The sequence below is a fragment of the Methylocella tundrae genome (genome assembly GCF_901905185.1).
GTDB lineage: Bacteria > Pseudomonadota > Alphaproteobacteria > Rhizobiales > Beijerinckiaceae > Methylocapsa > Methylocapsa tundrae.
This window is the reverse complement of the sequence record NZ_CABFMQ020000153.1, coordinates 1-115,343: the sequence shown is the minus strand read 5'-3', so window position 1 is coordinate 115,343 and position 115,343 is coordinate 1. Positions and strand designations below refer to the sequence as shown.

102 protein-coding genes, 3 pseudogenes and 1 riboswitch (1 of these 106 running past the window's edge) are annotated in these 115,343 nt (G+C 62.0%); of the genes and pseudogenes, 59 read left to right on the top strand and 46 right to left on the bottom strand.

Going from position 1 to position 115,343, the window contains the following annotated elements:
* Positions 1–2,032 (bottom strand): annotated as a pseudogene (secA, locus tag MPC4_RS20610) (preprotein translocase subunit SecA); its annotated part reaches 510 nt to the left of the window's first position; the annotation flags it as partial.
* Between the two features lie 600 nt (positions 2,033–2,632).
* Here secA and MPC4_RS20605 point away from each other — a divergent pair.
* The 5 genes from MPC4_RS20605 (at position 2,633) to MPC4_RS20585 (ending at position 7,246) form a co-directional block, all read left to right on the top strand.
* The gene (locus tag MPC4_RS20605) at positions 2,633–3,550 is read left to right on the top strand and encodes a peptidylprolyl isomerase (RefSeq protein WP_174514184.1); all 918 of its coding nucleotides are present in this window, start codon (positions 2,633–2,635) and stop codon (positions 3,548–3,550) included.
* A gap of 173 nt (positions 3,551–3,723) precedes the next feature.
* Positions 3,724–4,962, top strand: coding sequence for a bifunctional glutamate N-acetyltransferase/amino-acid acetyltransferase ArgJ (argJ, locus tag MPC4_RS20600; protein WP_174514183.1), 1,239 nt, complete (start codon positions 3,724–3,726; stop codon positions 4,960–4,962).
* The gene (locus MPC4_RS20595) at positions 4,931–5,377 is read left to right on the top strand and encodes a (deoxy)nucleoside triphosphate pyrophosphohydrolase (protein ID WP_174514182.1); all 447 of its coding nucleotides are present in this window, start codon (positions 4,931–4,933) and stop codon (positions 5,375–5,377) included. Before argJ ends, MPC4_RS20595 begins: the two co-directional genes overlap by 32 nt.
* A 182-nt stretch (positions 5,378–5,559) precedes the next feature.
* Positions 5,560–6,222, top strand: a complete 663-nt coding sequence (gene ftsE / locus MPC4_RS20590; RefSeq protein ID WP_134490388.1) for a cell division ATP-binding protein FtsE — start codon at positions 5,560–5,562, stop codon at positions 6,220–6,222.
* 49 nt (positions 6,223–6,271) lie between these two features.
* Positions 6,272–7,246, top strand: coding sequence for a cell division protein FtsX (locus MPC4_RS20585; protein ID WP_174514220.1), 975 nt, complete (start codon positions 6,272–6,274; stop codon positions 7,244–7,246).
* A 32-nt stretch (positions 7,247–7,278) separates the two neighbouring features.
* Here the strand turns inward: MPC4_RS20585 and MPC4_RS20580 are convergent, their stop codons facing one another.
* From MPC4_RS20580 to MPC4_RS20560, 5 genes are read right to left on the bottom strand one after another with little or no spacing between them, the layout of a single operon-like run.
* On the bottom strand, positions 7,279–7,752 hold the full coding sequence (locus MPC4_RS20580; RefSeq protein WP_210253699.1) for a VOC family protein: 474 nt from the start codon (positions 7,750–7,752) through the stop codon (positions 7,279–7,281).
* Positions 7,753–7,783: 31 nt separating this feature from the next.
* Positions 7,784–8,197 (bottom strand): VOC family protein, encoded by a 414-nt coding sequence (locus tag MPC4_RS20575; RefSeq protein ID WP_174514180.1) that lies wholly within the window; start codon positions 8,195–8,197, stop codon positions 7,784–7,786.
* A gap of 55 nt (positions 8,198–8,252) precedes the next feature.
* Entirely contained in the window at positions 8,253–8,777 is a 525-nt protein-coding gene (locus tag MPC4_RS20570; RefSeq protein ID WP_174514179.1) for an SRPBCC family protein, read from the bottom strand.
* A gap of 9 nt (positions 8,778–8,786) precedes the next feature.
* Positions 8,787–9,683: an SRPBCC family protein gene (locus MPC4_RS20565; protein WP_174514178.1), complete on the bottom strand. Its 897-nt coding sequence runs from the start codon at positions 9,681–9,683 to the stop codon at positions 8,787–8,789.
* Positions 9,667–10,011, bottom strand: a complete 345-nt coding sequence (locus tag MPC4_RS20560) for an ArsR/SmtB family transcription factor (RefSeq protein ID WP_134490396.1) — start codon at positions 10,009–10,011, stop codon at positions 9,667–9,669. Before MPC4_RS20560 ends, MPC4_RS20565 begins: the two co-directional genes overlap by 17 nt.
* Before the next feature lie 314 nt (positions 10,012–10,325).
* Between MPC4_RS20560 and MPC4_RS20555 the strand changes: the two genes are divergently transcribed.
* A complete protein-coding gene (locus MPC4_RS20555; protein ID WP_174514177.1) occupies positions 10,326–10,604 on the top strand; it encodes a hypothetical protein in 279 nt (92 codons plus the stop codon).
* 3 nt (positions 10,605–10,607) lie between these two features.
* On the opposite strand, the gene MPC4_RS20550 is transcribed toward MPC4_RS20555, so the two are convergent.
* On the bottom strand, positions 10,608–10,784 hold the full coding sequence (locus tag MPC4_RS20550; protein ID WP_174514176.1) for a hypothetical protein: 177 nt from the start codon (positions 10,782–10,784) through the stop codon (positions 10,608–10,610).
* Positions 10,785–10,798: 14 nt separating this feature from the next.
* Between MPC4_RS20550 and MPC4_RS20545 the strand changes: the two genes are divergently transcribed.
* Positions 10,799–11,536, top strand: coding sequence for a DUF3800 domain-containing protein (locus tag MPC4_RS20545; RefSeq protein ID WP_174514175.1), 738 nt, complete (start codon positions 10,799–10,801; stop codon positions 11,534–11,536).
* A 270-nt stretch (positions 11,537–11,806) separates the two neighbouring features.
* Here MPC4_RS20545 and MPC4_RS20540 read toward each other — a convergent pair.
* The 4 genes and pseudogenes from MPC4_RS20540 to MPC4_RS20525 form a co-directional block, all read right to left on the bottom strand.
* Positions 11,807–12,448 (bottom strand): annotated as a pseudogene (locus MPC4_RS20540) (IS1595 family transposase); the annotation flags it as partial.
* A gap of 113 nt (positions 12,449–12,561) precedes the next feature.
* Positions 12,562–13,923: an ATP-binding protein gene (locus MPC4_RS20535; RefSeq protein WP_244629135.1), complete on the bottom strand. Its 1,362-nt coding sequence runs from the start codon at positions 13,921–13,923 to the stop codon at positions 12,562–12,564.
* 83 nt (positions 13,924–14,006) lie between these two features.
* Positions 14,007–14,744, bottom strand: coding sequence for a response regulator (locus tag MPC4_RS20530; protein WP_134490400.1), 738 nt, complete (start codon positions 14,742–14,744; stop codon positions 14,007–14,009).
* 192 nt (positions 14,745–14,936) lie between these two features.
* Positions 14,937–15,488 (bottom strand): MarR family winged helix-turn-helix transcriptional regulator, encoded by a 552-nt coding sequence (locus MPC4_RS20525; protein ID WP_425312512.1) that lies wholly within the window; start codon positions 15,486–15,488, stop codon positions 14,937–14,939.
* 305 nt (positions 15,489–15,793) lie between these two features.
* On the opposite strand from MPC4_RS20525, the gene MPC4_RS20520 reads away from it, so the two are divergent.
* Complete coding sequence (locus tag MPC4_RS20520) at positions 15,794–16,681, top strand: branched-chain amino acid aminotransferase (RefSeq protein ID WP_174514174.1); 888 nt, start codon at positions 15,794–15,796, stop codon at positions 16,679–16,681.
* Positions 16,682–16,745: 64 nt separating this feature from the next.
* On the opposite strand, the gene MPC4_RS20515 is transcribed toward MPC4_RS20520, so the two are convergent.
* Positions 16,746–18,380, bottom strand: coding sequence for an NRAMP family divalent metal transporter (locus MPC4_RS20515; protein ID WP_174514173.1), 1,635 nt, complete (start codon positions 18,378–18,380; stop codon positions 16,746–16,748).
* Between the two features lie 748 nt (positions 18,381–19,128).
* Here MPC4_RS20515 and MPC4_RS20510 point away from each other — a divergent pair.
* The 5 genes from MPC4_RS20510 to MPC4_RS20490 all read left to right on the top strand — a co-directional run bounded on the left by MPC4_RS20510 (position 19,129) and on the right by MPC4_RS20490 (position 22,582).
* On the top strand, positions 19,129–19,845 hold the full coding sequence (locus tag MPC4_RS20510; RefSeq protein WP_134490406.1) for an MgtC/SapB family protein: 717 nt from the start codon (positions 19,129–19,131) through the stop codon (positions 19,843–19,845).
* A gap of 53 nt (positions 19,846–19,898) precedes the next feature.
* Positions 19,899–20,504 carry a TMEM175 family protein gene (locus tag MPC4_RS20505; RefSeq protein WP_244629134.1) on the top strand — a complete coding sequence of 202 codons (606 nt, stop codon included), beginning with the start codon at positions 19,899–19,901 and terminating at the stop codon, positions 20,502–20,504.
* 113 nt (positions 20,505–20,617) lie between these two features.
* Positions 20,618–21,457 carry a hypothetical protein gene (locus MPC4_RS20500; protein ID WP_174514172.1) on the top strand — a complete coding sequence of 280 codons (840 nt, stop codon included), beginning with the start codon at positions 20,618–20,620 and terminating at the stop codon, positions 21,455–21,457.
* Positions 21,454–22,047, top strand: coding sequence for a chromate transporter (locus MPC4_RS20495; RefSeq protein ID WP_174514171.1), 594 nt, complete (start codon positions 21,454–21,456; stop codon positions 22,045–22,047). Before MPC4_RS20500 ends, MPC4_RS20495 begins: the two co-directional genes overlap by 4 nt.
* Positions 22,048–22,054: 7 nt before the next feature.
* Positions 22,055–22,582: a chromate transporter gene (locus MPC4_RS20490; protein WP_174514170.1), complete on the top strand. Its 528-nt coding sequence runs from the start codon at positions 22,055–22,057 to the stop codon at positions 22,580–22,582.
* A gap of 142 nt (positions 22,583–22,724) precedes the next feature.
* Here MPC4_RS20490 and MPC4_RS20485 read toward each other — a convergent pair whose 3' ends face one another.
* The 5 genes from MPC4_RS20485 to MPC4_RS20465 form a co-directional block, all read right to left on the bottom strand.
* On the bottom strand, positions 22,725–23,225 hold the full coding sequence (locus tag MPC4_RS20485; protein WP_210253698.1) for a sugar O-acetyltransferase: 501 nt from the start codon (positions 23,223–23,225) through the stop codon (positions 22,725–22,727).
* Between the two features lie 177 nt (positions 23,226–23,402).
* A complete protein-coding gene (locus MPC4_RS20480; RefSeq protein WP_174514168.1) occupies positions 23,403–24,446 on the bottom strand; it encodes an Ntn hydrolase family protein in 1,044 nt (347 codons plus the stop codon).
* A gap of 170 nt (positions 24,447–24,616) precedes the next feature.
* Positions 24,617–26,590 carry a L,D-transpeptidase family protein gene (locus MPC4_RS20475; protein WP_174514167.1) on the bottom strand — a complete coding sequence of 658 codons (1,974 nt, stop codon included), beginning with the start codon at positions 26,588–26,590 and terminating at the stop codon, positions 24,617–24,619.
* 193 nt (positions 26,591–26,783) lie between these two features.
* Entirely contained in the window at positions 26,784–28,307 is a 1,524-nt protein-coding gene (locus MPC4_RS20470; protein WP_174514166.1) for a sigma-54-dependent transcriptional regulator, read from the bottom strand.
* A 367-nt stretch (positions 28,308–28,674) separates the two neighbouring features.
* Positions 28,675–30,270, bottom strand: coding sequence for an esterase-like activity of phytase family protein (locus MPC4_RS20465; protein WP_174514165.1), 1,596 nt, complete (start codon positions 30,268–30,270; stop codon positions 28,675–28,677).
* A gap of 238 nt (positions 30,271–30,508) precedes the next feature.
* On the opposite strand from MPC4_RS20465, the gene MPC4_RS20460 reads away from it, so the two are divergent.
* Positions 30,509–32,374, top strand: a complete 1,866-nt coding sequence (locus MPC4_RS20460) for a M3 family oligoendopeptidase (protein ID WP_174514164.1) — start codon at positions 30,509–30,511, stop codon at positions 32,372–32,374.
* 130 nt (positions 32,375–32,504) lie between these two features.
* Here MPC4_RS20460 and MPC4_RS20455 read toward each other — a convergent pair whose 3' ends face one another.
* Complete coding sequence (locus MPC4_RS20455) at positions 32,505–32,861, bottom strand: carboxymuconolactone decarboxylase family protein (RefSeq protein ID WP_174514163.1); 357 nt, start codon at positions 32,859–32,861, stop codon at positions 32,505–32,507.
* 148 nt (positions 32,862–33,009) lie between these two features.
* Between MPC4_RS20455 and MPC4_RS20450 the strand changes: the two genes are divergently transcribed.
* The gene (locus MPC4_RS20450; RefSeq protein ID WP_174514162.1) at positions 33,010–33,330 is read left to right on the top strand and encodes an ArsR/SmtB family transcription factor; all 321 of its coding nucleotides are present in this window, start codon (positions 33,010–33,012) and stop codon (positions 33,328–33,330) included.
* Positions 33,331–33,361: 31 nt separating this feature from the next.
* Here MPC4_RS20450 and trpS read toward each other — a convergent pair whose 3' ends face one another.
* From trpS to hslV, 3 genes are all read right to left on the bottom strand, one after another.
* Positions 33,362–34,396, bottom strand: a complete 1,035-nt coding sequence (trpS, locus tag MPC4_RS20445) for a tryptophan--tRNA ligase (RefSeq protein ID WP_174514161.1) — start codon at positions 34,394–34,396, stop codon at positions 33,362–33,364.
* Positions 34,397–34,530: 134 nt separating this feature from the next.
* Positions 34,531–35,841 carry an ATP-dependent protease ATPase subunit HslU gene (gene hslU / locus MPC4_RS20440; protein ID WP_174514160.1) on the bottom strand — a complete coding sequence of 437 codons (1,311 nt, stop codon included), beginning with the start codon at positions 35,839–35,841 and terminating at the stop codon, positions 34,531–34,533.
* A gap of 43 nt (positions 35,842–35,884) precedes the next feature.
* Entirely contained in the window at positions 35,885–36,469 is a 585-nt protein-coding gene (gene hslV / locus MPC4_RS20435) for an ATP-dependent protease subunit HslV (RefSeq protein ID WP_134490428.1), read from the bottom strand.
* A gap of 235 nt (positions 36,470–36,704) precedes the next feature.
* On the opposite strand from hslV, the gene MPC4_RS20430 reads away from it, so the two are divergent.
* The 13 genes from MPC4_RS20430 to glcF all read left to right on the top strand — a co-directional run bounded on the left by MPC4_RS20430 (position 36,705) and on the right by glcF (position 47,763).
* Positions 36,705–37,055 (top strand): DUF190 domain-containing protein, encoded by a 351-nt coding sequence (locus MPC4_RS20430; protein WP_174514159.1) that lies wholly within the window; start codon positions 36,705–36,707, stop codon positions 37,053–37,055.
* Between the two features lie 112 nt (positions 37,056–37,167).
* Positions 37,168–37,551 carry a DUF190 domain-containing protein gene (locus tag MPC4_RS20425; protein WP_134490434.1) on the top strand — a complete coding sequence of 128 codons (384 nt, stop codon included), beginning with the start codon at positions 37,168–37,170 and terminating at the stop codon, positions 37,549–37,551.
* A gap of 173 nt (positions 37,552–37,724) precedes the next feature.
* Positions 37,725–39,023, top strand: coding sequence for a hypothetical protein (locus MPC4_RS20420; protein ID WP_174514158.1), 1,299 nt, complete (start codon positions 37,725–37,727; stop codon positions 39,021–39,023).
* A gap of 173 nt (positions 39,024–39,196) precedes the next feature.
* Positions 39,197–39,790 (top strand): imidazoleglycerol-phosphate dehydratase HisB, encoded by a 594-nt coding sequence (gene hisB / locus MPC4_RS20415; protein WP_174514157.1) that lies wholly within the window; start codon positions 39,197–39,199, stop codon positions 39,788–39,790.
* A 337-nt stretch (positions 39,791–40,127) separates the two neighbouring features.
* Positions 40,128–40,604: a DUF2628 domain-containing protein gene (locus MPC4_RS20410; protein ID WP_174514156.1), complete on the top strand. Its 477-nt coding sequence runs from the start codon at positions 40,128–40,130 to the stop codon at positions 40,602–40,604.
* On the top strand, positions 40,601–41,251 hold the full coding sequence (gene hisH / locus MPC4_RS20405) for an imidazole glycerol phosphate synthase subunit HisH (RefSeq protein ID WP_174514155.1): 651 nt from the start codon (positions 40,601–40,603) through the stop codon (positions 41,249–41,251). Before MPC4_RS20410 ends, hisH begins: the two co-directional genes overlap by 4 nt.
* Positions 41,248–41,988, top strand: coding sequence for a 1-(5-phosphoribosyl)-5-[(5-phosphoribosylamino)methylideneamino]imidazole-4-carboxamide isomerase (hisA, locus tag MPC4_RS20400; protein WP_174514154.1), 741 nt, complete (start codon positions 41,248–41,250; stop codon positions 41,986–41,988). Before hisH ends, hisA begins: the two co-directional genes overlap by 4 nt.
* Entirely contained in the window at positions 41,981–42,751 is a 771-nt protein-coding gene (gene hisF, locus MPC4_RS20395) for an imidazole glycerol phosphate synthase subunit HisF (protein ID WP_174514153.1), read from the top strand. Before hisA ends, hisF begins: the two co-directional genes overlap by 8 nt.
* Before the next feature lie 25 nt (positions 42,752–42,776).
* Complete coding sequence (locus MPC4_RS20390; protein WP_174514152.1) at positions 42,777–43,106, top strand: phosphoribosyl-ATP diphosphatase; 330 nt, start codon at positions 42,777–42,779, stop codon at positions 43,104–43,106.
* An 80-nt stretch (positions 43,107–43,186) separates the two neighbouring features.
* Complete coding sequence (gene coaA, locus MPC4_RS20385; RefSeq protein ID WP_244629139.1) at positions 43,187–44,155, top strand: type I pantothenate kinase; 969 nt, start codon at positions 43,187–43,189, stop codon at positions 44,153–44,155.
* 143 nt (positions 44,156–44,298) lie between these two features.
* The gene (locus MPC4_RS20380) at positions 44,299–44,772 is read left to right on the top strand and encodes an SRPBCC family protein (RefSeq protein WP_174514151.1); all 474 of its coding nucleotides are present in this window, start codon (positions 44,299–44,301) and stop codon (positions 44,770–44,772) included.
* A 470-nt stretch (positions 44,773–45,242) separates the two neighbouring features.
* Positions 45,243–46,448: an FAD-binding protein gene (locus MPC4_RS20375; protein WP_174514150.1), complete on the top strand. Its 1,206-nt coding sequence runs from the start codon at positions 45,243–45,245 to the stop codon at positions 46,446–46,448.
* A 1-nt stretch (position 46,449) separates the two neighbouring features.
* Positions 46,450–47,763 (top strand): glycolate oxidase subunit GlcF, encoded by a 1,314-nt coding sequence (glcF, locus tag MPC4_RS20370; RefSeq protein WP_134490452.1) that lies wholly within the window; start codon positions 46,450–46,452, stop codon positions 47,761–47,763.
* Between the two features lie 41 nt (positions 47,764–47,804).
* Here the strand turns inward: glcF and MPC4_RS21650 are convergent, their stop codons facing one another.
* Genes MPC4_RS21650 through MPC4_RS20340 form a run of 6 tightly spaced genes read right to left on the bottom strand, consistent with a single transcriptional unit; the run spans position 47,805 to position 51,600 of the window.
* Positions 47,805–47,990, bottom strand: coding sequence for a hypothetical protein (locus MPC4_RS21650; protein ID WP_342343647.1), 186 nt, complete (start codon positions 47,988–47,990; stop codon positions 47,805–47,807).
* Between the two features lies 1 nt (position 47,991).
* Entirely contained in the window at positions 47,992–48,699 is a 708-nt protein-coding gene (dnaQ, locus tag MPC4_RS20360; RefSeq protein ID WP_134490454.1) for a DNA polymerase III subunit epsilon, read from the bottom strand.
* Between the two features lie 9 nt (positions 48,700–48,708).
* Positions 48,709–49,311, bottom strand: a complete 603-nt coding sequence (coaE, locus tag MPC4_RS20355) for a dephospho-CoA kinase (RefSeq protein WP_174514149.1) — start codon at positions 49,309–49,311, stop codon at positions 48,709–48,711.
* Positions 49,311–50,156, bottom strand: a complete 846-nt coding sequence (locus tag MPC4_RS20350) for a shikimate dehydrogenase (RefSeq protein ID WP_174514148.1) — start codon at positions 50,154–50,156, stop codon at positions 49,311–49,313. Before MPC4_RS20350 ends, coaE begins: the two co-directional genes overlap by 1 nt.
* Positions 50,153–50,770: a Maf family protein gene (locus MPC4_RS20345; protein WP_174514147.1), complete on the bottom strand. Its 618-nt coding sequence runs from the start codon at positions 50,768–50,770 to the stop codon at positions 50,153–50,155. Before MPC4_RS20345 ends, MPC4_RS20350 begins: the two co-directional genes overlap by 4 nt.
* Positions 50,767–51,600, bottom strand: coding sequence for a pyruvate, water dikinase regulatory protein (locus tag MPC4_RS20340; RefSeq protein ID WP_174514146.1), 834 nt, complete (start codon positions 51,598–51,600; stop codon positions 50,767–50,769). The genes MPC4_RS20345 and MPC4_RS20340 overlap by 4 nt, the downstream gene beginning before the upstream one ends.
* Positions 51,601–52,005: 405 nt before the next feature.
* On the opposite strand from MPC4_RS20340, the gene hemE reads away from it, so the two are divergent.
* The 8 genes from hemE to MPC4_RS20300 all read left to right on the top strand — a co-directional run bounded on the left by hemE (position 52,006) and on the right by MPC4_RS20300 (position 61,550).
* Entirely contained in the window at positions 52,006–53,055 is a 1,050-nt protein-coding gene (gene hemE / locus MPC4_RS20335; protein ID WP_174514145.1) for a uroporphyrinogen decarboxylase, read from the top strand.
* Positions 53,052–53,480, top strand: a complete 429-nt coding sequence (gene hemJ, locus MPC4_RS20330) for a protoporphyrinogen oxidase HemJ (RefSeq protein WP_174514144.1) — start codon at positions 53,052–53,054, stop codon at positions 53,478–53,480. The genes hemE and hemJ overlap by 4 nt, the downstream gene beginning before the upstream one ends.
* Positions 53,481–53,714: 234 nt before the next feature.
* Positions 53,715–54,983 (top strand): transcription termination factor Rho, encoded by a 1,269-nt coding sequence (gene rho, locus MPC4_RS20325; protein ID WP_134490469.1) that lies wholly within the window; start codon positions 53,715–53,717, stop codon positions 54,981–54,983.
* A gap of 288 nt (positions 54,984–55,271) precedes the next feature.
* Positions 55,272–56,000, top strand: a complete 729-nt coding sequence (locus MPC4_RS20320) for a TerC family protein (protein WP_134490471.1) — start codon at positions 55,272–55,274, stop codon at positions 55,998–56,000.
* A gap of 96 nt (positions 56,001–56,096) precedes the next feature.
* Positions 56,097–58,343, top strand: a complete 2,247-nt coding sequence (locus tag MPC4_RS20315) for a primosomal protein N' (protein WP_174514143.1) — start codon at positions 56,097–56,099, stop codon at positions 58,341–58,343.
* Positions 58,344–58,664: 321 nt separating this feature from the next.
* Positions 58,665–59,453, top strand: coding sequence for a (Fe-S)-binding protein (locus tag MPC4_RS20310; protein WP_174514142.1), 789 nt, complete (start codon positions 58,665–58,667; stop codon positions 59,451–59,453).
* A gap of 4 nt (positions 59,454–59,457) precedes the next feature.
* Entirely contained in the window at positions 59,458–60,876 is a 1,419-nt protein-coding gene (locus MPC4_RS20305) for a LutB/LldF family L-lactate oxidation iron-sulfur protein (RefSeq protein WP_174514141.1), read from the top strand.
* Positions 60,877–60,902: 26 nt separating this feature from the next.
* The gene (locus MPC4_RS20300) at positions 60,903–61,550 is read left to right on the top strand and encodes a LutC/YkgG family protein (protein ID WP_244629133.1); all 648 of its coding nucleotides are present in this window, start codon (positions 60,903–60,905) and stop codon (positions 61,548–61,550) included.
* An 84-nt stretch (positions 61,551–61,634) separates the two neighbouring features.
* Here MPC4_RS20300 and MPC4_RS20295 read toward each other — a convergent pair whose 3' ends face one another.
* The 11 genes from MPC4_RS20295 to mnmE all read right to left on the bottom strand — a co-directional run bounded on the left by MPC4_RS20295 (position 61,635) and on the right by mnmE (position 74,269).
* Positions 61,635–62,399, bottom strand: a complete 765-nt coding sequence (locus tag MPC4_RS20295) for a FadR/GntR family transcriptional regulator (protein WP_174514139.1) — start codon at positions 62,397–62,399, stop codon at positions 61,635–61,637.
* Between the two features lie 377 nt (positions 62,400–62,776).
* Positions 62,777–63,445: a hypothetical protein gene (locus MPC4_RS20290; protein WP_174514138.1), complete on the bottom strand. Its 669-nt coding sequence runs from the start codon at positions 63,443–63,445 to the stop codon at positions 62,777–62,779.
* Complete coding sequence (locus MPC4_RS20285; protein ID WP_174514137.1) at positions 63,442–64,050, bottom strand: c-type cytochrome; 609 nt, start codon at positions 64,048–64,050, stop codon at positions 63,442–63,444. Before MPC4_RS20285 ends, MPC4_RS20290 begins: the two co-directional genes overlap by 4 nt.
* A gap of 9 nt (positions 64,051–64,059) precedes the next feature.
* Complete coding sequence (locus tag MPC4_RS20280; protein ID WP_174514136.1) at positions 64,060–65,838, bottom strand: PQQ-dependent dehydrogenase, methanol/ethanol family; 1,779 nt, start codon at positions 65,836–65,838, stop codon at positions 64,060–64,062.
* Positions 65,839–65,902: 64 nt separating this feature from the next.
* Positions 65,903–67,330, bottom strand: a complete 1,428-nt coding sequence (gene aldA, locus MPC4_RS20275; RefSeq protein WP_174514135.1) for an aldehyde dehydrogenase — start codon at positions 67,328–67,330, stop codon at positions 65,903–65,905.
* A gap of 12 nt (positions 67,331–67,342) precedes the next feature.
* Positions 67,343–67,858, bottom strand: a complete 516-nt coding sequence (locus MPC4_RS20270; protein WP_174514134.1) for a copper chaperone PCu(A)C — start codon at positions 67,856–67,858, stop codon at positions 67,343–67,345.
* A gap of 606 nt (positions 67,859–68,464) precedes the next feature.
* Positions 68,465–69,349 carry a ParB/RepB/Spo0J family partition protein gene (locus MPC4_RS20265; protein ID WP_174514133.1) on the bottom strand — a complete coding sequence of 295 codons (885 nt, stop codon included), beginning with the start codon at positions 69,347–69,349 and terminating at the stop codon, positions 68,465–68,467.
* A 15-nt stretch (positions 69,350–69,364) separates the two neighbouring features.
* Positions 69,365–70,168, bottom strand: a complete 804-nt coding sequence (locus MPC4_RS20260; protein ID WP_134490479.1) for a ParA family protein — start codon at positions 70,166–70,168, stop codon at positions 69,365–69,367.
* A 196-nt stretch (positions 70,169–70,364) separates the two neighbouring features.
* On the bottom strand, positions 70,365–71,048 hold the full coding sequence (rsmG, locus tag MPC4_RS20255; RefSeq protein ID WP_174514132.1) for a 16S rRNA (guanine(527)-N(7))-methyltransferase RsmG: 684 nt from the start codon (positions 71,046–71,048) through the stop codon (positions 70,365–70,367).
* The gene (gene mnmG / locus MPC4_RS20250; protein ID WP_174514131.1) at positions 71,045–72,907 is read right to left on the bottom strand and encodes a tRNA uridine-5-carboxymethylaminomethyl(34) synthesis enzyme MnmG; all 1,863 of its coding nucleotides are present in this window, start codon (positions 72,905–72,907) and stop codon (positions 71,045–71,047) included. Before mnmG ends, rsmG begins: the two co-directional genes overlap by 4 nt.
* 45 nt (positions 72,908–72,952) lie before the next feature.
* On the bottom strand, positions 72,953–74,269 hold the full coding sequence (mnmE, locus tag MPC4_RS20245) for a tRNA uridine-5-carboxymethylaminomethyl(34) synthesis GTPase MnmE (RefSeq protein ID WP_174514130.1): 1,317 nt from the start codon (positions 74,267–74,269) through the stop codon (positions 72,953–72,955).
* A 122-nt stretch (positions 74,270–74,391) separates the two neighbouring features.
* Here mnmE and MPC4_RS20240 point away from each other — a divergent pair, with 122 nt between their 5' ends.
* A complete protein-coding gene (locus MPC4_RS20240; RefSeq protein ID WP_174514129.1) occupies positions 74,392–76,476 on the top strand; it encodes a thioredoxin domain-containing protein in 2,085 nt (694 codons plus the stop codon).
* A gap of 161 nt (positions 76,477–76,637) precedes the next feature.
* Here the strand turns inward: MPC4_RS20240 and bfr are convergent, their stop codons facing one another.
* The gene (gene bfr, locus MPC4_RS20235) at positions 76,638–77,123 is read right to left on the bottom strand and encodes a bacterioferritin (RefSeq protein WP_174514128.1); all 486 of its coding nucleotides are present in this window, start codon (positions 77,121–77,123) and stop codon (positions 76,638–76,640) included.
* Between the two features lie 396 nt (positions 77,124–77,519).
* Here bfr and MPC4_RS20230 point away from each other — a divergent pair, with 396 nt between their 5' ends.
* Complete coding sequence (locus MPC4_RS20230) at positions 77,520–80,099, top strand: putative bifunctional diguanylate cyclase/phosphodiesterase (RefSeq protein ID WP_244629132.1); 2,580 nt, start codon at positions 77,520–77,522, stop codon at positions 80,097–80,099.
* A 276-nt stretch (positions 80,100–80,375) separates the two neighbouring features.
* On the opposite strand, the gene MPC4_RS20225 is transcribed toward MPC4_RS20230, so the two are convergent.
* The 3 genes from MPC4_RS20225 to panE all read right to left on the bottom strand — a co-directional run bounded on the left by MPC4_RS20225 (position 80,376) and on the right by panE (position 82,987).
* A complete protein-coding gene (locus tag MPC4_RS20225; protein WP_174514127.1) occupies positions 80,376–81,035 on the bottom strand; it encodes a class I SAM-dependent methyltransferase in 660 nt (219 codons plus the stop codon).
* Between the two features lie 43 nt (positions 81,036–81,078).
* Positions 81,079–81,966, bottom strand: coding sequence for an NAD(P)-dependent oxidoreductase (locus tag MPC4_RS20220; protein WP_134490495.1), 888 nt, complete (start codon positions 81,964–81,966; stop codon positions 81,079–81,081).
* 64 nt (positions 81,967–82,030) lie between these two features.
* Positions 82,031–82,987, bottom strand: coding sequence for a 2-dehydropantoate 2-reductase (gene panE / locus MPC4_RS20215; RefSeq protein WP_174514126.1), 957 nt, complete (start codon positions 82,985–82,987; stop codon positions 82,031–82,033).
* A 315-nt stretch (positions 82,988–83,302) separates the two neighbouring features.
* A riboswitch (guanidine-I (ykkC/yxkD leader) is annotated at positions 83,303–83,411 on the top strand.
* A gap of 59 nt (positions 83,412–83,470) precedes the next feature.
* Between panE and MPC4_RS20210 the strand changes: the two genes are divergently transcribed.
* The 8 genes from MPC4_RS20210 to MPC4_RS20175 all read left to right on the top strand — a co-directional run bounded on the left by MPC4_RS20210 (position 83,471) and on the right by MPC4_RS20175 (position 93,932).
* Positions 83,471–84,553, top strand: coding sequence for a putative urea ABC transporter substrate-binding protein (locus tag MPC4_RS20210; RefSeq protein ID WP_174514125.1), 1,083 nt, complete (start codon positions 83,471–83,473; stop codon positions 84,551–84,553).
* Positions 84,554–84,564: 11 nt separating this feature from the next.
* Complete coding sequence (locus MPC4_RS20205; RefSeq protein ID WP_174514124.1) at positions 84,565–85,383, top strand: ABC transporter permease; 819 nt, start codon at positions 84,565–84,567, stop codon at positions 85,381–85,383.
* On the top strand, positions 85,380–86,156 hold the full coding sequence (locus MPC4_RS20200) for an ABC transporter ATP-binding protein (protein ID WP_174514123.1): 777 nt from the start codon (positions 85,380–85,382) through the stop codon (positions 86,154–86,156). Before MPC4_RS20205 ends, MPC4_RS20200 begins: the two co-directional genes overlap by 4 nt.
* Positions 86,157–86,239: 83 nt before the next feature.
* Positions 86,240–87,061 carry an urea amidolyase associated protein UAAP1 gene (locus MPC4_RS20195; RefSeq protein ID WP_174514122.1) on the top strand — a complete coding sequence of 274 codons (822 nt, stop codon included), beginning with the start codon at positions 86,240–86,242 and terminating at the stop codon, positions 87,059–87,061.
* A gap of 23 nt (positions 87,062–87,084) precedes the next feature.
* Complete coding sequence (locus MPC4_RS20190; protein ID WP_174514121.1) at positions 87,085–87,735, top strand: urea amidolyase associated protein UAAP2; 651 nt, start codon at positions 87,085–87,087, stop codon at positions 87,733–87,735.
* A 4-nt stretch (positions 87,736–87,739) separates the two neighbouring features.
* Positions 87,740–91,273: an urea carboxylase gene (gene uca / locus MPC4_RS20185; RefSeq protein ID WP_174514120.1), complete on the top strand. Its 3,534-nt coding sequence runs from the start codon at positions 87,740–87,742 to the stop codon at positions 91,271–91,273.
* Positions 91,270–93,090: an allophanate hydrolase gene (gene atzF / locus MPC4_RS20180; RefSeq protein ID WP_174514119.1), complete on the top strand. Its 1,821-nt coding sequence runs from the start codon at positions 91,270–91,272 to the stop codon at positions 93,088–93,090. The genes uca and atzF overlap by 4 nt, the downstream gene beginning before the upstream one ends.
* Positions 93,091–93,254: 164 nt before the next feature.
* On the top strand, positions 93,255–93,932 hold the full coding sequence (locus MPC4_RS20175; RefSeq protein ID WP_174514118.1) for a YoaK family protein: 678 nt from the start codon (positions 93,255–93,257) through the stop codon (positions 93,930–93,932).
* A gap of 41 nt (positions 93,933–93,973) precedes the next feature.
* On the opposite strand, the gene MPC4_RS20170 is transcribed toward MPC4_RS20175, so the two are convergent.
* On the bottom strand, positions 93,974–94,501 hold the full coding sequence (locus tag MPC4_RS20170) for a hypothetical protein (protein ID WP_210253697.1): 528 nt from the start codon (positions 94,499–94,501) through the stop codon (positions 93,974–93,976).
* A gap of 327 nt (positions 94,502–94,828) precedes the next feature.
* Here MPC4_RS20170 and MPC4_RS20165 point away from each other — a divergent pair, with 327 nt between their 5' ends.
* The 4 genes from MPC4_RS20165 (at position 94,829) to MPC4_RS20150 (ending at position 99,113) form a co-directional block, all read left to right on the top strand.
* Positions 94,829–96,100 (top strand): lipopolysaccharide biosynthesis protein, encoded by a 1,272-nt coding sequence (locus MPC4_RS20165; RefSeq protein ID WP_174514117.1) that lies wholly within the window; start codon positions 94,829–94,831, stop codon positions 96,098–96,100.
* A 13-nt stretch (positions 96,101–96,113) separates the two neighbouring features.
* Positions 96,114–97,277, top strand: a complete 1,164-nt coding sequence (locus tag MPC4_RS20160; protein ID WP_174514116.1) for a glycosyltransferase family 4 protein — start codon at positions 96,114–96,116, stop codon at positions 97,275–97,277.
* A gap of 114 nt (positions 97,278–97,391) precedes the next feature.
* Entirely contained in the window at positions 97,392–98,021 is a 630-nt protein-coding gene (locus MPC4_RS20155; protein ID WP_244629131.1) for a peptidase S14, read from the top strand.
* A gap of 102 nt (positions 98,022–98,123) precedes the next feature.
* Positions 98,124–99,113 (top strand): zinc-dependent alcohol dehydrogenase family protein, encoded by a 990-nt coding sequence (locus MPC4_RS20150; RefSeq protein WP_174514115.1) that lies wholly within the window; start codon positions 98,124–98,126, stop codon positions 99,111–99,113.
* 20 nt (positions 99,114–99,133) lie between these two features.
* On the opposite strand, the gene MPC4_RS20145 is transcribed toward MPC4_RS20150, so the two are convergent.
* Both MPC4_RS20145 and MPC4_RS20140 read right to left on the bottom strand, forming a co-directional pair.
* Entirely contained in the window at positions 99,134–100,372 is a 1,239-nt protein-coding gene (locus tag MPC4_RS20145; protein ID WP_174514114.1) for an MFS transporter, read from the bottom strand.
* Between the two features lie 215 nt (positions 100,373–100,587).
* On the bottom strand, positions 100,588–101,601 hold the full coding sequence (locus MPC4_RS20140) for an Lnb N-terminal periplasmic domain-containing protein (RefSeq protein WP_174514113.1): 1,014 nt from the start codon (positions 101,599–101,601) through the stop codon (positions 100,588–100,590).
* Positions 101,602–101,849: 248 nt separating this feature from the next.
* On the opposite strand from MPC4_RS20140, the gene MPC4_RS20135 reads away from it, so the two are divergent.
* The 4 genes from MPC4_RS20135 (at position 101,850) to MPC4_RS20120 (ending at position 106,298) form a co-directional block, all read left to right on the top strand.
* Positions 101,850–103,133 carry an NAD(P)/FAD-dependent oxidoreductase gene (locus MPC4_RS20135; protein ID WP_174514112.1) on the top strand — a complete coding sequence of 428 codons (1,284 nt, stop codon included), beginning with the start codon at positions 101,850–101,852 and terminating at the stop codon, positions 103,131–103,133.
* A 339-nt stretch (positions 103,134–103,472) separates the two neighbouring features.
* Complete coding sequence (locus MPC4_RS20130) at positions 103,473–103,952, top strand: DUF6932 family protein (protein ID WP_174514111.1); 480 nt, start codon at positions 103,473–103,475, stop codon at positions 103,950–103,952.
* On the top strand, positions 103,949–105,226 hold the full coding sequence (locus MPC4_RS20125; RefSeq protein WP_174514110.1) for a helix-turn-helix domain-containing protein: 1,278 nt from the start codon (positions 103,949–103,951) through the stop codon (positions 105,224–105,226). The genes MPC4_RS20130 and MPC4_RS20125 overlap by 4 nt, the downstream gene beginning before the upstream one ends.
* Entirely contained in the window at positions 105,213–106,298 is a 1,086-nt protein-coding gene (locus MPC4_RS20120; protein WP_174514109.1) for a beta family protein, read from the top strand. The genes MPC4_RS20125 and MPC4_RS20120 overlap by 14 nt, the downstream gene beginning before the upstream one ends.
* On the opposite strand, the gene MPC4_RS20115 is transcribed toward MPC4_RS20120, so the two are convergent.
* The gene (locus MPC4_RS20115; RefSeq protein WP_244629130.1) at positions 106,252–107,079 is read right to left on the bottom strand and encodes a sce7726 family protein; all 828 of its coding nucleotides are present in this window, start codon (positions 107,077–107,079) and stop codon (positions 106,252–106,254) included. The genes MPC4_RS20120 and MPC4_RS20115 overlap by 47 nt on opposite strands.
* Positions 107,080–107,212: 133 nt before the next feature.
* Here MPC4_RS20115 and MPC4_RS20110 point away from each other — a divergent pair, with 133 nt between their 5' ends.
* From MPC4_RS20110 to MPC4_RS21035, 5 genes and pseudogenes are all read left to right on the top strand, one after another.
* A complete protein-coding gene (locus MPC4_RS20110) occupies positions 107,213–107,689 on the top strand; it encodes a Crp/Fnr family transcriptional regulator (protein WP_174514107.1) in 477 nt (158 codons plus the stop codon).
* Between the two features lie 247 nt (positions 107,690–107,936).
* Positions 107,937–109,958: an autotransporter assembly complex protein TamA gene (locus MPC4_RS20105; protein WP_174514106.1), complete on the top strand. Its 2,022-nt coding sequence runs from the start codon at positions 107,937–107,939 to the stop codon at positions 109,956–109,958.
* Positions 109,958–114,238, top strand: coding sequence for a translocation/assembly module TamB domain-containing protein (locus tag MPC4_RS20100; RefSeq protein WP_174514105.1), 4,281 nt, complete (start codon positions 109,958–109,960; stop codon positions 114,236–114,238). Before MPC4_RS20105 ends, MPC4_RS20100 begins: the two co-directional genes overlap by 1 nt.
* A gap of 208 nt (positions 114,239–114,446) precedes the next feature.
* Positions 114,447–115,100 (top strand): helix-turn-helix domain-containing protein, encoded by a 654-nt coding sequence (locus tag MPC4_RS20095; RefSeq protein ID WP_174514104.1) that lies wholly within the window; start codon positions 114,447–114,449, stop codon positions 115,098–115,100.
* Positions 115,101–115,232: 132 nt separating this feature from the next.
* Positions 115,233–115,343, top strand: a pseudogene (locus tag MPC4_RS21035) (glutamine amidotransferase); the annotation flags it as partial.

The following is a 115,343-nucleotide window of genomic DNA, read 5'->3' as shown; positions in this document are numbered from 1 at the left end:
AGACGACCTTGCGCTGGTCGTTCATGACGTTGTCATATTTGAGAATGTTCTTGCGCATGTCGAAGTTGCGCGCCTCGACCTTTTGCTGCGCCTTCTCGAGCGCCTTGTTGATCCAGGGATGGACGATCGCCTCGTCTTCCTTGAGGCCGAGCTTGACCAGCATGTTTTCCATGCGGTCCGACCCGAAGATGCGCATCAGATCGTCTTTGAGCGATAAAAAGAATTTCGAGCGTCCGGGATCGCCCTGACGGCCGGCGCGCCCGCGCAGCTGATTGTCGATGCGGCGGCTCTCATGGCGCTCGGTGCCGATGATGTACAATCCGCCGGCGGCGATGGCCTTGTTCTTGAACTCTTCGACCTCGGCGCGGATCTCAGTTTCCTTGGCGTCGCGCTCCGGGCCGTCCGACAGATTGGCGCATTCCTGCGTGACGCGCATTTCGACGTTGCCGCCGAGTTTGATGTCGGTGCCGCGGCCGGCCATGTTGGTTGCGATGGTGATCGCGCCCGGTACGCCCGCCTCGGCGACGATATAGGCTTCCTGCTCGTGGAAGCGCGCGTTGAGCACGGCGAAAAGTTTCGAGGGCTTGTTCGATCGCGCCGCCGCGTAAAGCTTGCTCAGCGCCTGCGGCTCCTCGAAGTTGATCTGCTTATAGCCCTGCTTTTTCATCGCCTCGGCGAGTTGCTCGGACTTTTCGATCGACGTCGTGCCGACGAGCATCGGCTGCAGCTTGGCGTTGGCGGCTTCGATCTCGCGCGTGATGGCGCGCAGCTTTTCCTCGGCCGAGCGATAGACCTCATCGTCCTCGTCGACGCGCGCGACCGGCTGGTTGGTCGGGATGTCGACGACTTCGAGCTTATAGATCTCGGCGAATTCATCGGCTTCCGTCGTCGCCGTGCCGGTCATGCCGGCAAGCTTCGAATAGAGGCGAAAATAATTCTGGAAGGTGATCGAGGCGAGCGTCACATTCTCCGGCTGGACCTGAACATGCTCTTTGGCTTCGAGCGCCTGGTGCAGTCCTTCCGAATAGCGCCGGCCGGGCATCATGCGGCCGGTATATTCGTCGATGATGACGACTTCGTCATTGCGGACAATATAATCCTTGTCGCGCTGGAACAATTTGTGCGCGCGCAGCGCCTGATTGACGTGATGGACGATCGTGACATTGACCGCCTCATAAAGCGACCCTTCAGTCAAAATGCCGGCCTCGGTCAGCAATTCTTCCATATGTTCATTGCCGCGCTCGGTGAGATTGGTCGAGCGCTGCTTCTCGTCGACCTCGTAATCTTCCGGATCGAGGCGCGGCAGCACCTTGTCGATCGCGTTGTAAAGATCCGACTTGTCGTCGGACGGTCCCGATATGATCAAGGGCGTGCGCGCTTCGTCGATGAGAATGGAATCGACCTCGTCGACGATGGCGAAGGCGTGGCCGCGCTGGACCATCTGCCCAAGCTCGTACTTCATATTATCGCGCAGATAATCGAAGCCGAACTCATTATTGGTGCCGTAAGTGATGTCGGCGGCATAAGATCTTCGGCGTTCATCATCATCGACGCCATGCACGATGATGCCGGTGGAGAGGCCAAGGAAACGATAGATCTGCCCCATCCATTCGGCGTCGCGGCGGGCGAGATAATCATTGACCGTGACGACATGGACGCCCTTGCCGGCGAGCGCGTTCAGATAGGTCGCGAGGGTCGCGACGAGCGTTTTGCCCTCGCCCGTGCGCATCTCCGCGATACCGCCCTCATGCAGCACCATGCCGCCGATCAGCTGGACGTCGAAATGGCGCTGTCCAAGAACGCGCCGCGCCGCCTCGCGCACGGTGGCGAAGGCCGGGACTAGAAGATCGTCGAGCGTCCGGCCGGCGGCCAGCTCCCCGCGAAAAGCGGTTGTCTTGGCGGCGAGCTCCGCGTCGGTCAGCTTTAGCCATTCGGGTTCGAGCGCGTTGATCGCCGCGACTTTCGGCCGATAGCTCTTCAGTCGGCGATCGTTCGCCGATCCGAAAATCTTCTTCGCGAAGGAGCCCAGCATTATCAAAACACCCTTTCTTGGCCTTTAAGAAACATCCCCGGCGCCCGCCGGCCATGCTTCACATACATCGTCCGCCGCGTGCACTCGATGGCGACAGCTTGTTCCTAAAACCCATCTTCCTAAAACCCATGTCCGCCACCGGGGCCGGCTTTCTTTTCCATGAGGCGGCTCTGGCGTTTTGCTCAGCTTATGGGCTTCCGCGAGGGCCTTCGCTCCCCGCGGACGGCGACAGACATAATGGGCGATTAACACTTATAATTGAAGCTTCACGGAATTTCTTCGATAAACCGATTGCCCGCGAACCGCGTTCCGCGCCACGACACTTACGCCCTTCGCCAGCAGAGGCGCCGCCTCGCTCGCGAGATCGACGCAAAAAGCGCCGCCGCTTTTCGCCGCCGCGCGCCCGCCTCCACTCCAAACAACCTTTGCCGCGACGCGAAAATGCCTCTCGACGCACATTTCAGAGATAAGATTGCGGTGGCGCCTTGTCAAACCCGCCTGTCCATGCATCTTTCGCCGCCACGCGCAACTCACGATCCGCCCGTGGCGGGGCGCGCCATGACGGTTTTTTGTATCTCGACCAGCTCGGAGCACAATTGCATGTTCAAGAAGACATCCTCGCGCGCCCTGGCCGCCGGCCTTGCATGCGCCCTGGCGATCGGCGTGCCCTCGCTCCTCGCCGCCGACGAAGTTCACGGGAAGGTGCTGGCGACGGTCAATGGCCAGCCGATCACCGATGAGGATTTGAAGATTGCGACCGAGGATCTTGGCCCGAGCCTGCCGGCGCAGGTCACAGGCAAGGCCCGGGAGGCCTATCTCCTTGATTTCCTGATCGACGGCATGCTGGTGGCGCAGAAAGCGCAGGCCGAAAAGCTCGACAAGACGAAAGAGTTTGCCGACAAGCTCGCCTATTATCACGAAAAGCTGCTGATGGAGACGCTGCTCGGGCAGGTCGCGAAGACCGCTTTGACGGACGAGGCGTTGAAGAAGACGTATGACGACGCCGCCAAGGCGCAAAAGCCCGAGACCGAGATTCACGCGCGCCACATATTGGTCGCGACGGACGACGACGCCAAAGCCGTGATCAAGCGCCTCAAGGCGGGCGAGGACTTCGCCAAAGTCGCCAAGGAAGTGTCGAAGGACAAGGGTTCCGACGGCGGCGATCTCGGCTGGTTCACCAAGGACAAGATGGTGCCGGAATTCGCCGAGGCCGCCTTCAAGCTGGAGCCTGGACAATTGTCCGAGCCGGTGAAGAGCCCGTTCGGATGGCATGTGATCGAGGTGGAAGGCAAGCGCGAGAAGCCTTTCCCGAGCTTCGACGAAGTCAAGGAGCAGGTCAGCCGCTACGTCGTGCAGAAAGCGCAGAGCGAACTCGTCGCCGAGCTGCGCAAAGGCGCGAAGATCGAGCGCACCGAAGCCGCGCCGACCGATCCCGACGCCGCCAAACCCGATGGCGCGGCTGCGACGCCTGCGCCCGCTGCGCCGGCTCCGGCTGCGCCCTCTGAAAACAAGAAATAAACGCAATTATACCGCGCACAAATTCATTGTGCGCTCTTTATTTGCGGATTTCAGGAGAAGCGCCGTCTCCGACGCCCACGCTTCTCCTCCCCGCTCCGGCAGGATTGACCGATCTCGCCGCATCAATCCGGCCCCGCCCGATCCGGCGGCTCGCATCATCTCGAGGTTGACCCATGGCCGCCGTCTCGCCGCTCGCGCCGACATCCTACCCGGACTTGCCGGAAATCGGCGGCGTTCGCTTCGCCGCGGGCGCCGCAGGCATTCGCTATAAGGGCCGCACCGACGTAATGCTGGCCCTGTTCGACAAAGGCACGGAAGTCGCCGGCGTCTTTACGAAATCGAAATGTCCGTCCGCGCCGGTCGACTGGTGCAGGGCCCGCCTGTCCGGCGGCAAGGCGCGGGCCCTCGTCGTCAATTCCGGCAACGCCAACGCCTTTACGGGCCGGCTCGGCGCGCAGGCGACGAAGCAGACCGCTGCGATCGCGGCGAAAGCCACGGGCGCGCCGCAGAGCGAAATCTTTCTTGCCTCGACCGGCGTCATCGGCGAGCCGCTCGACGCCGCCAAATTCGACGGAGTGCTGGCGAAGCTCGCGAGCAAAGCAAAGCCAGGCGACATGTTCGAGGCCGCCAAGGCGATCATGACCACGGACACCTATCCCAAGGTGGCGACCGCTAAGGTTGAGCTTGACGGAGTGACGGTCACACTGTCCGGCATGGCGAAGGGCGCCGGCATGATCGCCCCGGACATGGCGACGATGCTCTCATTTGTCTTTACCGACGCGCCGATCGCAGCGGGGGCGTTGCAGGCCATGCTCTCCAAAAGCGTGCAAGGCTCGTTCAACGCCATCACGGTGGATAGCGACACCTCGACTTCGGACACTTTGCTGCTGTTCGCCACCGGAGCCGCGGCGCAGCGCGGCGCGCCAAAAATCACCGCCGCCAATGACCGGCGTCTTGCGCCCTTCAAGGCGGCGCTGGACACCCTGCTGCTTGATCTCGCGCATCAGGTGGTCAAAGACGGCGAGGGCGCGCGCAAATTCGTCGAGATCACGGTCGCGGGCGCGGCCTCCGCGGCGGCTGCGAAGCGCATCGCTCTGTCGATCGCCAATTCGCCGCTGGTCAAGACGGCGATCGCGGGCGAGGACGCCAATTGGGGCCGCATCGTCGCCGCCGTCGGCAAGGCGGGCGAAAAGGCCGAGCGGGACAGGCTGGCGATCTGGTTCGGCGAAATTCGCGTTGCGAACAAGGGCCAGCGCGACCCGGCCTATGACGAGGCCGAGGTTTCAAAGCTCATGCGCGAGCCGAAGATCGATATTTATGTCGAAATCGGCGTCGGCCAAGGCAAGGCGACGGTCTGGACCTGCGACCTCACCAAGGAATATGTCGAGATCAACGGCGACTATCGCTCGTGAGGCGGCGCCTGTGAGGCTGCTGCTCGTCGTCGCCTGCGCTCTGATCGACGCCGACGCGCGGGTTTTGATCGCGCAGCGTCCCGAAGGCAAGGCGCTGGCCGGGCTTTGGGAATTTCCTGGCGGCAAAGTCGACCCCGGCGAGCGCCCCGAGCAGGCGCTGATCCGCGAATTGCACGAAGAACTGGGCATTGCGGTGAAAGAGCCCTGCCTTGCGCCGCTGACTTTCGCGAGCTTCGCCTACGCTGAGTTTCATCTGTTGATGCCGCTTTTTATCTGCCGGCGCTGGGAGGGTTTGGTCGGCGCACGGGAGGGTCAGGCGCTGAAATGGGTTTTTCCGAAGGATCTGCGGTCCTATCCCATGCCGCCCGCCGACGCGCCGCTGATCCCCGCGCTGATCGACCTTTTGGGCGCGTGAGCGCGCAGGCTATGCGCCGCGGTCTTCCCGAACGATGTCGTCCCGTCACTGGAAAATGCGTTATTTGCGAGATTGCCGATTTTCGGCGCAAACTTTGCGGATAAAGTGCGGGATGATGCCGTTCGCCCCCGGCTCTGAACGAACACGGCGGGCGGACCCTGTTCCGCCAGAGGGCTTTTCAGTTGGTGCATTTTGAAAACGTCGGCCTGCGCTATGGCATGGGCGCTGAAATCCTCAAGGACATCAGCTTTTCCATCGAGCCGCAGTCCTTCCAGTTTCTGACCGGCCCGTCCGGCGCCGGCAAGACGACGCTTTTGCGTCTCATTCTCCTGTCCCTGCGGCCGACGCGCGGCCTGATCCGGCTTTTCGGCCGCGACGCTTTGAGCTTGGATAAAAACGCCATCACGGACCTGCGGCGGCGGATCGGCGTCGTGTTTCAGGATTTTCGCCTGCTCGATCACCTCACCACCTATGAAAATGTCGCCCTCCCCCTGCGCGTTCGCGGCATGGACGAGGCGAGCTATCGCGCCGAAGTGACCGAGCTTTTGCATTGGGTCGGCCTCGGCGAGCGCATGAACATTCTGCCGCCCGTGCTCTCCGGCGGCGAGAAGCAGCGCGCCGTCATTGCGCGGGCTCTCATCGTGCGCCCGCAACTCCTGCTCGCCGACGAGCCGACCGGCAATGTCGATCCAAGCCTTGCGCGGAGGCTTCTGCGGCTGTTCACAGAGCTGCATAAGTCGGGGACGTCGGTCGTCATCGCGACGCATGATCTCGCCCTGATGGACCAGTTCGACGGCGCGCGCCGTCTCGTTCTCGGCGACGGGCGGCTGCATATTTTCGACTGAACCGCCGTCCGGGCGCGGCGGCGCGAAAAAACAAGGGCCAGGGATGGGCATGTTTTCAGAGGCTTTGCGGCGCACGCAATCGGCGGCGGCGGCGCTGAACGAGCGGCGCGAAGCGGTGCGCGACATGCGGCGCGAAAAGGCGCTCGTGCCGGCTTCCTCCATCGCCGGGCGGGCGCTCGTCACCGTCATCGCCATCATGACCTTTCTCGCGGCGCTGACCTCCGGCGCCGCCATCCTCATCGCCGACGCCTCATCGGCCTGGCAGAGCCAGGTGGCGCGCGAAATGACGATCCAGATCCGCCCGACGGTCGGACGCGACATCGAGGCGGACGCCGAAAAAGCCGCCGCGATCGCGCGCAAGGCGCCGGGCGTCGCAGCCGTCCGGCCCTACACCAAGGCGGAATCGGAGGCGCTGCTGCAACCCTGGCTGGGCGGCAATCTCGATCTTTCGGAACTGCCGGTGCCAAGGCTCGTCGTCATCAGCCTTGAGCCGGGAGCGAGCCTCAACGTCACGGCCCTGGGCAGAGCCTTGAGCGAGGCCATTCCAGGCTTGAGCCTCGACGATCATCAGCATTGGCTGGAGCGTCTCGCCGTAATGGCGAAAACCGTCGTCGTCGTGGCGGCGCTGATTTTCGCGCTGGTGCTCGTCGCGATGATACTGGCGGTGGCTTTCGCGACGCGGGGCGCCATGGCGGGCAATCGCGAAATCATCGAGGTGCTGCATTTCGTCGGCGCCGCCGACGACTATATTTCACGCCAGTTCCAACGCCATTTCTTTCAGCTTGGACTGCGCGGCGGGGCAATCGGCGGCGGCGCCGCGATCCTTGCCTTTTATGTCGCCTCGACGCTCGCCGCCTGGACCCGCGCGACGCCGGGCGGCGATCAGGTCGAAGCCATGTTCGGCAGTTTTTCGCTGGGGCGAAACGTCTATGTTGCGATCCTCGCGATCACGGCGGGGATAGCGATCGTCACCGGGCTCGTCTCGCGGATCATCGTTTTCCGCCACCTGCGGGATTTAAGCTGACCCACTACCCACGTGAACGATGTCTTGAAGCCTTAACCACCGTCATAAGCCGCTTCAAGCGCCCTGATATCCAGCTTGCTCATCTTGAGCATGGCCTCCATTGCCCGTTTGGCGCCCGCCGCATCCGCGCCGCCGATGAACTCGGGCAGACGCGAGGGGACAAGCTGCCAGGACAGGCCATAGCGGTCTTTCAGCCAGCCGCAGCGGCCATATTCGCCGCCTGCGCCAAGCTTCTCCCACAACTCGTCAACCTCGGCCTCGTTTTGGCAATCGACCGATAGCGAGATCGCCTCATTGAATTTGAAATGGGGGCCGCCGTTGAGGGCGAGAAGCTGAACGCCCGCGAGCTCAAAGCTCATGGTCAGGACCGAGCCCGGCTTTCCAGGTCCGGCCTCGCCATAGCGCGAGACCTGAAGAATGCGCGAACCGGGGAACAGCGAGATGTAGAAATTCACCGCCTCCTCGGCCTCATGGTCGAACCAGAGGAATGTGCGGATTTTCTGCACGGCAGTCATGCTTATGCTCCCCTCGCGGCGCTCAGGCGGGTACGATCACCATCCAGGAGACGCCGAAGCGGTCCGCCGCCATACCGAAGCGCGGCGAAAAGAACGTCTTGCCCAGCGGCATCTGCACCGCGCCGCCGTCGGAGAGCGCCGCGAACACGCGGTCCGCTTCCTCCGCGTCCCTCGCGGCGTAGGAGAGCGCGAAGCCCTGAAAATCCGGCTTGCCCGAGCAGCGGCCGTCCGAGCCCATGACGACGCCATCGCCGATCTTGAGGCTCATATGCATGACCTTGCCCTCCGAGCCCGGAGGCACCATGCCTTCAGGACAGGGATCGGGGCTGTCCTTATAGCGCATCAGCATTTCTATCTTGGCGCCGAAGACCTTTTGGTAGAAGGCGGCGGCTTCCTCGGCGCGTCCTTCAAAAAACAGGTAAGGCTGTATCGTCATGATGGTCCTCCCTAACTTATGATGATGCAAAGAAAGTTGCCCGCGACCGCAGGAGTCAAAGGCCGGCGAGATAGTCAGCGAGCTGGTCGAGCGTGCCGTCCCAGCCCTTTTGCATGCTGTCCTTCGCGCCGGCGAAGGTCGCGCGCTCCGCGTCTGTCGCGTTGATCGGCAGCCAGCTGACTGTCAGCTTCGTACGCTGCCCTTCATCTTCCAGCGAGAAGATCGAACGCGTTTCGAGCGGCCAGGTCGGGCTCATCGGGTGCCGGGAGAGCCCGCCTTTTTCGTCGGAAAACGAAGTGACGACCACGATCCGCGCCGGCTTCTCGATCTCCTGATAGATGAACCGGCCCCACATCGCGCCGCCGTCTGGCGTCCTCAATCCGTAGAGGTAGCTGCCGCCCGGGCGGAAATCCATCTTCGCGGCAATGACGGAATAGCCCTTCGGCCCCCACCATTTCGCCAGGCGCTCCGGATCCGTCAGCGCCTGCCACAGAAGCGGCCGGGGCGCGTCAAAGCTGCGCGAGATGACGAAGGGTTCAAGTGCATCGGCGGATGCGGCGGTCTCAGACGATAAAGGCATGATGACCTCTCAGGATTCTTTGAGGGAGCTGGCGAGCCGCGCCAGATTGTCGAAGGCGCCGGTCCAGCCCCATTTGTGCGAGGCGGCGGATTCTCTTGTGCCAAGGCCAGACTGGATGAAGACCATGTCGGTTTTGCCATCCCGCTCGTTCAGCGTGACGATGATCTCGGTGTTGGCGCGCGGTTCGAGATCATTTCGCTCCCAGATGTGAGTGAGAACGAGACGCGACGGACGGTCGATCTCCAGATACTCGCCCCCGGCGATATAGTCGTTTCCGTCCGGCGAGCGCATGCCGGAGCGCCATTTGCCGCCGATCCTGAGATCAACCTCGGCGAACAGCACGGTGAAACCGGCCGGGCAGAGCCAGCGCATCATATGCTCGGCCTCGGTCCAGGCCTTCCAGACAAGGATGCGGGGCGCCTCAAATGTGCGATTGAGGACGAGCGTATGACCATTTCCGGCCTCGCCGGTCGTCCGCGCCAATCCTTCCAGAATGCCCATCCAGCCAGCCCGGATGCCGGCGCTGCGCGGCGTCCATTCTGGATCGAGCTCGTGGGTCAGCGTCAAAAAACTCCCGGCGCCGTCCGGCTCTATATCGATCGTGACGACGGTCGAGCCTCCCTGCCGCTCGGTTGCGAAGCTGAAGACGATGCGGCGCGGGCGCAGGATTTCGAGATATTCGCCAAAATGCGTCGCCAGCGTCTCGCCGCGCTGCTCATGGACCGCGAAACCGCCGCCGACGCGGGCGTCGATCTCGACATGCCTTGAAACCCCGTCGGGCGTCGCGAACAGCCAGGCCCCGACCGCCTTGGGATCGAACCAGGCGTCGAAAAGACGCTCGGGCGAAGCGGCGAAACGCCGGGAAACGGTAAGGGTCTGACTTAGCACGTCAGCTGCGAGGCGCATCGGGATTCCCTTTCTGCAAATCCTTGAGATAGGCGTCGAGCCGGTCGAAGCTTCCTTCCCAGAACCGGCGGTAAGTCTCCAGCCAGCCCGCTAATTCCTGCATTGGAGCGGCCTCAAGCCGGCACGGGCGCCATTGCGCCTCGCGCCCGCGGCTGATGAGGCCGGCGCGCTCCAGCACCTTGAGATGTTTTGAGATCGCGGGCTGGCTGATGGAAAAGGGCGCGGCAAGCTCATTGACCGAGGCTTCGCCCTGCGCGAGCCGCGCGAGGATCGCCCGGCGGGTCGGGTCCGCGAGGGCGGAGAGCGTGGCGCTGAGGCGATCTTCCATGAAAACCTGTTAGTTATATAACTGGTTGTCTATATACAGAAGGTGGGCTCGCCCGTCAAGCGCGGCACGGGCAATGATTAGGTCAAGCCGCGCTTCGTCGCTTTTGACGAATTTCTGAGTCGCGGTTTTGGAAATGAGCGCACGGGCCGCGATCGTCACCCGGCCGGCGCCGCAGATCAGAATGTTTCGCGAGCCGCGGGATTTAAGTCGAGGGAGGGGAGACGCCGCGCATGGCAAAACAAGGGGATTATGTACTTTGCGAACCATGCGAATCGGGGTAGCCTGCGCTCATTGCTGAGCGTAGGAGAGATTTCATGGCAAGGGCGACTATACAGACGGCGCTTCAGGAGGACGTTAAGAAGGCCCTAGAGGAAAATTTAAACCTTCTAGACCCGGAAAAACATAAAACTGCCCGCAACATGACAGTCGCATTAATCCAGCTTCTGTATTTTCAAGGCGAGATTTTGAAGGCCCAAACAAAAATTCGGGATGATGTTGCGCTTCTTCACAACAAGCTCCAGCCAATTCTAAAATATCTCGAGGAAGATAATTCAGATTGGCGGTCCCGCAATCCAAACTACGAGGGCGGATAGTCGTCATTTATTCTTGCGACCTATCGAGGCGGGCCGCGTGGGAGCCGCTGCATCCGGCGGCGGCTTATGCCGTGCGACCTGCTTTAGCTTTTCCTCGAAGTGCGATTCGTTTTCGTCGCAGCCAAGCTCGCGGGCAGCTTCCGTAAATCGTTCTTTCTGATTAGGTTTATCTTTTTCCATGACTGATTCGGTCCATGCCAGTTCTGCATCCCGCACAAGATTTTGCTTTTTTCTGCGACGAATCGGGCATCTCTACCGATCGGTTTACCGTTGTCGGCGGCCTTTGCTTGCCAAAGCATAACATCCCGATAGTTTTAGAAAATATGGCCGCATACCGAAAGAAATTTAACATGACCAAGGAGTTAAAATGGTCAAAGATAACTGACAATAAATTTGAAGAATACAAACAACTTGTCGACTATTTCTTCGCAATGAACAGCACAAATAAATGCCATTTTCATTCAATTATTTTTGATAACCATAAATGGAGGCATAATAAATTTAATGATGGCGATAGCGATATAGGACTCTCGAAACTTTACTATCAACTCTTGCATCACAAATTCTGCAAAAAATGCGCGCCTCGCGGAACGCTTTATGTTCGCCTAGACCGTAGGAACAGCAGCACCTGTTTAGAAGACCTTAGGAACATGTTAAACAGAGCTGCAGCGAGGGATCATAAAATTGAAACATCTCCGTTTAAAGTAATCGAACCCGCCGATTCAAAGGAGTGCGACATTCTACAAATAAACGATGTTATATTGGGCGCGGTGTGCGCCGTTCGTAATGGAAAACATCTTCTCGAAACAGGGAGAAAATCTAAAAAAGACATTGCAAATATGGTTTTGGAAAAAAGCGGGTTCTCTTCATTCGAGAAGGACAGCCCTATTTCTGTGCACAGATTCACTATCTGGAATATGCGTTCTCGCTAATGGGAAGGCGCGGGCCTCGAACCTCTACGCCTGTTAAGGCTACGGACAAGCCGTTCTCCTAGGTGGACTAGGATTTTCGAAGTGCGATGACCCGCTGAACGGTATGTGGGGCCGAATCGCATACCTTGTCAAGAGGCAAAATCGTTTCCTTCTTGACTTTCTTACATATTTCTGTTTAGCGAATCGCATCCCTTATATTTCAGTCGCTTACCCGTGATGCCTGCTAAAGCCCTCCCCGCGCGATCCCGATCGCCGACGCCAAGAGCCACCATGGCTGGCGAAGTCCCTGCTCAAGTGTGTGTACTGGCCTGCTTCATCGGTCATGACGGCGGTTTCCTTGGCGATATTGGCGCGAAGGATCGGCACAAGATGAGCGGCGGTCGTGCCGTCAACGTGAAAGCTGCGAACCGTGCCGCCGCGCGCCACAAGCGATAGGATCACGTGCTTGTGGGCGTAGCCGCGACGCTTCGGCATATCCTCTTTTTGGCCGATGTAGGTTTCGTCAATTTCGACAACGCCGCCAGCGCCGCCCATAGGCGCAAGCTCGCCAGAGCGCATGGCCTCTCGGATGCGATGCGCTAAAAACCAAGCGCTCTTGTACGTGATTTCCAAAATGCGATGAAGCTGATGCGCGCTGATGCCTTTCTTAGAAGAAGTCATCAGATAGACAGCCTGTAACATCTTGTTGAGCGGGATATGCGCCTGCTCGAAAACCGTGCCGACTTTCACCGTGAATTGCTTGCGACAATCGGAGCATTTGCGCAGGCCCATGCGGGTTTTGCGCAGATCGTAATGCTTGCCGCTCATCGAGCCACAATGCGGGCAAACCGGCCCCCCCGGCCACAACACACTTTCGAGATATTCGAAGGCTTTGGCTTCGTCGTGAAAGTAGGGCTTCGAGAGGGCAGACATTGGGTAGCTCCGATCTTGAAGCTACCCTACATCAAATTCCGTGGTGCGTAAAGTACATAATCTCCAAAACAAAAGGCGATTGGCCAACTGTTTCTGGTGGCGCAATCCCACCTTCACACCGGCACGCGCACCGTGGCGCGGAGGCCCCCCATAAAACTTTCGCTGAGCGTGATGTCGCCGCCATGCGAGCGCGCGATATCGAGCGCTATGGCAAGGCCAAGGCCCGTGCCGCCGATGTCCTGATTGCGCGCCTCGTCGATGCGAAAGAACGGCCGGAACACGTCCTCTCTAAACTTCGCCGGGATGCCGGGTCCGTCGTCATCGACATGAATGGTCAGGAAACGCTTGTCCCGAAGAGCCTCGACGGCGACATGTTTAGCGTGGTTTTCCGCATTGCCGATGAGATTGGCGAGGCAGCGCTTGAAGGCGTCGGGCCGCAGCGCCACCATCGGATCACCGCTGTAGGCGATCGCAACGTCGAAGCCGTCGCGCTCGGCGTCGAAACGCAGTTCCTCCAGAAATTCGATCATGTCGATCTTCACTGCGCTTTCGCCGGCGGCGCCGCGCGCAAAGGCGAGATAGGCCTCGAGCATACGCTGCATTTCGGCGACGTCCTTTTGCAGTTCCTGCGCTTCCTCGCCGTCGCCCATCAGGGCGAGCGAAAGCTTGAAGCGCGTCAGAACCGTGCGCAGATCATGGCTGACGCCGTTCAGCATGGTGGTGCGCTGCTCGATCGCGCGCTCGATGCGTCGCTTCATTTCGATGAAGGCGAATCCCGCGCGCCGCACCTCGCGCGCGCCGAGCGGGCGGAATTCCGGATCGCGGCCCTTGCCGAATTCCTCCGCGGCCCCAGCGAGCGAAAGAATGGGCTTGATCTGATTGCGCAGGAACAAGGTGGCGACGACGATCAGCACAAAAGAGGTGCCGACCATCCAGAGCAGGAAAATATAGGAGTTCGAGGCATAGGCGGCGCTGCGATAGGCGACGACGCGCAAAATGGCGTCGTCGAGCTGGATGCGGATTTCGATGAGGTTGGAGCGCCCGACCGTATCGAGCCAGAACGGCCGGCTGATCTGGCGTCGGATTTCATTCGACAGCGCGGCGTCGACGATCGAGAAAAACGGCTTCGGCAGCGCCGGGGGCAGCGGTCCTTTCGGCAGAAATTCAGCGTCGATGCGCAGGCGCTCCTGCGCGATCCGCATCAAATTGTCGTCGGTCCCCGGAAAGGTCTGATGGAGATCGATCAGCGCCGCAATGTCCTGCGTCAGCACGGTCGAAAGCCGGTTGGTGACCTGCTGCCAGTGGCGCTCCATGAACACATAGGTCAGCACGCATTGCAGGATCACCATCGGCGCGATGACGATCAGCGCGGAGCGGGCGTAAAGGCCTTGCGGCAGGATCTGAATGAGCTTGCGCCAGAACCCGCGCCACCAGGAGCGGGGCCGCTCAAAGGCGCCGGCAAGGGAAATGCTCAAAAGCGCGGGCCTCAAAATCGGCGGTCCGGATCGACTCGGAACGAGGCGATCGCCGCAAATCTATCTCTTTTTCGAGAGACTGCTCAACGATCGACCAGCAGGCGGTAGCCGGCGCCGCGCGCGGTCTGCAGATGCAGCGGATTGGCCGGATCGCGCTCGATCTTGCGGCGCAGCCGGTTGACCTGCACATCGACAGTGCGTTCATTGCCGGCGGCGCCCGACCCCGCCAGCGCCTCTCGCGGCACGGTCTCGCCGGCATGTTCGGCGAGCAGGCGCAGCATCTCGCGCTCCCGGTCCGTCAGTCTGATGACTTCGTCGCGCTGGCGCAATTCGCCGCGGTCGAGATCAAACGAGAAATCGCTGAAACGAACCTGCGTCACCGGCCCCGGCGCCGCGCGCGGCTGCGCCCGCCGCAAAATCGAGGCGATGCGCAAGGCGAGTTCGCGCGGCTCATAGGGCTTGCCGAGATAATCATCGACGCCGGTCTCAAATCCCTGCACGCGATCTTGCGTCTCGGTGCGGGCGGTCAGCATCAAAATCGGCACGCGCCCCAGATCCGTTGAGTTCTGGCGCAGGCGCGTTGCGAAATCAAAGCCATTTTCGCCGGGCATCATGACGTCGAGAACAATCAGATCAAAAGCGAGGCTTTTGAGGCAGGCCATCGCCTCGGCCGCGTCTCCCGCGGTCGTGACGCGATAGCCCTGATCGGTCAAAAAGCGCGAGAGGAGCGCGCGGATTCGGCGGTCGTCATCCACGACAAGCAGATGCGCGGCGTCGTCGGCAGGGGCGCCGCCGCATCCGGCGCTGGACTCTGAAGTCACTGTTTCATCTCGCGACCAATTTGCAGACGCTTGAGCATGATGCCGAAAAGTGGAAACCGGTTTTTGGGCGCCATCATGCTCTCACTTATTGATGAGAGAGGGATGATTCGGCACGGAATCGATCACGCTCAAATCTTAACGCCATAAAGCACGAATTCCATCCAAAAGTCCGACACTTTCCGGGATCATGCGCTAGCCTAAAACCCGCTTCGGACCATCAGAAGCGATGAGCGCCGCGACTTTTTCCCGCTCGTCCGGATCGACCATGGCGAGAAGAAATTCGCGCGCGCCGGCGCGGGCGGCCTCGGGCAATTGGGCGAAAATACGGGCGAAGCGCTTCGATTGCAAACGCACCACCTCGAAAGCCAGGGATTCGCCGCGCGGCGTCGGAAACAACCGGCGCTGGCGGCGATCATTTTCGCCAGGGAAAGCAACGACATAATTCTGGTCGAGCAGATCTTTCAGGACGCGGTTGAGGCTCTGCTTGGTGATTTTTAATATGTCGAGCAATTCGGCGATTGTGAGGCCGGGCCGGCGATTGACGAAATGCAGGACGCGGTGATGCGCCCGGCCAAGGCCGAAATTCTCGAGCAGATGGTCGGCGTCGCCGACAAAATCGCGATAGGCGAAAAACATCAATTCGATCAGGCCGAAGTCAGCTTCGTTTCCCGCCGCGGCGTCCGACGCGCCGGAAGGCGAACCTTCGCTCTCACAGTCTGGCTTCCTCTGGAGCGTCGAATCCACACTGACACCTTCAGTATCTGCTTCGCCATATTCCAGCAAAATTCTTATAGGTCAATATGATAGATGTAAAAGAGCAGATCGTCGCGGCTCCCTGCTGCGCTGTCGTCCGGCGCGCCGGGGCGCCGCTTCGCGGACGCGCGCGACAAAGCATCTCATCACGATAAATTTCATTAAATTGCATTTTCTCATAATGTGGTCTTTACATCGCCCGCCACGATGAACGAAGCTCCCGAGAGGAAACGCGAGCGCGAGGCCAGCAGGCCCCGGCCACGAGCGCGAAACGCACAGCAGAGGAACAGCGATCAATGTCGGTTTTGTCTTTCGATCAGCGCGACGGCTTTATTTGGCTGGACGGCAATCTCGTCGCCTGGGCGGACGCCAAGCTGCACGTACTCTCGCATGGCCTGCACTACGCTTCCGCCGTTTTCGAAGGCGAGCGCGCCTATGGCGGGCGCATCTTCAAATCGACCGAACATTCCGAGCGGTTCAGAGCCTCGGCTCAGACCCTCGACTTCGAGATTCCCTATTCGGTCGCCGAACTCGACGCCGTCAAGCAGATGGTGGTCACCAAAAATAATTTCAGCAGCTGCTATGTTCGCCCCGTCGCCTGGCGCGGCAGCGAAATGATGGCGGTCGCGGCGCAGAATTCGACGATCCATGTCGCCGTCGCCGCCTGGGACTGGCCGAGCATGTTCGACATCGAGACGAAGATGAAGGGCATCAAGCTCGACATCGCCGATTATCGGCGCCCCGATCCGATGACCGCGCCGTGCCGCGCCAAAGCGGCCGGACTTTATATGATCTGCACGATCTCCAAGCATCGCGCGGAGCGGCGCGGCTATGCCGACGCGATGATGCTCGACTGGCAGGGCCGCGTCGCCGAATGCACCGGCGCGAATATCTTCTTCGTTTCGAATGGCGTGCTGCACACGCCGATTGCGGACTGCTTCCTCGACGGGATCACGCGACAGACCGTCATCGAGCTTGCGCGGAGGCGCGGCGTCGAGGTGATCGAGCGCCGCATCATGCCGGAGGAGCTCGCCGGCTTCCAGGAATGCTTTATCTGCGGCACCGGCGCGGAAGTGACGCCGGTTTCCGAAATCGGACCTTACCGCTTCACCCCGGCGGCGATTTCGCGCACGCTGATCGACGATTATTCCGCCGAGGTGCAGCTGAAACAGAAAGCCGCCTGATCGCGAGCGATCGCGGCGGTCTTCGTGGAGGCCGCCGCACCCGCCCGAACGCGCGCCATCAGGCTCAGTTGGCGATGGCGAGCGTGACGATCCTGACGAGAACGAGCGCCGTCGCCAGGACGAGATAACCCCGCAAGACCATCATCCAGATTTTGCTCGCGCGGCACATTTGTGCCGGGCCAAGCTGCGACAAGGCCGGCATGCGCCACATCTCGCGGTTCCAGACCTTTGGATCTTCGGTCGCCGCCGGGGGCCGCTTCAGCACGCCTGATGCAAGAGCGGCGATCAGCGCGAGAGCCGAACCGCCCGCCAAAATCGCAAAAATCACCGTCTCATTGGTCTGGTCCGGAAAGAGCACGGACGCGGTCAGGATCACCGATAGCAGCACCAGCGCCACGATGACGGCGCCCGTGAAGATGTTGAGGCCGCGCGAATTGGCCCACGGACCAACGACCTGCCTGTCGTTGCACAGCAGCAGGAGAAACACGGTCGCGCTTGGCAGAAGCACGCCGGCGAGCGTCTGCACCGCATTGGTCAAGAGACCAAGCGGCGCATTCGGGGACAGGACGAGCGCGGCGGCGATCGCGATCAGCGCGCAATAGACGGCGTAGAATCCTTTCGCATCCTTCACTTTGCGATGCAGAGAATGGCGGATCGAAAAAACATCCCCGATGGCGTAAGCCGTCGAAAGCGACACCGCCGCCGCGCCGATAAGGCTCGCATCGATGAGGCCGATGGCGAAGAGCACGCCGGCGATTTTGCCCGCATGCGCTTTGAGTCCCGCCGCCACGCCGGCTGCGTCGGTGAAATTGCCAAATTCCGGGCGGCCGGCGAAGGCCGCGGCGGTGAAGGCCATCATGGCCGCGGCGCCGATCACGACGAGGACGATGCCGAGCCAAAGATCGACGCGCTCATAGCGCATGAAGCGGGGCGTGATGCGCTTGTCGATGACATAGCTCTGCTGAAAAAAGAGCTGCCACGGCGCGACGGTCGTCCCGACGATGGCGATGACCAGCAGCATGACGTCACTGAGCTTGCCGCCTGCCGGCAGCTGAGGAACGAACAGACCGTCGGCGATTTCGCCAAAGGGCGGGTGAGCCATGAAAAAAATCGGGACGAGCACGAGGCTGCCGGCGACAAGCGTCAGCGCGAAACGCTCGAACCGCCGGAAATCTCCGGTCCCGACCGCCCCCATCACCGCGACGGCCGAAAGCGCGACCCCAAGCCCTTTCGGCAGCCCGAGATAGCCAAGGCCCAGCGCGACGCCGATGAATTCCGTCACGATCGTCAAGGCGTTGAGGATGAAAAGGTCGATGACGCTGAAAGCGCCCCAGAATTTACCGAACCGCTCGAAGATTAGACGGGCGTGGCCGACGCCAGTCACTGCGCCAAGGCGCAGAACCATCTCCTGATTGACGTAGAGCACAGGGATCAGAAAAATCAGCGTCCAGAGCAGCGAAACGCCATAATTCTGGCCTGCCTGCGTATAGACGCCGAATGCGCCCGCGTCATTGTCTCCGACCATCACGATGAGGCCAGGACCGAGGATCGCGAGCAAGGTCTGAAGCCGACGCTTCCAACCGCGCCGCGGGCCGGTGTCATGGTGAAGAATTGTTCCGAACGCGCCGCGAATATGGCCGACATGGGCCTCATCGAGCACGGCGGACCGCGCGGGGTTGTTGGCGACGTGGATCGTCATGGGGGAGCCTCCTTGGCCGGGCCGGCGCGGAGGCGGGCCGCTCACGCGGCTATGACGCTCCTGCGCGCCTTTCGGCGATATTCGATGAAGTCAGGGTTTTGATGGGAGCGCCCGCCGCACGCCTCAAGGAACGCGACGGGCCTACTGGGGCCGTCTTTCACGTCGAACTCCTATGCTGCGGTGGATAATCGCGCGCCTTCGTCGAGGCCGCTCTCATCGCCTTTGGAGCTCCAGACGCAGTGGAGTCGCCCTGAGAGGGGATCGCGCCGCCAGCGGCAGACAAGCGCCGTGCGAGCGCGCGTCCCATTGTACGAACCGCGCGCGCCGGATGAGCCTCCCCCGCCATGCGGAGCAAAGGTCAAAATTGTGTTTGGGAGCTTTTTCATGGCTCGCCTCCAATCCTTGGTTTTGTCCAGGACCGGGCCGGCGAGCGGGCGGCGGCCTTAAGGCCCCTTGGCGCTCACACGGGATTCCGGCCCGTGAACGTTCGCAACGTTGTGGGGCGACGGATCACAGCGCAACGCCGCGGCCGTACTGCCCGAGCTTCTACTGCCCATGTCTCTTTCGATCGTTGTGGAGAATCAGCTGGAACAATGTCCAGGCGATAGATGCGAAATGATGCCTCCGGCGCGGTCTGTCAACCCACAAAAAACGCGCCATTCGTCGCGCCGGTTAGCAATTGATAACACTGAGGCTATAGTTTGCACTTGCGGCGCCCGGCGCAACGGTTCGTTTCAAGGGTTGTGACGTGTCCATCATCCGCGGCTTCGACGCCGACAGACTGCTTGACCTCTGCCTCAGCCTTGTCATCGCCTTCCTGCTGGCGACCCTGATCGGCGCCGAACGCCAGTGGCGTCAGCGCAATGCGGGCCTGCGCACCAATGTGCTCGTGGCGGTTGGCGCCGCCGCCTTCGTCACGCTCGGCATGCGGATCAACGGACAGTCCGGCGCGACGCAGATCGCCGCTTATGTCGTCTCCGGCATCGGCTTTCTCGGCGCGGGCGTCATTATGAAGGACGGCGCGCAGATTTCCGGCCTGAACACCGCCGCGACGCTCTGGTGCTCGGCCGCCGTCGGCGCCCTTTGCGGCGTCGGGCTCGCGGCGGAGGCTGGCGTCCTGACGCTCGCGGTCCTCGCCGGCAACACGGCCTTACGCCCGCTCGTCAACGCTATCAACCGCGCGCCGCTCGATGAGCTGACTTCGGAGGCGACCTATGAAGTACATGTCGCGACAAGTCCCGAAGGCGTCGGCGAGGTCCGCGACCTTGTCGCGGAGGCGCTCGAAAGAGCGAGCTATCCCGTGCGTCAGATCGAGGTTTTCGAGCGCTCGCCCGAGGTCAGCGAGATTGTCGCGACGCTGGTCAGCACGGCCGTCGATCCGGTCGAGCTCGACGCCGTCGCGGGCGCCCTCGAGCAGTCGCCGCTGGTTTCTTATGCGAGCTGGTCTTCGAGCTCGACCGAATAGGGTTTGATCGGGCAAAGCAGAGACGGCAAAACGGAAGCAAGGGAGGCGGCGGAATGCCGGAAACGCAAAAGTCGGGGCCCGGCATGTCCAAGGGCCGGATGGAAGCCTTTACCGATGGCGTCATCGCCATCATCATCACCATCATGGTGCTGGAACTGAAGGTCCCGGCGGGCCATGATCTCGCGGCGCTCGCGGCGAGCCTGCCGGTCTTCCTCGCCTATGTCCTCAGCTACATCAATGTGGGTCTTTACTGGAACAACCATCATCATCTGATGCAGGCGGTCGAACGCGTGAACGGCCGCGCCCTCTGGGCCAATCTGTTCCTTCTGTTCTGGCTGTCGCTCGTGCCTTTCGTGATCCGCTGGATGGACGAGAGCGATTTCACCGCTTTGCCGACGGCGGCCTACGGCGTCGTGCTGGCGATGGCGGCGATCGGCTATTTCTGGCTGCAACGCGAAGTTATCGCCTGCAACGGCCCCGACTCGGTGCTCGCCGCGGCCATCGGCGAGGATCGCAAAGGCCATCTGTCGCTGACGCTGTATATTCTCGCCATTCCGCTGGCTTTCATCTCGCCCTGGATCGCCATTGCTCTTTATGTCGCCGTGGCGGCCATGTGGTTCATCCCCGATCGACGAATTGAAAAGCTGGCTCAGGGGTAGGGAACGCTGCATTGAAAGTGAAAGCAATTGCTGTTCAAGGCGCGCTGATCCGGCGAGGATCATTCTGCGACACAGGATTCGAGCCCCGGCCGCACGATTTCAGAGAGGGATAAATGGACGATATCCACTATCGTGAATACAAGATCCTGCTGCGCCCGGAGCGCTTCTTCAATCCCTCGCAATTCGAAGTCTACTGGAAGAAGATCTGCGCCGTCGCCGAGCTGCACAAGGTCGGCGTCGAGACTTACAAGGACGCCTTCCATCGCCACGTCCGGGAAGTTCTGTTCTACGACACGGAAAACTCCGACCTTTATCGAAACGCCTTCATCCTGCGCAAACGCACCTTTTACACGGATGGCTGGCCGGATCCGGACCATGAGCTGACGTTCAAGTTCCGCCACCCGGACCTCAAGGTCGCAAGCGGGGTCGACGTCACGCCCTATATGGAGGCGAACGCCGCCATCAAATTCAAGGAGGAGATCCTGCCGCTGAAGGATCAGATCGGCGGCATGCGCAGCCTCTATTCGCATAATTGCGTGCTGATGACGCCCGCGCTCGAACTCGATCAGGGGCTGAAGCACATCGCCGGGGTGTTTCCCTGCATAGGCAAGCTCGCGGGCTCGCCCGGCGACGCCAGGGTCAGTCTCGTCAACAACCTGCCGGTGCAGGAGGTTCAGGTCAATGTCGGCGCTTTCGATTTCGGCCATGAGATGACCGCCAAAGCCACCATCTCGATATGGCGCAACCGCGCCACCGAGACGTCGCTCATCGGAGAATTCGCCTTTCAGGTAAAGTTCGACAATTACGACATCCTCCACGCCAAGCCCAAGGCGCGCTCGGAGGATTTTTTCAAGGACGTCCAGACGCACGCGCCGGATTGGGTGGCGCTCGGGACGACCAAGACCGCCGTGGTCTACGGTCTCGGCCGGAAAGATCCGGGCGGCCACGAATGAAAAAGACGCTGGCCGATCGCTCGAACCCAACGGTTCCGGCGCCGCTGCGCGAGATCTTTTTCGCCTTCCTCATCATCGGCGCGACGAGTTTCGGCGGCGGAGTCGTCGCCTATCTGCGCGCGGCGCTGGTGACGCAGCGCGGCTGGCTCGACGAGGAGCGCTTCCTTTCGGCGCTCGAGATCGCGCAGGCGCTGCCGGGCCTCAACGCGACCAATATGAGCATCATCGTCGGCGACCGGCTTCGCGGCCCCGCCGGCGCCCTTCTCGCCTTCCTCGGCATGACGCTGCCAGGCGCGGCGCTGGTGATGACGCTCGGCGTGCTCTACGCGTCGAACGCCGGCAACCCTTATGTCAACGCCGCGCTCGTCGGCGTCGGCGCCGCCGCCGTCGGCATGCTCGCGGCGGTGACGCTGCAGATCGGACGCAAGCAACTCGGGCGCCCCATCGACCTCGCCATCATCATCCTCACCGTCGTCATGGTGAGCGCGTTCCATATTTCTCTTTTGATCGTCATTTTGACCGTCGGACCGCTCGCCGTCGTCATCTACCGGCCGCACCGCGCCGACGACAGCAAAACCGCGCCGGAGTAGCAGCGCAATGGGAAGTCCCAATCTCAGCGTCTTTGCCGTCTTCTCGCTTCTATCGGTGCTGGCGGTCGGCGGCGGCTCGGCGGTGCTGCCGGAGATGAAGGCGCTGGTGGTGCATGGCCATCACTGGCTGACCGACGACCAGTTCCGCGACATCTACGGCCTCGGCCAGATGGCGCCCGGCCCAAACATGCTGATGGTCATGGTGATTGGCTATCACGTCACCGGATTTTTCGGGGCGTTTCTCGCCTTTCTCGGCTTCTTTTTGCCGGCGGGCCTCATTTCCTTCGCGGGGTCGCGAATCTGGGATCATTTCGAGGGTTCGCCGTGGCGCCGCTCGCTTCAGGACGGCATGGCGCCGCTCGTCGTCGGGCTGATGACGGCCGGCGTCATATCCATCGGGCGCACGGCGATCGACGGCGCGACGACGGTCGCGCTCGCGGCGGGAGTTTTCCTTGGCGTCGCCTTCGTCAAGCGCGTCAACCCATCGCTGTTCATCCTCGCCGGGGGCCTCATCGGCCTCGCAGCGCTCCGTTAGAGCATGACGCCGAAAAGTTGCAGACTTTTCGGGCCCACATCATGCGGTAAAACAAAGGCTTAAAGAGCGGAATGCGCTTCCGCTTGAGGTCGTGAACTCATAAACGCGACAGTCAGGCTCGACCCCCTTGGGGAATACTCCCTCAGTCTCCGATCGAACGAATGACCTGCGCCGGATTTCCTCCGACAAAGGTATTCGGGGGAACGTCCTTGGTGACTATCGAACTCGCCGCGACAACCGAATTTTCGCCTACCGTCACTCCGCCGATGATCGTTGCACCGGCTGCGATCCATACGTTTCTTTCAATCGCGATAGGCTTTGCGATCACGAAGGCTCGCCGCTGGGAAGGTTCGATGGGATGGCCCGACGTGATGATGCTCACGTTCGGCCCGATCATCACGTCATCCGCGATGTCGAGGCCCCCAAGCCCATAAAAAGTGCAGTTTTGATTTACGAAGACATTGCGCCCTACTCGGATTTCGTCTCCGTCAGCAGTATAGAAGGGCGGGATGAGTAAAAAGCTATCATCTACCTTTTTGCCGATGAGTTCGCTGAACACGGCTCGGATTTCTTCTGCATCGTTGAAGGTCAAACGGTTGAGTCTAGCGGTGATCGCCATCGCCCGTTTGGTATTTGCCAGCATGGCCGCTGATTCCGGCGTTCTCCGGTGTATTATCTTGGTTAAGACGGCCCTAGCCATAAGTTCTTTTCTCGCCTGCCAAGTGATGGCGCATAGCGGCCACGCCGAGTCTCACCAAGCTATAGCTGTAAAGCAGACGGGCCGGAATCCACCCTTCCCGGTCGTTGCCCGCCGCCGCGCTTAAATCTCGCACAATTGGGTGACCTGCTCCGGCAAGCCGCCGCCGATCGCCTCATAGCCCGCGACGCGCAGGGCGCCGCGCGCCGGGCTCATCGTCACGGCGAGCCTTGTGTAGGGATTGAGCACAGGCGGCTTCACCCAATCGAGGCCAGCGTCGGACAAAAGCCCGTTCCAGGCAGCGAGCGCGGCGCGGCGGGCGCCGCATCGCTCGGCGGCCTGCGCGAAGGTGGACGTCAGAAAATGCGAGGCCGCGATGCGCGCCTCCCACATCGGATGCGGCGGCGCCCAATCATTGGCCGCGCTCGTCTCATCCTCCCGCGTCGTAAAGCCGGTCTCGGTTCGCTCGATCACACAGCGCTCGCCTTCGGCGCAGCCGATGAGCATGTAAATGACAGGCCGCGCCACCGGCGTTTTTTCCAGCGCCTCCCTGGCCGCCGCATATGATTCACACGCCTCGAACGCCCGGCGCAGCAACTGATCCGGCGGCATGTAGCGGATATTGATCCAGGTATGAACAGCGTTTGCCGCCATATCATAGGGGCGCAGCCACGGATGTCGGGTGCGGCGCCACATGGGCGCCTGGTTGATACAGGCGGCGAACCGGCGCGGCGCCATCGCCGTCAGCACGCCCGCATAGCCAGCCCAGGTGACGTTGAAATACTCGCCCGCGGGCCCCTCGGAGCGGACCACATCCGCATAGCGCCCAAGCCCGGGGAAAGGCCAATCGAGCGTGCGCGCGAGCCAGGGCGCTCCATGCTCTTCGCGCGCCAGCGCTGTGCAGCCCCATTGATACGAGCCGTTGAGCAACCAGACGCCGGAAAAGCCCAGCGTCGCCGCGATTTTCGCGATCTCCGCCACATAGGGCGAGCGTGACCGCGTCATCCAGCGGCGCGCGGCTCCGTCCAGTGCGGGCGCTAACGCCGCCGCCGTGCGGGGGAATGAGCCAAGGCAATCATCGCGCAGAGCGCGCGCGCGGGCTGGCGACAGGGCCGCGTGACGCGCGGGGCCGCCGTCGCCGACATCGATGACGGGAACGGCCGCCATCCCGGAGCTCATGGACCGCCGGGCGTTCTGGGCGCCACGATGTTCGCCGCCATCGCATCCTCACGCATTTGCGTTCTCCCGCCGCATCCGCCGCGAAGAGTGTCGCGCTTCCGCATTCACTTGTCCAACGGAGCCTCTGGCAGGACGCATCGACGCCGCGGCCCCGAAGACTATCCCTCGAGGCCCAGCGCCGCCTTGACCTTATGCGAATAGCCATAAACGTCGTCGCGCAATTGCAGCCGGCCGAACTCGTCGACCTCGGCGGTGAAATATTCGATGTGAATCGGCAGCGGCTTCGCCAGATTGACGTAGCGCTCCTTGCCGCCGATGAGCTTTTTGACGTGATCCTCGCTCCAGCCCTTGCCGAGCACGGCCTCGGCGAAGCGGAACGGATCGTCGACCCGCACGCAGCCATGACTGTAGGCCCGCTTGGCCGTGTCGAAGAGCGCCCGCGAAGGCGTATCGTGCAGATAGACCGCATAATCATTCGGGAACATGAATTTGATGCGCCCGAGCGCGTTGCGCTCGCCCGGCGGCTGGCGCACCGTCAGTCTGCCGCCCTTCCAGATGGTTTCGTAGCCAAGGCTATGCAGATAGCCGGGGTTTGCCGCCAGCTTGGGCATCATCTCCTTTTTGATGATGGACTGCGGCACGTTCCAATAGGGATTGACGATCAGAAACTGCATCTTGTTGGAAAAGATAGGCGTCGGCGTCGCTTCTTTGCCAACGACGACGCGATTGCGCGACACCACCTCGCCATTTTCGATGACGGTGACCTCGAAATCAGGAATATTGACCTCGATCCGGCTGTCGCCCATGTCGCGCGGCATCCACCGCCAGCGCTCCATGTTGGCGATGATCTCCGCTTCGAGCTGCGCCGGCTCGCCGCCTGAAAGCAGCGCGATGGTGCGCGCGGTCAACCGGCCGGAGCCCGGCAGGCCATTGGCCTTCTGAAAATCCGCGACGGCGCTCGCCACTCTCGTGTCATAGACGAGCTCTTCGTCGGGCTCTTCCATCTCGCCGTCAAGGCTGAGCCTTGCGCGGATCAGCGGCACGCGTGGATCGCGCATCCCGACCTTGAGGGTCGGCCCGGCCGGAATGATGGCGCGCCGCGCGACGGGCGCGCGCTGACCGCGCAGTTCCGCCAGTTTGGCGCGCAACGCCGCATAGCCCTTTTGTGGCGGATTGAAATTTTTGAGCGCGGCGCCGGCATCGGCGCCGGAGGAGGACACAATCGCCAGAATAAGCGAGGGGTCGGCGAGCTCCGGCCGCGCCCCGATGAGCGGCGAAATCGCATGGGGATCGACGCGCGAGCCGCTGGCCTGCCGGCCATAGGCGACGACGGCTTCGCTCAAGGCGATGTCGGCGTTGGCGACTTCTTCGTCGGAGCCGCTGGCCGTGTAACGGACCGGCAGGCTCTTGATCGTCAGAGCGTCCTCGCTTGCTCGGTCGAGCCGCTGCAGCGTCGATGCCACTTCGGCGTCGGCTGCGCCCGCGTGCGACCAGAGCGGCGCGAAATCGCGCGCCGCGTAAAACGCCGCCACGGCTTCATGCTCCCTGCGGCGCGACGCGCCGGGGAAATGGTCGCGATCAAGTTTCAGCTGCGCTTCGAGAGCCGCCTTCACCGCCGCATTGAGCGGCGCCAGCGGCGGCGCTGCGACCGGCCCGGCCGGCGCCGGCGTGTCCGCGGGGACCGGCGCGGCATCGGCCGCCGGCGGCGGACCCGTCATTTCCGTCGCGTCTGGCGCGCCTTGCGCGTCGCCGGGCCCCTCAGTCGGGGCGGCCTGCGCCGGGTTCATGCTTTCGGGAAGGGCTGGGATGACGGGCGCCGGCTGGTCATCGTACTCCGGCGCGGCGGGAGGCTGCGGCGAGTCGACGGCCGGCAGCGGCAGCCTCTTGACTTGCGCCAGGGCGGCGAAGGCTTCGGGCGCGGGCTTTTTGGCGATGCGCCATGCGGCGGACCGGGCCAAAAAAGCGGGTTTCGCACGCCGCCGGCTCGGCTGTGAGACGGCTTCGCCTGAGCTTTGGCCCTGGACATGCAAATTGACGGGCGCCGCCACGCCGCCAGCGGCGTCAGCATTCGCCGCGCGCACTGGCGCAGCCACAAGAGCGATCATCAGCGCCAAGGCCGATGCGCTTGTCAAACTGGCTGTCCCGATTTGCCGGCGCATCGTCGCAAACGACCTCATCAGATTATCGCCGCGCGCAGCAGGCGGCGAGCCGGGCGATCGCCCTCTCCGCTGGATGTGGGCGATGTTTGACGTATTTCATCTCAATCGCCAAGAAAGGTCTCTACAAAATACGGTGACGCTCTCCCGTACGGCGGCGCGCCCCGGCTCATGCGGCGTCTTCATCGCCCGGCTCGGCCGCGGCGTCGCGATCCGTCGAGCCCGGCTCCTCCGCAGTCAGCGCAAAGCCATATTCCTTCATCTTGCGGTAGAGCGTCGAGCGCCCGATGCCGAGCTTGCGCGCCATGGTCGTCATGCGGCCGCGATAATGGGCGAGGGCAAAACGGATGGCCTCGGCCTCGAGCTGATCGAGCCGGCGCATCTCGCCGCCCTCATCGAGCAAGGCCAGAACATTTTGGTCGCGCATTCCGGTGTGCGCCAATTCGGGCTCGCGCCGCGCCGGAAGAGGCGCCAGTTCCGGAAGCGGGGGAATGCGCACGTCGAAGCCTTGAACTTGCGCCGCGATCTGGGGAAATTCCGCGACGGTCAATTCATCGCCGTCGGCAAGGACCACGGCGCGAAAGACGGCGTTCTCCAATTGCCGGATATTGCCCGGCCAATCATAGGCGGCCAGCAAATTCAGCGTCTCGGCGCTGAGCCCGCGCAGCCGTTTACCCTCTTCCGCCGAAAAACGGGCGCAAAGGCGGCGCGCGAGATCGCCGATGTCGTCGCGGCGCTGGCGAAGCGTTGGAACGCCGATCGGATGCACGTTCAACCGATAATAAAGATCCTCGCGGAAACGGCCGGCCTTGACGAGTTCGATCAGATCTTGCTTCGTCGCGCAAATGACGCGGACATCGACCTTGACCGGGCGCTTTGACCCGACGGGATCGACCTCGCCATCGCGCAGCGCACGCAAAAGGCCGCCCTGCGCGCTCAGCGGCAGTTCCCCGATATCGTCGAGAAACAGCGCGCCGCCATGCGCTTCGACGAATTTGCCGGGCTGCTTCTCCTGCGCTCCCGCGAAGGCGCCCTTTTCGTGCCCAAACAAAAATGGCTCGATGAAATCGCCGGGAAGCGCGCCGCATTTCGCCATCACGAAGGGGCGTCCGCGCCGGTCGGAAGCGCCATGAATCGCCCGCGCGACCAATTCCTTGCCGACCCCGGTTTCGCCTTCGAGCAGCACGGGAAGGGTTGATTTGGCGGCCCGTTCGCCAAGCCGCACGACGCGCTCCATTTCGGCGCTCCCGCCAGCGATGTCCCTGAACGATAAGGCCCCGCGCGCCTTGTCGCCGAGGCGGCGGACTTCGTCTTCGAGCGCGCCGAGGCGCAAGCCGTTCTTGATCGCGACCTGGAGACGCTCGGGGCCGACCGGCTTCACGACGAAATCGGCGGCGCCGGCGCGCATCGCTGAAATGACCGCTTCGATCGACCCGTTCGTCGTCTGCACGACGACCGGCACCAACGCATTCTTGTCGCGCAGGCGCCCGAGAACGCCCATGCCGTCGAGGTCCGGCATGACAAGATCGAGAATCAGAAGGTCGATCGGCGGTTCGTTCGCCGCCGCCATTCGTTTGAGCGCCGCCTCGCCGCCCGGCGCCGTCTCGGCGCCATAGCCGAAACGATGAACCAGAACCTCAAGGAGCTGGCGTTGAACGGGATCGTCGTCGACGATCAGAATTCTCGGGGACATGAGGCCTCGCGCGCGGGCTGGCCCCGGCGCCTCGGGGAGAAGCGCCGGGAGAAGCCGGTCCACAAATCAAAGAGTGAGGCGATACGCCCCGTCGCAGCCCATGCTGGCCGATCAGGGTAAACGCGATGTTAACGAAGCGAAAAAAGACTTACGCAAACATCGCTGCGAAGGCGCGGGGCCGGCCGATCAATCATCCGGTTTCAAGCCCTGCGCCTTCGATCGGTTCCAGAGCGCGTTCCGATCGAGTGGAGTCAATCGATCGATCAGAAATCGCTCCAGATTCAAAAACCTGAGCATATCCTTGTCGATCAGATCGAACCGATCTGATCGGAATGTGCTCCAGCGGTGGCGCGGCGCGCGCCTGCGACTAACGGCCCCCGCCGCCAAAATGCGTGAAGCGGTCGTCGTCATGGCCGCCTTCGCCTCCGCCCCGCAGCTCCGGCTGCACATAGGTCGGCAAGGTCACGCGGTAGACGAGGACGAGCGTATCGACATTGGCGCCCGTCGCATCCGCATAGGGCTGACCGACCATGCGGCCCTGCTGCGTGATGAAGTCATTGTCGCTGCCGATGAAGAGGAAATAATCATTCGGGGCCTTGCGGTCGCCGACCGGCGCGAGGGCGAGACTTTCCCATTTCTCGTAAAGGTCGTTCGCATTGTTCGGCAGGCCATTGTGCAGGTTGAATTTGTTCAGCTGCGCATTGTCGTTGATGTCGAGGAACTTCTGATAGGCGGCCGGCGTGATGGCGCTGTTCAGCACGCCGAGCGGCGCGACCGATCCGCCTGTCTGGTCATAGACGCCGCCGGCGATATTGGTCGCCTTTGAGATGTCGATGAGGTCGACGCTGCGATAGACGGAGGCGGGCGAAGCAGCTGTGAATCCGGCGCTGCTATCGCGGGCGAGGACGAGGAACTGATGATCGTTCAAAGCCAGAAGCTCGCTTTGCGCGGCGGTGAGAAGCTTCGTCTTGGTCGTCGTCTGGTCCTGATAGAGCGGCAGCTGCACGACATATTCGCCAACGAGCCTTGGCTTCTCGTCCCGCAGATCATAGGCGAGCAACCGCGTATTGTGACGCGTCGTCTTGACATTGGCCGGATCGAGATCCTGCGTCAGCGCGCTTTGCAGCAGAACGAAGAGCTTTTTGCGATCGGGGCTCATGGCCAGCCCCTCAAAGCCCTGATTGTCCTGCCGTCCGGCGACGGGCTTGCCGGGATCGGGATTATAGGTCACGCCGACGGGCGCGCTGTCCGATGAAAAACTTTCGACGAGCTGGCCTGAGGCGTCCTTGCGTTTCGGGATGAAGGCCTCTGGCGGCCGGATGACGTTGAGCAGCTTGCCGCCCAGCGTATAGTGATAGACATAGGGGCCATATTCGTCGCTGACCCAGACGGTGCCGTCGCCGGGGTGAACCACGGCTTCATCGTCGACGCTGATGTGCCCGTCGGAGCCGACCGGCAGGTCCGGGAAGCGCCGGGTCGCGGGCTTTGCCGCGGCGGGGTCGAGGCCGGTCGTCTCGCCGCCATTGAACAGGACCGAGGAGCGATAGCGCAGCGACAGCTGATTCTGGCTGACGGTGCTGGCGCCGTAGAACGGATTGAGCTTGATCTCGAACCGATGCAGCCGGCCGCGGAAATCGATCGTTCCCTGGGTGTTCCAGCCGCGATCGGGCAGCATGTAAAGCACGCCGCTATAGCCGCCGTCCCTGTCCTTTTGCCAACTCGAAAGGTCGAGCGCCATGCCGGAGCCAAAGCCTCCGAGCGTCTCATTATATTCGTCGAGGGCGTTCGAGGGGACGCGGGCGGCCCCGACGAGTCCCTTGTTGACGAAGGTCGCGCCTTCAAAGGCGACGGATTGAGCAAATGCGCCGCCTGCGCTGAAGGCGAGCAGGGCGATCGCCGCCACGCCGCGGCGCATCCATATGCCAGGCGCTGCGTGAACGGAGGACTTAAGCTGGGTTTTCATCGGGTCTCCGGATTTGTCCTGTGAAATGCAATCGCGGCGGCGCCGGTTGCGGCGCTCTGCAAGATCGGGCGAGACACTTAGGCTTGGCTGTGTGTCGGGCATATTACAAAGGCCGCGCTGGCGAGCCGCCGGACGGGAGCGCCTTACGGTTGATCTTGCCGCGTCCGCTCCGATATGAAGACAGTGGCCATCCTTCCCGCGCGCAAAGCCGCCGCCTCGTTAAAGATCAGGTCCGCCCATGTCCCCCATACGCTTTTTCCGGTCCATCGATAGCGTCCGCGCCGCGGCGGAAGCCGCGCGGCAAAGCGGCGAGCCAGTTGACCTTGGCGCCTTGCCGGAATGGAATCTCGCCGATCTTTACGCCGCTCCCGACGCCCCCGCCTTCACCGCCGATCTCAACTCTGCCGAGGCCGAGTGCAAAGCCTTCAGCGAGGCCTATCGCGGAAAGATCGAGGATCTCGCCAAGGATCAGAGCGGCGTCGCGCTCGCGGAAGCGGTGAAGCGCTATGAGGCGCTGGAGGAATTGCTCGGCCGCATCATGTCCTATGCCGGTCTCGTCTATGCCGGCGACACCTCGGACCCCGTCCGCTCCAAATTCTATGGCGACACGCAGGAGAGGATAACCGCCGCCTCCTCGCATCTCTTGTTTTTCGAACTCGAATTGAACCGGCTCGACGAAGGCGCGCTGGACAAGGCTCTATCCGAGGGACCGCTGGCGCATTACCGGCCGTGGATCGAGGACATCCGCAAAGGCAAGCCCTATCAGCTCGAAGACAAGCTCGAACAATTGTTCCACGAAAAATCCGTCACCGCCTATGGCGCGTGGAACCGGCTGTTCGACGAGACCATCACGGCGCTGCGCTTCGATGTCGACGGGCAGTCGCTGAGCATCGAGCCGGTGCTCAATCTCCTGCAGGATCAAAAAGAAGAGCTGCGCGAAAAGGCCGCCAAGGCGCTTGGCGGCGTTCTCAAGGAGAATGTGCGCACATTTACGTTGATCACCAACACGCTCGCCAAGGATAAGGAGATTTCCGATCGTTGGCGCGGCTTCAAGGACGTCGCGGATTCACGCCATCTCTCCAACCGGGTGGAGCGTGAGGTCGTGGATGCGCTGGTCAGCGCGGTGCGCGCCGCCTATCCGCGCCTCTCCCACCGCTATTACAGGCTGAAGGCCAAGTGGTTCGGCAAGCCGGCGCTGAAATTCTGGGACCGCAACGCGCCGCTCCCCAATGTTCCGGCCAAAACCTACCCCTGGGACGCCGCGCGTGAAGCTGTGCTTGGCGCCTATGGCGATTTTTCTCCGAAGATGGCCGGTATCGCGAAACGCTTTTTCGACGAGCGCTGGATCGACGCGCCCGTGCGGCCGGGCAAAAGCCCCGGCGCTTTCGCCCATCCGACCGTGCCCTCGGCGCACCCTTATGTGCTGCTCAACTATCAGGGCAAGCCACGCGATGTGATGACGCTCGCCCATGAACTCGGCCACGGCGTTCATCAGGTGCTGGCGGCGCACAATGGCGCCTTGATGGCGCCGACGCCGCTGACGCTGGCCGAAACCGCTTCGGTCTTCGGCGAGATGCTGACCTTCCGCGCCCTGCTCGCAAGGGCTGACACGGTCGCCGAGCGCCGCGCCATGCTGGCCTCAAAAGTCGAGGACATGCTGAATACCGTCGTGCGGCAGATCGCTTTCTATTCCTTCGAGCGCAAGGTGCATATCGAACGCCGCAACGGAGAGCTCACGGCCGAGCAGATCTGCGACTTCTGGATGAGCGAGCAGACCGAGAGCCTTGGCCCTTCGATCGAATTCACCGAGGATTACAGGGCCTATTGGGCCTATATTCCGCATTTCATCCATTCGCCTTTCTACGTCTACGCCTATGCGTTCGGCGATTGTCTCGTCAATTCGCTCTATGGCGTCTATCAGAAGGCGCAGGAAGGTTTCGCCGAGCGCTATTTCGCTTTGCTGTCGGCGGGCGGCGCGAAGCCCTATGGCGAGCTTCTGGCGCCTTTTGGCCTGGACGCGCGCGATCCCGCCTTCTGGCAGATCGGCCTTGGCATGATCGAGGGGCTGATCGCCGAACTGGAGGCGCTGGAGGGGAAGGCTTGACGTATTGAGCGGCGCTGGAACGGCCGTTCAGGCGCCCTCATCCCGAGAAACCGCAACAGCAGCGTCTCCAAGAAGGAGAAGACGGTGCTCGTCCGGGGGACGCACGAACCGGGTCCGGGCCTGCCATGCGTCACGCCGCGGCGGAAAATTCCTCGAAAGCGGCGATCGCATTGGCGGCGTACATCAAGGATGGGCCGCCGCCCATATAAACCGCCATCCCCAGCATTTCTTCGAGCTCAAGCTTGGTCACGCCGAGTTTCACCAAAGCCTGGACGTGAAAGCCGATGCAGGCGTCGCAGCGGGACGCGACCCCTAAAGCCAGCGCGATCAGCTCTTTCGTTTTTTTGTCAAGGGCGCCGTCCTGAGTTGCGGTGCGCGCCAGATCGCTGAAGCCCTTCATCACCTCGGGCAGATCGGCGCGCAAGGTGGCAAGGTTCTTGGAGACCCCCTGGGTCAGCTCCCGGTAAGTCGCGGCGGAAAGGCTCATGTGCATAAACTCCTGAGGCGCGGTTGCGAAAAGGCGCGGCCTTTTCGGATCGGATCACACGATGGCCACGCCGCCATCTTCCTCTCATATAATATATTGTGATATAATATATTGCAATAAAATATTTTCTAGTATAATGACAGAAGGCATGAACGAGAGCAAGGCGTCGATCGACGTCGCAAAAATGCGGGCCGCCGCCCACGGCGCGACGGCCTTGCTGCGCGTCCTCGCCAACGAGGACCGGCTCTTGTTGTTGTGCCAGATGACAGAGGGCGAAAAATCAGTCGGCGAGCTGGAGACGCTGCTGGATATCCGCCAACCGACGCTGTCGCAACAATTGGGCGTGCTGCGGACGGAGGGACTGGTGACGACGCGACGGGAAGGCAAGCGGATCTATTACGCCGTCGCCGACCCGAAGGTGTTGTCCGTGCTGAACGCTTTTTACGGGTTGTTCTGCCCGAAGGATTAGGGCGCGGGCGCCGGCTCTCGCGGCCGCGCGCTTACCGCACGAAGCCCAAAATATCCTTCACCGCCGCCATATTCTCCCGTGCGATCAGTTTGGCCCGCGCCGCGCCGTCCGTGAGCACGCCGTCGATATAGGCGGCGTCATCCTTGAGCCGCTTCATCTCCGCGCCGATCGGGCCGATTTTCGCCACCGCCAGATCGACCAGCGCCGATTTGAACGCCGAGAAATTGGCGCCGCCAAATGTCTTCAAGACCTCCGGCTTCGTCTCGCCGTTCAGGGCGGCATAGATGCCGACAAGATTGTCGGCCTCGGGGCGTTTCGCAAGGCCCTCGACATCCGACGGCAACGGCTCCGGATCGGTCTTCGCCTTTCGCACCTTCTGCGCGATGGCGTCGGCGTCGTCGGAAAGATTGATCCGCGAATAATCGGAAGGGTCCGATTTCGACATTTTCTTCGCGCCGTCGCGCAGGCTCATCACACGCGTCGCCGGGCCTTGAATGAGAGGCTCGGGCAGCGGGAAAAAAGCCTCGCCATGACCATTGGCCGCGATCGACGCGGCGTAGTCGAGATTGAACTTCTGCGCAATATCGCGCGCGAGCTCAAGGTGCTGCTTCTGGTCCTCGCCGACCGGCACGTGGGTTGCGCGGTAGAGCAGGATGTCGGCCGCCATCAGGCACGGATAGGCGTAAAGCCCGACCGAGGCGTTCTCGCGGTCCTTGCCGGCCTTCTCCTTGAACTGCGTCATGCGGTTCAGCCAGCCCATGCGCGCGACGCAATTGAACACCCATGCGAGCTCCGCGTGCTCGGCGACCTGGCTCTGGTTGAAGATGATATGCTGGCTCGGATCGACGCCGGACGCGATGAAGGCCGCCGTCACCTCCCTTATGCTCGCCTTCAGCTCGAGAGGGTTTTGCGGCACAGTGATGGCGTGCAGATCGACGACGCAATAGATGCAGTCGTGCGTGCGCTGCAATTCGACGAATTTGACGATCGCGCCGAGATAATTGCCAAGGTGCAGGTTGCCCGTCGGCTGGACGCCGGAAAAAACCCGTTCTGCGAATTGCGCCATGTGCGAGGGCTCCCGGCAATTGACATTTTCCACGAAGGCGCCGGGCTATCGCAAGGATTTGCCGCCAAGGCAAGCGCCCGGGCGAAAAGGCCGCCCAAATCCGAGCCGGGCGCCCTTTTTGATGAAACGGCTGATTAGAGAATAAACCGGCTGAGATCCGCGTTTTTCGCCAGATCGCCGATGTTTTTCTCCACAAAAGCCGCGTCGATGACGATTTTCTCGCCGAAGCGGTCCGCCGCCGTGAAGCTGACGTCATCCAGCACGCGCTCCATGACGGTCTGGAGGCGCCGCGCGCCGATATTCTCAACGGAGGAATTGACCTGCGCCGCGATCTTTGCCAGCGCATTGACGGCGTCCGGCGTAAAAACCAGTTCGACGCCTTCCGTGCGCAGCAGCGCCTCATATTGCTTGATGAGGCTGACCTCCGTCTCGGTCAGAATGCGGCGGAAATCATCCTCCGTCAGCGGCGCAAGCTCGACCCGGATCGGCAGACGCCCCTGCAATTCCGGCAAAAGGTCCGAGGGTTTCGACACATGGAAGGCGCCAGAGGCGATGAACAGGATATGGTCGGTTTTCACCACGCCATGCTTGGTCGGAACGCTCGCGCCCTCGATCAGCGGCAACAGGTCGCGCTGCACGCCTTCGCGCGAAACATCGGCGCCGCCGCGCCCCTCCCGCACGCAGATCTTGTCGATCTCGTCGAGGAAGACGATGCCATTGTTCTCGACCTCCTCGATCGCTTCACGCACCACGGCGTCCTGATCGACGAGCTTGTCGCTCTCCTCGGTGATCAGGGGCGCCGTCGCATCCTTAACGGTGGTGCGGCGAGGCTTGGCGCCCTTGCCGAGCGCCTTGCCAAAGATATCGCCGATCGAGATGGCGCCGATCTGCGAGCCAGGCATGTTGGGCAATTCAAACATCGGCAGGGACGACCCGCCCCCTTGCGCGAGTTCGATCTCGATTTCCTTGTCGTCGAGTTCGCCGGCGCGCAGCTTTTTGCGAAAACTGTCGCGCGTCGCGGGCGAGGAGCCAGGACCGACGAGCGCGTCGAGAAGCCGGTCTTCCGCCGCGAGTTCGGCTTTGGCGCGGACAAGCTTGCGTTTTTCATCCCGGATCATCGCAATCGCCGTCTCGACGAGGTCGCGGATGATCTGCTCGACATCGCGGCCGACATAGCCGACTTCGGTAAATTTCGTCGCCTCGACCTTTAGGAAGGGCGCCCCTGCGAGCTTGGCGAGGCGGCGCGAAATCTCCGTCTTGCCGCAGCCTGTGGGGCCAATCATCAAAATATTCTTGGGGAGAACTTCATCGCGCATCGAACCTTCGAGGCGCAGGCGGCGCCAGCGATTGCGCAAAGCGATGGCGACCGCGCGCTTGGCGTCGTGCTGCCCGACGATGAAACGGTCGAGTTCGGAAACGATCTCGCGGGGAGAAAAATCGGTCATAACAGCCCAATCATCGGCAAAGCTTCTCGATCCTGCCCGAACCTCAGTTTGAGGCAATCGATTCGATCACGAGGTTGCGGTTGGTGTATACGCAAATCTCCGAGGCGATCTCCAGCGAGCGCCGCGCGATCGCCTCGGCCTCGAGGTCTGTCGCGAGCAAGGCCCGCGCGGCGGCGAGCGCGTAATTGCCGCCCGAACCAATGCCCATCACCGAGCCGCGCTCGGTCGCTTCCGGCTCCAGAACGTCGCCATTGCCGGTGAGCACCAGCGCCGTCTGCTTGTCGGCGACGAGCATCATCGCCTCGAGCCGGCGCAGATAGCGATCCGTGCGCCAGTCTTTTGCGAGTTCGACGCAGGAGCGCATGAGTTGGCCGGGGTACTGCTCCAGCTTGGCCTCCAGCCGCTCGAACAGGGTGAAGGCGTCGGCGGTCGCGCCCGCGAAACCGCCGATGACCTCGCCCTTGGCGAGCCGGCGCACCTTTTTGGCGTTGCCCTTGACGATGGTCTGCCCGATCGAGACCTGACCGTCGCCGCCGATGACCGTGCGGCCGTCTTTCTTGACCAGGATGATCGTCGTCGCGTGCCAGGAGTCGCGAGATGAGTCCGAACCGGACGGGAATTGCTGCATTTTTGGGTTTTCTGTGGAGGGGCCGGTTTGGCAGGGAAGCCTACCCCCATCTATGGGTTCGCCGGAGCGGATGCAAGAGAGAGCGGCCGCGGGCGAAGCTGCGAGCGCCATTCACTCAATTGATGAAGCGCCAAAACGGGTCTATCCTTGAAGAGCGCCGGGATGCGTCGCCTCGAACTTATAAAAAAAGGGCGCAGCGCCCGTTCCCGACCAGCCCTTTCGGGGGAGAGCCGGCATGCGTTCGCCCGTCGAAGCCGTTTTGCTCAGAGTGTTCGTTGCGGAGAGCGACCATTTTCATGGCCGCCCGCTCGCGGAGGCGATCTTCATGAAAGCTTTGGAGCGGAAAATGGCCGGCGCGACCGTGCTTCCAGGACCCGAGGGTTTTGGTCACGGGCGCCGCATTCACTCGCAGATCAACGTCGACGCGGCCCCCTGCTCGCCATTGATCGTCGAGATCGTCGATACGAGGGAGAAAATCGACCAATTCCTTCCCGAGGTGGATGAAATGGTCGAGACCGGCCTCGTGACCCTGGAAATCGTCCGGGCGATTTCCTTTTCGCCAGATGGAGCTCTTGCCGGGCGCTAGACAAGACTATGCTCAAGCTTTTGAAACTGGAGCAATTTCTGATCAACCGAATGACTCCATCCGATCGGAAAGCACTCTAGCGCAGGCGGCAACACAAAGAAGGGGCGCTTGCATGGACCTTCCGCACGACGCCGTTTTGCTGCGCATCTTCACCAGCGTCTCCGACCGTTCCGGCCTCGATCCCTTGTATGACGCCATCGTGACCAAGGCGCGGGAGATGAACCTTGCCGGCGCCACTGTCTTGCGAGGCTGTCTCGGCTTTGGCCATTCGGCCAAGCTTCACCAGCCTCATTTGTCGCCGCTGCGCCAAGATTATCCGGTCGTCGTCGAAATCGTCGACGCCGAGGAGAAGATCAACGCCTTCCTTCCCGTTCTCGACGAAATGATGGAAAGCGGACTCGTCACGCTGGAGAAGGCGAAGGTTTTGCAATACGGACGCCAGCGCGCCGGGCTGGCCCAGCGCATCAAGGAGCATTTCCTGGGGCATGCGCACTGAAGGGCGCCCCGACGCGGCAAGCGGCCCCCGGGGAAGCTTCGGCTGCGGCGGCGCGAGGCGAGGCCGATTGCCCGGCGCCCGCCTGCTCGCAGGCTCCTTCATTTTCCCGCCGCCACACGCGATAATTGTGTGTTAAGATATTTGTGCTTGTCGCGCTTGAGGCAAAGAGAGACGTGTTCACGCCGGCTTTCGTCCAGGCCCTCGGCATTGGCGGAAAGATGGATCTCATCGTCCTTATTCTTTTCGCCGTGGCCATCGGCGCCATCTATTTGCTGATCATCCGGCCGCTGCAAAAGCGCGCCCGGGAAAACACAGGCGCCAGCCCCGCCGGTTCCGCAGTTCTTCAATCGGGGGACACGAAACCGGCAGGTTCGTCCGCGGAAGAATTTGGCCAGAACACTACGCTATCGACAACTGGAGCAGCGGCGATGGAGGATGGCGCAGATATCGAGTCGCTCATGTCGGCTGTACGGGATCAAGCCGTCGAACTGCGTTGCGAGCACGCGAAAACCGTTTCAAATTTGTCGTTGAGTTTCGACGTGCTGACGAATCGTCTTGCGACCATCGAACCGCTTCTCGCCAAGGCGATGGAGGCGGCCGGCAAAAGTGAAGCCTCCGTTGCGCTCCTCACAGCTTCAAATGACGAGTACAGGCACAAGCTGGCCGAAGCCGAGCGCGACCTTGGCTATTACCGGCCTCTGGCGATGAAGCTGGACGATGACCTTCGCATAGCCCGCAATCATCTCACGGAAACGGAACGAAAGTTCGCGGCTCTCGAGAGCGACTACGCGAAGACCCAGGGCGCCGCCAACGAGCTTTTCCAGAAAATGGCTTCCGCCGAATTGGCGCGTCAGCGCGCGGCCGAAGAGAATGTTGCGCTGGTTCAGAGGCTGAATGAGCACGATTTCACAATCCAATCGCTGTTGCGCGAAACCGCGGTCCTTAAATCGGAGACGGTTTCCGTTGCCAGCGATCTCGAGCGGGCGGAACGGGAATCGAAGTCTGTCGCCGAGAAATATGCGGTTGAGCTCGAGGGCGCCAGCAGGGCGAAGGCGGCTTTGAACTCGCTGCAGGCCGAGTTCAGTCAATTTCGAAAGGACAGCGCCGCGCAGATTGAACAAATCGAAGAACGCGAAAGAGCTTTGGCGGAGGCTCTCTCGATAAAGGAAAAACAATTCTATGATTCCGAGATCAAGCAGTCAGCCTTGAACTCCAAGGTGGATTTTCTCACCCGCACAAATCAGCGCCTGCGCGAGGATCTGCGAAGCCATCTCGACCATATTGGAAACCTTGAAGCCTCAAACCGGAAGCTTCTGGATTTGCTTGCGCGCAATTCGGCCGCCGACGAGCAGGAAGTCGACACGAGGGATTTGGCGACTGCGGGCCGCACCGCTCCAAAGCTGCGCGCGGTGTCCGACACGCAAACGGGCGCCAGCGTATCGACGAAAGCGCTCCCGCCCGATCGCTCATGATGGTCAAGAGCCGGAGGGTTTCCGCACAATCCTCCAGGGGCCGTGTCGAAGGTTATCCTCGCGGGCGCGCCCGGCATGTGGCGGAAAGCAAAGTTCGACAAGAGATATCAAAAGCTAGCCAATCCGTCCCCGACTTGCTAGAGCAGCGGCATATTTCGCACCGGGTCCCAAAAATGCGCGCCGCCGCCGTCTCACGTAAAACCAAAGAGACCGAAATCGAAGCGTCCGTCGATCTCGATGGGACGGGCGCGGCTAAAATTCAGACCGGAATCGGCTTTTTCGATCACATGCTGGAGCAGCTCGCGCGCCATTCGCTGATCGATATGGCGATTTCCGCAAGGGGCGATCTGCATATCGACCAGCATCACACCGTCGAGGATACAGGCATCGCGCTGGGGCAGGCGATCCGCAAGGCGCTTGGGGACCGCGCCGGCATCACCCGCTACGCCGACGCCCTTCTGCCGATGGACGAGACCCTGACCCGCGTCGCCATCGACGTCTCGGGACGTCCTTTTCTGGTGTTCAAAACCAGCTTTCCGCGCGAAAAAATCGGCGAATTCGACACGGAGCTGGTGCGCGAATTCTTCCAGGCCTTCGTCATGAACGCCGGCATGACGGTTCACGTCGAGACTTTATATGGCGAGAACGCGCACCATATTTCGGAATCATGTTTCAAGGGCCTCGCCCGCGCTTTGCGCCTTGCGATAGAACAGGATCCACGCCAGAAGGGGGCCATTCCCTCCACCAAGGGAACGCTCGCGGGGTAGGCTGGCGCCGGTTTTTTGGAGCCATGCGGCCTCAAGCCCTCAGGCCAGGGAGATCGCGAAGCGATCGCCTCGAAGCAGACGGGCGACGCTGAACGCGCATTGGCTCTTCTTTCGGGGCGCAGGCTTCGCCCTTTCCTCACAATGAGGGCGGAGCCTCCGGGCGGGGTTTGCCCAGACGAATACGTCAGGGCGCGATTACGTTAGAGCATATTCCGATCAGATCGGTTCGATCTGATCGACAAGGATATGCTCAAGTTTTTGATCTGGAGCGATTTCTGATCGATCGAATGACTCCATTCGATCGGAAAGCGCTCTAGAGTAAGGGAGCCAAAAACACATGGCCGTCTTTTCGGTCCATTTGCCGGGTGAGGACGTCGCGCGCATTGGCGAGGCCGCCTTCGTGCGCGAAGGTTTTTGCGCGAGAGCCTTCGTCTTTGGCCCGTTGTGGCTGCTGCGGCGCCGGCTCTGGCTTTGGGCCGGGCTGTGGTTCGCGGCCTTCCTTCTCCTTGTGCTTCTCGGCGCGGCCGGCGCCCTGTCCTTCCTGGCCATTCTGACGCTTCTCTTTCTGCTGCAGCTGCTTTTGGGACTCGAAGCGAACCGGCTCATTGAAGGACGGCTCTGGAGCCAGGGGTATAATTTGGCGGAAATCATCGCCGCGCCCGCTCTCGATCAGGCTGAGATGGTTTTTTATCGTCAGTTTGGCGCGAACGAGCCGCCGCCCGCGCAGAGCAGCGCGCATCCGGCGCAGATCCACGCCTCTGCGCCGGCTTCGCCCGTTCTCGGCAGCCTGCCCGAGCCAGAGGCGCGCCGGTGAAGGTTGCGATCGTCGATTATGGCTCGGGCAATCTGCATTCCGCCCAAAAAGCCTTCGAGCGCGCCGCACGCGAGGCCGGGCTTGCCTCCGCCATCGAAGTGACGCCCGATCCGGCCACGGTCGCGGCGGCGGACCATATTGTCCTGCCGGGCGTTGGCGCGTTTGCCGATTGCCGGCGCGGGCTTGAGGCGCTTCCCGGCATGGTCGAGGCGCTGAACGAGGCCGTGCTGAAAAAGGGCCGCCCGTTTCTTGGCATTTGCGTCGGCATGCAGCTGCTGGCGACGCGCGGGCTGGAGCATGGCGAGACGCCCGGCCTTGGCTGGATCGAGGGCGAAGTCGACGCGATCGAGCCGAACGACCCGGCCTTGCGCATCCCGCATATGGGCTGGAACACGCTGGATCTTGCCCGCGAGCACCCGGTGCTAAGCCATATCCCGACCGGCCCCACGGGCCTGCACGCCTATTTCGTGCATTCCTATGCGTTCAAGCCTGCACGGCCGGAGAGCGTCATCGCCGCGACCGACTATGGCGGCGCCGTCAGCGCCCTGATCGGGCGCGACAATATCGTCGGATCGCAATTTCATCCCGAGAAGAGCCAGACCCTCGGGCTGGCGCTGATCGCCAATTTTTTGAGGTGGCGGCCATGATCCTTTTCCCCGCCATCGATCTTAAGGGCGGACGCTGCGTGCGTCTCGAACAGGGCGACATGGCCAAGGCGACGGTATTTTCCGCCGACCCGGGAGCGCAGGCTGAAAGCTTCGAACGGCAGGGCTTTGTCTACCTTCATGTCGTCGATCTCGACGGCGCCTTCGCCGGCGAGCCCAAGAACGCCGAGGCCGTCGAGGACATTCTCGCGAGGGTCAGGATGCCGGTGCAGCTCGGCGGCGGCATCCGCAATCTCGCGACCATCGAAGCCTGGCTCCAAAAAGGAATTTCCCGCGTCATCATCGGCACCGCGGCGGTGCGCGATCCTGACCTTGTGCGCGAGGCCGCAAGGCTTCATCCGGGCAGGGTCGCGGTGGGCATTGACGCGCGCGACGGATTGGTCGCCGTCGAAGGCTGGGCCAAGAGCTCGGAGCTGAACGCGCTCGAACTCGGCCGGCGCTTCGAGGACGCGGGCGTTTCCGCCATTATTTATACCGACATTGCCCGCGACGGCATTTTGCAGGGTCTCAATATGGAGGCGACGCTGGCGCTGGCGGAGGCCGTCGACATTCCCGTCATCGCCTCCGGCGGCCTCGCCTCGCTCGCCGACGTCGAGCGGCTTTTGCAGCCAGATTGCGCCAGGCTTGCCGGCGCAATCACCGGCCGCGCGCTCTATGACGGAAGGCTCGATCCGGCCGAGGCTCTGGCGCTGATCGCGCGGGCGGGCGCCGATGCTTAAATCCCGCATCATCCCCTGCCTCGACGTCAAGGATGGCCGCGTCGTCAAGGGCGTTAATTTCGTCGATCTGCGCGACGCCGGCGATCCGGTCGAATGCGCCATCGCCTATGACGCGGCCGGCGCCGACGAACTGTGCTTTCTCGACATCACCGCGAGCTCCGACGATCGCCCGATCCTTCTCGATGTCGTGCGGCGGACGGCCGAGGCCTGTTTCATGCCGCTGACCGTCGGCGGCGGCGTCAGAACTCTCGACGACATTCGCGCGCTTCTGCTTGCCGGCGCGGACAAGGCCTCGATCATGACGGCGGCGGTCGCCAATCGCGGCTTCGTGCGCGAGGCGGCGGAAAAATTCGGCAGCCAATGCGTTGTCGTGGCGATCGACGCCAAACAGACGGCGCCCGGAAAATGGGAGATTTTCACCCACGGCGGGCGCAAGCCGACCGGCCTCGACGCCATTGACTACGCGAGGGAAGTCGTCTCGCTTGGCGCCGGCGAAATTCTTCTGACGTCGATGGACCGCGACGGCTCGAGGAGCGGGTTTGATCTCGCCCTGACGCGCGCTGTCACCAACGCCGTCAACGTGCCCGTCATAGCGTCCGGCGGCGTCGGCGAACTGCGCCATCTGGTCGAAGGCATCAGCGAGGGCGGGGCGACGGCCGTGCTCGCCGCCTCGATCTTTCACTTCGGCGAATTCACCATCGCCGAGGCAAAGCATTATATGGCCAAATCCGGATTGCGGATGCGGCTGGATGGACTAGGGTAAACGCTTCCGATATCAGGACAAATGGATGAAGCCGTTCAGCCTTGATGACCTAGCCGCCATCATTTCCGCGCGCGGAAACGCCACTTCGGCTGCGTCCTACACCAAGTCGCTTCTCGACGCGGGTCCAGCCCGCGCCGCCAAGAAATTCGGCGAAGAGGCGGTGGAACTCGTCATCGCCGCGATTGAGGGCGAAAAACAGGCGATCGTCAGCGAAAGCGCCGACGTTCTCTACCATCTCCTGGTCTTGCTGCGTCTCGGCGATGTTTCCCTGAGCGAGGTGCTGGACGAACTTGAGCTTCGAACCAGCCAGTCCGGACATCAGGAAAAAGCCTCCCGCCAGAGCGTCTCACGATGACGCCTCCCGTCGATTTGAAGTTTCCGCCCCAGGCGGGATCTGAAGAGCATATGTTCGCCGGACTGTCGGAGGGCCTGGTGATGGATGAGCGCGCCGCCGCTGGAGCCGCCGAGGTTCTTTTATCGCCCTATCATCGTTTCAGCCGCGCCGAATGGGCGGCGCTGCGGGCCGATACGCCGCTCACCTTGACGATCGACGATCTGACGCGGCTGAGATCCTTGAACGATCCGATCTCCCTCGAAGAAGTCGTCGCGATCTATCTGCCGCTGTCGCGCCTCCTCGCGCTCTATGTCGCCGCGACGCAGGGCCTCTATAAGGCGACGCAGCGCTTCCTCGGCGCCGATGGCGGCAAGACGCCTTATATCATCGGCATCGCAGGCTCCGTTTCGGTCGGCAAGTCGACCCTCGCCCGCGTCATGCAGGCCCTGCTCTCGCGCTGGCCGAATACGCCAAAGGTCGATCTCGTCACCACGGATGGATTTCTGCATCCGAACGCCATGCTCGAGAGCGAAGGCCTGATGCAGAAAAAGGGCTTTCCGGAGAGCTATGACGGCACCGCGCTCCTGCGCTTTCTCTCGGACGTCAAGGCCGGCAGGCGCCATGTCGAAGCGCCCGTCTATTCGCATCTGACCTATGACGTCGTTCCGGGTGAAGCCATCGTCGTCGATCGCCCCGACATTCTCATTGTCGAAGGGCTCAACGTCCTGCTGCCCAATCGGCCGGCGAAGGACGGCAGAGGGCTGCCTTTCGTTTCCGACTTTTTCGATTTTTCGATCTACCTGCACGCCGCGGAGAGCGATCTCGAACGCTGGTTCCTGGGGCGCTTCATGCGGCTGCGGGAAACCTCGTTTCGCGATCCGCAATCCTATTTCAGGAAATACGCCGATCTCAGCGGCGCCGAGGCCGAGGCGGCGGCGCGCGGCATCTGGACCCGGATCAACCTCGCCAATCTGCGCGAAAACCTTCTGCCGACCCGCGCGCGCGCAAGCCTTGTCCTGACCAAAGGCTCCAGCCACCGAATCGAGGAAGTCGAGCTGCGCAAGCTTTGAACGGAGCGCGTTCGAAGGCGCGCCGCCCCGCCTTGCGGCCCATTGCGCAGCGTTAAGGTCTTGACCTTCGCAAAACTCTCGTCAGAGTCCGCCCCGGTTGGAAAGACCCGCGCACGAGGTCTTGAACCCCGGGGAAACGCAAAATGCTCAAGACGCTGATTTACGCCACAGCCATGGCCGCCGTCGCAGCCACGCCCGCGCTGGCGCTCAAAGTATCGAAATCTATCGAGATAGCCGCGCCGCCCGAAAAAGTATGGGAGACGATCGGCGAGTTCTGTGGCATTGCCGACTGGCATCCGGTTGTCGAGAAATGCGAGCTCTCGACGAGGGGCGAAACGCAGATCCGCACGCTGAGCCTCAAGGGCGGCGGCTCGATCGTCGAGGAACAGGTGTCCCGAAACGACCCGAATATGAACTACACCTATAAAATCATCGAGAGCCCGCTCCCCGTCTCGGACTATGAATCAACGATCAAGGTGACGCCGAGCGGCGAAGGCTCCAAAGTGACATGGTGGGGCGAGTTCAAGGCCAAGGGCGCCGACGACGCCAAGGCCGAAGAAACCATAGGCGGCGTTTACGAGGCGGGCTTGAAAGGCATCGCCGACGAGGTCAAATAGGCGCGCCCGCCACAACTGGCGGAATTTTGCGAGCGCCTCGGGGCAATTTCAGCGCCCTGAGGCGTTGGCGTTCTTCCAAACCATGATTGAAAGCCCTAGCGATGGTTGCGAGCCGGGGTTATTTCTATAGACCAAAGCTCCGGGAACGGCTCGCCGGACACCCGCTGGCGTCGAAGGACGCCGACGCGGCTGACGCCTCCGGTTGATGATCCGGACGGATACTGCGGTAAGGAATAGGGATGGCATGAGAACTCTCGTCGGCGGCAAAGAAAAGTTCGCCATAACCCTGACCGTTCGCCGCGAAGGGATCGTCATTGCGCGTGCATCGCTGCGCCCGGGCAGGCTCCGCCTGGATTAGGCGCGGCCTCGCATCGCTCTTTCATTCCACCTTTATCTTCGACCTTGCGGATGACTTTTGCCAACATTTGCAGGTGGCGGGATAATGATTTCGCGCCAGGAATTACCGTCTCATGAGTTTATTGGTTCCGGCTACTCCCGACGAGGTGGCGGCGAGCGTCGCGGAAGCGGCTCAGCTGCGCACGCCGCTCTCCATCAGCGGTCTCGGCTCAAAGGCGCAGCTTGGCGCGCCCTGGAACGCGGCGCGGCGGCTCGATCTTTCCGCGCTGAAGGGCGTCACCATGTATGAGCCAGAGGAACTTGTCGTTTCCGCGCTGGCGGCGACCCCGATCGAGGACATTGAGGCGATGCTCGCCGCCAAGGGTCAGGAGCTCGCCTTCGAGCCGATGTCCTTTGGCGCGCTCTATGGGACGGGGCCAGGCTCCCTCGGCGGCTGCCTGATGGCGAACGTTTCCGGTCCGCGCCGGATCAAGGCCGGCGCCGCGCGCGATCATGTGCTTGGCGTCAAGGGGGTCAACGGCCGAGGCGAAGCCTTCAAAGCGGGGGGAACCGTCGTCAAGAATGTCACGGGTTACGATCTCTCGCGCGGTCTTGCCGGGTCGTTCGGCACGCTCGCGGTCGTCACCGAACTGACCTTCAAGGTGCTGCCCCGGGCGGAAACCACGGCTACGCTGGCGCTGGCGGGCCTCGCCCCAAAACGCGCGGTCGAGGCGCTTTGCCTTGCGATGGGGGCGCCGGTCGACGTTTCGGGCGCGGCGCATTTGCCGTCTTTCGCCGCCAACGCGCTTGGCTTTGCGGGTCCCGTCACGCTTTTACGGCTCGAAGGCTTCGCTCCCTCCGTCGATGAACGCTTCGATCGGCTGGCCTTGAGCCTCAAACCCTTCGCCAAGGCCGAACGCCTTGACGGCGCGGCCTCCATCGCTTTGTGGCGCGCAATCCGCGACGTCGCACCGCTCGCTGAGCCGCGTGACAAAATCATCTGGAAGATTTCAGTCGCTCCCACGGCCGGGCCGCCGGTCGCCGCGACGATCGGCAAGGTCTATCCGGGCGAGGCTTTGTTCGACTGGTCGGGCGGTCTCGTGTGGCTCGCGCTCACGCCCGATTGCGGGCCCGATTCCGGCGCGGAGCTGATCCGCGGCGCCATCGCCGTTCACGGCGGCGGCCACGCGACTCTCGTGCGCGCGCCGGCCGAAGTCCGGGCTGCGACGCGGGTGTTTCAGCCCCAGCCCCCGGCGCTGAAAGCCTTGTCGCAGAGATTGAAAGCAGAATTCGACCCGTTCGGCATTTTGGAGCCGGGACGGATGCAGGCCGAGGTTTGACATGCAGACGCATTTTTCTTTGGCCCAGCTGGCCGATCCGGGCATCGCTGAATCGGAAACGATTCTGCGCAAATGCGTGCATTGCGGCTTCTGCACGGCCACCTGTCCGACCTTCGTGCTCCTCGGCGACGAACTCGACAGCCCGCGCGGCCGCATCTACCTCATCAAACAGATGCTGGAAAATGACCGGCCGGCCGACGTCGAGACAGTGACGCATGTCGATCGCTGCCTCTCCTGCCTCTCCTGCATGACGACCTGCCCCTCCGGCGTCAATTATATGCATCTCGTCGACGAGGCCCGCATCCGCATCGAAAAAACCTATGCCCGTCCCCTGCCCGACCGCGCGCTTCGCGCCCTGCTCGGCTTTATTCTGCCTTATCCGTTCCGCTTCCGCATCGCGCTGCGGGGAGCCGCGCTCGCCGCGCCGCTGAAGCCGATCCTGTCCCGCTTTGGCCAGCTTGGCGATCGAATGGGCGCGATGATCGCGCTCGCGCCGCTGCGCCTGCCCCCGCGTTCGACCTTTCCGGACGCCGGCGAGATCAAACCCGCAGGCCGCAGACTCGCCCGCGTCGCGCTGCTCGGCGGCTGCGCCCAAAAAGTGCTGCGGCCTGGCATCAATGACGCCACGATCCGGCTGCTGACCCGCGTCGGCGTCGAGGTCGTGCTGCCGAAAAACGAAGGGTGCTGCGGCGCGCTGGTGCACCATCTCGGCCAAGAGGAGCACGCCCTCGCCGAGGCGCGTCACAATGTCGACGTGTGGACGGCCGAGATCGAGCGCGGCGGCCTCGACGCCATCATCATCACGGCCTCAGGCTGCGGCACAGTCATCAAGGACTATGGCTTCCTCCTGCGCAATGACCCCGCCTACGCCGCCAAGGCCGCAAAGGTCTCGTCCATCACCAAGGACGTCACCGAGTTTCTTGGAACGCTGAAGCTGCCGGAGCCCGTCAACCGGCCGGGCCTTACCCTCGCCTATCATTCGGCCTGCTCCATGCAGCATGGCCAGAAAATCACGACACTGCCGAAGCAGCTTCTGACCGCCGCCGGCTTCAAGGTGCGCGACGTGCCGGAAGGGCATCTTTGCTGCGGATCGGCCGGCACCTACAACATCCTGCAGCCGGAGATCGCGGCGCAGCTTCGCGACAGAAAAATCGCCAATATCCTGACAACGGAGCCGGACGCTGTCGCAACGGGCAATATCGGCTGCATCACACAAATCGGCCGCGGCCTTGGCCTTCCCGTGCTGCACACCGTCGAATTGCTGGATTACGCCTATGGCGGCCCGAAGCCCGCCGGGCTGGCGTCCCTTGGCTGAGCCGGCAGGCAAAACCGGCGTAGAGCCAGTCCTCCGAGGTCTCATAGAGTCCGGCCGTGGTCCATCACGGCGAGCGCGAATTTGCAGCTGTCCGCGTCGATGACGCGCTCCTTGGTGAGCGGATTGACGCCGCCATCAGCAAGCGTCGCGCCCATCGCTCCAGGATTGACCATCGGGTTGGTGCGGCCGTCATCGCCGCGCCGTTTGCGGCGGCGCAGCGCCGGCAAATCACTCCGCCGCCGCAGCCGGCGGCGGGGCGTAAGCCAGCCACAGCGCCTTTGCGCCAAGGCCGTCGACGAAAGCCTGATGCGCGCTGAGTTCGCCGGGCGTCAGCCTCGGCGCCAGAGGTTCGGGCCGCTGCGTCAGCAGGACGAAGCCGGAGTCCTCCGACGCCCTCAGCCCTGCGCTGAAAACCAGCGCCGTCTGCCGCCCGCCGCAAAGTTCGGCATAGACTTCGGCCAGAATCTCGGCGTCGAGCAAAGCGCCGTGCCTGGTGCGCCGCGAGGCGTCAACGCCAAAACGCGCGCAGAGGGCGTCGAGGCTGTTCGAGGCGCCTGGAAATTTACGCCGGGCGATAGCCAGAGTGTCGATGACGCGCTCCGAGCCGATGGGCGCGACGTCGAGCCGCGCCAGCTCGGCGTTGAGGAAGCGCATGTCGAATTCGGCGTTGTGGGCGACGATCTTGGCGTCGCCAACGAAATCCAGGAAAGCGGCGCTTATTTCGGCAAAAAGAGGCTTTCCGCTCAAAAATTCCAGCGAAATCCCGTGCACGCGGAAGGCTTCATCCGGCATGTCGCGTTCGGGATGGATATAGACGTGGAAAATCTGGCCCGTTGGGATGGCGTTCAGAAGCTCGATGCCGCCAATCTCAACGACGCGATGTCCCTGCGCCGGGTCCAGGCCGGTCGTCTCTGTGTCAAGAACAATCTCTCGCACCGGAACTCCTCAAGAGCGGTCCGCGCCGGCGGCCGCGCCAAGCGCGCGAAGGATGCCGCGCACCTGATTTTCGGCTGCCGCCATGCCTTTCGACGTGTCGATGACGAATTGCGCCCGGCGCCGTTTTTCGGCGTCCGGCATCTGTTTCGACATTATGACGGCAAGCCATTCGGCCGTCATGCCCGGGCGCTGGCAGACACGCTGCTTTTGCACAGCTTCCGGCGCCGAAACGACGACGGTCGCGTCGACCTCCCTGTCGGCCCCGGTCTCGAACAGCAAAGGCACGTCGAGCACGATGAGCTTTTCCCCGGCGCGCGCGGCCTCACGCACGAAACCGGCGCGGTCTTCGCGCACGAGAGGGTGAATGAGCTGTTCCAGCCGGGCCATCGCCGCGGGATCATCCCGCACGCGCGTGCCGAGCAGGGCCCGGTCGACGACGCCGTCGCGCGTCACGCCCGGAAAAGCGTGCTCAATGATCGGCGCGGCCTTTCCTTCATAGAGCCGGTGCACCGCGGCGTCCGAATCATGGACCGGGATTCCCTCCTTACGAAAGATCGCCGCGGTCGTCGTCTTTCCCATGCCGATCGAGCCGGTCAGGCCGAGAACAAACATCAGATGCTCTTCAACGCATCGGCCTCGACGAGACGCCGCAAATCCGCCGTGACGCCGGGCCTCAATCCGAACCATCGCTCAAAGCCGGGCGCGGCCTGGTGCAAAAGCATGCCAATTCCAGAGACCGTGCGCAGCCCCCTAGCTTGCGCCCGGCGAATGAGGGCGGTCTCCAGCGGGAAATAGACAATATCGTTAACGACCGCGTCGTCCGGCAGGCCGCCAAGCTCGATCTCGAGGGGCGGCTGGCCTTTCATGCCAAGCGAGGTGGTGTTGACAAGCAGCCCGGCGCCTTCGAGCGATGAAGGAAGTCTCGCCCAGTCGATCACCTCGACGCCGGCGGAAAAATGCGTCGCAAGAGCTTCCGCCCGCTCCCTTGTCCGGTTGGCGAGGATAACCCTCCTGGAGCGCCGCAGAAGACCATAGACGACCGCCCGGGCCGCGCCCCCGGCGCCGAGGACAACCGCATCGCCGCTCGCCGCATCCCAGCCCGGCGCGTCCTGATCCAAGGCCGCCAGAAAACCTTCGACGTCGGTATTATCGCCATAGAGCGCGCCGTCCTGCAGCCAAAGCGTATTGACCGCCTCGAGCTTTGCCGCGGTCGCGCTCGCGCGATCGACGCGCTCAAAGGCTTTCTGCTTATGCGGCAAGGTCACGTTTCCGCCGACGAAGCCGTTGACCGGAAGGTCGCGCATGAAATCCGAAAAATCCGGCGGCGCCACCGCGATCGCCTCATAGCTCCCTTGAATCCCGAACTGTTTCAGCCAGAACCCGTGGATGATCGGCGAACGTGAATGCGCGATCGGCCAGCCGACGACAAAGGCTTTTGGTTTAAGGTTAATGCTCATGCCTGAAGGCTGCCCTCCGCGCGCAGAAAATCGAGGAGGGGCAGAAGCGGAAGCCCCAGAATGACGAAATGATCCCCCTCGATCCTCTCGAAGAGATGAACCCCGAGGCCTTCCAGCTGATAGGCGCCGACGCTGCCGAGCACGGCGTCTCGCGCCTCATCGAGATAGGCCGCGATGAAGGCGGCCGAAAGCGGCCGCATCGTGAGCCTTGCTGCGGGGACCGCCTCAAACAGGATCCTCTCTTCCACGACCACGCAAATCGCCGAGTGAAGCTCATGCGTTTTTCCCGCGAGCGCCTCGAGCTGAACGCTGGCGGCGGCGCGGTCTTGCGGCTTGGTGAAAAGACGCCCTTCGCAGGAAAGCGTCTGATCCGCGCCGATCACCATCTGGCCCCGCGCACGCGCGCCGGCTGACAGAGCTTTTTTCCTTGCAAGATGAAGCGCAATCGTGGCGGCGCCGGCGCCCGCCTGGCGCAACGGCGCCTCCACGGCGCGCTCATCGATCGAAGCGTCGCAGCTCTCGAACGGAATTCCCGTCGCCGTCAACAGCGTCCGCCGCGCAGCGCTTCTGGAGGCAAGGAGAAGCGGCGTAGGGCCGCGCCATAGCGCGCTCATGCGGCGGAAATGAATTTCAGCTTATGCAGCTTGTGCAGATCGATAATCGCCGCGGCGGTCTCCTCGATGGAGCGTCGCGTGACGTCGATCGTCGGCCAGCCATGTTCCTCGAAAAGCTTGCGGGACTGTGCAACCTCCTCGGCGACGAGACGGCGGTCGACATAGGGCGATTCGGGATCGGCGTGGAGAGACAAGAGCCGATTAGCCCTGATCTGGACGATTCGCTCGGGCGAAGCCAAAAGCCCGACGACGAGCGGATTGCGAAGCTTTTCGATTGACTTCGGCAAGGGCGTATTCGGCACGAAGGGCAAATTGGCGGTTTTGACGCCGCGATTGGCGAGATAAATGCTCGTCGGCGTCTTCGACGTACGGCTGACCCCCATCAGCACCACATCCGCGGCCTCATAACTTTCCGACTGCTGACCATCGTCATGCATCATGGTGAAGTTGAGGGCGTCGATACGCCGGAAATAATCCGCGTTCAGCATGTGCTGCGCGCCGGGGCGCGGCTTCACCGCCGGCCCGATATAGGACTCAAAGAGGGTCATGATCGGCGCCAGCACGGAAAGACAGGGCGCTCCGATCCGCGTGCAAGCCTCGGTGAGGCGCTGGGCGTGCTGCGGATCAACGAGCGTGAACAGGACCATGCCGGGCGCCGCCTCGATCTCGGCGATCGCCTTGTCGAGCTGCGCCACGCTGCGCACCATCGGATAGACGTGTTCAAGCGAACATATGCCCTGATATTGCGCCGAGACGGCCCGGCTCGCCGCGATGAGAGTCTCGCCGGTCGCGTCGGAGACGAGATGCAGATTGAAATGGTGCCGCGCCATCATTGCCTCCCCAAACCTTCCTGGCCCTCATTTCTCGGCGGGGCGCATTGCTGAGGATAGGAGTGGATAAAGGCCGCGCAAGCCAGAAATGCAATCAAAATCTCGGCAAAGCGGCTGAAACGCTCAACAGGCGCCGGCCTTTGGACAGGCGGCGTCCCGAAGCTGTGGATGGCTGGCCGAACGGCAATAGCCTGTGTCCGCGTTCACGGCGAAAGGCCGCTAGCCCGACTGAATCGTTAAGAGAATCTTAACCGCTTTACAGCCTGATCGCCCCGGTGAATTCCGGGAATAACACGCGCGACAATAATGTGATTGTGGAAATCACTGCGCCAGCCTAATCGGTACCCCAATATGAATAAGAAAAAGTTAATTAGAGAGTCTTTGAGTCTTTAAGGAATTCGCGGTTTGACAGCTTCGTCCCCTACAAAGCCTTTTCTTCGCGTTCTGAATGGCGAAGTCCTCAATCCGCCGCCCGTCTGGCTGATGCGTCAGGCTGGGCGCTATCTGCCTGAGTATCGCGAAATCCGCTCGAAGGTTCCAAGTTTTCTCGAATTCTGCTATTCTCCGAAGATCGCCGCGGAAGCGACCTTGCAGCCGATTCGCCGCTTTGGCTTCGACGCCGCCATCCTGTTCAGTGATATTCTCGTCATCCCTGACGCCCTTGGCCAGAAGGTGAGTTTTGAAACCAATGAAGGGCCAAGACTCGATCCGATCGTGACAGTTGAAGATCTCGCCAGGCTGAACGCGGAAATCGATCAAAAACGACTTGAACCGGTTTTTGAGACCATTCAGCGGATAAAGGCGGCTCTGCCTCCTGAGACCGCGCTGATCGGCTTTTGCGGCGCGCCCTGGACCGTCGCGAGCTATATGATCGCCGGGCGCGGCACGCCGGATCAGGCGCCCGCGCGGCTTTTCGCCTACCGCGATCCCGACCTGTTTCAACGGCTGATCGACCGGCTTGTTGACGCCTCGACCGATTATCTCTCGCGCCAGATCGAGGCCGGCGTCGAAGCCGTGCAGATTTTCGATAGCTGGGCCGGCGTCCTTCCCGCGGGCGAATATGAGCGCTGGTGCCTTGCCCCGATCAAGGCGATCTCGGCCCGGGTCAAAAGCCGCCACAGCCATGCAAAAATCATCGGTTTTCCGAGGGGAATAGGCCCGCGCCTCAAAACCTTCTCGGCGCAGGCCGGCGTTGACGCCTTGGGCCTTGACACGGCGGTCGATCCCTTCTGGGCCGCCCGCAGCATCGATAAGACTGCGGTTTTGCAAGGCAATCTCGATCCGCTGGCGCTTATCGCCGGCGGCGCCGCGTTAGAGACGAGCGTCAAGCGCATTCTCGCCGCCTTCAAGGGGCGGCCGCATATTTTCAATCTCGGACATGGCATTTTGCCGCAAACGCCGGTGGAGCATGTCGCCGCGCTGATGGACCTCGTGCGGCGCGGAGCCTCGTCATGACAGCCTATCTCTGGATCAAAGCCGCGCACATTCTCGCGGTGATCTCGTGGATGGCGGGGATGCTCTATCTGCCGCGGCTTTTCGTCTATCATGCCGGCGTCGCGCAAGGCTCTGAAATGGCGCTGACTTTTGAAATCATGGAGCGCCGGCTCATGCGCTTCATCATGCTGCCGGCGATGATCGTGACCTGGATCACGGGCCTGACGCTTGCCGTCGAGGGCGGTTTCTTTCAGGCTGGATGGTTGCATGGAAAGCTGGCTCTGGTTATTCTGATGAGCGCCCTGCATGGCTATTTTAGCGTGACGCGGAAAAAATTCGTCGCCGGAACAAATGAACGAAAGGCTCGTTATTTTCGTGTGATGAACGAGGTTCCGACGCTCCTTCTGATAGGCATCGTGATACTGGTCGTTCTCAAGCCCGTTTGAATGCGGGGCTGAAATTCATCGGCGCGCAATTGCTTGTCAAAATGGTGAAAGTGATTTATCCAATAGGCTCCCTCCTGCAGGTCAATGGCTGTAAGTAGCGGCTGCTGCGCGGCGTCGAATGCTTCCCACCTGAATTTTGGGGTCAACCCGCCTAATCCTTCAGGACTTGGCTGCGTCATAGCCTCCCTGCCTCGCGTGAAATTGATCGCGCCACCTTCCAAGGACGTCATCCCGATGCGGGAAATAAAGCTGCAAGACTTGAAGCTCAAGTCGCCCACCGAGTTGCTTGGTTTCGCCGAAGAACACGAAGTCGAAAACGCTTCGATCATGCGCAAACAAGAATTGATGTTTGCGATTTTAAAACAATTGGCCAGCCGCGACATCGAGATCATCGGCGAAGGCGTGATCGAGGTGCTGCAGGATGGTTTCGGGTTCCTGCGCTCGCCGGACGCGAATTATCTCGCCGGACCGGACGATATTTACGTGTCGCCGTCGCAGATTCGCCGCTTTGGCCTGCGCACCGGCGATACGGTCGAAGGGCTGATTCGCAGCCCGAAAGAGGGCGAGCGTTATTTCGCGCTGCTCAAAGTCAATACGATCAACTTTGAAGATCCGGAGAAAATCCGGCATAAGGTGCATTTCGACAATCTGACGCCGCTGTATCCGGACGAGCGTCTGAAGCTCGAGGTCGACGATCCGACCAAAAAGGATCTGTCCTCGCGCGTCATCGACATTGTCGCGCCGATCGGCAAGGGCCAGCGCGCGCTCATCGTGGCCCCGCCGCGCACCGGCAAGACCGTGCTCCTGCAGAATATCGCGCAATCGGTCACGGCCAATCACCCGGAATGCTATCTGATCGTGCTCCTGATCGACGAGCGTCCCGAGGAAGTCACCGACATGCAGCGCTCCGTGCATGGCGAGGTCGTCTCCTCGACTTTTGACGAGCCGGCGGTGCGTCATGTTCAGGTCGCGGAAATGGTCATAGAAAAGGCCAAGCGCCTCGTCGAACATGGCCGCGACGTGGTCATCCTGCTCGATTCCATCACGCGGCTCGGCCGCGCCTATAACACCGTGGTGCCGTCTTCCGGCAAGGTGCTGACCGGCGGCGTCGACGCCAACGCCCTGCAGCGGCCGAAGCGCTTCTTCGGCGCCGCGCGCAATATCGAGGAAGGCGGCTCGCTCACCATCATCGCGACGGCTTTGATCGATACGGGCTCGCGCATGGACGAGGTGATTTTCGAGGAATTCAAAGGCACCGGCAATTCGGAAATCATTCTCGACCGCAAGGTCGCGGACAAGCGCACCTTCCCGGCGATCGACATCACCCGTTCCGGCACCCGCAAGGAGGAATTGCTGGTTCCGCCCGACATTTTGAAGAAAATGTATGTGCTGCGCCGTATTCTCAATCCGATGGGGACGATCGACGGGATCGAATTCCTGCTCGGCAAATTGCGCGAGACGCCGAAAGGCAACGCCATGTTCTTCGAGGCGATGAACACCTGAGGTTTTTAACGCGGCGCCTCGCCCCGGATAGCGGCGAAGGGCTGTTACAAGGAAGATCCCTGGTCAAAACGCCGACACATGTCTGGGATAGGCTTGAGTTGGCGGGCCAGCCGGGTTGACCATCGCCCTGATAGGCTCGAAACTGACGTCTCGAGCATCACGGCGCCTTGGCTGCTCGTTAAGCGGGCGCGCTCGCATCAAAGGCGAGCCCCGCCGACAGGAAAGAGGCCGCGCGGGTGCGGATCCTGGCGCGGTTGGAGCGCCATCTTTGAGGAAAAGACCTGATCAATGAATGATCTTCTGGCGCTGGCCGTTGAACCCTCAACATGGCTGGCGCTCGCCACGCTGATCGCCATGGAAATCGTCCTTGGGATCGACAATCTCGTTTTCATCGCTATCGTCTCATCCAAGCTGCCCGAGCATCAGCGCTCAAAGGCGCGCCGCATCGGCATCGGCCTTTCCCTGATCCTGCGCGTCGCGCTTTTGTTCACGATCAGTTCAATCATCAAGCTGACGACGCCGATCTTCTTTGTTTTGGAGCAGGGATTTTCGTGGCGCGACCTGATCATGATGGGGGGCGGCCTGTTCCTCGTCTGGAAAGCGACCAATGAAATTCACCACGCCGTCGATCCTTTCGAGCAGACGGACGGCAAGGAAAAGCGCCCGGCGAGATTCCTCACTGCGATCGGCCAGATTCTGGCGCTGGATCTCATATTTTCCATCGACAGCATCGTCACCGCAGTCGGCATGACCGAGCATTTACCGATCATGATCGTGTCGGTTCTCGCAGCCGTTCTCGCCATGTTGATCGCTGCCGATCCGCTCGCCAATTTCATTCATCGCAATCCGACGATCGTCATGCTGGCGCTGGGATTTTTGCTGCTCATCGGCGCGACGCTGATCGCCGAAGGCTTGGGCTTCCACTTTCCAAAAGGCTATATCTACACGGCGATGGCGTTTTCGGGCCTTGTCGAAGGGCTCAACATCATGGCGCGGAAGCGGATGGCGCAGAAATAGCGCCATGGGTTTCGCCAACGGCAGACTGTGCGGATAGGCCATGCGCCAATACATTTCCGGGCGCCGCGAAACGGCAAAATACCGTAGCGCCCGTCGATGAGCAGCGGCGCCATCCCAGCAAAGGCGCACGGGCTCGTCGCCGATGTGCTGATGCCCGTCGCGCTCGATATTGCCTATTCCTATGCCGTCCCGCCTGGCGTGGCGCTGGCGCCGGGGGTCTTTGTCGAGGCGCCGCTTGGCCCACGCCTGGCTGTCGGCGTCGTGTGGGAGGTGCGGCCGGGTCCGGGCTCACCCGGCAATCTTAAAAGCATCAGATCGCGGCTCGACATTCCACCGTTGAATGAATCATTGCGCCAGCTTATCGATTGGGTGGCGCGCTGGAGCATGAGTCCCCGAGGCATGGTATTGCGCATGGCCGTACGGGCGCCATTCCATGCGACGCCCGAGCCGGTGAGGGTAGGGGTGCGGCTGGCGGGTCCGACGCCCCGCCGAATGACGCCTGCGCGCGAAAAGGTTCTTGCCGCGGCTGAGGGCAGGGGCATTTTCATCAAATCCGCGCTCGCAAAGGCGGCCGGCTGTTCCGCTTCCGTCATTGACGGGCTCATTGACGAAGGCGTGCTTGAGACGCTGACGCTCCCGCCCGAGCCTGTCGCGCTTCCGTGCGATCCCCATTTCGCGGCGCCCAGTCTCTCGCCGGATCAATCGGAGGCTGCGCTTCAGCTTGAAAGCAGCGTGCGGAGCGGCTCGTTTTCGGTCACTCTGCTCGAAGGCGTCACCGGCTCAGGAAAGACCGAGGTCTATTTCGAGGCGATCGCCGCCGCCCTGGACATGGATCGCCAAATCCTCGTTCTGATGCCGGAAATTGCGCTGACGACGCAATTCATCGATCGCTTTCAGGCGCGGTTCGGAGCGCGGGCGGCGGAATGGCATTCAGGCGTCAGCGCGCCAAGGCGCGCGCGCATCTGGTCCGCTGTCGCGGCGGGTGAGGCGCAAATCGTCATCGGAGCGAGATCCGCGCTGTTCCTGCCTTTCAACGCGCTTGGCCTCATAATCGTCGATGAAGAGCATGACAGCGCGTACAAGCAAGAGGATGGCGTCATCTATCACGCGCGCGACATGGCGGTGGTGCGCGGGCGGATCGAGGGGGCGGCGGTTATTCTGGCCTCGGCGACGCCCTCGATCGAATCGCGCGTCAACGCCGGGCAGGGGCGCTATCTGCACGTTAAGTTGAACGGTCGTTTCGAAGGCCGCGCCATGCCGGTCATCGAGGCGGTCGATATGCGCCTCAAGGCCCCGGCGCGGGGCAAATGGATTTCGCCCCGTCTCGCCGCCGCCCTGTCTGAAACTCTGCTGCGGCGCGAGCAGTCGCTTTTATTCCTGAACCGGCGCGGCTATGCGCCCTTAACGCTCTGCCGCAGCTGCGGACACAGGTTCCAGTGCCCAAATTGCACCACCTGGCTGGTCGAACATCGTTTTAGAAAAGCGCTGGCCTGCCACCATTGCGGCCACATCGAGCGCAGGCCGGACCTTTGCCCGAATTGCGAGGCCGCCGATTCACTCATGGCCTGCGGCCCGGGCATCGAGAGGCTGGCTGAAGAAGTCGGCGAACTTCTGCCCGACGCCCGCGTCATGGTTTTGTCCTCCGATCTTCCAGGAGGCGCGGAGCGGCTGCGGCAGGAGTTCGAAGCCGTCGCGGCCGGGGAATGCGACATCATCATCGGCACGCAAATGGTAGCGAAGGGGCATAATTTCCCTTTGTTATCGCTCGTCGGCGTGATCGACGCCGATATTGGCCTGACTTCGGGCGATCCGCGCGCGGCGGAGCGGACATTTCAGCTGTTGCAGCAAGTGACGGGCCGCGCCGGCCGCTTCGAGACGGCCGGCAGAGCTCTCGTGCAGAGTTTTCAGCCGGAGCATCCCGTCATGCGCGCGATCCTCTCCGGCGACAGCGAGCGATTCTATGCCGAGGAGACGGAACAGCGCCGGCGCGCCGGCCTCCCGCCATTCGGGCGTCTCGCCGCTTTGATCATCTCGGGCGACGACAGCGCATCGACCGAGAATTTCGCCCGGGCAATCGCGCGCACCGCATTCGAGCTGCCGCTCTCGCCGACATGGACTCTCGCGCCCGCGGGCGGGCTGCCGGGCGAGAACGAGATTTCGCTGCTCGGTCCGGCGGAAGCGCCGATCGCGGTTATTCGCGGAAGGCATAGATTCCGGCTTCTCGTTCGCGCCCCCCGGTCAACCGATTTGCAGGGCTTTTTGCGCGCCCTGCTTGCCGCGGGACCAAAGGAGCGGGGCGGCATACGGGTGACGATCGACATCGATCCGCAGAGCTTTTTGTGAGAAATTATATTGTATAAAATGTAATAGCGCCTGTTTTGGTGAGGGCTCACTCGAGTTAACGGTTTCTTTAGGCCTCAAAACACTCGAGTTTGCCATTTTGGCGCGTGGTGTAGACCAAAATATGTACCATTGTATTTATTGGTAAAATAACTTATCCATTCGGACCTGGATCCCGCGAGATCGATCACCGCATAAGGCGCCGAAAACGGTCGCGGGGACTGAGCCTCTCGCCTTCGTCAACGCGAAGGCGGCCGGCGAGTGCTCATTCCTTCTGTGCGCCGTAAACTGCGGAAGGCGGCGATAATCGGAGAACAGTGCGCCATGCCGTCCAATTCTATCCATTCCGGGGCGCCCGACGCGCCGGAAGTCGGACTCTTTGTCACCTGCCTCGTTGACATGATCCGCCCGCGCATTGGCTTTGCGGCGATCGACCTGCTGCATCGCGCGGGCTGCAAGGTGGTCGTTCCCAGAGCGCAGACCTGTTGCGGCCAGCCGGCCTTCAATTCGGGCGATCGCGGCCATGCGCGCGTGATCGCCAAGACTGTCGTCAAGACTTTTGAAAAATTTGACTATGTCGTCGCGCCGTCCGGCTCCTGCGCCGCTACGATCAAGGTACATTATCCGGAGCTTTTTGCCGAGGACGCCGGGTGGAGAAAACGCGCCGAAGATCTCGCCGCGCGGACCTTCGAGCTGCTGAGCTTCCTTGTCGACGTGCGGTCTTTCCGGCCTGAGGACATATCTTTGCGTGCGAGCGCGACCTATCATGACAGCTGCTCGGGCCTGCGCGAACTTGGCGTCAAAGCCCAGCCCCGGCTGTTGCTCGAAGCAATCGAAGGTCTCAACCTCATACCGCTTCCCGGCCATGACGTCTGCTGTGGTTTTGGCGGGACGTTCTGCCTCAAATATCCTTCGATCTCCAACGCGATCGTCGATGACAAGGCGCGCGCCGTCGAAGGGGTCAAGGCCGATCTTCTGCTCGGCGGCGATCTCGGCTGCCTTATGAACATGGCCGGCAAGCTGCATCGGCGCGGCGCGCCCGCCCGCGTTTTTCACGCGGCTGAAGTCATCGCCGGCATGGCGGACGGTCCGGCGATCGGCGAAGAGGCCTGATCCTATGAGCCATGAAGCTCTCGGCCTTTTCGAGACCCGCGTCGAAAAAGCGCTCGCAAACCCGACCTTGAAGACGGCGATCGAACGCACCACCGGGACGGCGCGGGAGAAGCGCGCCGCGGCCGTCGCCGAATGGCCGGATTTTGCCAAAGCCCGCGATCTCGGCCGGCGGATCAAGGATCATGTTGTCCGGAACCTCGATTATTACCTGACCGAATTTGAAAGAAACGCGCTGGCTTCGGGCGCGAAGGTCCATTGGGCGACGTCCGCCGATGAAGCATGCCGGATCGTGCTCGATATCTGCCGCGCGGGCGAGGCGAAATCCGTTACCCGGTCGAAGTCGATGCTCGGTGAGGAAATCGGTCTTCCGCAGGCGCTCGACGAATCGGGCATCAGACGAGTCGAGACGGATCTTGCCGAACATATCGTGCAGCTCGCGGGGGACCGCCCTTCGCACATCATCTGGCCAGCATTGCATCGCACGCGCGAGGAAGTCTCCGCGCTCTTCCGCACGCATCATCAAAGGCCGCCAAACAATGATGACGTCGCGACCATGGTCGCAAGCGCGCGCCGCGAGTTGCGGCAGCGGTTTCTCGACGCCGATGTTGGGATTTCGGGGGCGAATTTTCTAATCGCGGACACCGGCGGCGTGTGCGTCGTGACCAATGAGGGCAACGCGGAGCTGACGACGACCTTGCCCCGGGTGCACATCGTCACTGCCGGCATCGAGAAGCTTGCGCCTTCGATGCAGCATGTGATGGTCCTGCTAAGGCTTTTGGTGCGCTCGGCCACTGGCGCCGACATCACTCAATACACGACCTTCCATCGCGGGCCGAAGCGGCCGGGCGATCCCGACGGACCGGAAGAATTCCACATCGTCCTCATTGATAATGGCCGCACGGAAATGCTCGCCGGCGGCCTCGCCGACATGCTTCGCTGTCTGCGCTGCGGCGCATGCATGAATCACTGCGTCGTGTTCCGCCAGATCGGCGGTCATGCCTATGGCGGCGTCTATCCGGGCCCCATGGGGGCCGTCCTCACACCGGCATTGGACGGACTGAAGGAGGCGCGCGACCTCGCCCATGCCTGCACTTTGAACGGTAGCTGCCAGGAAGTCTGCCCGGTCGACATTCCGCTGCCGACCCTTCTGCGCGGCTGGCGCGAGAAAAGCTGGCGCGAAGGGCTTGAGCCGCGAACCACGCGAAGCGCCTTGGGGCTATGGGCTTTCGGCGCACGTCATCCGTTTTTGTATCGGATCGGGGCGGCGGTCGCGGTGCGGGCGATGCGCCGCTTCTCGAGGAACGGCTGGATCAAGTCGCTGCCACTGGCCAAAGGCTGGACGCAATATCGCGATTTTCCGAAGCCGGCCGCGCGCACTTTCATGGAAGAGCTGAGCGCGAGACAGCGAGGACGCCGCATATGAGCGCCGCCCGCGCAACGCGCCGATCGATGCGCGAGGCCATTCTTGGCCGCATCAGAAACGCTCTTGACCGCGAGCCCGACGCCATCTCGATCGCAGCGTCCGCGAAAGCGCTGCTGGCCGAACCGGAGAAGGGCAGACCCTTGCTCGAGGAGGGCGATCTCGGCGCGCTCTTCGCCGCGCGTCTTGCTTCCGTCAAGATCGGCGCAAGCGCCGACGAAATCACGAATTTGGCGGACGCCCCGGCGGCGGCGCGCCGCTATCTCGACGCGCAAGGCCTTCCGCCCGATATCGCCTTGCAGCCGGATCCTGCTCTCGCGCAGCTCGATTGGCGCTCATTCAAGCTTCGGCCCACGATCGAAGCCGACGCGATTGTCGCGGTGGGACGAGCCCTTTGGGGCATAGCGGAGACGGGGACGCTCGTTTTTCATTCCGGTCCCGCCTCGCCTACGCTTTTCTCATTTCTGCCGCTGCATCATATTGTGGTGATCGAGCGAAGCCGTATCCTTGCCTATCTCGAGGATTACGCATTGCGGGTGCAGAATGAAGAACTGCCGCGCAACGTCAATTTCATAACCGGCGCCAGCGGCACGACGGATATTGAAGGCGCGCTCGTCAAGGGCGCGCATGGGCCGCGTTTTCTCCATGTGATCATCGCCGGGCCGCGCCAAGCTTGAGCGCCAGATGGGCCCGCAGCGTCGATGCGATGCGCCCCCGGCGTGTCTTTGATGCTCTGGCGCCTGGAGCTTATCCGACAGGACTCAACTGGAGAGCAGATCCGCGCGGCTGAGGCGCCGCATCGAAGCGGCGATCCGTTCGTCCTCGATCGCGATCGCGGCGATCGTGCCGCCGGTAAAATCAATATGCCCCCGCGCGGCGTCTTCGGCGGCGGCCGGATCGCCCTTCAGGATGGCCTCGGCAATCGCAATATGCTGGGCAAGGAAAGCATCGCGCACGCCGGGATGTTCGTAGAGCTGCTCGCGGCTATATAAAATGCCCTTGCGGAGCATGTCCGAGAAAACCTGCATGGTATGCTGCAGCACGAGATTATGGGCGGCTTCATAAATCAGGATATGGAGATCGACGTCGAGCTTTGATTCCTCGCTCGGATCCTCGCAATCATGCGAAGCCTTCATGCTTTCCAGACAGGCGCTGATTTTGGCGCGGTCGATCGGCGTTGCGCGGATAGCGGCGAGGCGAGCCGCGCACCCTTCGACGAGTCGACGAAATTCGAAATAATCCTTGAGGACGCGCGGCTCATTGCTGAAAAGAATGGAGAGCGGCTCGGAGAAAGGCGACAGGAAGGGCGCGACAAAGGTGCCAGCTTTGGTGATCACCAGAAGGCCCTGCTCTTCAAGCTTGGCGATCCCGTCGCGCAGCGACGGCCGGGAGACGGCGAGTTTTTCCGCAAGATCGCGTTCAGCGCTGAGCTTCTCGCCGGGGCGCAGAATGCCCTCCCGAATCAGCCGCTCGAAATATTCCGCAATCGTATCTGCAAGCCGAACTGACTTGATGGCTGTGGTCATGGCGTATCTCGATCACAAATAGGCGCGCCGGAAACGGGCGCAGACGGGACAATAACAGTCGATGCGGTCGGCCGACGACGCCTCCGCCCTTTCGCCGATCAAAAAGCGGGGCGCCCTTGCGCGCGCTTTGCGATCACTCGTCACCACGCCCCTCGCTACTTTGGCGGCCCGCTGCGGCGGGATGCATAGCCTTGCCTTCGCCATGCGCGATCATACCATAAGTGGCGGATACGAAATCAAGAACCTCGTCAGGCCGCGGCGGGCGCGATGCGCAGCGCCGCCTTTTTGTCGAAGCGCGCCGGGCGCCGTTCTGAGCTTCCCCCGTTTTTTTATCGCCCCGCGGACGCCCGCGCGCCGATACGCCGGGGCGTCGTTGCTTAATCATCCTGCTTGAGTTCAGGTTGTAAAATGAGCAGTCGCGTTTCGCTGACAAAATCGCGCAGCGGGCGATCCGCGTAGCGATAAAGCTTACGATCAAGAATGAACCGGCGGGTCGCCGTGACCTTCGCGCAATGCTCGTTGATGAAAGTCGGGCCGATCGCCTCTTCGTTGCCGCCAGGCGGCGCGTTCCTGCAGACCCATCCGTCTTCGCCAAACCGCGCCTTGACCTGCTGGCCGAATACATGGGCGCGGCGGCGCGCGAACAGACGCGCGCCGGGGTCGGTGACGATCACAAGACCGGCGAGGCGGCTCTTATCATCGATCAGCAGCGTCAAAACGACAGCCTGTCCGGCGATCGCCGTTCCTTCGCCTGTATCGCTGACCCGCGCCAGCGGATTATCCGCGTTGTCATATTTGAAGGTCACGGCATAAAGGCCCCGCGCGTCACGCGGGCAACTTGCATAGTCGGACCATTGCGCGATTTTGATCGACGGGTCGCCGGCGCAGATGCGATCCTTGTAGCCCTCCGCGCTCATTGTTGAAACCGGCATGCCGACGTAGAAATCACGCAGGTCGTTGCCCGGCTCGAAGCGTGGTGTGGAGGACGCCGCGCAAACGCCGCACATCAGGGCCGCGGCGACAAATATCGGCGTTAGATTTGTCATTGGCCGGCGCCTTTCGTTTTGGCGTCGGGCGCCGCCTCGATCTTGAGGCCGCGCCGCGGCGGCGGGTCGTCCCCGTCGTGGCCGGAAGCGTCAGCGGTATCGCCGGCCTTTGGATAAGTGTCGCAAAGATGCGTGGCGGCGCCGAAAAAGCCGCGGCACTCTTCGAAGGTCGGCTCCCCTTTGCCCTTGAAATGACTGATGACATAATCGGCGACGGCGTCGATCTCGCCCCGCGCCAGGAAATGCTCGGCGGCGGCGGGCATCGTCTTGGCGTCGAGATCGGAGGCCTTGACGCCGCCATAGCAGCTGCCGTCGCGGTAGGCGTCCTCCTGGAAATAGGGCATGCCGCCGCCGCCCGGATGGCCGCAGCGGACAGTCTCGACAATTTGGTCCTTGTCGAGCTTCGTCTGGCGAAGATTGGCGGCGGCCCCGCCGTAACCGCCGCCGCCCTGACCGGTCCATTTATGGCAGGCGACGCAGTTGGCCGCCTTGAAGATGCGCGAGCCGGCGCTCTTGTCGGCGGCTATGGCGTCCGCCGCGAGCGTGTGAGCCGGCCAGGTGAGAAGGAGGTTGGCTAAAGCCGCCGCAAAGAGCAGTTCGCGCATCATATCCAGTTAATCAACGGAGAAGACGTAGAGGGTGGATCCCGGCTGAATTTTTCGGAGCCCCGGGGTTCCGTCGATGTACCATTTGTCCCAGGCTCCGCCGAGACCCGCGAGGATTGCGATATATTGCTTCCCGTTCACGGCGAAAGAGATTGGCGGCGCGTTCAGTCCAGCGCCGGTCTGGAAGCTCCAGAGCTTCTCGAGGCTCTTTGCGTCGAGCGCGATGAGTTCGCCATCGGGCTGGCCGGCGAAGATCAGTTCCGGGGTCGCGACGACGCCGCCGAGCTGGGGAAATTCGGTTTCATGCTTGGCGACGAGCTTGCCGGTCGTCACATCGACCGCGGCGATGCTTCCCGTGATCTTGACTGGATCCGTCGGGCCGCCGCCGGTGAATCCTTCGCCAGGCTTCAGCTTCGGATTTTTCGGCGCTTCTTTGTTAGAGATGCGGTTGCAGCTCTCGATGACCGGAATATACCAGAGCTTGAGATCGGGGTTGTAGGCTGAGGGCGTCCAGTTCTTGCCGCCCATCGAACCCGGGCAGATCAATGAAACAGCGTTGGCGCGAGTTGGCGTCACCGCCGCCTGGTAGATCTGAACATCGAGCTTTGGATCATATTCGAGCGGCTTGCCCGTGTTTGGATCAAGCCCCTTGGTCCAGTTCAACTGCTTGACGAACGGCAGGCCCCATAAAAACTTGCCGGTGTCGCGATCGAGCGCATAGGCGAAGCCGTTCCGCTGCGCGGCGAGCGAGAGCCTCTGCTTTCCGCCGTTCCCGGGCAGATCGACAAGGACGCTTTCGGAGACGGCGTCATAGTCGAAGGCGTCGTTTGGCGTATATTGGTAATGCCATTTGAGCTTGCCGGTGTCGGCGTCGAGCGCGAGGGTGCTGTCCGAGTAGAGATTGTCGCCGGGACGGAATTCATGATCCCAATCCGGTCCCGGATTGCCGACCCCCCAAAATAGCGTGTTGGTCTGCGGATCATAAGTGCCGGTGACCCAGGTTGCGCCGCCGCCGTTCGCCGCGGCGTTATAGCTGTCCTTCCAGGTCTCGCTGCCTGGCTCGCCCTTGGCCGGAATCGTGTAGGTGCGCCAGATTTCCTTGTGCGTATTAAGATCGGTCGCGGCGATCCAGCCGCGCACGCCATATTCACCGCCCGCGACGCCGGTGATCGCCATATCCTTGATGACGAGCGGCGCGGCGGTGATCGATTCGCTCTTGTCGGGATCGGCGATCTGCCTCTGCCACAAGATCTCTCCGGTCTCCTTGTTGGTCGCGATCATGCGCCCGTCGAGTGTGTGGGAAATGACCTGATCGCCCCACAGCGCGACGCCACGATTGTCGACGCCGCAACAGGCGACGGCGCCCGCCCAATCATGGTCGGTCTTGGGATCCATCTTCCAGACGAGCTCGCCATGCCCCTTTTGCATGTCGATCTTGTAGACCGAGCCCCAGCCGTCGGTCGCATACATGAATCCGTCCTGGATGATTGGCGTTCCTTCCAATCCGCCATGCGACCAGATTCCGCCCCCTTCGACGCCGCCGAGCTGCAACGTCCAGGTGACTTTCAAATTCTTGACGTTCGCGCGGTTGATCTGGTTCAGCGGCGAATAACGGTGGGCCGACAGATCACGCCCATAGGTGATCCAGTTCGATGTGTCGCTGTCGGCCTTGAGCAGCGTCTCTTGCGTGACGTCGTTTCCTGCCCGCGCGGGCGCATGCGCGAGGACGAGAGCGCTGGTCGCCGCCAGCAATATCTGCCTCAATCGGCGTCGGAAAAAATGTGTCAACTGTCCCTCCCAGGTTTATGGCTTCATGCGGCGCTTCGCGCTCGCATTCTTGGCTGCCGCGGAATCAGTTCCGCATGTAGACGACGTGCGTTTGTGTGAATTCATAGACGCCATGCTTGCCATCGGCGCCGCCGACGCCTGAACGGCGCACGCCGGCGTGAAAGCCCTGCATGGCTTCGAAGTTTTCGCGGTTGATGTAGGTCTCGCCAAATTGAAGCTCGTGACACGCGCGCAACGCCGTGTTCAGCTGGCGTGTATAGATGGATGAGGTGAGCCCGTAGATGGAATCATTCGCCTTGGCGATCGCTTCGTCGAGATCGTGAATGATATGGATTGGCGCAACGGGGCCGAAGATCTCATCGCGCATGATCTCCATGTCCTGGCGGCAGTTGGTCAGAACCGTCGCCTGGAAAAAGGCGCCGCCGCGGCGATCGTCGGCCTTGCCGCCGGCTACGATTTCCGCGCCGTCGGCCACCGCGCGATCAACCATGCCGCCGACCCGCTTCATCGCGCCTGGGTTGATGAGAGGTCCCATGTCCACTGCGCGATCGCCGAGCGGGTCGCCGTAGGTCGTGGCGCTCATGGCGCTTGCGAGTTTGCTCGTGAATTCGTCGGCGACCTTGTCATGCACATAGATGCGCTCGGCGCAGTTGCAGACCTGGCCGCTGTTGATGATGCGCGATGATTTCACTGCGTTGACGGCGAGATCGATGTCGCAGTCCGGCATAACGATTGCGGGCGCTTTGCCGCCGAGTTCGAGGCTGAGTTTTGTGATGTTCGGCGCGGCGGCGGCCATGATCGCCATGCCTGCTTGCACGCTGCCGGTGAAACTGATGAGCCCGACGTCGGGATGGCTCGCAAGCGCTTGACCGATGGTTTCGCCGCGTCCGTAAACGAGATTAAAAACGCCAGGCGGTAAATCCGTCGCGGCGAGAAGTTCTGTGAACAGCGCCGCGTTATTGGGCGTTTCCTCGCTCGGCTTGATGACGATGGTGTTGCCGGTGACAAGCGCCGGCGCCATCTTCCTGGCGATCAGGAAAAACGGGAAATTCCACGGCAGGATGCCGGCGACGACGCCGATCGGCTGGCGGAACAAAAGAATGGTTTCGTCCGCCCGATCGCTCGGAATGACTTCGCCTTCGATGCGGCGCGCCCATTCCGCCATGTAGTCCATGTAATCGGCGGTAAAATCGACTTCGACCTGGGCAAGACTCAGGAGCTTGCCTTGCTCCTCCGAAATGATCTTCGCGATTGCATGCGACTTGCCGCGAAGGCGGGACGCGATTTCGCGCAGATGAGCGCTGCGCGCAACCGCGGGCAATCTCGCCCAGGAGGGTTGCGCCGCCCTGGCGGCCGCCACGGCTTGCTGCGCGCTCTCGGCGGAGGAATCCGGAATGAAGGAAATTTCCCGTCCATTGGCGGGATTGAGGACGGCGATGCGCGTCTCGTGATCCGGCGCGATAAATTGACCATTGATGAAATTGCGATGCATAAATCTACCTTCTCAAGAGTTGCTACGCGGCTCGACGCTGACTTCAATGTCGATCTTGCCGGCGTTCTTGAAGGCGGCGGAGCACGTAAAACGCGTTCCGCTTTCAAGCTTTTGCGTCGTCTTCAGGAGCATCACGTGAAAGGTGTTCGCGGTGAGGACGACGGTGCCGTGGGCGGCAATCGGAATCGACTTGATTTCGCGCGAAGCGGGCGCGCCCTCGCCCTGGTCGATCGTGCGTTTCTCGGTAAAATTGGCAACGGGGCAATGGACACGCAGCAACTGATCATCGCTGTCCCCGGCATTGGTGATGGTCATGTAGAGCGGAGCGTCAGCCGGGACTTCCATTCGCGACTCGGTCCAGGCGTGCGTGACCGTGAGGCTTTGGGGGTCGGCATGCAGCGGCGCCGGAGCGGATCCGGCGAGCCACGCGAGCGCCGCGGTCGCGATGGGACGGAGCGACGATGGCAACTCGTTGGGGGAGGACGCCTCGCCAGACTGAGTGTTCGAACGCTCAGCTCTAGACGCCATTACGGCGTTGTTGTGGCCAACTTGCATTACAGGCGCATCATTCGGTAAAGTATTTTATATTTGAATACGGTGGTAATAAAAGTTTATCACCCTGTCAACCGCGCAGCGTTGGCAGCTATCGCGACGATGCTTCGGACGCTCCGGTGACGATGCGTCGGAACACTGCTGTGCAAAGGGGTGCGTGGGGCGATTCAGTGCGGACGCTGGGTTGAAGGCGAAAAAGCGTCGCCGCCGCCGAAAAACGATGAACCGGCCTTGGCAGGTCCTATTTTCGGGATGGTTAAAGGGCTTGTGAAGGCTTTGCTCGGCAATCCGTTACAGCAGAATGGGTCTGAGGGGCATCGCATTCCGCTCTTTAAGGCTTTGTTTTAACGTATGATGTGGGTCCGAAATGTCTGCAACTGTCGGCATCAAGGTCTAGCGTTGAGCCGATCCCCCTCCCGCCCGGGGGCCGATAAGTTTGCGAGGGAAAAGGGTTGGAATGGGGCTTTTCGCGCCGGGACTCGAGCCGCCGTCCGTCGGCGACTGATCCTGGCTTCGTCTGGCGGAAAGCTCCCGGACGGGCCGGTTAAAGCGCCGGGCTACTGCGGTGCGAGGCGTCGCCGCTCATGATGATGGCTGAATTCGCTGGCAGAGGAAATCGAGTTGCTCAAGAGTTCGATAAGCGATGCGAAGCTCACCTTTCTCACCTTTGCCGGTGATCGTGACCTTGAGGCCAAGTCCGCTCGTGAGCGCGGTTTCGAGCGATCGTGTGTTGGCGTCTTTTTCCTTGGGTTTACGCGGGGCGGGGCGCTCCGCGTCGCCCGCCTCCTGCACGATGCGCTCGACGTCGCGCACCGAGAGACCCTGCGCCACAATCCGTTCCGCGAGGGCGTCGGGATCGGCGACGCCAAGCAAGGCGCGCGCATGGCCTGCCGTGATCAGACCCTCTCCAAGCAGGCGTTTGCACTTTTCGGGGAGCTTCAGCAGCCGCAACGTATTGGCGACATGGCTGCGGCTCTTGCCGATGACTTTTGCGAGGTCGCCTTGCGAATAGTTGAATTCGGCGCTGAGGCGATCATAGCCTGAGGCTTCTTCGAGAGCGTTCAGATCGCTGCGTTGAACATTTTCGATGATGGCGAGTTCGAGCGCCTGCTGGTCGTCGGCTTCCACCACGATGATCGGCGCCTCGTGCAGGCCCGCCCGTTGCGCCGCTCGCCAGCGCCGCTCCCCGGCTATGATTTCATAGGCGTCGACGAGTCCTGGCGCCGGGCGCGCGAGGATTGGCTGGATAATGCCCTTCTCCTTGACCGAGGCTGCGAGATCGTCGAGCTCGGCCTCATCAAAACACTTGCGTGGATTGCGTGGATTGGGGCGAAGAAATTCGATCGGAACCTTCTTTTGTCCGCGGGCGCGGGCGTGGGCTTGATCCTCGCTGTCGCCGATGAGGGCGGCAAGGCCGCGCCCGAGACGGGGCCGGAGTTCGTCAGCCGATTTGGACGATTTCATCATCTTCGTTCCTAAAAATCAGGCGGCGCGGTAGAGGCGCTCGCGCTGGATGACTTCTGACGCAAGTTTCAGATAGGCCTGACTGCCGGTGCATTTCAGATCGTAGAGCAGCACGGGCTTGCCATGCGACGGGGCCTCGGAAACGCGGACATTGCGGGGAATGACCGTGTCATAGACCTTATCGCCCATGAAACTGCGCACATCCGCCACGACCTGCGCTGCAAGACTATTGCGCGAATCGAACATGGTCAGAACGATTCCGTGGATGCTGAGGGCGGGATTGAGGGTTGTTCGCACCTGATCGACCGTGGCGAGAAGCTGCGAGAGGCCCTCGAGCGCAAAAAATTCGCATTGCAGAGGCACGACGACGCTATGCGCCGCTGTCATGGCGTTCATCGTCAAAAGGTTCAAAGAGGGCGGGCAATCGATCAGCACATAGGTGAAGCGTTCAGCCTCGGGCCCGCGCTTTTGGTCTTCCGCCAGGGTTTGAACGGCATTTTTCAGATAATAGGCGCGATCTTTCCGCCCGGAGATTTCGAGCTCGACGCCGAGGAGATCAAGCGTCGACGGCGCGACAGTGAGGCGCGGCACGGCTGTCGGCTGAAGGACTGCCCTTAGCGACTCTTCGCCAAGCATCACGTCATAGGTGGAAAGCCGCCGGTTGCGGCGTTCAATGCCGAGGCCCGTCGATGCGTTTCCTTGCGGATCGAGGTCGATGATCAAAACATTTTCGCCGATGGCGGCGAGCGCCGTGCCGAGATTGATCGCCGTGGTCGTTTTACCCACGCCGCCTTTTTGATTGGCGATCACCAGCACTCTCATTTCCGCCGGTAGCGGCGTTTTTTCTGGCTGCGGCTCAGAGGGCGAAGCGACTCGCGCGCGCGATTTTAGGAAGCTGCCTGACTTGTCTGATAAAATCATGAGTTAAAACAACCACATAGAGAGAATCAGCCGAGTCTGGGCCTGCATCCGGGCGCGTCATGGCCCTGCGCAAAGAAACGCCTCTGCGTGTAAATCCTCAGCGCGGCGACGACAATGGCTCAGGGCGTCGTTTGACAATGATGATGCGAGCGGACGAAGATGTCTGGCTTGCCAGGGTCGTGATTAAATATGTATCCGCGACCCCTGAGTCGGTCAATTCTGCTTCGGCCTGTTGTCCCTTGGAAAATACGCCGATCGCGCCATTTTCGATAAATTTTCCCGCGTAGCTCAGGAGCGTCGGCAAAGGAGCAAGCGCGCGCGCGCTGACGGCGTCGACGACCGTCGCGATGTGCGGCGCGACCGCCTCGATCCGCCCGGAATGAATGACCGTGGGAGCGCCTGTTTCACGTGAAACTTCGCGAAGGAAAGCGCATTTACGCTGATCCGACTCGATGAGGTGGACGCTGGCGCGCGGATCGTCGGCGTGCCGGATAGCCGTGACAAGGCCAGGAAATCCGCCGCCGGAGCCGAGATCCACCCAGCGCCGCGCGTCGGGCGCCGCCGCCGCGACCTGGAGCGAATCGGCAAAGTGCCGGATCCAGATGTCGTCGAGCGTTGTCTCTCCGACCAGGTTGATGACGCGCTGCCATTTTCTGAGCAAGGCCTCATAAATTGCCAGACGCTCCAGCGTCTTGCTCGAAAGTCCGGAGAGAAGTGGGTGCGAATGAGCGGCTCGCCGCTTTGCCGCGTCCTCGCCGCCTGGCGGTTGCGCCTGCCTCAACTTGCCACCGCGCCGGCGCGGCGGACCTTTGAGGCCAAAAGCGTCATCGCGGCGGGCGTCATGCCTTCGATGCGGCTCGCCTGCGCCATGGTGCGGGGCCGGATCAGATCGAGCCGAGCGCGAATCTCGTTGGAAAGCCCCTTCAGCAAAGAGTAATCAAGATCCTCAGGGATCAGCAGCGCCTCATCGCGCTGCGCGGCTTCAATGTCCCGGGCCTGCCGATCGAGATAGACGGCATATTTGGCGTCGATCTCGATCTGCTGCGCGGTCTTGGCGTCTATCTCGCCAAGCTCCGGCCAGACGCCTCGCAAGGTCGCGATCGAGACATCGGGCAGGGCCAGCAGGTCGAATGCGGTGCGCCGCACACCGTCGTGGTTGATTTTTAGACCATGCCGCGCTGCCTCATTCGGGCTGAGAGCAAAACTGAGCAAAACGTCGCGCGCATCGCATAGGGCCGCGCTTTTTGCCGCGAAGGCGCGGCGCCGGTCGAAGCCTATGCAGCCAAACCCCGCGCCGCGATGCGTGAGCCTCTGGTCCGCATTATCAGCCCGCAAAGACAAGCGATATTCGGCGCGGGAGGTAAACATTCGATAGGGCTCAGTGACGCCACGATTGATGAGATCGTCGATCATGACGCCGATATAGGCCTCTGATCGCTCGAAGGTGATCGCGGGCAGACCGCCAGCGAGAGCGGCCGCGTTCAAACCCGCGACGACGCCTTGCGCCGCCGCTTCCTCATAACCGGTCGTGCCATTGATTTGGCCCGCGAGGAAAAGGCCCGGAACTTTTTTTGTCTCGAGGCTCGCTTTCAGGCCTCGTGGGTCGACGAAATCATATTCGATCGCATATCCCGCCTGCAGGATCTCGACCCGAGCGAGCCCGGGGATTGTTCGCAGAAAAAGGCGTTGAATGTCCTCCGGCAAGGCTGTCGAGATTCCGTTGGGGTAGATCGTCCTGTCGTCGAGGCCTTCCGGCTCCAGAAAGATCTGATGCGAATCGCGTTCGCTGAAGCGCACCACCTTGTCTTCGATCGAGGGGCAATAGCGTGGACCAAGCCCGCTGATGGCGCCGGAATAAACAGGAGAATGTTGCAAATTCCCAAGGATGACCGCATGTCCTTCGCGGGTCGTTTGCGTAATGAAGCAGTCAATCTGAGGGTTTGTGATGGTCTGGGTGAGGAACGAAAAGGGCTCCGGTTCTGGATCCGCGCTCTGACGCTCGAGATCTGCCCAATCTATGGTATTTCCGTCGAGCCGCGGCGGCGTGCCCGTTTTCAGCCTGCCCATGCGAAAGTTCATGCTTTCGAGCGTTTCGCCCAGGCGGATCGCTGGCGTCTCGCCGATTCGTCCAGCCGGAACCGTCGTGGCGCCTCGATGAATGATCCCGCGAAGAAAGGTTCCTGTCGTGATGACGAGGGCCCCGCAGGCAAGGGCGCGTCCGCTGCTGGTGATGAGGCCTGCGATGCGCCCATCTTTCAGGATGAGATCGGCCGCTTCGCCCTCGACCACCGTGAGATTCTCGATGTCCGCAATCGCTTCCTGCATCGCTTTGCGGTAGAGACGACGGTCGGCTTGCGCGCGGGGGCCTCGCACAGCGGGACCCTTGGCGCGGTTTAGCATGCGAAACTGGATGCCGGCGGCGTCCGCGACTTTGCCCATCAGCCCGTCGAGCGCGTCGATTTCGCGCACCAGATGGCCTTTGCCAAGCCCGCCAATGGCGGGGTTGCAAGACATGGTTCCTATCGTCGCCTGAGCGTGTGTCAGGAGGGCGGTTTTTGCGCCCATGCGCGCTGATGCGGCGGCGGCCTCGCATCCGGCATGGCCGCCGCCGCCGACGATGACGTCAAATGCGTCGCTCATTCGAGCGGTTCTCCGAAAACTGTTTCACGTGAAACATATCCACGCCTATTTCCCAATGCAAAAGCGTGAAAATATATCACCGAGTATATCTTCTACATCAACGCGCCCGATAAGTCTCTCCAGCGCGAAGAGCGCGGCGCGAAGATCTTCAGCCAGAAACTCGATGGGCGCTTGCGGATCGGCGTCGATCCGCGCCAAAGCGTCCACGGCGGCGGCGAACGCCTTGCGGTGCCGCTCTCGCGTGATCAACCCCGCATGGCCCTCGCCGCTCAATTGGGCGGCGCGCTGCGTCAGTCTATCGAGCAATAGATCAAGATTCTCGCCCGTCTCCGCGCTGATAAAAAGACCGCGTTCAGCATCTTTGTTTACGACAAGATCCGCTTTGGTGAAGATCCGCCAGACCTCAGCTGCGCCCAGCCTCTCGTCCGGCGCCGCCGGCCCATCGGCTTCGCTGAGCCAGAGGACGAGATCGGCGTTTTGGGCTTTCTCGAGCGCTCTCGCGACGCCGATCTGCTCAACCATATCGGCGCTCTCGCGCAGCCCGGCTGTGTCGATCAACGTCACGGCATAGCCAGCAAGATCGAGCTGGACCTCGATAGCGTCGCGGGTCGTGCCCGCCTCATGCGAGACGATGGCGGCGTCGCGTCGCGCCAGCGCGTTGAGAAGCGTCGACTTGCCGGCGTTGGGCGGTCCGGAAATCACGATCACGACGCCCTCGCGAATCCGTTCGCTTGATTTGGCGGCGGCGAGTTCCGCGCGCAGGGCATCGTGTACCGGCCGCACGACGCCGCTGACGCGACGGCTCAAGGCCTCCGGGACGTCTCCTTCGTCGGAAAAGTCGATTTCAGCTTCGACGAGAGCGGAGGCTTCGAGCAGGGCGGATCGCCATTGCGCCGTCTGGCGGCTGAGGCCCCCCTGCATTTGCCGCATGGCCTGACGGCGTTGCCATTCGGTTTCAGCTTCGATGAGATCGCCGATGCCCTCGACCTGGGCCAGATCGAGCTTGCTATTTAACAGAGCGCGGCGTGTAAATTCTCCGGGCTCCGCTGCGCGGACTCCGTCAATGCCGCCGAGCGCGCCGAGGAGCCCTGCGACCACGGCGCGGCCGCCGTGAATGTGGAACTCTGCGCAGTCTTCGCCGGTGAAGCTGCGCGGCGCCGGGAAAAATAGAACCAGCCCGGAATCGATATCCGCCTGCGTCGCGGGATCCCTTAGCGTGGCGAGAATTGCCGTGCGGGGCGGCGGCAGCCGGCGAACGATCGACTTGACAATGGCCCGCGTCGCCGTGCCCGATAGGCGCACGACTGCGATCGCCGCGCGTCCTGTGCCGGAGCTGACGGCGTAAATCGTGTCCGTACTCATTCCGGCACAGATTTCGCTCTTTTTGCGGACATTTGTGGGCCCCGATCCTTGCGTCATATTTGTCTGTTTTAAAAGGTCTTTTGTCGCATAATTCCGCTTCTGTCGAAAGAAACCAGCTAGCCATGTCAGCAAACGAACTCTCGAATGCCGCGAGCCCCTATCTGCTGCAGCATGCCGAAAACCCCGTGCACTGGAAAATGTGGACTGAAACGGCGCTGCGAGAGGCGCAGGCGGAAAATAAACCGATATTGCTGTCCGTCGGTTATGCCGCCTGCCACTGGTGTCATGTCATGGCGCATGAGAGCTTTGAGGACGAGGCGACAGCCGCGGTGATGAACGAACTTTTCGTGAATATCAAGGTCGATCGCGAGGAAAGGCCCGATATCGACCACATCTATATGCAGGCTTTGCAGGCCTTTGGCGAACGCGGCGGCTGGCCGCTGACGATGTTCCTGACGCCAAAGGGCGAGCCCTTTTGGGGCGGAACCTATTTTCCCAAAAACGAGCAATATGGCCGGCCGGCTTTCGTCACCGTCCTGCGCACGGTTGCGCATGCGTTTCACGCCGACCCCGAGCGGATTGCAAGAAATGTCGGCGTTGTGCGCCGCCGATTATCGAAGTCGGAAGCCGCGAGCTCGCAAGGCTTTGAGTTGACGCTAGACAACATAAATCAGATCGCGCCGCATGTTTTGGGCGCCATGGATAAGGCCGACGGCGGTCTCAATGGCGCGCCGAAATTTCCGAATACGCCGATTCTTGAATTGCTGTGGCGCGCCGGCGCGCGGCTCAATGAGGCGCCTTATCGCGAGGCTGTGCGGCTGACGCTCGAACATATGTCGGAAGGCGGCGTCTATGACCATCTTGGCGGCGGATTCGCGCGTTACTCTACGGATGAGCGCTGGCTCGTGCCGCATTTCGAGAAAATGCTCTACGACAATGCGCAGATTCTCGAGTGTCTGGCGCTCTGTCATCACGAATTCGGCGATGATCTATTCTCCGCCAGGGCGGCGGAGACGGTCGGCTGGGTCGAACGCGAAATGACCCACGCAGGCGGCGCGTTCTGCGCGAGCCTCGACGCCGACAGCGAAGGCATCGAGGGCAAATTCTATGTCTGGACATGGGACGAGATCGTCTCGCTCCTCGGCCTTGAGGACGCCCGCTTTTTTGGCAGGTTTTATAATGCCTCCCCGATCGGCAATTGGGCCGACGCTCATTATCCCGGCGGCGTCACGATTTTGAACCGGCTCGAGTCGGTGCGCCCGAGCGCCGAGGAGGAAGCGCGGCTGGCGCCTCTGCGGCAAATTCTGTTTGAGTCGCGCGAACGGCGCGTCCATCCAGGTCTTGACGACAAGATCATGGCCGACTGGAATGGATTGATGATCGCCGCCCTTGTCCATGCGGCGACGCTTCTGCATAGGCCCGAGTGGATTGCCCTTGCCGCGCGGGCCTATGAATTCATCACATTGACGATGGAGTATATTGACCAGGAGGAGAAAAAACGCCTCGCCCACAGCTGGCGCGCCGGTGTCCTCGTCACTCCGGGCCTCGCGCTCGATCACGCCGCGATGATCCAGGCGGCTTTGGCGCTGCATGAAGCGCGCAACCTTCGGGGAGCCTCCATCCAAAGCCGCGATTATCTCGCCGACGCCATCGGCTGGGCGGAGGCGCTCGACGCATATCATGTCGATGCGAAAACGGGACTGATATGCATGGCGGCGAAAGACGCAGGCGATGTGATTTTGCGCCTTTCGCCGACGGCGGACGACGCCATTCCCAATGCCCATCCGGTTTTTCTGTCGGCCCTCGTCCGCCTCGCCGGGCTGACCGGAGACGAAAAATGGCTTGCGCGGGCGGATAGACTGTTCGAGGCCGTGGCGCCGGCACTGGGCGCGAATGTCGTCGGCCACGCGGGCATCCTGAATGCGCTCGATTTGCGCTTGCGCGTGAAGGAGATCGCGACAGTGGGGCCAGCGCGCGCGACCCTGTATGAGATTGCGCTTTCGACGCCGTTCAGCGATCGCATCGTCATGGACATCGAGCGGGCGGAGGATTTGCCGGCCGGACATCCGGCGCACGCGCAGGCGCAAATGGCGGGTGAGGCGGCGGCTTTCGTCTGTGCCGAAGGGGCCTGTTCCGCGCCGGCGCGCGACGCCGAAACCCTATTGCGGCTGCTTAGAGCATATTCCGATCGGATCGGTTCGATCTGATCGACAAGAATATGCTCAAGCTTTTGAATCTGGAGTGATTTCTGATCGATCGAATGACTCCATTCGATCGGAAAGCGCTCTAGAACCTGATCATCGGGCTGGTGATCCCAAAAACTCTCTTTCTTTTCGGGATCACGACGCCAAAGCGGACTGAGGACGCCCTAAAGATCTTCGGACAATTTGCCGATATGCTTCTGGCTATAGAGCTGAACGCCGACCTGGCGGATCAATTCCTGCTGGGTCTCGAGAAAGTCGATATGATGCTCTTCGTCTTTCAGAAGCTCGTCATATAATTCCTTCGTCACCCGGTCGTGCACGGTGATGGCGTATTCGGCGGCCTCCGTATAAAGCGCGCGCGCGGCGAGTTCCGCGGCGAGATCGCAGCTCAGAATTTCCTCGACCGTCTGTCCTATGCGCAGGGGATCCAGCACCTGCATATTCGGGAAACCTTCGAGGAAAAGAATGCGCGCCGTGATCTTATCGGCATGACGCATCTCCTCGATCGATTCCTCGCGCCATTGCTTTGCAAGATCCTTGAAACCCCAATTATCAAGGATACGAAAATGCAGCCAGTATTGATTTATCGCGGTCAATTCGCTGCGCAGGCTGCGATTGAGATAGTCGATGACCCTGTCGTCACCCTTCATAGTGAAGTACTCCTCGAACGATTCCTAAGACGTGGCTCGCGCCCATGATGGAATCAATGCGCCTCTATTTGGGCTAGCGACGATTGACTGAACAAGACAGGTTCTAAAATAAACCCTGGCCTCGGCAATGCAAGCGATTTGAATGAGAATGACCTTGAACACTTTGCGATGGATCAATTGGCCGGCGGCTCCGGCGAAGATTTCTTCCCCTGAGGCAGTGGCAAGGAAAAAATGTGACAAACTTTACCTGCGCGAAATCCGGTTAGTTGAACTGCGGGATATGATTGCGGCGCGAGATATTCGTCCACGGGGAGGCTAAAATCCGAACGGCCGGCGAAAGCCAAAGGCAATTTCCGTCTGACATCTTTCAGCTATGGTCAGATAAGGAGTGCATATATGTCGGCGCAGGCGACGAGACGCGAGGTCGATGGCGGGCCGGTTGAGCATGTCGCAGCCGACATGCGAGGCGACCGGCGCGTGGCGCAGGGGCGCGCTCTGGTGAGCACTGCGCGGCGTCCGCCTGAAATCGAAACCCTTCATCTCGCCTGGCGCGCGGCGATTGTTCCTCCGAACGTCATTCCTCCTTACGAGGAGCTGGCGCTCGGGGGCCTCGGCCGCCTTGCCGACAGCGCGGCTTTGATTCGCGTAACGGCGCCCGGGCAGCTCGACATTCTCATGGCTGGACCGACAATTGAAGCCTGGATTGATCAACCTTCACGCCGGGGGGCGATCAACCCGCGTTCGAGCGGTCTGCTCAGAGCGATGCATGACGCGGTCATGCGCGCCCAGAAGAAAAGCTATCCCGCGGAAACCGTGGCTCATGCCGTCGTCGACGGCCTCGTCCGCAGCTACGACCTACTGGCCCTGCCTGTATCAAATCGCTGGGGGCCGCCGCTCTGCCAAGTCTATATGAAGCAGCGGGAGCAGAGATACAGCCTCGTCGATGCGATCTTCAGCGCGACGGATGAAGGCGTCGTCGCGCTGGCCGTCATCCGTGACGAAACTCAGGCCGCATGCGACTTTGAAATTGTCGCCCTGAACGATGGGGCCGCGCGACTGTTGAAGCGCGGCGGCGTCGATTTGCGCGGGCGGCGTCTGTCCGAACTGCTCGCCGAAGGGGGCCGAAACGGCGCGCTCGCGAGATTCTGCGGCGTGGTCGAAAATGGCGGCAGCGCCCGCTTTGAAATCGACGCCTTTCTCGACGCCGGCGCCGATACGCATCTCAGCGTTAACGCATCGGCGATGGGCGATCTCGTCGCGGTGACGCTGACCGACATCAGCGACATCAGGGCGCGAGAGACCTCTTTCCGCCTGCTCTTTGACGGCAGCCCGACGCCGACGGCGCTTTGCGATCCGGAAACGTTCCGCTTTCTCGCGGTCAATGACGCGGCCGCGGCGCTTTGGGGTTTTTCGCGTGAGGATTTGCTGACGATGACGGCTTTCGACGTGACCCCCGAAGAGGATTGGGACGACGTTCGCGCCTTTGCAAGCCGCGATCCCGCGGGGGCGGTAGCGCAGAGGATCGGACGCCACATGCGATCCGACCGGAGCCAGCTCGACGTCATCGTTCATTCGCGCGCAATCATCTTTCGCGACCGGCATGCGCATCTTGTCACCATCATCGACGTGACCGAAAAGCAGCGCGCCGAGGTGCGTCTCGCGCATATGGCGCATCACGACGCCCTGACCGATCTGCCGAACCGCGCGCTGTTTCGCCAAAGGCTCGACGAGGAACTCGCGCGCCTTGATCCCGAACAAGGCCAGCTCGCGCTGTTTTATCTCGATCTCGATCAGTTCAAGGCGATCAACGACACGCTCGGCCATCCGGTCGGCGACGCGCTTTTGCGCGCCGTCGCGGATCGGCTCCGCATCTGTTTGCGCGCGACCGATATCGTCGCTCGATTTGGCGGCGATGAATTCGGCATTTTGCGAACCGGCCTTGCAGGCCCGGACGAGGCGAGCAGCTTTGCGTCCTATGTCGTCAACGCGGTGAGCCGGCCTTTTGTGATCGAGGGCCATTCCCTTGAGATCGGGACGAGCATCGGCATCGCAATGGCGCCGGGCGACGGGCTCTCTTCGGATCTTTTGCTGAAGAACGCCGATATGGCGCTCTACCGCGCCAAGGACGGAGGCCGGCGCGCCTTTCATTTCTTCGAGCCCGGGATGGACGCGCGCGTGCGGGCGCGCCGTTTGCTCGAGATTGATCTGAGGCGCGCTATGGCGGCCGGCGAATTCGAACTTTACTACCAGCCGCTCGTCTCGCTCAAATCAGGCGCGATCACAGGCTTTGAGGCTTTACTGCGCTGGCATCATCCCTCGCGCGGATTAGTGCCTCCGGCGGAATTCATCCCTCTTTCCGAAGAGATCGGATTGATCGTGCCCCTTGGCGAATGGGTGTTGCGTCAGGCCTGCGCCGAGGCGGCGCGCTGGCCCGCCAATTTGAAGGTCGCCGTCAATCTATCCTCGGTTCAATTCAAGACCGGAAATGTGACGCACGCCGTGTTGAGCGCGCTCGCGAATTCCGGCCTTCCCGCCTCGCGGCTCGAGCTCGAGATCACCGAATCCATTTTGCTGGCGGAAAGCGAAGCAAATCTTGCAACGCTCTATCGCCTTCGCGGGCTCGGCGTCAGCGTCTCCATGGATGATTTCGGAACAGGCTATTCGAGCCTCAGCTATTTGCGCGCTTTTCCATTCGACAAGATCAAGATTGACCGGTCCTTCGTCAGCGAATTGTCTGATGGCGGCGATTGCATGGCGATCGTGCGCGCGGTCGCGGGCCTTGGGTCAAGCCTTGGCATCGCGACCACGGCCGAAGGCGTCGAAACAGGCGAACAACTCGCCTGGCTGCGCAATGAAGGCTGCACCGAAATGCAGGGCTATTACTTCAGCCCCCCTGTGCCGGCGAGCAAGATCGCGCCCATGCTGAAGGCGAATGAAGGCGCGCGCTCAAGCTGCGAAGGCCTCGTCAGACATTGAACATGACGCCGAAAAATTGCGGACTTCCCGGACCCGCACGATGCGTCGAAAACAATCGCAAAAGAAGGGAATGCGAATCCATCGGAACGCTATTCCACAGAAGAACACATGCTATGTTATCAATGAGTTGGAATGAGCTGATCTAAACTCCCGCATGCGCTTGTCGGCGTTGCGCTGCAGAGCGCCTGCGTGCGCCGCGAATCGCAGAGCGGGCGACGCGCGTGATCGCAAGTGGTCCCAAACCTCGGGCCTTAGGTAGGCGGTAAAGCGGGGCGCTTATGCGCGTGCGGAAAATAGCGCCGCACAGCCCACGATTTCAATCGAGACCGATCGAAACCGCTGAGCAAGAGCGCGTTCGAGGCCGTCGGCGTCATCGTTCTCATTCGAAAATATACCTTTTCGATTGTAAACCTCCATGAGCCGTTTTGCAGGCCCGCTCCGGGAGACGCCACCTTGCAGCAAAGTTGAACCGAAGAGGATCGCGCCCGGATTCATCAACATCTTCAGGTGATCGAAGGCCGCGGACTTCGACAGTATCGTCCCCGGAAGGCAATGGAGTAGATAGTTCATGCCGATCGAATCGAATTTCGCCGCGTCGATTGAGATCGGCTCCAGGACATTTCGGAGATAGATCTCCGGCTTGTATCGCCCGATTCGACGAGAGGCGAAGTCGAGGGTCGTCTCATTAAGGTCCATCAACGCGATGCGTGGCTGGTTCGCCGGAAATCGGCAGTGGTCCAGGAAATAGCCCGTCCCAACCCCAACATCCAAATGATTGGCGGTGACGTGCCTGTTGTAGTGCTCCAGGAGCCGTGGAGTAGGGCACCTCCAAATCAGGCGATTGGATATGCCAAGCACTATAAGGTCGTAGAGCGCGAGCGTGCGTTTGGTGTAGACAGCCTGTCCCGCGGCGACCTGTTCTAAACTGACGCTCATGGCGCTTGCCTTTCGGTGACGGTCATGAAGCAGCGTTGCCCCCTCACTTCACTTCGAACCCTGCGTCTTCCGCCGCGCGTTTGGCGATCGCCGACCAGTCGAGCCCGCCATCCCCATTGGCGATCGCCGCCAAAAAACGATCCCGCACGATGGACGCGAAGGGCAGCGGCGCCTCGAGCTTTTCGGCCGCCTGCAGCAGCAGCCGATTATCCTTCAGCCCCAGCGGCATTTTGAATCCCGGCGGAGAGAATTTGCCGTCGAGGATCAGCGCGCCATAGGTCTTGTAAACCGGCGCGGCGAACAGTGTCTCCGTCAGCAGTTCGAAAACCTTGGCCGTATCGACGCCACCCTTGGCGGTCAGCGCGAAGGCTTCGGCAAGGCTCTCGATGACGCAGGTAATCAGAAAATTGCCCGTGAGCTTGACGAGATTGGCCTGCGCCGGCTGATCGCCCATGACGAATACACGCTGGCCCATCGCCTCCAACGCCGGGCGGATTTTGTCGATAAGCTCGGCATCGCCGCCGGCCGCGATAAAGAGCTTGCCGGCTTCCGCCGCTTCGGGTCGCCCGAACACAGGCGCGGCGGCATAGTTTTGGCCACGCTCGGCATGCGCCTTGGCCAGCCGCTCCGACAGCGCGACGGAAATCGTGCTCATCGAGATATGAGCGGCGCCCTCTTTCAGTCCTTCGATAATGCCATCCTTGCCGAGCGTCACGGCTTCGACCGCCGCGTCGTCGGCGAGCATGGTGATCGCAATATCGCCTTCCTTCGCGGCTTCCGCTGGCGTTCGTTCGATGGCGACGCCAAGCGCGTTGATCGCTTTTGTCGGCTCATAGCTCCGGTTCCAGGCGACCACCGTATGGCCGTCCTTGACGAGGTTGCGCACCATGGCGCTGCCCATTCCGCCGAGGCCAAGGAATGCAATTTTCATGGATTTCTCCTGGTTTCCGGCGCGGCTCAAATGTGAGCGCGCCCTGGATGCATGGGTGGAGGGCTCAGGATCGCGTCGGCGGCGGTTTGGCGGCGGCCGCCTCACGCGCGCGGCGCGCCTCATAGGCCTTCAAATGAGCATAGGCGATGCGCAAAAGCGATTTCGGGTCCTGGCCGGCGACCTTGCGGCTCAGGAGGTCGCCGAGAATATGGTCGCCCTCCGTCGGCGCGCCGCGTTCGACGTCGCGCAGCATGGAGGCGACAAATTCCGATCCCGGCGCCGTCAACATGGTTTTGCTGCGCGCCAGCGCCGCCTCGCTCGGGCCGTATCCGTTTTCAGCGGCGATCGAAGCGCATTCGTCGACGAGGGATGTCGCAAGGTCAGAGGCTCCAGCCGCCGCGATGTCGCCGGCCGCGGCGCGCATCAGGCAGGTGATCCCGGCGGCCGATGCGATGAACGCCCATTTGTCCCACATATCCTGCAAAATTTTACCGCTGCGGCGCGCGTCGAAGCCAGCATTGAGAAGGGCGGTTTCGATCGCCGCCACTTGCTTCGAGCCGACGCAGCCGCGTTCGCCAAACGCCAGATTGTGGAAATTCCCGAAATGCAGAATACGCCCTTCGGGATCGAGCGCCGTCGAGATCGCGCAAAGGCCGCCGAGCACATGGGCCGCGCCAAAACGCGCGTCGAGCGCATCGAGATGGCGCATGCCATTGAGGAGCGGCAGGATCGCGGTGTCAGGCCCCACCGCGGGCGCAAAAGAGTCGATAGCGCCATCGAGATCATAGGCCTTGCAGCTCAAAATGATGAGATCGAAGGGCTCGCGCAGCGCCTCGGCGGAAATAACCGGCGGGTTTTGAATGTCGATGTCGCCGAGCGGACTTTTGACGACGAGTCCCGTCTTTGCGAGCTGCGCCGCCCGCCTCGAGCGCACGAGAAAGGTGACGTCGCGGCCGGCCTTCAGCAAGCGCGCGCCGAAATAGCCGCCGATCGCGCCGGCTCCGACCACGAGAATGCGCATTTTTCTGTCCTTTCGGGGATGACGCTTGATCGGCGCGGCGCTGGCGCCGGCGCTCCAGCCGCGCACTTTGTAGAACGGCCGCCGCCGGCGAACAATCTTGCGCCTTGGCTCGCCTCATCAATTGTTTCGGCGCAATCGGCGATTGCATCGCCGCCTGATCATGATTCCATCAATCTGATTATTTTTTTGGCGCAGGGAAAGGGCCGGCGCAAGCGTCAAAAATTACGGACTGCCAATCCAGGAGATTGAATCAATTCGATTATCACGAAATAATTGGCCAATTCCGGACTTGGCGCCACGCTTGCAACGATCGCGCTGGAAGGCGGCTAGGGTTCCGATCGCGAGTTTGCGGTGCTGGTCCGAGAGCTGCAATCCAGCTGGGAGAAATCGGCTGGAGGCACGGCGGGATAAAAGCCCGGGAGACCAAACGACGTCAGGGATTGGCGTCAATGGTCTCGCCAATCCCCTTTTGTGGAGGATTGGATGTTGCCTACGAAGAATCTCGCTTCAAAAATCGCGTCTCTCGGTCTCGGCGCCGTTTTGCTGTTCGGGGCGGCGGATGCCGTCTCCGCGGCGCCGAAAAAAGACTTCAAGCTCGCCTGGTCGATCTATGTAGGTTGGATGCCCTGGCAATGGGCGAATGATCACGGCATCGTCAAGAAATGGGCCGATAAATACGGCATCAAGATCGACGTTGTTCAATTCAACGATTACGCCGAGTCGATCAACCAATATACAGCGGGCGCTTTTGACGCCTTGACCGTCACCAACATGGATACGGTGGCGACGCCGGCCGTCGGCGGCGTCGATTCCACCGCCGTGATCGTCGGTGATTTCTCGAACGGCAATGACGCCGTCATCCTGAAGGATAAGTCAGACCTCAAGGCGATCAAAGGCCAGAAGGTCAATCTCGTCCAATTTTCCGTCTCGCATTACCTGCTCGATCGCGCGCTGGCCTCGATCGGCATGACGGAAAAGGATGTCACCGTCGTCAACACCTCCGACGCCGATATGGCGGCGGCCTTCGCGACGCCCGACGTCACGGCGGTTACGACGTGGAATCCGATCGTCTCCGAAATCATGCAGCGCAAGGACGCGCACGAGGTCTTCGACTCGAGCAAGATCCCCGGCGAGATCATGGACCTTGCAATCGCCAATACGAAGACGCTGGAAGAAAATCCCGATTTCGGCAAGGCGCTGGCCGGCATCTGGTATGAGACGCTCGCCATCATGAGCGCTAAAACGCCGGCGGGGCAGGCTGCGCGGGAGGACATGGGGAAGGCCTCCGGCACGGATCTCGCGGGTTTCGAATCGCAGCTGAAGACGACGCGCATGTTCTACACGCCAGCCGACGCCATCGCCTTTACGACGAGCGCCGCCCTGCCGAAGACCATGAAGCTTGTGAATGAATTTCTCTTCACGCATGGATTGCTTGGCGACGCCGCCAAAAGCGCTGACGTGATTGGAGTCAAATTCCCCGACGGCAGCGTTCTTGGCGATCCGAAGAAGATCGGGCTACGCTTTGTGACGACCTATATGGACGCCGCCGCGACGGCCAAGAACTGAAGGCTTCTCCCATGCGCTTACTCACCTATCGCCCGAATCGGGGAGCAAGCCTCATCCTGCCCGCCCTTCCTTTCGTCGTGCTGATTGCGATCTATGCGATCGGATCGATCCTGCGCCATTCGGGCAATCCAGACGATAAATTGCTGCCGGGCCTCGACAGCCTGGCGGCGGCGGTGCGACGCGTCGCTTTTGAGCCTGATAAGCGCACGGGAGACATCATTCTTTGGTCCGACACCGCGGCGAGCCTCACTCGTCTCGGCGTCGGCCTCACGGTCGCGACCGTCAGTAGTTGCGTCATCGGGCTCCTGGTTGGGCTGTTGCCCTATCTGCGAGTTCTGCTGACGCCTTTCATCGCGGTGTTGTCGATGATCCCGCCGCTCGCGATCCTGCCTATCCTGTTCATTGTGTTCGGGCTTGGCGAAGTCTCGAAGATCGTGCTGATCGTCATCGGCATCGCGCCATTTATGACCCGCGATCTCGCCTTGCGGGTCAGTGAACTGCCGGTAGAGCAATTGGTCAAGGCGCAGACGCTTGGCGCGACAACCTGGCAGATTCTGCTCCGCGTCGTGGCGCCGCAGATGATGCCGCGCCTCATTGATTCCGTCCGGCTGTCGCTTGGCGCCGCCTGGCTCTACCTGATCGCGGCCGAGGCGATCGCCGCCGAAAGCGGGCTCGGCTACCGCATCTTTTTGATGCGCCGCTATCTCGCGATGGATGTCATTTTGCCTTATGTCGCCTGGATCACGCTCCTTGCCTTTCTGTCGGATTATATTTTGCGACGCCTGCAAGGCTGGCTCTTCCCCTGGTTTGCGGGAGCGCGCTCAAAATGACGACCATCAGCTTTCAAAATGTCTGGAAGGAATATGACGGCCGCGTCGTGCTCGAAAAGCTTTCGCTCGACATAGCGCCGCACGCCTTCGTCGCGCTTGTCGGCCCATCCGGCTGCGGCAAGACGACGTTCCTGCGCATGCTTCTCAGCGAGGAAACGCCGACGCGCGGACGCATCCTTGTCGATGGGAAGGAGCTGCCGCGAGAGCCGACCGTCGATCGTGGCGTGGTGTTTCAGCGTTACTCCGTATTCCCGCATCTGACGGTTCTCGAGAATGTCGTGCTTGGCAAGGAATTCGCCGGCTCGAAATTCTTTGGCGCGCTTTTCGGAGAGGCGAGGCGCAAAGTAGTAGAAGAAGCGCTGGCGCTGCTCGAGGAGGTCGGCCTTTCCGCCTCGCTCACCAAATACCCGGCGCAATTGTCAGGGGGCATGCAGCAGCGTCTCGCGCTGGCGCAGGCGCTGATCACGCGGCCGAAAATTCTGTTGCTCGACGAGCCCTTTGGCGCCCTCGATCCTGGCATCAGAGCGGACATCCATGAGCTGATGCTCCGCCTCTGGAGAGAAACGCAGATGACGGTCATCATGGTAACGCATGATCTCAGCGAGGCATTCCGTCTTGGCACGCGAGTGCTCGCCTTTGAACGCAAGGAAAACAGCCTGCTCGAGCCCGAGCGGTTTGGCGCCACAATCACGAGAGATCTCGACGTATGGCCGCCAAAGCACGCGCCCTGGAATGTCTCCGCTCCGCGAAAGACGCCGAAAAAAAGCTCCTGAATCTTTCTTCCCGCCGGGACGACCCGGCGCGACACGAGGATTGGGCCAGGACGACCTGGCGCTGGCCAGCAAGGACCAAAGTCATGAGTCTGTTAGATGCATCGACGCCCGAGCAGCATCGGGAGCGTTATCTCGAATTGAAGCGCAACGCCGCGCAAAGACTGCGCGCGCAGGCGCCTCGTGAGCTGGCCCCATCTGTCGCGCGCCCGCTTGCGCGCGATGAAATCCTGTGGCGCGAAACGATCCCGGACGGATGGTATTGGTCGCGCAAGATCAATCGCGGCGAAAAGTTGCGCATCGTCAACACGAGCGGGCGCGCCTCCGTCTCGACGCTGATCTGGAACGCCGACGATGTGAGCGAACGCTATAACGCGGGGGACACCGTCAAGATCCAGTGGAATGCGCTGCTCGGCAAGGGCGATGTGCTGTTCTCGGACATGGGGCGCGTGCTCGCCTCGATCACGGAGGATAGCGGCGCCGGTCATGACGCACTCGTCGGCGGCAGCACCAAAGCGACCAATGAGCGACGTTATGGCGGGGCGCCTGTACGCAACACGCGCGATAATTTTTGTCTCGCCGCCGCCAAGCTCGGCCTGACGCGCCGCGACATCATGCCGTGCATCACCTTCTTTGCGCCGGTGCGCACCGACGCCGAGGGCGCTCTGGCGTGGAGCGAAGGCTCGCGGAAGGCCGGTGATTTCGTGGAGCTCAGGGCGGAAATGAACCTGCTCATCACTTTGTCCAACTGTCCGCATCCTTACGATCCGCGCCCCGACTATGCGCCGGGTTCGGTTGAGGCCACCGTGTTTCGCGCCATGCCTGCCGACGAGACCGATCTGTGCCGCGGCGCCAGCGAAGAAGCAAGGCGCGGCTTTGAAAACACCGATGCGCTGTTTGGCGCGTGAATGGCCGGGAGAGGAGTATAAGCATGTCAGCTATAACGACTTCCGTCGATCCGGCGACCGCAATCTTCGACGCCATCGTGCCGGCGCGCGCGCCCTGGTCCGGCTTTGTGCGCAAGGGGGAGACGATCCGCATCGTTGATCTTGAGGGGCGGCAGGCCGTCGACGCGCTGTTCTACCGCGCCGACAATTTCGAGGAGCGCTACAGCGCGCAGGATACGCTGCGCGAACAGAAATTCGCCTATATAGGGCTCGGCTCGAAATTGATATCGAACGAAGGCAATGTCATGTTGCGCGTCGTCGCGGACAGCTGCGGGCTGCATGACACGTCAGCCGGCGCCTGTAGCTGCGAAAGCAACACGGTTCGATTCGGCCACCACACAAAATATATGCATGCCTGCCGCGAGAACTTCACGCTCGAAATCGGCAAATATGGCATGGGCAAGCGCGATCTCGTCAGCAACATCAATTTCTTCATGAATGTGCCGATCGAGCCTAGTGGCGAACTGGCGATCGTCGACGGCGTCTCGGCGCCCGGCGGCTTTATTGATCTTACGGCGGAAATGGATGTGCTGTGCCTCATATCCAACTGCCCGCAGGTCAACAACCCCTGCAATGGCTTCAACCCGACGCCGATCCGCGTGTTGATTTTCGATCGAGGCGGCGAGGGGAAATAGGGCGATGTTCAAAAAAGTTCTCATCGCCAACAGAGGCGAAATCGCCGGGCGCGTGATCCGAACCTTGCGTAAGCTCGGCGTTCGCTCCGTCGCCGTCTATTCCGACGCTGATCGCTTTTCGCCGACGGTGCTTGCAGCCGACGAACAGGTCCGCCTTGGCCCTGCGCCCGCGGCGCAAAGCTATCTCAACGTCGAGGCGGTGATCGCGGCATGCAAGGCGACGGGCGCGGAGGCCGTCCATCCGGGCTACGGATTCTTGAGCGAAAATCCAGGTTTCGCCGAACGGCTCGCAACTGAGGGGATCACATTCATCGGTCCGCGGCCGGAGCATATGCGCTCCTTCGGCCTGAAGCATAGGGCGCGCGAACTCGCCGCGCGCGCCAAGGCGCCGCTGCTGCCCGGCAGCGATCTTCTCGATACGCTCGATGAAGCGCTCAGTGAGGCGCGGCGCATCGGTTATCCGGTCATGCTGAAGAGCACGGCCGGGGGCGGCGGCATCGGCATGCAGCTCTGCTATGGCGATGAGGAGCTTGCCGCGCGCTTCGAGAGCGTGCGCCGGCTTGGCGCTAATAATTTCGGCGACAATCGCGTCTATCTCGAAAAATTCGTGGCGCGCGCGCGTCACGTCGAGGTGCAGATCTTTGGCGACGGCAAAGGCGGCGTGGTGGCGCTTGGCGAGCGCGATTGCTCGCTGCAGCGGCGCAACCAGAAGGTCATCGAGGAAACGCCGGCGCCAGGACTTAGCGATGAGAATCGCGCTGCGCTGCGCGCGGCGGCGATTTCGCTTGGGAAAGCTGTCGCCTATGAATCCGCCGGCACGGTCGAATTCGTATATGACGCCGATCAGCAGAAATTCTACTTTCTCGAAGTCAACACGCGGTTGCAGGTCGAGCATTGCGTGACTGAGGCGATTTTCGGCGTCGATCTCGTCGAATGGATGGTCAAGCAGGCGGCGGGTGATTTCACACTGCCATCGCAGGCAAGCCTCGTCTCGAAAGGGGCGGCGATCGAGGCGCGCGTCTACGCGGAAGATCCGTCAAAGGATTTTCGGCCGAGCACGGGACTGTTGACGCGGGTCAAATTCGCCGAAGGCGTGCGGGTCGACGGCTGGATCGAGACCGGCGTCGAGGTCTCGCCTTATTACGATCCGTTGCTCGCCAAGGTGATCGCTTATGGCGCGACGCGCGAGGCCGCCATCGAAAATCTGTCGCGCGCGCTAAGGGCGAGCGATATTTCTGGGCTTGAAAGCAATCTCACTTATCTCGCGGCGGTTCTCGATCTTGAGCCTTTCCGCGCGGGCGAGATGATCACGAAGACGCTCAGCGAATTCACTTTCGTACCGCGCACGATCGACGTCCTTTCCGGCGGAACGCTATCCAGCGTTCAGGACTGGCCGGGACGTCTTGGCTATTGGAACGTTGGGGTTCCGCCGAGCGGGCCGATGGACGATCATCATTTTCGGCTCGCCAACAGGATCGTCGGCAACCTTGAGGGCGCCGCCGGTCTCGAGCTTACCTTGCGGGGACCAACGCTTCGTTTCAATCTCAATACGATCATCGCGCTGACCGGCGCCAGAATGAGCGCGACGCTCGACGGCGAGCCCGCGCCCTATGACGAGCCGATCGAGGTTCGCCGGGGTCAGGTGCTGACGCTCGGCGTCGTCAATGGTCCCGGCAACAGAACTTATCTCGCCATTCGCAACGGCATCGACGCGCCTCTCTATCTCGGTTCCAAGGCGACCTTCGCGCTCGGCAAATTCGGCGGCCACGCGGCGTGCGCCTTGCGCACGGGCGACGTTTTGCGCGTCGCCGAAACAGGAGCCGCGTCGCCGCCGCAGAAGGCAGACGTGGAGCCGTTTGAACTAACGCATCATTGGATGATTGACGTCCTCTATGGCCCGCATGGCGCGCCGGATTTCTTCAAGGAAGATGACATCGCCGAACTCTTTGCGACCGACTATGAGGTCCACTATAACAGCGCGCGAACGGGCGTGCGCCTGATCGGCCCCAAGCCGCGCTGGGCGCGGGCCGACGGCGGCGAGGCGGGACTGCATCCGTCCAACATCCACGACAACGCCTATGCGATCGGCGCCGTCGATTTCACCGGCGACATGCCGATCATTCTGGGGCCCGATGGGCCGAGCCTTGGCGGCTTCGTCTGTCCTGTCGTCATCATCAAGAGCGATCTCTGGAAGGTCGGCCAGTTGCGGCCGGGCGATACAATCCGTTTTCGTCCGGCGCCTGTCCGGTCAGCGAGCGGCGCGCTTGTCCGCGAGCGCGGCGATCCGATTTTGCATCGGCATGGCGAGGGCGACGCGGCGGTTTGCTACCGGCGGGCGGGGGATAGCTATCTGCTCGTCGAATTTGGCCCCATCGTGCTCGATCTCGGCCTTCGGATGCGGGTTCACCTGCTGCATCAGGCATTGATCGAGGCGGCTCTTCCCGGCGTCATTGATCTGACGCCGGGCATAAGGTCGCTGCAGATCCATTACGACGACGCGGCGCTGCCGCTTCGGCGTCTGCTCAATGAGGTGATGAAGCTTGAAGCAAATCTGCCGCCGGTCGATGAGGTCGAGATCGAAAGCCGCATCGTGCATCTGCCTCTGTCATGGAACGATGAGCAGGCGGAGCTTGCCATGCGCAAATATCAGGAGCTTGTGCGTCCCGATGCGCCGTGGTGTCCGTCGAATATAGAATTCATCCGCCGCATCAACGGTCTCGAAAGCATTGAGGACGTCCGTCATATTCTCTTCGACGCGAGCTATCTCGTCATGGGGCTTGGCGACGTCTATCTCGGCGCGCCGGTGGCGACGCCGATTGATCCGCGTCATCGGCTGGTCACCACGAAATATAATCCCGCACGCACATGGACCCCTGAGAACGCCGTCGGCATCGGCGGCGCCTATCTTTGTGTTTACGGTATGGAAGGCCCGGGCGGCTATCAGCTCGTCGGCCGCACCATCCAGATGTGGAACAGCTGGCGCGCGACCGACGCTTTCGAGCCCGGAAAACCGTGGCTTTTGCGCTTCTTCGATCAGATCCGATTCTATCCCGTGAGCCACGAGGAGCTGACCGACGCGCGTGAGGCGTTTTTGCACGGACGCTACCCGCTGAAGATCGAGCCCACGACATTCAGTCTGAAGCAATATAAAGCGTTTCTGCGCGATAACGCCAAGGAGATTGAAGCGGCTCAGACGCGCCAGCGCGCGGCATTCGAGGCGGAGCGCAGGCGCTGGGAGGAGCAGGGCCTCAATCTTTTCGTCGAGGATCAGTCTGCAGATGATCTGACGGAGATCATTCTACCCGATGGCGCGATCGCGATTGAGGCGCCGATGCCGGGCAATGTCTGGAAGATCGAGGCGGCCGCGGGCGAGCGCGTTGTCGCCGGCCAGACACTGGTCATTCTCGAATCCATGAAGATGGAGATCGCGGTTGCGGCGCCGGCGGGCGGCCGCCTCGTCGAAATCTCCTGTCAGGCCGGACGTCCGGTACAAAATGGCCAACGTCTGGCCGTGATCGAAATCGAGGACGCGTCATGATTCCCGAGATGCTGCAAATTGAGGTTCTGCGCGATGGCTATCGCCAGGAGAAATTCACCCCACGGGATGTCATGCTCGAAGTGCTGAAGCGGATTGACGTCTATGATGACCCGGCGGTGTGGATCAGTCGCGTCGAGGAAAGCGAGATCCTCGCCCGGGCGGGAAAGCTGCAGCAGGACAGCACGCTGATGGCGCATTTGCCGCTCTATGGCGTTCCCTTCGCGGTGAAGGACAATATGGACGTTCGGGGAATGCCGACGACGGCCGCTTGTCCCGCCTTCGCCCATACGCCGGAGAAAAGCGCGAGCGCCATCGACGCGTTGCTGGCGGCGGGCGCCATATTGATCGGCAAGACCAATCTCGATCAGTTCGCGACGGGTCTCAACGGGACGCGCTCGCCCTATGGCGCGCCGCGTTGCGTCTTTGATCATCGCTTCATATCGGGTGGGTCGAGCTCGGGTTCGGCGGTGGCTGTCGCCGCCGGGCTCGTGGCTTTCTCGCTCGGCACTGATACGGCGGGCTCAGGGCGCGTGCCCGCGGCCTTCAATAATGTCGTCGGATGGAAGCCGACCAAGGGCCTCATCAGCGCCGCTGGCGTATTGCCGGCCGTTCGCTCGCAAGATTGCGTCAGCATTTTCGCAAGCAGCTGCGCCGACGCAAAAATCATCGCGGAAATTGCGCAGGGTTTTGACGCGCAAGACCCTTATTCGCGCGAGGGCGAAAGAGTGAGCCTTCCGACGAAGCGTTTCCGCTTCGGAGTTTTACGGCCGGACGACAGGGAGTTTTTCGGCGATGAAGAGGCCGCGGCGCTCTATGCGGGCGCCATTGATCGACTGACGGCTCGTGGCGGGCGCCCGGTCGAAATTGATTATGCGCCTTTCCAGCAGGCGGCTGCGCTCCTTTATGACGGCGCCTTCGTCGCCGAGCGTTTCGCCGCGATCGAGGATTTCTTCAGGACGCACGCGCAGGAGATGGATCCGCAGGTGCGTCAGATCATCGGCAAGGCGTCAAATCTTTCCGCGGCGGATGCGTTCAACGGCGAATATCGGTTGCGCGCCATCGCGCGCGCGGCAGAGCGGGAATGGGAGCGCTTCGACGTCATGCTGCTGCCGACGGCGCCCACCATTTTCTCGGTCGATCAGATTGCCGAAGATCCGATCGGCGCGAATAGCCGGCTTGGCGTTTACACCCATTTCGTCAATCTGCTCGATTACGCCGCGATCGCAGTGCCCGCGGGATTTCGCGCCACGAGCTGCCTGCCCTTCGGCGTCACACTGATCGGCCCGGCTTTTTCCGATTTCGATCTGGCCGTGATCGCCGACGGGCTGCATCGATCTCTCGGCGAAGGCGTTGGCAAGGCTGTCGGCGCCGCCGCCGAGCCGCCGGTCTCGGTTGTGGAGCCCGCCTCCCGCGGGCGCATCCTCCTCGCCGTCGCGGGCGCGCATCTTTCCGGCCTGCCCCTCAATCGCGAACTGACGGATCTCGGCGCGATTTTCGTGGAAGCGACGAGGACCGCGCCATCCTATCGGCTGGTCGCGCTCAAAGGGACAATGCCGCCAAAGCCCGGCCTCGTTCATGCGCCGGGCTTTGAGGGGCCGGGTATCGAGGTGGAGCTGTGGTCGCTCTCCGAGCGCGACTTCGGCCGCTTTGTCGCGGGCGTTCCGGCGCCAATGGGGATCGGCAAGGTAAGGCTCGCGAGCGGCGCCGTGGTCCCGGGATTTTTATGCGAGGTTTTCGCGCTTGATGGCGGCGAAGACATTACCGCTCTGGGCGGCTGGCGGCCCTATCTGGCGGAACATGCGGCGGCGTCCGACTAAGACGCCACGTTGCGGCGACCGTCACGCGAAACCGTACTTGCCGTCGCAAAGGTTCCGTTGTTTTCTCGATTTGCGTCGTGTCGCATAGGCGTTCCGTGGCGCGGTTCGAAGCCGCGCCTTTTCAGGACTGCAAACGCGTGACAGCGCAAGGCCAATCGAGGGAGATGTCCGAAGCATCGCGATCAACCGCGACAAAACTTTGGCTGGGACTCGTCTTCGCCCTGGTGGCGGGATGGCTCGACGCCGTCGGCTTCATCGAGGTTGGTCAGTTCTATCTGTCCTTCATGAGCGGGAACACGACGCAGCTTGGCGTCGCCGCCGCCGCTTTTGATGGTCCCTCGATTCTGCGCGGAGCCAGCGTGATCGCGTCTTTTTTTCTTGGCGCATTTTTCGGAACGCTGCTCGCCGACGCCTCCGGACGGCTTCGGCTGCCGGTCGTGCTGATGATGGAATGCGCGCTGCTTGGCGCCGCCATCGGCTTGACGATGATGCGCCCCGGTTTTTTCGCGCTGCTTCCAATCTCGGTTGCGATGGGCATGCAGAATACGCTGCGCCAGCTGGTCGGGCGCGCCGACGTCGGAAAGAGTTTTATCACCGGCTCCCTGTTCGGCGCGGGTCAGTCGCTTGCGCGGGCGCTCACCGGCAAGGCCCCCGCCGCGGAATGGCTGGCGTTCCTCGCGGCATGGCTCGCCTTCGTTGCTGGCGCGGCCGGCGGCGCCTATGCGCTTCACCGCTCAAGCCTTCTCGCAAATCTCGCCTGCATGACGGCTCTGCTCGCCGTCCTCGCCGCACTGACCGCGCCCGCCCGCGGCTTCGGGAATGATCTGGACGCCGCGGGATAAACGGAAATCAATGAAGCCACGCCAGCAAAGCGAAGGCGATGTCAGTCCAGCGCCTTCCTTCGTTTCGGCCAGGGCATTCGCGCTCGTTTGGGCCAGGACATTCGCGGCCCGGGCCATTCTCTCTCATCGATCGGCCACACCCGTTGAATCATGCCATAGAGAAACGCCGTGGTCAGTCCAAAGAGGATCATCCCGTTCAGCGCCTCAAGGGCGCCCATCAGGCGCCAATGCTCCGCGAGAAAAAGATTTTCGTGGCCATAGGTCGTCATCGCGCTGAGAGAATACAACATGGCTGCTTTCGTATCGGGAAGCGCGCCGAGCCCCCAGTACGCACCGGCCCATATGGCGGCCTCGGTCCCGTGCAGAAGGGTCGCCGAAAGCGTGGTGACGCCCATGACGATGGCAAACTTCAACAGAAAGTGACGCCGGTCTTTGAAGCCGCCTAGCGCCCGGAGCACATTCGCGTTGATGAAGCCAAGGCCTATCACGTGAAAAATGACGTTGAGGGCAATCAAGGGAAGGCCCCAGGCCCAGTTTCCGTTCCAGGCTAAAGCGTCATGATCGTTCATTTTGTCCTCTGGACCGCGCGCCAGCACATTCATTCGGGGTTGGCGACCCTGAAGAAAACAGAGGCGTGGCCGTCTTCGCCTTTGTCTTCCTTGCGCGGGACGGATTTATAGCGTGGCCGATCGGGACTGCAAAAGCCTTGCTCGCGCGTGATTTTCCTTTGAATGCAGCGTCGGCCAGAAAAAGAGGCGGTTCGCCGAAAAAGTAAACTAAATATTCTCAGGCTGAACATCAGGACAATCTGGCGAATCGTTCAACTTGACTTCGGCAGGGTTGCAGGCTAAAAACTGTTAGTTTATAATATTAATGACTTATGGACAGTCGGCAACATGCTTCGAAGGATAATTCTGGGCCTCGGCGCCAACGCGTTTAGTCAGGTTATCACGATCGTAATACAGATTTTTTCGCTGCCTTTATTCCTTCTATACTGGGACGCTGCGACCTATGGCTCCTGGTTGGTTCTATCCGCCTTGCCGGCCTATGTGGGGATGGCGGACGTCGGAATGGTTGGCGCCGCCGGCAACAAGATGACGATGGCCGTCGGCCGCTCGGATGTGGCGGAGGCCAATCGCATCTATCAGACTGCGCAGCTTTTCATGACAGTCATGTGCTGCTCGCTGGCGGCGATCATAATCCCGGCGGCTCTATTCCTGCCGCTGCCAGACAGCATGACGACCGACAAGAGGATCGCTTTGGCGGCGTTGATGTGCGCTGTCCTATTCGCTTTGTACGGCGGATTGCAGGAGGCGGTGTTCAAGGCGACAGGCCGCTACGCCGCCGGCACAATGCTGGGTCAGACGGTCCGCCTTGCCGAGTGGGGCGGCTACATGGCCGGCCTGATGCTTTTTCGCACCCTCGCCGGAGTGGCGATTTGCGGTCTCGTCGCGCGAGCCGCCGGAACCGCGGCGGGAGTCTATTTATCGCAGCAGGGCGACCACAAATTCCGCCTGGGATTCCAGCACGCAAGCAAGGCTGAACTTTTGAGCATGATTCGGCCGGCGGTATCCCTCATGGCATTTCCTTTGGCGTCAGGCCTGAGTTTTCAGGGCGTTACACTGCTCGTCGCCGCCCTCGCCGGCACAACGGCCGTGGCCGTGTTCAACACGTACCGCACCATCGCCCGGCTCGCTGTCCAGGTGACCGGGATGTTCAGTCACGCCGTCCAGCCGGAGTTTTCCCGATTGTTCGGAGAGGCGGGAATGAAGGGGGTGCGCTCGCTTTATCGCCATTCCACCCGGCTGGGCGCCGTCCAGTCGATTGTATTGAGCCTCGTGCTCTATTTCATGTCGCCTTTTCTCTTGCGGATCTGGACGCATGGCCGCATCGAGTTCATCCCGAGCATGATGATGTGGCTGCTGGTTTACGCCGCGGTCGGCGGCGTCTGGCACGTGCCGCGAATCTTGCTGCTCGCCACGAATCAGCATATCGGACTGGCCGGCTGGTTTCTTCTATCGGGAATTCTCTCCGTCGCTCTTGGCTGGCTTTTCGGCATAATCTGGCAAGTCAACGGCATCTGCGCCGCCATGCTTGTCTCTGAAATGTTTATTGCGGCCATTTGCACCTACATCGCCCACCGCCTGTTCGCCGAGGCCAACTCATAAACAGGAGCCCCCCTTGAAAATCGCGCTCTCCGCGAACGGCAAGTTCCACACCTTCGACCTCGCGCGGGAGCTCTATGCGCGGGAGGCGCTGGCCGGGATCTATTCAAGCTATCCCCGCTTCAAGCTTCGTCATGAAGCTCTGCCACAAGAGTTGATCCACACTTTTCCATTTTTCCACGCCCCGTATATGGCGGCTCGTTGGCGCGACCGTCTGCCGCGATCGTGGCTGTGGCAATGGGAGCATCTCGACGCGACCGCCTTCGCCGCCTTTGTCGCGCGCAATCTCCCGCCTTGCGACGTCTATATGGGGTTGTCCGGTTCTTCCCTAGCGGCCGGCAAACGCGCCCATTCTCAAGGATCTTTCTATGTGTGCGACCGCGGCTCTTCGCATATTCGCGTGCAGCGCCAGCTTCAAAAAGAGGAGCAGGAGCTATGGGGTCTGTCCGGCGAAACGGTCGATCCGCGCACGGTTGACGCCGAAGAGGCCGAATATGCGGAAGCCGACCGCATAACGATTCCGTCGAGCTTCGTCTATCGAAGCTTCGTCAGTCAGGGGATTGCTCCTGAGAAACTGCGTAAGCTGCCCTACGGCGTGAATTTGTTGCGATTTGAACCCGTCGGACAGCCCGAGGAAGGCCGTTTCGATGTTCTGTTCGTAGGAGCTATGAGTCTCCGCAAGGGGGTCCCTTATCTAGTACAAGCTTTTCAGAAGCTCGATCACCCGGCCAAGAGCCTGACCTTTGTCGGCATCGAGAACCTGGAGGTGATAGAGATGCTGCGCCGCCGTGATCTTTGGCCCGAGACCGCCCGTGTTGTCGGCCCGGTGCCACAAAGTGAGCTGAAGACCTTAATGAGCCGTAGCCACGTCATGGCGCTACCCAGCATCGAGGAGGGATTGGCGCTCGTTCTCGCGCAGGCCATGGCATGCGGCTGCCCGGTGATCGCATCGACGAATACGGGGGCCGAGGATATCGTCACCGATGGCGAAGAGGGATTCATCATTCCCATTCGAGATGTCGACGCGCTGACCGAGCGGTTGCAATACATGGCTGACCACCCGGACGAGCGACAGGCGATGGGCACGAAAGCACTCGCAAAAGTGCAAGGCTTCGGCGGCTGGCGCGCTTATGGCGATATGGCGATGGCTGTCTTCAAGGAACTCGTCGCCGCCAAATAGCTCCGCGCGCCGCAAGCCTGTACCCGCATCCTCTTGTCCTTATGCGAAGAACGCTGGAACTCTTCGCCTCCCGTCGAGTTTCAGCTGTGTTCCTTATCGTGGCGGGGGATGCGCTTGGACAACGTCAAGGCTAACAGCGAGCTCTCAGAGTGTGAAAGCGCAGCCGGGCCGAGCGCCGCCGCGCGGGACAAAACGCTGCTTGCCCGATTGGCGCGGCCGGACATCCGCCTGGCCGGACCGGTGAACGACGCGATGCACGAAAAATTTCAGGGGCAGGTCGCGGCGCTGTCGGGCGCCGGGCCTTTCGTGATCGCCTTGACGACGCTCGGCGGGGATCCCGAAGTCGCCCGCGCCATGGCCGCCGATCTTCGCCTTTTGCGCGCGGCGGAAGGCTGCCGTTTCATCTTTTTCGGCAAGTCCGCGGTCTATTCGGCGGGGGTCACCTTCATGGCGGGGTTTCCGGTCGCCGATCGCTGGCTCGAGCGCGATGCGCGGCTGATGATCCATGAACGCAAGCTCGACAAGATGGTCCATTTCGAGGGGCCGCTCCAAGGCTGTCTTTCGATCGCCAAGGCGCTGGCGCACGAGATCCAGAACGGCATCACGATCGAGCGCGAAGGGTTTGCCGCGCTGATCGAAGAGTCGCCCCTCACTCTCGACGAAGTGATCGCCAAGGCGCCGCAGAATTGGTATCTCGACGCGCAGGAGGCGCTCGCTCTCAAGTTGATCGGAGACGTCATCTGAGCGCATTTTTGCCGAGCTTGCGATTGCGCGGCCCGCGGCGGCGTTCAGGTCGCGACATGGGTCCGGATGGGGCGAGGCGCAAACCTCTCAAGGAGTTCCGCTATGTCCCGTCATGTCCGCTTCGATAAAATCGGCCCGCCGGATGTTCTTCATCTCGTCGACCTTGACGTTCCTGCCCCGGCTGCGGGCGAGGTGCGCATTCGCGTCAAGGCGATAGGCGTCAATCGCGCGGAAGCGATGTTCCGGTCCGGGCAATATCTCGAAGAGCCGAAGCTGCCGGCGGGCCTTGGCTATGAGGCCGCGGGCGAGATCGAATCGATCGGCGAGGGCGTCACGGGATTTGCGATCGGCGACGCGGTGAGCGTTATCCCCGCTTTTTCGTTGAACCAATACGGCCTTTATGGCGAGCTTGTCCTCGCTCCGGCCTTCGCCGTGATCAAACATCCGCCAAATCTCTCCTTCGTGGAAGCCGCCGCCGCCTGGATGATGTATGTCACCGCCTATGGCGCGCTGATCGACATCGCCAGGCTTTCCGCCGCAGACGCTGTTCTCATTCCCGCCGCCTCGAGCAGCGTCGGGATAGCTGCGATCCAGATCGCCAATATGGTCGGAGCGACTCCCATCGCCCTGACCCGCACGAGCGCCAAGCGCGCGCGGCTGCAGGAATTGGGCGCCGCGCATGTCATCGCCACCGAAGAGCAGGATCTTGTCGCGGAAGTCGGACGCATCACCAATGGACAGGGCGCCCGCGTGACCTTCGATCCAGTCGGCGGGCCGACGCTTGCAAAGCTCGCCGCGGCCTCGGCGCGCCACGGGATCATTTTCCAATATGGCGCATTGAGCCCGGAGCCGACCCCGCTGCCCCTCTTCGATTTGCTGCGCAATCTGCTGACCATTCGCGGTTATGTGCTGATGGAGATCACAGGAGATCCGGCGCGATTGCAGCGCGCCAAAAGCTTCGTGGTCGACGGCCTCGCCAAAGGAGCCTTGAGGCCCGTCATCGCGAAAACTTTTCCGCTTGATCAGATCGTCGAGGCGCATCGCTTCCTCGAATCAAACCAGCAAATCGGCAAAATCGTCGTGACCGTCTGAACGCCGCCTTTTCGCGAAAATCACGACTCCTGTTCGCTCGGCATGCGAAGGCGCGGGCGGCGAGTGGCTGAGCGCCGCGCCGCGTCAAGGGCGAGCGAAACGCAGAAGATCGCAAAACCGGCGAGGGCGAAGCCGACGCCGACCAGGCTCGTTGAGCGCCATCCATAGCCGGCGGAGATGGCAAGGCCGCCGACATAGGCGCCGAGCGCATTGGCGATATTGAAGGCTGAATGATTGAGCGCGGCGGCGAGCGTCTGGGCGTCGCCGGCGACATCCATGAGGCGCGTCTGAACGCCCGGCACGAGCACGAAGGCGGTTCCGATCAGAAAAACATTGATGACGGCGAGAACCGCGTGGCCGGAGGTGAAATAAAATAGCCCCATCATGGCGCCGTTCCAGATGAGGCCGCCGCCGATGGTCGGCATCAGGGCGCGGTCGGCGAGCCAGCCGCCAACGATGTTTCCCGCGATCATGCCGGCGCCGAAGGCGCAGAGCGCGAAGGGCACGAGGTGGAGCGGAACGCCTGCAACCTCGGTCAGAGTCGGCGTGATATAGCTGAAGATGGCGAAGAGGCCGCCAGATCCGATCGCGCCAACGCCAAGGGCGAGCCAGACCTGCGGCCGCCGGAAAGCGCCAAGCTCGCGCATGGGGCTCGCCTCGACGTCGGCGGGATCATGCGGGACGAACAGCGCGACCAGCGCGACGGTGAGGGCGCCAATGGCGCCGACAAGCGCGAAAGCTGTGCGCCAGCCGAGTCCCTGCCCGATCGAGGTCGCAAGCGGCGCGCCGATGAGCGTTGCGACGGTAAGGCCGAGCATGACGCGGCCGACCGCCTGCGCGCGCTTGCCGGGGCCCGCCATCTCGGCGGCGACAAGAGCCGCGACGCCGAAATAGGCCCCATGCGGCAGGCCTGTCATGAAGCGCAGCGCCATCAGCGACGCATAGCCGGGCGCGGAGGCGCTGGCGAAATTGCCGAGCGCAAACACCGCCATCAGCGCCAGCAGAAGCGTGCGGCGCGGCAGCCTTGCAAAGAGAACGGTGATGATCGGCGCGCCGACGACGACGCCAAGGGCGTAGGCGCTGATGACATGGCCCGCCGTCGGGGTCGAGACGCCGACACCCCCGGCGACATTCGGCAGCAGGCCCATGATGGCGAATTCGCCGGCGCCGATGCCGAAGCCGCCGACCGCGAGTGAAAATTCGACCAAAGCGGTTCGCGATGGAGCGGCGGGCGTCCGCCCGCGAAAATGTGCTGACATGCTTGGGGGCCTTTGAGCGTCTATTTTTAGCGGGGGGTCGCGGCTTGCCCGGGGCAAGCCCGCGATCGGCAGCCTGATTGGCGACCCGGCGAATCTACACGCCACAACGCCCGTGGCGACCCGTTTTTCCCTGTGTCACAGTGATTTTATTGCAATGCAAAAGAAAGGCCGGATTGGCTTGGCCGGCGAACGACCAATCGCCGCGCCTTTAAGGATCAATTCGGGTCCGGCAGACCTTCTCGTAGCCTTTGGCCGAATTCGACCTCGCTCAGCCCCATCGTGATGCGATCCGTCACAGCCGCGCGGGCGATCACCTCCGGGAGGGGAATCGAGGTGTCGATGAGGCCGTGCTGATAGGCGTAGGAGGGCAAAAATCCGTTAAGCAGAACCCGCCAGTCGAGTGGAAATGTCGGCGACAGCGTGCGCAGCATCAGGAAAATGCTCGTCGTGCAATTCGCCGTCAGCGTATTGTAGAATTGCGGGTGGGCCGCGAGCTGGTTCGCGTCGCGGACATATTGCAGCAGCAGCGCGCGCCCCGCCTGCGGCGAGGTTTTGATCCGAAAAAGCCGGACATCCTCATCCTCGGCTTTGCGCAGAAACAGGAAATCGCGTTCGTCGGCGGCGAGAAAGACGAGCTCATATCTTTTGAAGAATCCTGCGATCGCGGAAAAAGCCTCGCCGCGCTCCTTGCGGATCTCGATCGAGAACATGAGATGGCGTCCGTCCTCGAAGCCGAAGCTCACCATCGAATGGGCGATCAGCGGCCCCATGAAATAAACGAGATAGAAATCGACCGAGCTGAGTTTCGCAAGGTCATAGCGCCGTTCTTCCCAATGCTCGGAAAAATCCGTCGGCGAGGCCCAGGTGAAATTACGCACGTTTTCAAGGGTCAATTCATCGCCGCGCACGATTCCCGTGACGCCATGCGCGACATCGGGAGCGAAGTCGCGGTCGTTGCTTGGCAGAATGGTCGCCCACCAGCCGAGCAGACCGGCGAAGGCGAGGGCATAGGCGATCCAGGCGCCCCGGAGAGGACGCCAGAACACTCCGGCGAGGGTCAGCGCGGCAAGACCGTCGAACAGGGCGATGACGGCGAGCTTCAACCCGCCCGGGAGCGGCAATTGAAACCAGAGCGCAAAGCTCGCCCAGACCGCCGAGCCAAGGAGGAGCACGCAAATCAGGAAAACGCCGCCGCGTCGCGAAAAGCGCCGGAACCGGGAAGCAGTCATGCGGGCGACCCCAATCTGACCTTGGGCCGCACGGTTTGGGGCCGCAACGTCTGGCGCAAAAGGCGCCGCGTCGCGGGCTCTCGCGGCGAAGCTTATGGATCAGGCTCGATAGCAGGTCTCCAGCGGCTGGGGAAGCGCGCCGGAAGCCGGATCGCCAGACGCACAATGAGGCGCTAAAATCGAGGCATCGGCATTTATTCACGTTTATCGGTTAATGTCCGAGGGCAGACACAGAACAGGGCCAGCCATTGACAGATCATCCCGCCCCACACCATGTCGTCGTCGTCGGAGCCGGCTTTGGCGGACTTCAGGTGGTCCATAACCTCGCCGGCGCGCCGGTGACCATCACGATCCTCGATCGGCGCAACCACCACCTGTTTCAGCCGCTGCTCTATCAGGTCGCGACGACCTCGCTCGCGACATCGGAGATTGCGTGGCCGGTCCGTCATCTGGTCTATAAGCGCAAAGAGGTCGAGACCCTGCTCGGCGCGGTCGCGGGCGTCGACGCCGGGCGCCGCAAGGTCCTGCTCGAGGACGGCGCCGAGATCGCTTACGACACGCTGGTTCTCGCCACCGGCGCGCGGCACGCCTATTTCGGCCATGACGAATGGGAGCCCTTCGCGCCCGGCCTTAAAACCCTTGAGGACGCGACGACCATCCGCCGGCGCATTCTGCTCGCCTTCGAGCGCGCCGAGCGCGAGACCGATCCGACTAAAAAGGCGGCGCTGCTCACCTTCGTCATCATCGGGGCGGGTCCGACCGGCGTCGAACTCGCCGGCACCATCGCCGAGCTGGCGCATGAGAACCTGCGCGAGGACTTCCGCCATATTGATACGCGGACCGCGCGCGTCGTGCTGATCGAGGCGGGGCCGCGCATCCTTCCCGGCTTCAAGGAAGAACTTTCGGCCTATGCCCAAAAGGCGCTCGACCGGCTTGGCGTCGAGGTCAAGCTTGGCAACCCTGTCTCGAATTGCAGCGCGGAGGGCGTCGTCTTCGGCGGCGAGAAGCTGGCGGCGAAGACGATCCTTTGGGCCGCCGGCGTGCAGGCCTCGCGCGCCGCCGAATGGCTTGGGGCGCCGGCCGACCGGGTCGGGCGCGTCATCGTCGAGCCCGATCTCACCGTTCCCGGCCATCCGAACATTTTTGCGATCGGCGATACGATCGCGATCAACGGCCCCGACGGCAATCCTGTGCCGGGAATAGCGCCGGCGGCCAAGCAGGAAGGCGCCTATGTGGCCGAGGTCATCAAGGCGCGGCTGCAAGGCAAGCCGGCGCTGGGTCCGTTCCAGTACAAGCACGCGGGCAGTCTGGCGACGATCGGCAAGCGCGCGGCGATCGCCGATTTCGGCTGGATCAAGGTGCGCGGATCGCTCGCCTGGTGGCTGTGGGGCATCGTCCACATCTACTTTCTCATCGGCCTGCGCAATCGGCTCGGCGTCGCCTTGAGCTGGCTATGGATCTACTCCCTCGGCCAGCGAAGCGCCCGGCTCATCACGCAAGGCAAGCAATGGGCGGGGGAGGATAAGGCTTAGCGCCAAGCGGGCGGTTAGGGAGAACTGGGTCGATTTGAACTTCTGCACGGGGTGGGAAGCGGACAGTCCGCTTGCGAGCCGGGATGGGGGGAAAAGGACATTCGGTTCACGGCCGGGTCGGGTCGGGAACGGAAGGGCAGCTTGGTGACGGCGAAGTGCGATAGCGGAATATGGCGTGTGCCCAAGGGCGCCTACCTAAACGTTGCGAAGGCATTCGCCACCGGGAATCTTCTCCCTTTGGCGTTCCATCTGGGCTTCCCAATCTGAATCCCGCAGCAACCGGGATGCCCAAGCCATCCCGCGCTTGCTTTTTGGAGATTACAACATTATTGTTGTATCATGATTCCTGCCCTCGTCCCATTGCGCGGCTCTCCGTGGACCGTTCTGCCCCCTGGGGCGTACGCAGCGAATTTAGAAGATGTGGCGGTTACTTTCGCAACGAATGCCTGGCGGCGTGAGCTTTTCGACGGCCTCGTTCTCGCCTCTGGCAAGCTGCGATTGGCTGGATGTCCGACGATCTATCTCGACGGCAGCTATGTGACCGGCAAGCCAAAGCCCGGCGACTTCGATGCCTGCTGGGACGCTACCGGGGTCGATCCCGCCAAGCTTGATCCCGTGTTCCTGGAATTTGCGAACGGTCGGGCAGCGCAGAAGGCGGCATTCAAGGGCGAGTTCTTTCCGTCCTCGATGACGTGCGTGGATGTCGGGCAGGCATTCGTCGATTTTTTCCAACTGGATCGTTTTACAGGAAAACAGAAAGGGATCGTCTCCATTTCGCTTTCGGCCGATCCACTTCTCTCTGCGAAGGTGCAGCCATGATTTACAGCGACAGACAGTATGGCGTATCGAACACGCAACTAGCGAAGTTGCAAGATGCGCTTGTTGCTGCGAAGGCGCGCGCATCGGATAAGGCATGGCTCAAGCAGGCAGAGATCGATGGGCTCAAGAGCCAGATCGCCGATATCGAGGCCGAGCTTGCCGAATACGATCTGCTGAAATCTGGCCAGGTCTCATTCTCGAAAACCTATGCGCTAGAAGAATTGCCGCGCGTGCTGGTGCAGGCGCGAATCGCCTCTGGCATAAGCCAGACGGGCCTCGCTGAAAAACTTGGCATGAAGCCGCAACAGGTGCAACGCTACGAGGCGACCGACTACGTGGGCGCAAGCCTTGGTCGGCTGGTCGAGATTTCGAAGGCGCTCGGTGTGAAGGCGTCAGGAAGTTTTGAGGGACCGAAGCAGGCCGGCGGATCGGTGTTCGCGTGGGGTGATGCCGACGACATAGTCTGGGGTCAACTCCCCTACAAGGAGATGATCAAACGCAAGTGGTTTGGTCTGCCGCACGGCGCAAACCCGATCGAGCGCGTGAAGGAATATTTCATGCACGCGGCCGGACCGCAATTTGCGACGGCGTATCATCGCAAGAAGATGCGCAGCGGGAACGTGCCGAACGAATACGCCCTGCTCGCGTGGCAGGCGCGCATCCTGGAGCGGGCGCGCAGCAAAATCGAAGCGGGAGAGATCGGCACCTTCGAACTGGATGACCGGTGGCTGCCGGAGCTAGTGCGTCTTACGAAACGGAAAGACGGGCCGAAGCGTGCCCGCGATCTGTTGGCGGAGAAAGGCATCGTTCTCATCGTCGAGCGTCACCTTCCGGGGTCGTATCTCGACGGCGCGGCCATGCTCTCCGATGGTGAGGCACCGGTTGTAGGCCTTACGCTACGCTATGACCGTCTGGATAATTTCTGGTTTGTGCTGATGCACGAGCTCGGTCACATCTTCCTGCATCTCTTCGACGGTTTGCGCTTCGACTTCTTCGACGAGGAAGGCGGCAATGACGGTGATGCGATCGAGGCGGAGGCTGACAAATTCGCGCTCGACGCGCTGATACCGGAAGCATTGTGGGATCAGTGCCTGTCCCGCTTCGCCCTGTCGGAAGAGGCAGTGAAGATCGACGCAGAAACGATCGGCATCGATCCAAGCATCATTGCCGGCCGCATCCGCAAAGAGCGCGGCAACTACACCATCCTGAACGATCTGGTTGGTCGGGATCAGTTGCGCTCGCAGCTAGAGGAGGCGAGCGATGATCTTGACTAAGGATATGTATGTTCCGGCGCTGCGGTGGCGTCAGGGCGAATACCAGGCGCTTGCCCGCCTTGCCGCCGCCGCCAAGGACCGTACCGTCCCCTATATCACCATTCCTGAAGTCGAATTCGATTTCGAGTTGTGGCAGCCGAAGAAGACGGTACAGGAGCACGTCCATCCGTTTGCCGCCCGCTTCAATGCCAAGTGGGGGCAGCGGCCGGCGTGGGTCGGCGTGCATCCAAGTATTTCCGGCGAGCCCATGGGGGACGGCCGCGACATCTTCACATACGTGTTCGAAGCGCTGCGTGCATTCCAGGCGAATGCGATACCGGCGGTTCCGCTCGATGCCTCTCCACCCATGGTCGCGTCCGTGGGGGCGATCGTTGCGACCAATGGTCTTGGAGCCGCAATCGCGGTTCGGCTGGAGGATCTGATGAAGCCAGATGCGCGCATGCGCATCGAGGCTGGGGCCGCCTCGCTCCGTCTGTCGCTCGACGAGGTCGATCTGGTCATCGATCTCGGTGCACCGAATTTCGAGCCCTATGATGCTTTCGCAGGCGCGCTGATTGCGGCTATGCGCAGACTGGGCGACCTGCATGCCTTCCGGAATTTGGTCGTCATCGGCACGGCGATTCCCGAGACGTTCAAGGATGTCGCCAAGGGCGCAGACCAGCTTCCACGCCACGACTGGCTCTTCTACCAAGTGTTACTCAGCAAGATTCCGGCCGGCATGCGGCAGCCGAATTTCGGAGATTACACGATTGTCCATCCGGAATTTAAGGCCCTGGACATGCGCATGATCAAGGCAGCGGGCAAGCTCGTCTACACGACGCCGGCAGCTTGGGAAGTGCGAAAAGGTGGTGCATTCAACGACAATCGCGCGCAGATGCATGGCCACTGCGCGTCAATCGTAGCGTCGGGAAAGTTCAACGGTGCTGGCTATTCAAGTGGCGACGATTACATCGCAAAGTGCGCGGTCCACAAGGAAGGACCGAGCAATCAGACGCGATGGAAGGAGGTGGCGATCAATCACCACATCACGCATGTGCTGGGCGATCTCGCCACGCGTGGCGCCGCACCATGAAGGCGCGGATGGAGGCGGTGATCTCGCGGAGAGTCATGGCCTCACAAAGCATCTCGTAAAGCTGCTTCCTCGGCCGCCGGAGGTCCTTCGCCGCATATCCGGCTTGGCCCAGGAGTTGGATGACTTCATCGCGCCAGAGCAGGTGCGCCATCATGACCGGATCGATTTCGGGATTGGCGGCGGCGTTTCGCAACACTTGGAAGTTGATTCCGCCTCTTGGCCCCTGCTCAGCCGCGATCACGCCGCACCATTCGGGAGCGTGACTCATGATGGCTGCGACATGCTTCGGCGCGGCGACGAGTGTGAGCTTTTGTAGCGTCTGGCGGTAGATATCGATCTGGGTCGCGAACCGGTCGAGGTTGTCCTTGGCGCTCTTGATTTCATAGCCATGGATGCAGCCGTTGATGACGGCTACGTCAATGCGGCTCCGGGCGTGCGCGAGTCCAAGTTCGTCGATCACGAGCGTATCGGGATGAGATTTGGCGCGTCGTAATCGTTTGGCGTGTAGTGCAAAGCGAATGTCCGCGTCTGTCGTTCCCACCTTTGTCATGGCCGGCATCGTTATCCCCCAATTCACTTTCTGCCAGAGGTTTTGCTCCAAGCCAAGGTGATATCCTGCCTCGCCCGACATTTCTCGAGCTTGTCTCCGGCGATGTCCCCTTCTGGTCGTCGGACAGCGGGCTGGAACGACTAATTTGGGCGCATTCCTTCCGTTCACGAGATCCGCTTGAAAGACCGCAAAGGGTTGACCGCCGCCCGAACGAACGGCGGACGCCGTCACTGAGGCGAACGAGGCCGCACGCGCAGAGTGGCAGACTTCGGGACAGGCAAGCGTCGCATGGATAGCGTGTCGCGCCGCCAGCCGAAGGTGATAGGATGCCTTCAAGGCTCGGGAGCGGAGGTATATTGGTCTTATGGCTGTCAGCTCGCCCGATCTGAAAGCATTTTTGGTCTCCACGCCTTTCTTCGGCGGCCTCTCGGACGCAAGTCTCGATCTCCTGATCTCAATGCTGGTCGAGCGCCAGTTCGACGTCGGCGCCACTGTCGTGTCGGAAGGAGAGCCGGGGCGCTCAATGTATATTGTTCACGCCGGCGAACTCACGGTGACCAAGCTCGGGAAGTCTGGGCGCGTGATCCGCATGGGGAGTTTCGGGCCGGGGGATTTTTTCGGCGAAATGACGCTCATCGAAATGGAGAACCGATCAGCCACTGTCGTCGCTGAAAGTCCAACCGTGCTGTACGAGCTCACGGCCCGGAGCCTCTACGCGTATTACAAGGCCGACATACACGCTTACCTGATGGTGATGCTGAATATCAACCGTGAGCTCTGTCGGCGGCTCCGCCGCGCTGACAATCGCATTGCCGAGTTGACAGATGCTTCACGTGAGTGAATGGCGCGGATCGCGTGGTTTGAGAAGCGTCCAAGCGAATTCCCGCATTAACTCAATCCCGACGCTTTGATCTCATAATTGCCTGCAAGTGGCGGCCAGGCGCTATGGGCTGTCTTTACCGGACGGTTTCGCAAGCAAAACCGCATGGGTAGCCTTGTGCTCGAGAGCGCGCTAACTTGCGCTTCGCATTTGTGATTTAGGAGCGGGGTCCGCGGGCGGCAAGCCTGTTTGTGGCGGCGGGGGTTTGATGGGTTGCGTAAGGCGGCGGACCGAAAGGCGTTCCATTTTCGGCCTGATCTTGATGGGCGTCGTCGGCGTCGGCGCGTTCATTGAGGCCGACGCCGCCGTCGCCTTTGACTTCTTCGGACTTTTTGGCTCGGACGAGCCGCCGAACCCCTCGCCGACGACCCTGCCCTACAAAGTCGATTTCGTCATTCAGGGCGACGACAGCGTCAGGGACGCCCTGCTCGATAGTTCGAATGTTTACAAGCTGAGGCAGGACCCGCCGCCAGATGGCGAAGCTCTGGCGCAGCGGCTGAAGGCCGATTTCCCGCTGCTCGTCGACGCTCTTTGGGGCGCGGGCTATTATAATGCGCGGATTTTCGCCACCGTGGGCGCGACCCGGCTCGAGCTTGGCAAGAGCGACGGGGAGGCCTTCGCCCGTGCGGCGAACGTCTATCTGAACCGCGCCGTGGTCCCCGTGACGATCACGGTCGAGACAGGGCCGCTTTTTCACCTGCGCGACATCGCCGTGGTCAATTCTACGACGCAGGCGCCCTTTCCGCCCGAGGTTCTGCCGCCTTACGTTCTGAGGCTGAACCAGGGCGATCCCGCCAAAGCCTCGGATCTGCGCGACGCCAATGCGCGGCTCATCGACTATTTTCGGGCGCAGTCGCATCCGCTGGTCAAGGCGCCGCTGCCGCATCCGATCGTCAATCACGCGACTTTGACGATGGATGTGACCTATGCGGTCGATCCCGGCCCGACAGCCGGCTTCGGCGAGGTTTCGGTCAATGGGCCGAACGGCTTCGATCCTTCAATCGTCCGCTCGTTCATCTATCTCCAGCCGGGCCAGCCCTATACGCCGAAGGCGCTGGCGGACACCCGCAAATCGATCACCTCGCTTCCGGCCGTCGGCGCGGTGCGCATTCGTGAGGGCGACAGCCTCGACGCCAACGGCAATCTGCCGATCTTCATCGACGTCGGCGACCGCGCGAGGAATCTCATCGGCGCGACCGCCGGCTATTCGACGGTCGATGGTCCGACCGGCAGCGTCTATTACGAAAACCGCAACCTCTTCGGCGGCGCCGAAAGCCTGAGGCTGGAAGGCGATATATTCTACGCGCCGCCGATCTATGGCATTTTCACGCCGACCTTCAATACCTTTGGCGGCCCGCAGAATTTCAGCAATGCGGGCATCGGCGGCCGCGTCACGGCGAGCTTCGTGAAGCCGGCCCTCTATGGCTCGCGCGTTGATTTCCTGCTTGACGGCATCGGCGAGGAAAACCGCTCGGGCGGCGGCAGCTTCGGCGGCTACGCTGATCAGTTCGCGGGCGGGACGGCGGCGCTGCGCTACCGCATCAACGAGACGCTCTCCGTTCAGGCCGGGCTCAAATTCGAGAAGGGCGAGGCGACGGACGCCTTAGGGCGGGTCGATTATACGCTGCTCGGCGTTCCTTTGGCGCTGCGCTATGACGGAACCGACAAACTGCTCGACCCGAGCCGCGGTTTTCGCGTAACGGCTCTCGCGACCCCCTACCCTTCGGTTTTCGGCACGGCTGGTTTCACCAAGGCGAGCGTCGCCGCCTCGGCCTATTACGCGATCGACGAGGACGCCCATTACATTCTCGCCGGCCGGGCCGGCTTTGGCTCGATCTTCGGCGAGACGGGCGGGCTCGCCGCGATCCCGGCGAATTACCGCTTCTATGAGGGCGGCCTTCTGACCGTTCGCGGCTATCGCTACCAGACGATCGGCCCCGCAAACCCCTTCGGCTATACGATCGGCGGCCTCAGCGCCTTCAATGCGACGCTGGAGGCGCGCATCAAGGTGACGGAGACGATCGGCGTCGCGCCCTTTTTCGACGTCGGCGGCGCCTTTCGCGACTCCCTTCCCTTCTCGGGGCCCGGCGACACGCGCTTTTCCGCTGGCCTTGGCCTGCTCTACTATACGCCGATCGGGCCGATCCGGGTTGACGTCGCCCGCCCGCTCGATCCGAGGCCCGGCGACTATCCGGTCGTCTTTTATGTCAGCATTGGACAACCGTTCTGATGGCGAGCCCGCGCTTTTCCCTTCACCGGACATCGGCGCTCGCCGTGGCGCTCCTCGTGCTCTTGGGGCTTAGCGTCCTCGCCGCCGGAAGCTACGCGGCCGAGGAGGAAAAAGGGATTCTGGCCGATCTCATCTCGCGCGCGCTTTCGACTCCGGCGAGCCGCGTTTCGATCGGCGCCATCGATGGGGCGCTCTCCGCCGACGCCACGGTGCGCGATCTCAAGATCGCCGATCGGGATGGCGTCTGGCTCAGCGTCAATCGCGTCCGCATCGTCTGGCGCCGGCTCGCGTTGCTGCAGCGCCGGCTCGAAATCGACCAGCTCGACATTGATCAGATGGATATGCCGCGAAGGCCGGTCCCGGCGGAGGCGCCCGTGTCGGGCGAGGATCAGCCGCTCCTGCCGGAACTGCCTTTGCGTGTGGATATCAAGCAATTCACGCTGGCGCGCGCCGATTTTGGCCAGCCCGTGCTTGGCGTCGCCTCGAGCTTTTCGACGGGCGGGAACGCGAAGCTCGGACCGCCCTCTGAAGGGCTGCAGCTGTTTCTCGACGCGCAAAGGCTGGACCGGCCGGCGACGCTGAATGTGCGCCTCAACCTCGTGCCGCAGACGCAGCGCCTTGATCTGATGGTCAATCTTGACGAGCCGGCGGGCGGCATCATTTCCGAACTCGGCAATATTCCGGGCAGGCCCCCGGTCAAGCTCAAGATCAATGGCTCTGGCGTGCTCGACGCCTTCAACGCCAAGCTCGTTTTCGACGCCGGCGAAGGGATCGGCGCCAATGGTGACGCAACGGTCAATCGCGAGGGCGCCGGGCGCAGGCTCGGCTTCAATCTCGCGGCCGAGGCGTCCGGGATGCTGCCAGATGTCGCCGCCCCGGTCTTTGCCGGAACGACCAGGCTCACCGGCGCGGTTTTGTTCGCAGATGACGGCGCCGTCTCAATCCAGGGGATCAACCTCGCCGCGGCGGCGGCGCGGCTCGACATAGCGGGCGCCCTGTCCGCCGCGCAGATCGCCGATATCAGGGTTTCGGCGCAAAACACGCCGAATACAGAGGGCGGCGCCCTGGCGAAGGACGTCAGGATCAAGCGCTTCGCTTTCGACGCGCATATTGCCGGGCCGCTCGATGCGCCTGAGATCGCCTCGACGCTCGATGTCGAGGACGCCCGCCTCCCGAGCGTTTCGCTTGGCCGGCTCGAGGCCAATCTGACGATGACGCCGAACGGCTCGATCGCCAATACCTCGACGCTGCTGAACCTCTCCGCGGATGCGCGGGTAAAAGGGCTGGAGCTGGAAAATCCGGCGCTGGCGCAGGCGGTCGGCCGCGAGGCGCGCTTTACCGCGCGCGGCGTCAGCACGACCAGGGGCGTCATTGATTTTCAGACTTTTGAACTGAAGTCCGAGACGCTCTCGGCCGGCTTCAAGGGCCGCGCGGGCCGGGCTGAATTAAGGGGCCGTCTCGAGGTTTCGGCGCCCGACCTTGCGCGCTTCGGGGCGGTCGCGGGTCTTGCGCTGAAGGGCGAGGCGACGCTCAAAGCCGATCTCGAAGGCACGCCGCGCTCGAACCGCTTTACGGCGCAAATCGACGCTGCCGCCGATCGTTTCGCGACCGGGATCACGCCGGTCGACGGCCTCTACGGCGGCGCCCTCACGCTCGCCGGGGGCGTCAGACTCGACGCCGACGGCGGCTTCGGCTTCAGCGATCTGCGCTTGACGGGGCCGAACGCCAGCGCCCGCGTCGATGGCGCCGTGACGCCCAAATCGGCGGACCTCACGGCGCTGCTGAGGATTCCGGAGCTGTCGAAGGCCGACAAGCGCGCGACGGGACGGGCTGAGATCGCGGCGCATGTGACGGGCGCGCTCGCGCAGCCGGATGCGACGGCGACGATCAGCCTGCGTGACGCGAGCCTGCTCGGGCGCCCGGTTCCGCGATTGGACGTCGTCGCGGAGGCGACCAATCTCAGGGACGCGCCCGACGCCCATCTCAGGCTCGATGGCGAAATCGACCGCAAGCCGGCGCGCGGCGCGGTCCACATCGCGCGCCCGAAGGAGGGCGGTCTCGTTATCGACGGGGCGGATATCGCGATCGGCTCGGTCACGGCGCAGGGCGGCGTCGCGCTCGACCCGGCGCATTTCGCCGCCGGGCAATTCAGCCTTCATGCGAAAAATCTCGATGACCTTTCCGCCCTCGCCCTGGAAAAGCTGTCAGGCTCCCTCGACGCCGAGGTGAGCCTAGCCCACGCCGACACGCGTCAGGACGCCGCCATCAAGGCCAATGCGGAAAAAATCGGCGGTTTTGGCCTCGGCCTCGACAGGCTCGCAGCCGACCTCGCCCTCACGGACGTTTATCGCCACCCCATCGTGTCAGGCTCGCTCGCAGCGGACGAGGCGCGCTTTGGCGGACAGGCGATATCCCGCGTCAGGCTCAACGCCAAAGGCGGCGCGGACGCCAGCGACATCGCGCTGAGCGCGGCGGCGCGGGGCTTCAATCTGGATATGCGCGCGAAAGTCGTCGCGGCCGATCCGGTGCGGCTGGAGATCGCGAAATTCGAAGCCACGCGCGGGGGGGACAGGATCGCCCTCGCCCAACCCGCCGCCATCGTGATCAGGGACGGCGGCGCGGACTTCCGCAGTCTGACGCTCAGCCTCGACGGCGGCCGGGTCACGATCGACGGGCGCGCTGGCTCAAAACTTGATCTCAAGGCGCTTTTCCGCGCCATCCCCCTGTCGGCCGGCGATGTTTTTTCCCCCGGACTTGGCCTGTCCGGAACGCTTGAGGGGGAGGCGACGATTGGCGGCGCGCCCGCCGCGCCGACAGGCCCTTATCGCTTCAGAATTTCGCAGCTGGCCGCGCCACAAACGCGGAACGCCGGATTGCCTCCGATCGACGTCGACGCGAGCGGGCGGCTCGAGGGGACACGCACGACGCTCGAAGCGACGCTCAAGGTTGGCCAGTCGGGGGCGCTCCGCGTCTCCGGCAGCGCGCCGCTCGCGGCGTCGGGCCCGCTCGATCTCGGGCTGAAGGGCAATCTTGACGCCGGCGTCGCCAACCGGTCCTTATCCACGGCCGGGCGGCGCGTCACCGGGGCGATCGCGGTCGAGGGCCGACTTACCGGAACGGCGCAGCAGCCGAGCGCATCGGGGTCGGCGACGATGTCCAATGGCGCGTTCGAGGACGCGATCCTCGGCGTCCGGCTGACCGCCATTCATGCCCGCCTCGTCGCGCAGGGCGATCATGTGACGATCGAGAACGCCTCCGCCGTGACGCGCAACGGCGGCGCGATCACGGCGGGAGGCTCGATCCGGCTGGATCCCGCCGGCGGCTTTCCGGGCGACATTCACGTCAGGGGCCAGAACGCCCAGCTTGTGCGCAGCTCGCTGGCGACGGCGGAGCTGAACTTCGACATCAATCTCTCAGGCCCGCTGGTGCGGGACCCGCGCGTCGGCGGACGGATCGACATTTTATCGCTCGACATTCCGATCCCCGACCGGCTGCCGGGCTCGTTGCAGCCTCTGCCGGGAACGCGGCACATTGATCCGACGCCGACCGCCGCGGCGCGGCTCGCCATCGCCGCCAAAGCCAAACGAGGCAGGGGCGCCGCGGCGTTCAACGCAGCGCTCGATCTCACGATCGACGTGCCGGGCCGTATTCGCGTGCACGGACGCGGGCTTAACGCTCAGCTTGGCGGCAATTTACGCCTGACAGGCACATTGGCCCAGCCAGATCCCGTCGGCGCCTTTCATCTGATCAGCGGCGATCTCAGGCTCTTAACCTCGGACCTCGATTTTACGCGGGCCAATCTCACCTTTGCCGGGGATCTTTCGCCCGAACTCGACTTTCTGGCGACGACGCAGGCGGGCGGCGCTTCGGTCAGCGTCGCCATCACCGGAGATCCGTCGGACCCGCAATTCGTTTTCACCTCCAGCCCCGACATGCCGCAGGACGAGATTTTGTCGCGGCTGCTGTTTGGCGCGCCGTCTGGTCAGCTTTCGCCGACGCAGGCCCTGGCGCTCGCGCAGGCCGCGGCGATCTATTCGGGCGGCAATGACGCGCTTGAGGGCCTTCGCCGTTCGCTGGGGCTTGGGACGGCGAGTCAATCGAACAATCCTTTAAGTAAATTTCTCGGCGATCGCGTCAGCCTTGGCGTTCACACAGGCGCGACCGCTGCCGAGACCGGAGTCGGGATGAACATCACGATCTACAAGCAATTGAAGGCGAGAGGCGTGATCGATGCGACGGGCAATGTCTCGGTCGGCGTCGGCGCCGAACATGAGTGGTGACGCCTTTTCCCGATCTCGCGGGCGCGGGTCGGGCTGCTGAAACGTGGCGCAAACGCGCCGCCGCTTAATCCCTGGGCGCCATGGGCAAACCGTCCGCAACGCAGTTTAAGGAATATCAATTTCAGCCGTTATTTCTCTTGTTATGCTGAAGGGAGACTGGCCATAGTTGAGGAAATGACGACATCCCGAACTTGATGGGATCTGCGATATGGAGCCTCGCGTGACCAAGTCCGACAAATCAGGCTCGATTGAGGACGGCTTTGAAACGGGGTCGGGCGCACCGCGCACCGCCGAGCGAACGCTCGAAGAAGCGATCGGCGCACAGATCCGGCAGCATCGGAAGCGCCTCGACATTACGGGCGGCGAGCTGGCGACGGCCGCGGGTCTTTCGACTGGCATGCTCTCGAAGATAGAGAACGGCCAGATTTCGCCTTCCCTATCGACGCTGCAATCGTTGGCGCGCGCGCTCAACCAGCCGCTGTCGACATTTTTTACGCCCTATGAGGAACGTCATGACTGCTCCTTCGTGAAAGCGGGGCGCGGCGTCAACATCGAGCGGCGCGGCACGAAGGCCGGCCACCACTACCAGCTGCTTGGGCATTCGCTCGGCAAGGATATCGTCGTCGAGCCCTTTCTCATCCAATTGTCAGAGGAGGCGCGGCCCTATACCTCGTTTCAGCACGCCGGCGTCGAGCTCATCTATATGCTGACGGGCAAGGTGCTCTATCGCCATGCCGACCGCAGCTATCTGCTCGAACCCGGCGACACGCTGTTTTTCGATGCGGCCGCGCCGCATGGACCGGAGGAGCTGACCGAACTTCCGATGACCTATCTTTCAATCATCATCTATCCGAACGACTGACGGCGCGGGCTTCGCCCTGGCTTTGGCGCGCTTCGCTAAAATTATCTTTCCGAGCCTCATTTTCCGCTTGCTGTTTCCTATAGCGACGTATAGTTTCTTTAGAAGAAATTGTCGACGGGAGACATTTGAGCCATGTGCGGCATAGTGGGATTGTTCCTTAAGGACCCAGCGCTTGAGCCGGATCTTGGCCGGCATCTTGCGGTGATGCTTGAGACGATGACGGCTCGGGGTCCGGACAGCGCT

Coding starts and splice junctions, on each gene's coding strand:
- MPC4_RS20230 (WP_244629132.1), top strand. CDS start 77,520: ATGTCGGCGCAGGCGACGAGACGCGAGGTCGATGGCGGGCCGGTTGAG.
- MPC4_RS20390 (WP_174514152.1), top strand. CDS start 42,777: ATGAAGCCGTTCAGCCTTGATGACCTAGCCGCCATCATTTCCGCGCGC.
- MPC4_RS20105 (WP_174514106.1), top strand. CDS start 107,937: ATGGGTTGCGTAAGGCGGCGGACCGAAAGGCGTTCCATTTTCGGCCTG.
- hisF (WP_174514153.1), top strand. CDS start 41,981: ATGCTTAAATCCCGCATCATCCCCTGCCTCGACGTCAAGGATGGCCGC.
- MPC4_RS20150 (WP_174514115.1), top strand. CDS start 98,124: ATGTCCCGTCATGTCCGCTTCGATAAAATCGGCCCGCCGGATGTTCTT.
- MPC4_RS20260 (WP_134490479.1), bottom strand. CDS start 70,168: ATGAGAGTGCTGGTGATCGCCAATCAAAAAGGCGGCGTGGGTAAAACG.
- MPC4_RS20130 (WP_174514111.1), top strand. CDS start 103,473: ATGATTCCTGCCCTCGTCCCATTGCGCGGCTCTCCGTGGACCGTTCTG.
- MPC4_RS20320 (WP_134490471.1), top strand. CDS start 55,272: ATGAATGATCTTCTGGCGCTGGCCGTTGAACCCTCAACATGGCTGGCG.
- MPC4_RS20295 (WP_174514139.1), bottom strand. CDS start 62,399: ATGACCACAGCCATCAAGTCAGTTCGGCTTGCAGATACGATTGCGGAA.
- hemJ (WP_174514144.1), top strand. CDS start 53,052: ATGACAGCCTATCTCTGGATCAAAGCCGCGCACATTCTCGCGGTGATC.
- MPC4_RS20190 (WP_174514121.1), top strand. CDS start 87,085: ATGTCAGCTATAACGACTTCCGTCGATCCGGCGACCGCAATCTTCGAC.
- hisA (WP_174514154.1), top strand. CDS start 41,248: ATGATCCTTTTCCCCGCCATCGATCTTAAGGGCGGACGCTGCGTGCGT.
- MPC4_RS20455 (WP_174514163.1), bottom strand. CDS start 32,861: ATGAGCCTTTCCGCCGCGACTTACCGGGAGCTGACCCAGGGGGTCTCC.
- MPC4_RS20430 (WP_174514159.1), top strand. CDS start 36,705: ATGCGTTCGCCCGTCGAAGCCGTTTTGCTCAGAGTGTTCGTTGCGGAG.
- atzF (WP_174514119.1), top strand. CDS start 91,270: ATGATTCCCGAGATGCTGCAAATTGAGGTTCTGCGCGATGGCTATCGC.
- MPC4_RS20450 (WP_174514162.1), top strand. CDS start 33,010: ATGAACGAGAGCAAGGCGTCGATCGACGTCGCAAAAATGCGGGCCGCC.
- mnmG (WP_174514131.1), bottom strand. CDS start 72,907: ATGAGCGACGCATTTGACGTCATCGTCGGCGGCGGCGGCCATGCCGGA.
- MPC4_RS20605 (WP_174514184.1), top strand. CDS start 2,633: ATGTTCAAGAAGACATCCTCGCGCGCCCTGGCCGCCGGCCTTGCATGC.
- argJ (WP_174514183.1), top strand. CDS start 3,724: ATGGCCGCCGTCTCGCCGCTCGCGCCGACATCCTACCCGGACTTGCCG.
- MPC4_RS20465 (WP_174514165.1), bottom strand. CDS start 30,270: ATGAAAACCCAGCTTAAGTCCTCCGTTCACGCAGCGCCTGGCATATGG.
- MPC4_RS20470 (WP_174514166.1), bottom strand. CDS start 28,307: ATGTCCCCGAGAATTCTGATCGTCGACGACGATCCCGTTCAACGCCAG.
- MPC4_RS20310 (WP_174514142.1), top strand. CDS start 58,665: ATGCCGTCCAATTCTATCCATTCCGGGGCGCCCGACGCGCCGGAAGTC.
- hslV (WP_134490428.1), bottom strand. CDS start 36,469: ATGCAGCAATTCCCGTCCGGTTCGGACTCATCTCGCGACTCCTGGCAC.
- MPC4_RS20225 (WP_174514127.1), bottom strand. CDS start 81,035: ATGAGCGTCAGTTTAGAACAGGTCGCCGCGGGACAGGCTGTCTACACC.
- MPC4_RS20505 (WP_244629134.1), top strand. CDS start 19,899: ATGCCGGAAACGCAAAAGTCGGGGCCCGGCATGTCCAAGGGCCGGATG.
- MPC4_RS20575 (WP_174514180.1), bottom strand. CDS start 8,197: ATGACGATACAGCCTTACCTGTTTTTTGAAGGACGCGCCGAGGAAGCC.
- MPC4_RS20110 (WP_174514107.1), top strand. CDS start 107,213: ATGGCTGTCAGCTCGCCCGATCTGAAAGCATTTTTGGTCTCCACGCCT.
- MPC4_RS20305 (WP_174514141.1), top strand. CDS start 59,458: ATGAGCCATGAAGCTCTCGGCCTTTTCGAGACCCGCGTCGAAAAAGCG.
- MPC4_RS20485 (WP_210253698.1), bottom strand. CDS start 23,225: ATGCTGGCAAATACCAAACGGGCGATGGCGATCACCGCTAGACTCAAC.
- MPC4_RS20210 (WP_174514125.1), top strand. CDS start 83,471: ATGTTGCCTACGAAGAATCTCGCTTCAAAAATCGCGTCTCTCGGTCTC.
- MPC4_RS20170 (WP_210253697.1), bottom strand. CDS start 94,501: ATGAACGATCATGACGCTTTAGCCTGGAACGGAAACTGGGCCTGGGGC.
- MPC4_RS20520 (WP_174514174.1), top strand. CDS start 15,794: ATGTCGGTTTTGTCTTTCGATCAGCGCGACGGCTTTATTTGGCTGGAC.
- MPC4_RS20500 (WP_174514172.1), top strand. CDS start 20,618: ATGGACGATATCCACTATCGTGAATACAAGATCCTGCTGCGCCCGGAG.
- hisB (WP_174514157.1), top strand. CDS start 39,197: ATGCGCGCCGCCGCCGTCTCACGTAAAACCAAAGAGACCGAAATCGAA.
- MPC4_RS20220 (WP_134490495.1), bottom strand. CDS start 81,966: ATGAAAATTGCATTCCTTGGCCTCGGCGGAATGGGCAGCGCCATGGTG.
- MPC4_RS20315 (WP_174514143.1), top strand. CDS start 56,097: ATGAGCAGCGGCGCCATCCCAGCAAAGGCGCACGGGCTCGTCGCCGAT.
- MPC4_RS20545 (WP_174514175.1), top strand. CDS start 10,799: ATGCCAGTTCTGCATCCCGCACAAGATTTTGCTTTTTTCTGCGACGAA.
- panE (WP_174514126.1), bottom strand. CDS start 82,987: ATGCGCATTCTCGTGGTCGGAGCCGGCGCGATCGGCGGCTATTTCGGC.
- MPC4_RS20380 (WP_174514151.1), top strand. CDS start 44,299: ATGCTCAAGACGCTGATTTACGCCACAGCCATGGCCGCCGTCGCAGCC.
- MPC4_RS20460 (WP_174514164.1), top strand. CDS start 30,509: ATGTCCCCCATACGCTTTTTCCGGTCCATCGATAGCGTCCGCGCCGCG.
- MPC4_RS20125 (WP_174514110.1), top strand. CDS start 103,949: ATGATTTACAGCGACAGACAGTATGGCGTATCGAACACGCAACTAGCG.
- coaA (WP_244629139.1), top strand. CDS start 43,187: ATGGATGAGCGCGCCGCCGCTGGAGCCGCCGAGGTTCTTTTATCGCCC.
- MPC4_RS20515 (WP_174514173.1), bottom strand. CDS start 18,380: ATGACGATCCACGTCGCCAACAACCCCGCGCGGTCCGCCGTGCTCGAT.
- MPC4_RS20270 (WP_174514134.1), bottom strand. CDS start 67,858: ATGGCGTCTAGAGCTGAGCGTTCGAACACTCAGTCTGGCGAGGCGTCC.
- MPC4_RS20265 (WP_174514133.1), bottom strand. CDS start 69,349: ATGATGAAATCGTCCAAATCGGCTGACGAACTCCGGCCCCGTCTCGGG.
- MPC4_RS20290 (WP_174514138.1), bottom strand. CDS start 63,445: ATGACAAATCTAACGCCGATATTTGTCGCCGCGGCCCTGATGTGCGGC.
- MPC4_RS20410 (WP_174514156.1), top strand. CDS start 40,128: ATGGCCGTCTTTTCGGTCCATTTGCCGGGTGAGGACGTCGCGCGCATT.
- MPC4_RS20145 (WP_174514114.1), bottom strand. CDS start 100,372: ATGTCAGCACATTTTCGCGGGCGGACGCCCGCCGCTCCATCGCGAACC.
- aldA (WP_174514135.1), bottom strand. CDS start 67,330: ATGCATCGCAATTTCATCAATGGTCAATTTATCGCGCCGGATCACGAG.
- MPC4_RS20585 (WP_174514220.1), top strand. CDS start 6,272: ATGTTTTCAGAGGCTTTGCGGCGCACGCAATCGGCGGCGGCGGCGCTG.
- MPC4_RS20340 (WP_174514146.1), bottom strand. CDS start 51,600: ATGGCGCGGCACCATTTCAATCTGCATCTCGTCTCCGACGCGACCGGC.
- rho (WP_134490469.1), top strand. CDS start 53,715: ATGCGGGAAATAAAGCTGCAAGACTTGAAGCTCAAGTCGCCCACCGAG.
- uca (WP_174514120.1), top strand. CDS start 87,740: ATGTTCAAAAAAGTTCTCATCGCCAACAGAGGCGAAATCGCCGGGCGC.
- MPC4_RS20300 (WP_244629133.1), top strand. CDS start 60,903: ATGCGCGAGGCCATTCTTGGCCGCATCAGAAACGCTCTTGACCGCGAG.
- glcF (WP_134490452.1), top strand. CDS start 46,450: ATGCAGACGCATTTTTCTTTGGCCCAGCTGGCCGATCCGGGCATCGCT.
- MPC4_RS20205 (WP_174514124.1), top strand. CDS start 84,565: ATGCGCTTACTCACCTATCGCCCGAATCGGGGAGCAAGCCTCATCCTG.
- MPC4_RS20490 (WP_174514170.1), top strand. CDS start 22,055: ATGGGAAGTCCCAATCTCAGCGTCTTTGCCGTCTTCTCGCTTCTATCG.
- MPC4_RS20495 (WP_174514171.1), top strand. CDS start 21,454: ATGAAAAAGACGCTGGCCGATCGCTCGAACCCAACGGTTCCGGCGCCG.
- MPC4_RS20570 (WP_174514179.1), bottom strand. CDS start 8,777: ATGCCTTTATCGTCTGAGACCGCCGCATCCGCCGATGCACTTGAACCC.
- MPC4_RS20195 (WP_174514122.1), top strand. CDS start 86,240: ATGAGTCTGTTAGATGCATCGACGCCCGAGCAGCATCGGGAGCGTTAT.
- MPC4_RS20095 (WP_174514104.1), top strand. CDS start 114,447: ATGGAGCCTCGCGTGACCAAGTCCGACAAATCAGGCTCGATTGAGGAC.
- MPC4_RS20175 (WP_174514118.1), top strand. CDS start 93,255: ATGTCCGAAGCATCGCGATCAACCGCGACAAAACTTTGGCTGGGACTC.
- MPC4_RS20345 (WP_174514147.1), bottom strand. CDS start 50,770: ATGAGCGCGCTATGGCGCGGCCCTACGCCGCTTCTCCTTGCCTCCAGA.
- coaE (WP_174514149.1), bottom strand. CDS start 49,311: ATGTTTGTTCTCGGCCTGACCGGCTCGATCGGCATGGGAAAGACGACG.
- MPC4_RS20200 (WP_174514123.1), top strand. CDS start 85,380: ATGACGACCATCAGCTTTCAAAATGTCTGGAAGGAATATGACGGCCGC.
- MPC4_RS20555 (WP_174514177.1), top strand. CDS start 10,326: ATGGCAAGGGCGACTATACAGACGGCGCTTCAGGAGGACGTTAAGAAG.
- MPC4_RS20560 (WP_134490396.1), bottom strand. CDS start 10,011: ATGGAAGATCGCCTCAGCGCCACGCTCTCCGCCCTCGCGGACCCGACC.
- MPC4_RS20350 (WP_174514148.1), bottom strand. CDS start 50,156: ATGAGCATTAACCTTAAACCAAAAGCCTTTGTCGTCGGCTGGCCGATC.
- MPC4_RS20100 (WP_174514105.1), top strand. CDS start 109,958: ATGGCGAGCCCGCGCTTTTCCCTTCACCGGACATCGGCGCTCGCCGTG.
- MPC4_RS20550 (WP_174514176.1), bottom strand. CDS start 10,784: ATGGAAAAAGATAAACCTAATCAGAAAGAACGATTTACGGAAGCTGCC.
- mnmE (WP_174514130.1), bottom strand. CDS start 74,269: ATGAGTACGGACACGATTTACGCCGTCAGCTCCGGCACAGGACGCGCG.
- hslU (WP_174514160.1), bottom strand. CDS start 35,841: ATGACCGATTTTTCTCCCCGCGAGATCGTTTCCGAACTCGACCGTTTC.
- trpS (WP_174514161.1), bottom strand. CDS start 34,396: ATGGCGCAATTCGCAGAACGGGTTTTTTCCGGCGTCCAGCCGACGGGC.
- MPC4_RS20240 (WP_174514129.1), top strand. CDS start 74,392: ATGTCAGCAAACGAACTCTCGAATGCCGCGAGCCCCTATCTGCTGCAG.
- MPC4_RS20565 (WP_174514178.1), bottom strand. CDS start 9,683: ATGCGCCTCGCAGCTGACGTGCTAAGTCAGACCCTTACCGTTTCCCGG.
- MPC4_RS20595 (WP_174514182.1), top strand. CDS start 4,931: ATGTCGAGATCAACGGCGACTATCGCTCGTGAGGCGGCGCCTGTGAGG.
- MPC4_RS20120 (WP_174514109.1), top strand. CDS start 105,213: ATGATCTTGACTAAGGATATGTATGTTCCGGCGCTGCGGTGGCGTCAG.
- MPC4_RS20375 (WP_174514150.1), top strand. CDS start 45,243: ATGAGTTTATTGGTTCCGGCTACTCCCGACGAGGTGGCGGCGAGCGTC.
- MPC4_RS20165 (WP_174514117.1), top strand. CDS start 94,829: ATGCTTCGAAGGATAATTCTGGGCCTCGGCGCCAACGCGTTTAGTCAG.
- MPC4_RS20480 (WP_174514168.1), bottom strand. CDS start 24,446: ATGGCGGCCGTTCCCGTCATCGATGTCGGCGACGGCGGCCCCGCGCGT.
- bfr (WP_174514128.1), bottom strand. CDS start 77,123: ATGAAGGGTGACGACAGGGTCATCGACTATCTCAATCGCAGCCTGCGC.
- MPC4_RS20140 (WP_174514113.1), bottom strand. CDS start 101,601: ATGACTGCTTCCCGGTTCCGGCGCTTTTCGCGACGCGGCGGCGTTTTC.
- MPC4_RS20425 (WP_134490434.1), top strand. CDS start 37,168: ATGGACCTTCCGCACGACGCCGTTTTGCTGCGCATCTTCACCAGCGTC.
- MPC4_RS20285 (WP_174514137.1), bottom strand. CDS start 64,050: ATGCGCGAACTGCTCTTTGCGGCGGCTTTAGCCAACCTCCTTCTCACC.